91 protein-coding genes, 3 tRNA genes and 1 pseudogene (2 of these 95 cut by a window edge) are annotated in these 115,343 nt (G+C 45.3%); 61 read left to right on the top strand and 34 right to left on the bottom strand.

What is annotated here, in order from left to right; translation table 11 throughout:
- The 12 genes from JUB15_RS17575 to JUB15_RS17630 form a co-directional block, all read left to right on the top strand.
- On the top strand, positions 1 to 3,035 hold the 3' portion of the coding sequence (locus JUB15_RS17575) for an EndoU domain-containing protein (RefSeq protein ID WP_207513814.1). It extends 5,680 nt beyond the left edge of the window; the window shows 3,035 of its 8,715 coding nt (coding positions 5,681-8,715); its start codon lies off the left edge, out of view; the stop codon is at positions 3,033 to 3,035.
- A gap of 3 nt (positions 3,036 to 3,038) precedes the next feature.
- A complete protein-coding gene (locus JUB15_RS17580) occupies positions 3,039 to 3,287 on the top strand; it encodes a MafI family immunity protein (RefSeq protein ID WP_207513815.1) in 249 nt (82 codons plus the stop codon).
- A 282-nt stretch (positions 3,288 to 3,569) separates the two neighbouring features.
- On the top strand, positions 3,570 to 5,411 hold the full coding sequence (locus tag JUB15_RS17585) for a hypothetical protein (RefSeq protein ID WP_207513816.1): 1,842 nt from the start codon (positions 3,570 to 3,572) through the stop codon (positions 5,409 to 5,411).
- A 176-nt stretch (positions 5,412 to 5,587) separates the two neighbouring features.
- Positions 5,588 to 6,088, top strand: a complete 501-nt coding sequence (locus tag JUB15_RS17590; RefSeq protein ID WP_207513817.1) for a hypothetical protein — start codon at positions 5,588 to 5,590, stop codon at positions 6,086 to 6,088.
- A gap of 134 nt (positions 6,089 to 6,222) precedes the next feature.
- A complete protein-coding gene (locus tag JUB15_RS17595) occupies positions 6,223 to 6,759 on the top strand; it encodes a hypothetical protein (protein ID WP_207513818.1) in 537 nt (178 codons plus the stop codon).
- A 548-nt stretch (positions 6,760 to 7,307) separates the two neighbouring features.
- Positions 7,308 to 7,808 carry a hypothetical protein gene (locus tag JUB15_RS17600; protein ID WP_207513819.1) on the top strand — a complete coding sequence of 167 codons (501 nt, stop codon included), beginning with the start codon at positions 7,308 to 7,310 and terminating at the stop codon, positions 7,806 to 7,808.
- Between the two features lie 142 nt (positions 7,809 to 7,950).
- Entirely contained in the window at positions 7,951 to 9,891 is a 1,941-nt protein-coding gene (locus JUB15_RS17605; RefSeq protein ID WP_207513820.1) for a TIGR02594 family protein, read from the top strand.
- A gap of 10 nt (positions 9,892 to 9,901) precedes the next feature.
- Positions 9,902 to 10,354 (top strand): hypothetical protein, encoded by a 453-nt coding sequence (locus JUB15_RS17610; protein WP_207513821.1) that lies wholly within the window; start codon positions 9,902 to 9,904, stop codon positions 10,352 to 10,354.
- A 414-nt stretch (positions 10,355 to 10,768) separates the two neighbouring features.
- Positions 10,769 to 12,301 carry a hypothetical protein gene (locus JUB15_RS17615; protein WP_207513822.1) on the top strand — a complete coding sequence of 511 codons (1,533 nt, stop codon included), beginning with the start codon at positions 10,769 to 10,771 and terminating at the stop codon, positions 12,299 to 12,301.
- Positions 12,302 to 12,410: 109 nt separating this feature from the next.
- Entirely contained in the window at positions 12,411 to 13,199 is a 789-nt protein-coding gene (locus JUB15_RS28475) for a hypothetical protein (protein ID WP_242696399.1), read from the top strand.
- Between the two features lie 96 nt (positions 13,200 to 13,295).
- On the top strand, positions 13,296 to 13,646 hold the full coding sequence (locus tag JUB15_RS17625) for a hypothetical protein (RefSeq protein WP_207513823.1): 351 nt from the start codon (positions 13,296 to 13,298) through the stop codon (positions 13,644 to 13,646).
- 119 nt (positions 13,647 to 13,765) lie between these two features.
- Entirely contained in the window at positions 13,766 to 14,935 is a 1,170-nt protein-coding gene (locus tag JUB15_RS17630; RefSeq protein ID WP_207513824.1) for a hypothetical protein, read from the top strand.
- Between the two features lie 203 nt (positions 14,936 to 15,138).
- On the opposite strand, the gene JUB15_RS17635 is transcribed toward JUB15_RS17630, so the two are convergent.
- Positions 15,139 to 16,188 carry an IS481 family transposase gene (locus JUB15_RS17635; protein WP_242696400.1) on the bottom strand — a complete coding sequence of 350 codons (1,050 nt, stop codon included), beginning with the start codon at positions 16,186 to 16,188 and terminating at the stop codon, positions 15,139 to 15,141.
- A gap of 119 nt (positions 16,189 to 16,307) precedes the next feature.
- Between JUB15_RS17635 and JUB15_RS17640 the strand changes: the two genes are divergently transcribed.
- From JUB15_RS17640 to JUB15_RS17655, 4 genes are all read left to right on the top strand, one after another.
- Positions 16,308 to 17,801 carry a hypothetical protein gene (locus JUB15_RS17640; RefSeq protein ID WP_207513825.1) on the top strand — a complete coding sequence of 498 codons (1,494 nt, stop codon included), beginning with the start codon at positions 16,308 to 16,310 and terminating at the stop codon, positions 17,799 to 17,801.
- A gap of 545 nt (positions 17,802 to 18,346) precedes the next feature.
- Positions 18,347 to 20,719: a TonB-dependent receptor gene (locus JUB15_RS17645; protein ID WP_207513826.1), complete on the top strand. Its 2,373-nt coding sequence runs from the start codon at positions 18,347 to 18,349 to the stop codon at positions 20,717 to 20,719.
- A gap of 44 nt (positions 20,720 to 20,763) precedes the next feature.
- Entirely contained in the window at positions 20,764 to 21,636 is an 873-nt protein-coding gene (locus JUB15_RS17650) for a DUF4249 family protein (RefSeq protein ID WP_207513827.1), read from the top strand.
- A 651-nt stretch (positions 21,637 to 22,287) separates the two neighbouring features.
- Complete coding sequence (locus JUB15_RS17655) at positions 22,288 to 22,722, top strand: response regulator (protein WP_207513828.1); 435 nt, start codon at positions 22,288 to 22,290, stop codon at positions 22,720 to 22,722.
- A gap of 88 nt (positions 22,723 to 22,810) precedes the next feature.
- On the opposite strand, the gene JUB15_RS17660 is transcribed toward JUB15_RS17655, so the two are convergent.
- Positions 22,811 to 24,250 (bottom strand): hybrid sensor histidine kinase/response regulator, encoded by a 1,440-nt coding sequence (locus tag JUB15_RS17660; protein ID WP_207513829.1) that lies wholly within the window; start codon positions 24,248 to 24,250, stop codon positions 22,811 to 22,813.
- Between the two features lie 373 nt (positions 24,251 to 24,623).
- Between JUB15_RS17660 and JUB15_RS17665 the strand changes: the two genes are divergently transcribed.
- Positions 24,624 to 25,184 carry a DNA-3-methyladenine glycosylase I gene (locus JUB15_RS17665; RefSeq protein WP_242696401.1) on the top strand — a complete coding sequence of 187 codons (561 nt, stop codon included), beginning with the start codon at positions 24,624 to 24,626 and terminating at the stop codon, positions 25,182 to 25,184.
- A 206-nt stretch (positions 25,185 to 25,390) separates the two neighbouring features.
- Here the strand turns inward: JUB15_RS17665 and JUB15_RS17670 are convergent, their stop codons facing one another.
- Positions 25,391 to 26,728: a MiaB/RimO family radical SAM methylthiotransferase gene (locus tag JUB15_RS17670; protein ID WP_207513830.1), complete on the bottom strand. Its 1,338-nt coding sequence runs from the start codon at positions 26,726 to 26,728 to the stop codon at positions 25,391 to 25,393.
- A 241-nt stretch (positions 26,729 to 26,969) separates the two neighbouring features.
- Between JUB15_RS17670 and JUB15_RS17675 the strand changes: the two genes are divergently transcribed.
- From JUB15_RS17675 to priA, 3 genes are all read left to right on the top strand, one after another.
- Entirely contained in the window at positions 26,970 to 27,440 is a 471-nt protein-coding gene (locus JUB15_RS17675) for a DUF4258 domain-containing protein (RefSeq protein WP_207513831.1), read from the top strand.
- Positions 27,441 to 27,779: 339 nt separating this feature from the next.
- Positions 27,780 to 28,544: a lysophospholipid acyltransferase family protein gene (locus JUB15_RS17680; protein ID WP_207513832.1), complete on the top strand. Its 765-nt coding sequence runs from the start codon at positions 27,780 to 27,782 to the stop codon at positions 28,542 to 28,544.
- A 180-nt stretch (positions 28,545 to 28,724) separates the two neighbouring features.
- The gene (gene priA, locus JUB15_RS17685; RefSeq protein ID WP_207513833.1) at positions 28,725 to 31,190 is read left to right on the top strand and encodes a replication restart helicase PriA; all 2,466 of its coding nucleotides are present in this window, start codon (positions 28,725 to 28,727) and stop codon (positions 31,188 to 31,190) included.
- A gap of 186 nt (positions 31,191 to 31,376) precedes the next feature.
- Here the strand turns inward: priA and JUB15_RS17690 are convergent, their stop codons facing one another.
- Both JUB15_RS17690 and JUB15_RS17695 read right to left on the bottom strand, forming a co-directional pair.
- Entirely contained in the window at positions 31,377 to 32,075 is a 699-nt protein-coding gene (locus tag JUB15_RS17690) for a hypothetical protein (protein WP_207513834.1), read from the bottom strand.
- 297 nt (positions 32,076 to 32,372) lie between these two features.
- On the bottom strand, positions 32,373 to 33,041 hold the full coding sequence (locus tag JUB15_RS17695) for an NAD(P)H-binding protein (protein WP_207513835.1): 669 nt from the start codon (positions 33,039 to 33,041) through the stop codon (positions 32,373 to 32,375).
- Between the two features lie 22 nt (positions 33,042 to 33,063).
- Here JUB15_RS17695 and murB point away from each other — a divergent pair, with 22 nt between their 5' ends.
- Positions 33,064 to 34,083: a UDP-N-acetylmuramate dehydrogenase gene (gene murB / locus JUB15_RS17700; protein ID WP_207513836.1), complete on the top strand. Its 1,020-nt coding sequence runs from the start codon at positions 33,064 to 33,066 to the stop codon at positions 34,081 to 34,083.
- Between the two features lie 3 nt (positions 34,084 to 34,086).
- Here the strand turns inward: murB and JUB15_RS17705 are convergent, their stop codons facing one another.
- The 6 genes from JUB15_RS17705 to JUB15_RS17730 all read right to left on the bottom strand — a co-directional run bounded on the left by JUB15_RS17705 (position 34,087) and on the right by JUB15_RS17730 (position 42,772).
- Positions 34,087 to 35,187, bottom strand: a complete 1,101-nt coding sequence (locus JUB15_RS17705; protein WP_207513837.1) for a DUF2891 domain-containing protein — start codon at positions 35,185 to 35,187, stop codon at positions 34,087 to 34,089.
- A gap of 96 nt (positions 35,188 to 35,283) precedes the next feature.
- Complete coding sequence (locus tag JUB15_RS17710; protein ID WP_207513838.1) at positions 35,284 to 36,807, bottom strand: sigma 54-interacting transcriptional regulator; 1,524 nt, start codon at positions 36,805 to 36,807, stop codon at positions 35,284 to 35,286.
- Between the two features lie 109 nt (positions 36,808 to 36,916).
- Positions 36,917 to 38,014 (bottom strand): vWA domain-containing protein, encoded by a 1,098-nt coding sequence (locus tag JUB15_RS28805; protein ID WP_207513839.1) that lies wholly within the window; start codon positions 38,012 to 38,014, stop codon positions 36,917 to 36,919.
- Between the two features lie 181 nt (positions 38,015 to 38,195).
- Complete coding sequence (locus tag JUB15_RS17720) at positions 38,196 to 41,591, bottom strand: glycosyltransferase family 117 protein (protein ID WP_207513840.1); 3,396 nt, start codon at positions 41,589 to 41,591, stop codon at positions 38,196 to 38,198.
- Between the two features lie 324 nt (positions 41,592 to 41,915).
- On the bottom strand, positions 41,916 to 42,266 hold the full coding sequence (locus JUB15_RS17725; protein ID WP_207513841.1) for a YciI family protein: 351 nt from the start codon (positions 42,264 to 42,266) through the stop codon (positions 41,916 to 41,918).
- A gap of 41 nt (positions 42,267 to 42,307) precedes the next feature.
- Positions 42,308 to 42,772, bottom strand: a complete 465-nt coding sequence (locus JUB15_RS17730) for a carboxymuconolactone decarboxylase family protein (protein ID WP_207513842.1) — start codon at positions 42,770 to 42,772, stop codon at positions 42,308 to 42,310.
- Positions 42,773 to 43,053: 281 nt separating this feature from the next.
- Between JUB15_RS17730 and JUB15_RS17735 the strand changes: the two genes are divergently transcribed.
- The 6 genes from JUB15_RS17735 to JUB15_RS17760 all read left to right on the top strand — a co-directional run bounded on the left by JUB15_RS17735 (position 43,054) and on the right by JUB15_RS17760 (position 49,093).
- A tRNA-Lys gene (locus tag JUB15_RS17735) sits at positions 43,054 to 43,126 on the top strand.
- Between the two features lie 95 nt (positions 43,127 to 43,221).
- Positions 43,222 to 43,294 (top strand) — tRNA-Lys (locus tag JUB15_RS17740).
- Between the two features lie 242 nt (positions 43,295 to 43,536).
- Positions 43,537 to 44,343, top strand: coding sequence for an SDR family oxidoreductase (locus JUB15_RS17745; RefSeq protein WP_207513843.1), 807 nt, complete (start codon positions 43,537 to 43,539; stop codon positions 44,341 to 44,343).
- Between the two features lie 100 nt (positions 44,344 to 44,443).
- On the top strand, positions 44,444 to 45,259 hold the full coding sequence (locus tag JUB15_RS17750; protein ID WP_207513844.1) for an SAM hydrolase/SAM-dependent halogenase family protein: 816 nt from the start codon (positions 44,444 to 44,446) through the stop codon (positions 45,257 to 45,259).
- Between the two features lie 105 nt (positions 45,260 to 45,364).
- Positions 45,365 to 48,340 carry a sensor histidine kinase gene (locus JUB15_RS17755; RefSeq protein ID WP_207513845.1) on the top strand — a complete coding sequence of 992 codons (2,976 nt, stop codon included), beginning with the start codon at positions 45,365 to 45,367 and terminating at the stop codon, positions 48,338 to 48,340.
- A 3-nt stretch (positions 48,341 to 48,343) separates the two neighbouring features.
- Positions 48,344 to 49,093 (top strand): LytR/AlgR family response regulator transcription factor, encoded by a 750-nt coding sequence (locus JUB15_RS17760; RefSeq protein WP_207513846.1) that lies wholly within the window; start codon positions 48,344 to 48,346, stop codon positions 49,091 to 49,093.
- 66 nt (positions 49,094 to 49,159) lie between these two features.
- On the opposite strand, the gene JUB15_RS17765 is transcribed toward JUB15_RS17760, so the two are convergent.
- On the bottom strand, positions 49,160 to 49,558 hold the full coding sequence (locus JUB15_RS17765; protein ID WP_207513847.1) for an SPW repeat domain-containing protein: 399 nt from the start codon (positions 49,556 to 49,558) through the stop codon (positions 49,160 to 49,162).
- A 442-nt stretch (positions 49,559 to 50,000) separates the two neighbouring features.
- On the opposite strand from JUB15_RS17765, the gene JUB15_RS17770 reads away from it, so the two are divergent.
- From JUB15_RS17770 to JUB15_RS17795, 6 genes are all read left to right on the top strand, one after another.
- Positions 50,001 to 51,767, top strand: coding sequence for an ABC transporter ATP-binding protein (locus tag JUB15_RS17770; protein WP_207513848.1), 1,767 nt, complete (start codon positions 50,001 to 50,003; stop codon positions 51,765 to 51,767).
- 188 nt (positions 51,768 to 51,955) lie between these two features.
- The gene (locus JUB15_RS17775) at positions 51,956 to 53,590 is read left to right on the top strand and encodes an NADP-dependent glyceraldehyde-3-phosphate dehydrogenase (protein WP_207513849.1); all 1,635 of its coding nucleotides are present in this window, start codon (positions 51,956 to 51,958) and stop codon (positions 53,588 to 53,590) included.
- 450 nt (positions 53,591 to 54,040) lie between these two features.
- Positions 54,041 to 55,960 carry a hybrid sensor histidine kinase/response regulator transcription factor gene (locus JUB15_RS17780; RefSeq protein ID WP_207513850.1) on the top strand — a complete coding sequence of 640 codons (1,920 nt, stop codon included), beginning with the start codon at positions 54,041 to 54,043 and terminating at the stop codon, positions 55,958 to 55,960.
- Positions 55,961 to 56,402: 442 nt separating this feature from the next.
- Complete coding sequence (locus JUB15_RS17785) at positions 56,403 to 59,693, top strand: SusC/RagA family TonB-linked outer membrane protein (protein ID WP_207513851.1); 3,291 nt, start codon at positions 56,403 to 56,405, stop codon at positions 59,691 to 59,693.
- 12 nt (positions 59,694 to 59,705) lie between these two features.
- Complete coding sequence (locus JUB15_RS17790) at positions 59,706 to 61,637, top strand: RagB/SusD family nutrient uptake outer membrane protein (protein WP_207513852.1); 1,932 nt, start codon at positions 59,706 to 59,708, stop codon at positions 61,635 to 61,637.
- Between the two features lie 285 nt (positions 61,638 to 61,922).
- The gene (locus JUB15_RS17795) at positions 61,923 to 64,736 is read left to right on the top strand and encodes a T9SS type A sorting domain-containing protein (RefSeq protein ID WP_207513853.1); all 2,814 of its coding nucleotides are present in this window, start codon (positions 61,923 to 61,925) and stop codon (positions 64,734 to 64,736) included.
- A gap of 79 nt (positions 64,737 to 64,815) precedes the next feature.
- On the opposite strand, the gene JUB15_RS17800 is transcribed toward JUB15_RS17795, so the two are convergent.
- Positions 64,816 to 67,101 carry a zinc metalloprotease gene (locus JUB15_RS17800; protein WP_207513854.1) on the bottom strand — a complete coding sequence of 762 codons (2,286 nt, stop codon included), beginning with the start codon at positions 67,099 to 67,101 and terminating at the stop codon, positions 64,816 to 64,818.
- A 62-nt stretch (positions 67,102 to 67,163) separates the two neighbouring features.
- On the bottom strand, positions 67,164 to 67,469 hold the full coding sequence (locus JUB15_RS17805) for a hypothetical protein (RefSeq protein ID WP_207513855.1): 306 nt from the start codon (positions 67,467 to 67,469) through the stop codon (positions 67,164 to 67,166).
- A gap of 336 nt (positions 67,470 to 67,805) precedes the next feature.
- On the opposite strand from JUB15_RS17805, the gene JUB15_RS17810 reads away from it, so the two are divergent.
- Positions 67,806 to 69,050, top strand: a complete 1,245-nt coding sequence (locus tag JUB15_RS17810; RefSeq protein ID WP_207513856.1) for an NAD(P)/FAD-dependent oxidoreductase — start codon at positions 67,806 to 67,808, stop codon at positions 69,048 to 69,050.
- A 20-nt stretch (positions 69,051 to 69,070) separates the two neighbouring features.
- On the opposite strand, the gene JUB15_RS17815 is transcribed toward JUB15_RS17810, so the two are convergent.
- The gene (locus JUB15_RS17815) at positions 69,071 to 69,364 is read right to left on the bottom strand and encodes a hypothetical protein (RefSeq protein WP_207513857.1); all 294 of its coding nucleotides are present in this window, start codon (positions 69,362 to 69,364) and stop codon (positions 69,071 to 69,073) included.
- Positions 69,365 to 69,608: 244 nt separating this feature from the next.
- Here JUB15_RS17815 and JUB15_RS17820 point away from each other — a divergent pair, with 244 nt between their 5' ends.
- Positions 69,609 to 69,890 (top strand): co-chaperone GroES, encoded by a 282-nt coding sequence (locus JUB15_RS17820; RefSeq protein WP_207513858.1) that lies wholly within the window; start codon positions 69,609 to 69,611, stop codon positions 69,888 to 69,890.
- 68 nt (positions 69,891 to 69,958) lie between these two features.
- Complete coding sequence (gene groL / locus JUB15_RS17825) at positions 69,959 to 71,587, top strand: chaperonin GroEL (protein ID WP_207513859.1); 1,629 nt, start codon at positions 69,959 to 69,961, stop codon at positions 71,585 to 71,587.
- Between the two features lie 168 nt (positions 71,588 to 71,755).
- Here groL and JUB15_RS17830 read toward each other — a convergent pair whose 3' ends face one another.
- The 6 genes from JUB15_RS17830 to JUB15_RS17855 form a co-directional block, all read right to left on the bottom strand.
- Positions 71,756 to 72,799 (bottom strand): ABC transporter permease, encoded by a 1,044-nt coding sequence (locus JUB15_RS17830; RefSeq protein ID WP_207513860.1) that lies wholly within the window; start codon positions 72,797 to 72,799, stop codon positions 71,756 to 71,758.
- Positions 72,744 to 73,763, bottom strand: a complete 1,020-nt coding sequence (locus tag JUB15_RS17835) for an ABC transporter ATP-binding protein (RefSeq protein ID WP_207513861.1) — start codon at positions 73,761 to 73,763, stop codon at positions 72,744 to 72,746. Before JUB15_RS17835 ends, JUB15_RS17830 begins: the two co-directional genes overlap by 56 nt.
- A gap of 12 nt (positions 73,764 to 73,775) precedes the next feature.
- A complete protein-coding gene (locus JUB15_RS17840) occupies positions 73,776 to 74,648 on the bottom strand; it encodes a COG1470 family protein (protein WP_207513862.1) in 873 nt (290 codons plus the stop codon).
- A gap of 132 nt (positions 74,649 to 74,780) precedes the next feature.
- The gene (locus tag JUB15_RS17845; RefSeq protein WP_207513863.1) at positions 74,781 to 75,032 is read right to left on the bottom strand and encodes a hypothetical protein; all 252 of its coding nucleotides are present in this window, start codon (positions 75,030 to 75,032) and stop codon (positions 74,781 to 74,783) included.
- 10 nt (positions 75,033 to 75,042) lie between these two features.
- On the bottom strand, positions 75,043 to 76,659 hold the full coding sequence (locus JUB15_RS17850; protein WP_207513864.1) for a sensor histidine kinase: 1,617 nt from the start codon (positions 76,657 to 76,659) through the stop codon (positions 75,043 to 75,045).
- A gap of 114 nt (positions 76,660 to 76,773) precedes the next feature.
- Entirely contained in the window at positions 76,774 to 77,223 is a 450-nt protein-coding gene (locus JUB15_RS17855) for a response regulator (RefSeq protein WP_207513865.1), read from the bottom strand.
- A gap of 201 nt (positions 77,224 to 77,424) precedes the next feature.
- Here JUB15_RS17855 and JUB15_RS17860 point away from each other — a divergent pair, with 201 nt between their 5' ends.
- From JUB15_RS17860 to JUB15_RS17870, 3 genes are all read left to right on the top strand, one after another.
- Positions 77,425 to 77,853 carry a response regulator gene (locus tag JUB15_RS17860; RefSeq protein ID WP_207513866.1) on the top strand — a complete coding sequence of 143 codons (429 nt, stop codon included), beginning with the start codon at positions 77,425 to 77,427 and terminating at the stop codon, positions 77,851 to 77,853.
- An 86-nt stretch (positions 77,854 to 77,939) separates the two neighbouring features.
- Positions 77,940 to 78,275 (top strand): hypothetical protein, encoded by a 336-nt coding sequence (locus JUB15_RS17865; protein ID WP_207513867.1) that lies wholly within the window; start codon positions 77,940 to 77,942, stop codon positions 78,273 to 78,275.
- Between the two features lie 72 nt (positions 78,276 to 78,347).
- Complete coding sequence (locus JUB15_RS17870; RefSeq protein WP_207513868.1) at positions 78,348 to 80,657, top strand: outer membrane beta-barrel protein; 2,310 nt, start codon at positions 78,348 to 78,350, stop codon at positions 80,655 to 80,657.
- A gap of 20 nt (positions 80,658 to 80,677) precedes the next feature.
- Here the strand turns inward: JUB15_RS17870 and JUB15_RS17875 are convergent, their stop codons facing one another.
- The 8 genes from JUB15_RS17875 to JUB15_RS17905 all read right to left on the bottom strand — a co-directional run bounded on the left by JUB15_RS17875 (position 80,678) and on the right by JUB15_RS17905 (position 85,369).
- Positions 80,678 to 81,244 (bottom strand): DUF4256 domain-containing protein, encoded by a 567-nt coding sequence (locus JUB15_RS17875; RefSeq protein ID WP_207513869.1) that lies wholly within the window; start codon positions 81,242 to 81,244, stop codon positions 80,678 to 80,680.
- Positions 81,245 to 81,292: 48 nt separating this feature from the next.
- On the bottom strand, positions 81,293 to 81,718 hold the full coding sequence (locus tag JUB15_RS17880) for a DoxX family protein (RefSeq protein WP_207513870.1): 426 nt from the start codon (positions 81,716 to 81,718) through the stop codon (positions 81,293 to 81,295).
- A 20-nt stretch (positions 81,719 to 81,738) separates the two neighbouring features.
- Positions 81,739 to 82,332 (bottom strand): YdeI/OmpD-associated family protein, encoded by a 594-nt coding sequence (locus JUB15_RS17885; protein WP_207513871.1) that lies wholly within the window; start codon positions 82,330 to 82,332, stop codon positions 81,739 to 81,741.
- A 6-nt stretch (positions 82,333 to 82,338) separates the two neighbouring features.
- Positions 82,339 to 82,821, bottom strand: coding sequence for an SRPBCC domain-containing protein (locus JUB15_RS17890; protein WP_207513872.1), 483 nt, complete (start codon positions 82,819 to 82,821; stop codon positions 82,339 to 82,341).
- Between the two features lie 6 nt (positions 82,822 to 82,827).
- A complete protein-coding gene (locus JUB15_RS17895; RefSeq protein WP_207513873.1) occupies positions 82,828 to 83,145 on the bottom strand; it encodes an ArsR/SmtB family transcription factor in 318 nt (105 codons plus the stop codon).
- 201 nt (positions 83,146 to 83,346) lie between these two features.
- The gene (locus JUB15_RS28485; protein WP_242696402.1) at positions 83,347 to 83,619 is read right to left on the bottom strand and encodes a hypothetical protein; all 273 of its coding nucleotides are present in this window, start codon (positions 83,617 to 83,619) and stop codon (positions 83,347 to 83,349) included.
- Positions 83,592 to 83,957: a hypothetical protein gene (locus JUB15_RS28490; protein ID WP_242696403.1), complete on the bottom strand. Its 366-nt coding sequence runs from the start codon at positions 83,955 to 83,957 to the stop codon at positions 83,592 to 83,594. The genes JUB15_RS28485 and JUB15_RS28490 overlap by 28 nt, the downstream gene beginning before the upstream one ends.
- Before the next feature lie 1,073 nt (positions 83,958 to 85,030).
- Positions 85,031 to 85,369 (bottom strand): hypothetical protein, encoded by a 339-nt coding sequence (locus tag JUB15_RS17905; protein ID WP_207513874.1) that lies wholly within the window; start codon positions 85,367 to 85,369, stop codon positions 85,031 to 85,033.
- 332 nt (positions 85,370 to 85,701) lie between these two features.
- On the opposite strand from JUB15_RS17905, the gene JUB15_RS17910 reads away from it, so the two are divergent.
- The 7 genes from JUB15_RS17910 to JUB15_RS17940 all read left to right on the top strand — a co-directional run bounded on the left by JUB15_RS17910 (position 85,702) and on the right by JUB15_RS17940 (position 92,367).
- Positions 85,702 to 85,771: transfer RNA gene (locus JUB15_RS17910), tRNA-Cys, on the top strand.
- A 378-nt stretch (positions 85,772 to 86,149) separates the two neighbouring features.
- Entirely contained in the window at positions 86,150 to 88,831 is a 2,682-nt protein-coding gene (locus JUB15_RS17915) for an RHS repeat domain-containing protein (protein ID WP_207513875.1), read from the top strand.
- A gap of 11 nt (positions 88,832 to 88,842) precedes the next feature.
- Positions 88,843 to 89,424: a hypothetical protein gene (locus tag JUB15_RS17920; RefSeq protein ID WP_207513876.1), complete on the top strand. Its 582-nt coding sequence runs from the start codon at positions 88,843 to 88,845 to the stop codon at positions 89,422 to 89,424.
- A 117-nt stretch (positions 89,425 to 89,541) separates the two neighbouring features.
- Entirely contained in the window at positions 89,542 to 89,880 is a 339-nt protein-coding gene (locus tag JUB15_RS17925; protein ID WP_207513877.1) for a hypothetical protein, read from the top strand.
- Positions 89,837 to 91,000: an RHS repeat domain-containing protein gene (locus JUB15_RS17930; RefSeq protein ID WP_207513878.1), complete on the top strand. Its 1,164-nt coding sequence runs from the start codon at positions 89,837 to 89,839 to the stop codon at positions 90,998 to 91,000. The genes JUB15_RS17925 and JUB15_RS17930 overlap by 44 nt, the downstream gene beginning before the upstream one ends.
- A 170-nt stretch (positions 91,001 to 91,170) precedes the next feature.
- Complete coding sequence (locus JUB15_RS17935) at positions 91,171 to 91,635, top strand: hypothetical protein (protein WP_207513879.1); 465 nt, start codon at positions 91,171 to 91,173, stop codon at positions 91,633 to 91,635.
- Between the two features lie 519 nt (positions 91,636 to 92,154).
- Positions 92,155 to 92,367 carry a hypothetical protein gene (locus tag JUB15_RS17940; protein WP_242696404.1) on the top strand — a complete coding sequence of 71 codons (213 nt, stop codon included), beginning with the start codon at positions 92,155 to 92,157 and terminating at the stop codon, positions 92,365 to 92,367.
- 539 nt (positions 92,368 to 92,906) lie between these two features.
- On the opposite strand, the gene JUB15_RS17945 is transcribed toward JUB15_RS17940, so the two are convergent.
- Complete coding sequence (locus tag JUB15_RS17945) at positions 92,907 to 93,374, bottom strand: MBL fold metallo-hydrolase (RefSeq protein WP_207513880.1); 468 nt, start codon at positions 93,372 to 93,374, stop codon at positions 92,907 to 92,909.
- A 662-nt stretch (positions 93,375 to 94,036) separates the two neighbouring features.
- Here JUB15_RS17945 and JUB15_RS17950 point away from each other — a divergent pair.
- Together JUB15_RS17950 and JUB15_RS17955 are read left to right on the top strand one after the other, a co-directional pair.
- Positions 94,037 to 94,639, top strand: a complete 603-nt coding sequence (locus JUB15_RS17950) for a hypothetical protein (RefSeq protein ID WP_207513881.1) — start codon at positions 94,037 to 94,039, stop codon at positions 94,637 to 94,639.
- 76 nt (positions 94,640 to 94,715) lie between these two features.
- On the top strand, positions 94,716 to 95,423 hold the full coding sequence (locus JUB15_RS17955; RefSeq protein ID WP_207513882.1) for a hypothetical protein: 708 nt from the start codon (positions 94,716 to 94,718) through the stop codon (positions 95,421 to 95,423).
- Between the two features lie 45 nt (positions 95,424 to 95,468).
- On the opposite strand, the gene JUB15_RS17960 is transcribed toward JUB15_RS17955, so the two are convergent.
- The gene (locus JUB15_RS17960; protein WP_207513883.1) at positions 95,469 to 95,921 is read right to left on the bottom strand and encodes a VOC family protein; all 453 of its coding nucleotides are present in this window, start codon (positions 95,919 to 95,921) and stop codon (positions 95,469 to 95,471) included.
- A gap of 231 nt (positions 95,922 to 96,152) precedes the next feature.
- Between JUB15_RS17960 and JUB15_RS17965 the strand changes: the two genes are divergently transcribed.
- The 6 genes from JUB15_RS17965 (at position 96,153) to JUB15_RS17990 (ending at position 102,577) form a co-directional block, all read left to right on the top strand.
- Positions 96,153 to 96,626 carry a c-type cytochrome gene (locus JUB15_RS17965; RefSeq protein WP_207513884.1) on the top strand — a complete coding sequence of 158 codons (474 nt, stop codon included), beginning with the start codon at positions 96,153 to 96,155 and terminating at the stop codon, positions 96,624 to 96,626.
- Between the two features lie 38 nt (positions 96,627 to 96,664).
- Positions 96,665 to 98,692 carry a Sec-dependent nitrous-oxide reductase gene (nosZ, locus tag JUB15_RS17970; RefSeq protein WP_207513885.1) on the top strand — a complete coding sequence of 676 codons (2,028 nt, stop codon included), beginning with the start codon at positions 96,665 to 96,667 and terminating at the stop codon, positions 98,690 to 98,692.
- A gap of 77 nt (positions 98,693 to 98,769) precedes the next feature.
- On the top strand, positions 98,770 to 99,807 hold the full coding sequence (locus JUB15_RS17975; RefSeq protein ID WP_207513886.1) for a nitrous oxide reductase accessory protein NosL: 1,038 nt from the start codon (positions 98,770 to 98,772) through the stop codon (positions 99,805 to 99,807).
- Entirely contained in the window at positions 99,804 to 101,033 is a 1,230-nt protein-coding gene (nosD, locus tag JUB15_RS17980; protein WP_207513887.1) for a nitrous oxide reductase family maturation protein NosD, read from the top strand. Before JUB15_RS17975 ends, nosD begins: the two co-directional genes overlap by 4 nt.
- On the top strand, positions 101,030 to 101,800 hold the full coding sequence (locus tag JUB15_RS17985) for an ABC transporter ATP-binding protein (protein ID WP_242696405.1): 771 nt from the start codon (positions 101,030 to 101,032) through the stop codon (positions 101,798 to 101,800). The genes nosD and JUB15_RS17985 overlap by 4 nt, the downstream gene beginning before the upstream one ends.
- A 9-nt stretch (positions 101,801 to 101,809) precedes the next feature.
- Positions 101,810 to 102,577 carry an ABC transporter permease subunit gene (locus JUB15_RS17990; RefSeq protein WP_207513888.1) on the top strand — a complete coding sequence of 256 codons (768 nt, stop codon included), beginning with the start codon at positions 101,810 to 101,812 and terminating at the stop codon, positions 102,575 to 102,577.
- A gap of 11 nt (positions 102,578 to 102,588) precedes the next feature.
- Here JUB15_RS17990 and JUB15_RS17995 read toward each other — a convergent pair whose 3' ends face one another.
- Both JUB15_RS17995 and JUB15_RS18000 read right to left on the bottom strand, forming a co-directional pair.
- Positions 102,589 to 103,521, bottom strand: a complete 933-nt coding sequence (locus tag JUB15_RS17995) for an alpha/beta fold hydrolase (RefSeq protein WP_255539649.1) — start codon at positions 103,519 to 103,521, stop codon at positions 102,589 to 102,591.
- Positions 103,522 to 103,701: 180 nt separating this feature from the next.
- A complete protein-coding gene (locus tag JUB15_RS18000) occupies positions 103,702 to 104,055 on the bottom strand; it encodes a hemerythrin domain-containing protein (RefSeq protein ID WP_369411554.1) in 354 nt (117 codons plus the stop codon).
- 41 nt (positions 104,056 to 104,096) lie between these two features.
- Here JUB15_RS18000 and pncB point away from each other — a divergent pair, with 41 nt between their 5' ends.
- The 7 genes and pseudogenes from pncB to JUB15_RS18030 all read left to right on the top strand — a co-directional run bounded on the left by pncB (position 104,097) and on the right by JUB15_RS18030 (position 114,176).
- Positions 104,097 to 105,272, top strand: a complete 1,176-nt coding sequence (gene pncB / locus JUB15_RS18005; RefSeq protein WP_207513890.1) for a nicotinate phosphoribosyltransferase — start codon at positions 104,097 to 104,099, stop codon at positions 105,270 to 105,272.
- Between the two features lie 12 nt (positions 105,273 to 105,284).
- Positions 105,285 to 106,013: an FRG domain-containing protein gene (locus JUB15_RS18010; RefSeq protein WP_207513891.1), complete on the top strand. Its 729-nt coding sequence runs from the start codon at positions 105,285 to 105,287 to the stop codon at positions 106,011 to 106,013.
- A 138-nt stretch (positions 106,014 to 106,151) separates the two neighbouring features.
- Positions 106,152 to 106,760, top strand: coding sequence for an RNA polymerase sigma factor (locus tag JUB15_RS18015; RefSeq protein WP_207513892.1), 609 nt, complete (start codon positions 106,152 to 106,154; stop codon positions 106,758 to 106,760).
- An 88-nt stretch (positions 106,761 to 106,848) separates the two neighbouring features.
- A complete protein-coding gene (locus tag JUB15_RS18020; protein WP_207513893.1) occupies positions 106,849 to 108,213 on the top strand; it encodes a FecR family protein in 1,365 nt (454 codons plus the stop codon).
- A gap of 436 nt (positions 108,214 to 108,649) precedes the next feature.
- Positions 108,650 to 108,928, top strand: a pseudogene (locus JUB15_RS28875) (STN domain-containing protein); the annotation flags it as partial.
- Complete coding sequence (locus tag JUB15_RS18025) at positions 108,926 to 112,084, top strand: SusC/RagA family TonB-linked outer membrane protein (protein ID WP_439651006.1); 3,159 nt, start codon at positions 108,926 to 108,928, stop codon at positions 112,082 to 112,084. The pseudogene JUB15_RS28875 and the gene JUB15_RS18025, both read left to right, overlap by 3 nt.
- Positions 112,085 to 112,109: 25 nt before the next feature.
- Positions 112,110 to 114,176 carry a RagB/SusD family nutrient uptake outer membrane protein gene (locus tag JUB15_RS18030; RefSeq protein WP_207513895.1) on the top strand — a complete coding sequence of 689 codons (2,067 nt, stop codon included), beginning with the start codon at positions 112,110 to 112,112 and terminating at the stop codon, positions 114,174 to 114,176.
- 97 nt (positions 114,177 to 114,273) lie between these two features.
- Here JUB15_RS18030 and JUB15_RS18035 read toward each other — a convergent pair whose 3' ends face one another.
- Positions 114,274 to 115,343, bottom strand: partial view of a polysaccharide lyase family 20 protein gene (locus JUB15_RS18035; RefSeq protein WP_207513896.1) — the 3' portion only. It continues 172 nt past the right edge of the window; 1,070 of the gene's 1,242 nt are visible here — the last part of the coding sequence; the start codon falls outside the window, past its right edge; it ends in the stop codon at positions 114,274 to 114,276.

The raw sequence follows: 115,343 nt of genomic DNA on the forward strand, positions 1-115,343 counted from the left end.
CTGATTCTATAGAATTGGAACAGGTAAAGGCAGCACGGGCTGCGGGTACAGAGAAGCTGCCAGGACATACGTTATACACCGATTACCGGTATAATACCCTGAACCAGGTGGTGGCGCAGCATTCACCCGATGGAGGAACGAGCGCCTTCTGGTACGACCGGTTGGGACGATTAGCAGTGTCGCACAATGCGAAGCAGGAAGACAGTGCACAATACAGTTATACGAAGTATGATCTAATAGGCCGGATCACAGAAGTTGGGCAGTTAACCAGTAGTACGGTCATGGCGGATGCCACGAGCAGAAACCAGGCAGGGTTGGAAAGCTGGTTGACAAATGCAGCGCCTACGGCAGAACAGATCACTAAAACTACCTATGATATTGAATATCCGGGTGTGGACCCTGTGTTGAAGACGAGGAACCTGCGCAACCGGGTGTCATGGACTGCCTTGTACAATAAAGCTAGTGAACTGGGCAGTTTCAATTTCGCTGCCGCCAGCTTTTACACGTATGATATCCTGGGTAATGTAGATACCTTGTTGCAGTATTATAAGCAGGGCATACTATATGATAACAACATTGGAGTAAAGAAGATTGCTTATGACTACGATTTGGTAAGTGGTAAAGTGAACCAGGTAAGTTATCAGCCTGGCCAGCCGGATGCATTTTATCATAAATACTTGTACGATGCCGAGAATCGTATAACGAATGTGCTTACGAGTACAGATAGTATCAATTGGGATAATGATGCCTTCTATCAGTATTATGATCATGGACCGCTGGCCCGAACCGTCTTGGGCGAACAACAGGTGCAGGGTATAAACTATGCGTATAACCTGCAGGGCTGGTTAAAGTCGATCAATCCGGATGTGTATGTTGGCGCGGGATACACCTTAAAGCCCGATGGCAGTACAGGCAGTGTGGTTGGAAGAACCGCTTACAATGTAATGCTAAATTATTATAATGGAGATTTTAAAGCCATCAGCGGCGCTACGCCGGCCGATGCTGCACTGACCACTAGATTAATAAGTGAGCAAGCTTATCGACCGCTGTACAATGGAAACATCAGCAGTATGGCGGTGAATATTGAGAAGCTGGGTAATCCGCAATTGTACAACTACCAGTACGATCAGCTTAACAGGATCGTAGCTATGGATGCCTGGAAAATGACAGGAAATACATGGGGTGATCTAACGCATCAGGGCGACTTCCAGGAGCGGGTGAGCTACGATGCCAATGGAAATATATTAAGTTATAAGCGGAATGGGAATACAGCTGGCGGCAAGCCGTTGGATATGGATAAGCTGACTTACAGCTATAAACCAGGCACCAATCAACTGGACTACGTATACGATACAGTGCCTGCTGGTAACTACGATGTTGATATTGATGCGCAGACTGCCGCAAACTACGCGTATGATTCTATTGGGAACCTGGTTAAAGATAATGCGGAAGGGATCACCAGTATCAGTTGGACAGTGTATGGAAAAATAAGCCGCATTGTCAAAGGAGATAGTGTTGATATTAGATATGTCTATGATGCCGGTGGAAACCGGATTGGTAAAACCGTGGTGAAAACCGGATCAACTGATACGGCACGGACCTGGTATGTAAGAGATGCGCAGGGTAATGTGATGAGTGTGTATGAGGCAGGTAAACCAGCAGTGAACAATGGCCATCTGACGCAATCGGAGTTGCATTTGTATGGAAGCAGCCGGATAGGCTTGTTGAGACGTAAATTGGATATGGGTTATCAGCCGGATCCTGGCGCTGATCCATCGAAAATAACCATGCCGTTATTAGGTACGGGTGATAGTCTTACCTTTGTACGAGGAGACAAGCTCTTTGAACTAAGTAATCATTTGGGGAACGTACTGGTGACTGTGAATGATAAAAAGCTGGGGGTTTCAGCTGATAACAGCATCGTTGATTATTTCAATCCCCAGGTTGTAAGTGCACAGGATTATTATCCGTTTGGCATGTTGCAGCCAGGAAGGAGTTATAATGCGGGTGGGTATAGGTTTGGGTTTAATGGGCAGGAAATGAACAATGATGTTAAAGGATTGGGTAGTAGTTATTCTTCACAATTCTGGGAATACGATAGTAGATTGGGGAGGAGGTGGAACATTGATCCAATTTATAAGAATAGCCCCTATGAAGTTTTTGGCGGTAATCCGATTGCATTTTCCGATCCAAGTGGAGCTGATACAATTAACATTAATAGAACAACAACAGTAAGGAGATTTGCTAGTAGAGGTGGAGGATTAGACGGAGTATCTGTAAAGAAGGTTCCTGATCAAGTTACAAGGACGGCTGATATTGGTATTATACAGGCCAGCGGTGATGATGTGTTTAGAATAAACGATAAATACGTCATAATTGATGAAAATGGGCAAGTAACAACAACTTCAACAACAACTACGTTAAATCTCAATAATGCTCAAACCTTTTATAGAACGGGTGGGCATAACATGAAGGGCTACATAGATGACAGATATGCGCTAGCTGCAAATTCACCTGACTGGCTATTGCATTACTATGCAAATAAGAGTGGCGATATAGGAGTCAGAACGGCATTGGCTTATCAGAAAGACGTTCCTTTCGCAGCCGGGGTAGAAAAAATTACAAATGTTGCCTATGCTCTCAGTGGAGCCTATGGCGTATTCAGAATGCTGGTTCCTCGAACAGCATTTACTTCATATATTAATTTGGCAAGTCAGCAGCGGACCATACATATTTTAGCAGGTGACGCAACTGGTGGTGGGCATTCATGGTTTAGTAGCTTAAAAAGTTTTACTAATGGGATCACAGGTAAGAAAAGTATGTTTCCTGCAAGTTGGAGTGGTAAAAAAATTATGCATGCCATATCGGATGTGGCTGTGAATAATCCCTGGATACAACAAAGTGGTAGAGCAGGAGCGCAATTTACCCGAAGCGGTGCGCCGGTTAGGTATGCGGTTGAAGGTTACTATGAGGGGGTGAAAATCAAAGTTATAACAACAGCGGACGATATTATAACAGCGTTTCCAATTAAATAAGTTATGGAACAATTATTAACAAATATAATCAATAAGGCGGCTCTGTTTGGGCTACCTCCTTCAGACATCTCTAATGCGAAAGAGTTTTTAGACCATCATGAGTATGCATTGTGTCTTGAAACGATCACTGTTCAATTATATGAAAATGAAATAAGGATTGATAATGAATTTTATCAACTGGTAGTAAATGCAGCTAAAAAGATGAAGGCTTCAATAAGTGATTTCGATTATATTATATCGTTGATTGGGTAATCTTTAGTTGCGTCGTAAACTGAGCAATCAGGAACTTTATTAGAGATAAAGTAAGGCGCTTTTACATTAGGTGAAATCTATACTTTGCAGTAGGATAAATGAGCCAAATTTGTAGGCAAACCAAGTGAATTTAATTGAGCTGCATAAAACCATGTAAAACAACAGCAGAAAATTCTTGAATTAAAAAATCGAAAATAAAGAAGCCGGATTTGATAGCTGCCCACAGAGGAGAAATTAAAACCGCTCGAATAAAATAGCCTAAGTAAAATTATATAAATATCTATGAAGCGAATTCTGTTCGTTCTGGCATTATTGTGCCTGGAAAAGGCGCTCAATGCCCAAACCCCCTACATCTACACTATCAAAGCCGATAGTGTGAAGATCACTAACAATTGCGATACGGCTGAACTCATCATTGAAAATCATACGCAAAACGTGCCTGGCTTTTTGTTCAACAAAGGCCGGGGAAGAACGGAGTTCAGGCGACCCCTGGCGAAAGTCAGTGACAGTATCTATTTGATAGGCATAGATACCTTACGATTATCCGGTGCCTGGTTGCAGGGCGGAAATACCTGGGGAACCACGGGTTATTTCGGTACACGTGATAATAACCATATCGATTTTTATACAAATAATACACAGCGGGGTCGCTGGACCAATGCCGGTAATCTGTTACTGGGAACAACCAGTGATAATGGCGTTAAATTACAGGTCAACGGCGGGATCTCCCTGGTAAATAGTTCGAATGATTATCTTAGTTCGACAAGATTTCCCATCCTGATTGGCGATGATGCCGGCGCAGGCGGCATCGGGTTTTTATTTGATGGCGATGCAACTGGACGGCTTATACGGATAGGAGGTGGGCATTCGGGTAACTTTCATAAATTCCAGTTCCAAAGTGCGGGACAGGCGGGTGACAGTGTTGCGCATTACAATTTTACATATAATAGCAACACAGCCCATGCGCTCAATATATTTAACTTTGCTGATGGAAAAGCAAAATTATTGCTCACAGCACCCGGCAACTTGTTAGTTGGTGCAGCCTATGATGATGGCAGTCGATTGCAGTTGGCAAATAATGGAACAATTTCTATCAATCCAACCTTGTCGAGGCCGGGTGATAAAATAATGTTCGGCGGATACATCAACACCTATGATGGACAGAATACGATAATTCGTACTTCAAACGATAACGGAGGTACCTATAAAGATATTCTGGTAGAGCGGGATGGAAATATTGGATTGGGAACAAGTAATGTTCCTTATGGCTGGATGGTAGGCAATCCTGCATTGCGAATATATAGTGATGGAAGAACCCAGATAATGGCTCGCGGCCACTATTTTGGAAATACAGGAGGACCAGCAAATTCATCAGCCCTCGTCACTGCAGTATCTAACATTAATGAATGGCAGCAGGGGGTAGGAAGTTACCCCAACAGGCAAAACTATTACTATATTGCTACCACGCTTACCGGAACAGGAACGGAATACCAAAACGTACGGGCGCCGCTGTACATTGGCGCTCGTGAACTAAGATTCATGACCGGGCCTGCAGATACTACAGCGGTTGTCATTACTGAGAATAGAAGCTTTTTACTGGGAACGGTTACTGATAATGGTAATAAATTACAGGTAAGTGGCAATAGCTATTTTAATGGTGCGGAACATGTAACCGGCACCGTACGTTTTTCCGGCTTGACAAATGATAACACCCAGGCCCGAATTATTGTAAGCGATGCCAACGGTAATTTGTATTACCGTGATGTATCCTCTTTGGCATTGAATGAAAGCATCAATTCAGATTTGGCAGTGAAAGGCCGCGTTTCTGCCCAAAAAATGCTTATCACCCAAACAGGCCGCTGGCCCGATTACGTCTTCACCAATGAATACAAACTTCCATCATTGGCAGAAGTAGAAAAATTTATTAAACAGAATAATCACCTTCCCGGAATTCCCTCCGCTGCAGAAGTAGAGCAAAAAGGCATTGATGTTGGCGATAGCCAGGCTGCATTGCTGAAAAAGATCGAGGAGTTGACCTTATATTCCATTCAGCAGGATAAAGAATTACAGGCACTGAAACAGGAGATGGCTGAATTGAAAACATTAATAAAAGAGAAAAGATAACACGACATGTTTATTCAGTAAATACCATTATATGAAAAAATTGCTGTTTTTCCTTATCCTCGGGTGCTTCAACAAGGTGCTCCAAGCTCAGTACATCTACACCATCAAAGCCGATAGTGTAAAGATCACCAACAACTGCGATACGGCGGAGTTGATAATCGAGAATACAATTGTTTATGAAGCGAATTCTCTTCGTTTTTGCACTGCTGTACCTCGAAAAAACTCTACGTGCCCAAACCCCGTACATCTACACCATTAAAGCAGATAGTGTTAAGATCACCAATACCTGCGATACGGCGGAGCTGATTATCGAGAATCATACGCAGGAAGTGCCGGGCTTTTTATTCAATAAGGGGAGGGGCAGAACCGAATTTAGGAGAGGACTCTTGAAAATATCGGATGGTGTATATGTCGTTGGGGCAGATACGTTGAAACTAAACCCATGGCTGCAGGGGGGTAACCGCTTTGGAACGACCGGCGTTTTAGGTACTATGGATAATAATAATATTGATTTTTATACGAATAGTACATTCCGCAGCCGTTTCACAAATACCGGTAATTTGCACATAGGTGTTGTTGCAGATAACGGTGATAAATTACAAATGTCACATAACGGCGTAGTGACGGTTTCGGCAAATCTGTCCAGGCCAACAGCTGGACGGTTTATTAAAAGATAAGCCGCATTGTTAAAGAAGATAGTGTTGATATATCATATTTTTATGATGCTGGCGGACAATACAAGCTGGCTAAATTTATACCGATAAAGCAGGAAATTTAATTAACACATATCCATTAGTAACCCAGTAAGTCAATGAAAAAAGAAGAAATGTATTTTTTAAAGTTATGGGACGACTTAAGGAGTAAAGTTGAACACAATAAGCAATCAATTACTCCCATAGATATATATAAATTGTGTTCCGAGTGGGCTGGAAAAATTAGAAGTACGAATATTCTAAAAATAAGAGAGCTATATAATTTGTATTTAGCGTATTTTGAAGGGTATAATATAAATGAGTATCAATTTTTGCAAAGCTGGTATTCATTGCGCGATTTAATTCAGTTTGATATATTAAACATATTGGTTGTGAATTTAGAGCATGCAATTATTCGCTGTAGGGATATTATGTGGGAAATTTTAGTATTTAAGACTAACAGACCGTGCAAAACATGTGATAGTGAATTAAGAGCATTAACGGATAACAAGAAGAGAGAAATATTTTTTTGCTGTGATAATTGCGTTTACATAGAAGATATTTTTGGACAATCTGTAAAATCTCTTAAAAACCAGCTTTCGCCTATTACACCGGAAATGCAAGAAAAATTCTTGTTGCCACCTAGTATTCCTTAGAACGCAATTTGAAGAATGACATTTGTTATATATCATTTTTTTATGGTGGCTTTTATAAGACCAGTACTCCTACGTATTTGAACAGTATTTTATTACCTATCCAAGAAGAAGGTTAGGGATTATGAAAAAGATTTAACGTAATTGCAATTACAACTGAAGCAGTTAATAATGAAGCTCAGGCTGCTGCTAATAGTGGAAAAGTGTTAAGCGATCTGTCGGTAATGCATATCAAGGAGTGGAGTTTTAGATGACCGGATGCAATTGGTAAAACCTTATCGGCCGTATTTAAAGTTTGGCAAAAATTAGGCAGGCCATTTGATAAAACATAGGGCTTAGGGTTTGAAAACGTTTCAGCTCAACAAGCTCAAAAAATTGTTCCTCAATTGCAAAGTGCATTGAATGGCTTATTAAATCGAATGCACGATTCTATAATGGTAATGGCAATATGATTATCACCGCAATAATGATGGAACATTTATTACTGCTATAAATAAAATATTCAACAATTAGTTTGAAAAAGTAACACCACTAGTAAATCGAATCGATCAATGAGTAAGTTTAAAGCAATAAGAGAAATAATAGGTAAGACTATTGTAAGAGTATACTTGGTAGTTTGGCCACCATTTGGAGAAGATAGATTTTCTCAAGTCGATTTGTCGTTTGGATTTAAATTTGATTTAGAGGAGAATGGTATTACTGTTATTTCAACAAGTCTACAGGATATTTGGACCCCAACTATCCGTATTGAGTATCCAAGTTCGGTGTTTGAGTCAAAACTTTTTTATAATAGAATGCCTAAGTGGATGAAGTCTGAAATGGAGGCCGGTTTTAGTTATGAATTTTACGATGTGACAGATTGGGAGGTTTTTGATAAAATACTGAATCATAAGATTAATAAACTGGAATGGATTTGTGTTGGGGATATTAAAGAGCCATTAGGTGTTAGGTTGTGTTTTGATGATGATTTTGTTTTGTCATTTCCTAACGCAGATGGAAATACCGTTCAAACGAGTAGATTTAATTTAAGTGGTAACTTACGTGCTTTTTGATGCCTTGGGAAATATAAAGTTTTTTCCTGATAATGACTTACAAGTTTGATTAAAGCTGCGGCTTTACCAAGCATTGGATACAGGTATTAATACGACACTGGGTGGCAGCTATCGTCCGCTGTACAATGGTAACATCAGTAGCATGGCGGTGAATATCGAAAAGCTGGGCAATCCGTTATTGTATAATTATCAATATGACCAGTTGAACCGCCTGGTGGCTATGGATGCCTGGAAAAAGACAGGTAATACTTGGGCGGATTTGACACATCAGACCGACTTGCAGGAGCGGGTGAGCTATGATGCCAATGGAAATATTCTGGGTTACAAGCGGAATGGAAATACAGCTGGCGGCAAACCGCTGGATATGGATAAATTGGCTTATAGCTATAAACCAGGCACCAATCAACTAGACTATGTATACGATACGGTGCCGGCGGGTAACTACGATGTGGATATTGATGCGCAGTCTGCCGGAAACTATGTATATGACTCTATTGGGAACCTGATAAAAGATAATGCTGAAGGGATCACCAGCATTAGTTGGACTGTTTATGGTAAAATAAGCCGCATTGTTAAAGGAGATAGTGTTGATATTTCATATACCTATGATGCTGCCGGAAACCGGATCGGTAAAACGGTTATTAGATCAGGATCTACAGATACGGCAAGAACATGGTATGTAAGAGATGCGCAGGGTAATGTAATGAGTGTGTACGAATCGGGCAAACCAGCCGTAAACAATGGCCATTTAACGCAGTCTGAGTTGCATTTGTATGGCAGCAGCCGATTAGGTTTATTTAAACGGAATTTGGATGTGGCTTATGAGCCAGAGCCAGGGTCTGATCCATCGAAGATAACCATGCCATTACTGGGTTCCGGCGATAGTCTTACCTTTGTACGGGGAGATAAGCTCTTTGAACTGAGTAATCATTTGGGTAACGTACTGGTAACCGTGAACGATAAAAAGCTGGGTGTTTCTGCTAATAACAGTATTGTCGATTACTTTAACCCACAAGTGGTGAGTGCGCAGGATTATTATCCGTTTGGCATGTTGCAGCCAGGAAGGAGTTATAATGCGGGTGGGTATAGGTATGGGTTTAATGGTAAGGAGAATGATAATGAGGTGAAGGGCGTGGGTCAGCAGCAAGATTATGGGATGAGGTTTTATGACCCGCGGTTAGGGAAGTTTTTGAGTGTGGATCCGTTGACGAAGGAATATCCGGAGTTAACGCCTTATCAGTTTGCGAGTAATACACCAATCGCTGCTATTGACTTAGATGGGGAAGAGGCTAAAGTCATAACTGTTTTGCACGGCACAAATGATCAGGTAATACTAAAGACTGAAAAGACGGACTATTTTGCAGCGGAAGTTGCCAATAGTCATTATGAAATTCATCAGTATATAAAAATTGAAAGTAAGAAGGTCACTGTTGCCCGCCAATCATTATTTAGAGTGAATGAAAAATCAGGGGAGTCAGTATCGTTATTTGGAAGTATTCCAAAAGGAGTTACTGCCTTCCTGCCTAATAAATCATTTGCCCCTAAAAGCAATTTACCAAAACATGTGTCAATTGCTATTAAAGAAATTGGCGTAGAGGAAGTTGTTGGTGATGGGAATAATCCCAGAATTAGTAATGATTATTTTGGAGCAACTACTTTAGGTCCGGGGATTGAAGATAGAATCCCATGGTGTTCTGCATTTATGAACTTTGTTATTTCACAAGCTGGCATAAAAGGAACGAAAAGTGCATTGGCACTTGATTGGAGAGCATGGAAAGAAGGTGAAAAAGTAGACCAGCCATACCTTGGAACGTTGGTAACAATCAGGCATTCAGACGGAACTGGACATGTTGGATTAGTAACCGGAAGAAATGGCGATCAAATAGCTATTTTAGGCGGTAATCAAGCAATTCCTGGGAATGGAAGTGAAGGGCTTATTGTAAATAATAAATGGAACACAATTGCCAGTAATATGGTTTTTATACATCCGAAAGGCTTGCCTAAATTACCATTGACTAAAACACCAGTTGCGCCTTTGGCGACTGAGAAACTTGAACAAATTGGCTCATCAAATTCCAGATAAACATATGAAAATGAAAGCCTTATTTTTTGTAATTCTTATTTATGCCGGATTTTCAAAAAAATCAATTGCTCAGGATAGCGATCATGGAGCGGTTAAATCTGTCTCTTGTCTTCAATGTGAGAAAACGTGGCTTACATTACGAGGCCATTTATTAAATAAAGATTTGGCTAAATCTGTATTGTTTTTCACAGATAGCCTTGCAAAACATTTTCAGTCATTCGAAGTCAGTTCGCTGAAAGCATTAATTAACGAAAAGTGGTTTAAAGACCCCTATTTTATTACATCTCTTAAAAGAGAAAATTATAAGTTTCAACAAAGAGGGAATACTGATTTTCGAATTCATATTACAGTCTCCTATCCCTACCAACAAAACGAGGAAGGAGACCATAGAACGGTGTATGTGTTGGATTTTAAATTGTTTAAATCTGGATATAAAATTTACATGATTAATATTGCAGGATAAAAAATATTGCATATTTCCTGATAGCGTAAAGTATGTCAAGAAGTAAAATGACAGAGTGGCTTGTGAGATTTAACAGAGGAGAGTCGTTTTCTCATACAGCGCAGCCTCATATGGGGTACAGGCGTCTGCTTGAACTTTATATAAGAAAACATGATAGAAATTAGCAATGCCGATAGTGCAAAGTTTACAAATATTGTATTGCCTTGCAGGGTGTTCGTGCTGGTATTTTGGAGAGCTCTATTCTTGGTGGCAGCAAAAACCAGGTGCAAACTATTGAATTGAATAAACAGTGCAAAAGCAAACGCAAGAAATTATAGAATTAAAAATAAAGAGAGCCGGATTTGATAGCTGCCCGCAATGGTAAAGTTGAAACCGCTCCGATTAAATTGCCTTAATAGAATAATATAATCGATTATGAAGCGAATTCTGTTCGTTCTGGCACTGCTGTGCCTGGAAAAAACTCTCCATGCCCAAACCCCGTACATCTACACCATTAAAGCTGATAGTGTTAAGATCACCAACACCTGCGATACGGCGGAGCTGATCATCGAGAACCATACGCAGCATGTGCCTGGCTTTTTGTTCAACAAGGGCAGGGGAAGAACCGAGTTCAGGAGACCACTGTCGAAAGTCAGTGATAGTATTTATTTAGTAGGCGTAGATACCTTAAGTTTATCTGGTGCGTGGTTACAGGGCGGTAATACATTTGGTACGACTGGGTTCTTTGGCACACGCGATAATAACCATATTGATTTTTATACAGACAATACAAAACGAGGTCGCTGGACGAATACCGGCAATCTTTTGATCGGTGGTGATACTGATTATGGATATAACCTGGCTGTTAATGGAACCACCTACGGCCAGTTTTACACGAATTCAACTACACCCCTTGGAGACCGTCACAGCGGCGCCCTTCGGTTAAGATGGGGAGGAGGTCAAGGCACCTATTTGGATTTTTATTACCAAGGTAATGCCAAACTTCGCGCAGCGATAGGAACTCCTTCTGATTATAGACCCCTATATATGTATGATGAGATTGGATTCAGTTTTATGAATACGCCTTATGTCGCTGTAGGATATGAGGGGCATTGGAGCTCCCGGTTCTCAGTTGCTAATGTGCGTAATTCAGGATGGGATGCTTTTACTGTTAGAGGCATTACTTCTGATTCTACTTCTGATAGAGATCTGACAGTTAATGGTGTTGGAAATACGTTAATTGGCGATGGTGCAGACAATGGGAAAAAATTGCAGGTTAATGGTACCAGCTGGTTTCGCGACCAACTTAAAGTAGGGAATGATAATTATGCCATTTCACTAAAACCGGCTTACGGGAACGGCTATGGTACCGGAATTGAAGCTTCAATGTTAGCTTTTGGTAGTGTGACGGCATCCGTTGGTGTAAATAAACAGAATAAAGGAAATATTCCGGCAAATTCCCTGATAATCGGCGGCGCTGCGCCCGGATACTGGACTACCCTGGTTGATTACAATGGTAACCCTACCATTGTCAGCCAGGGTAATGGGGCCGTTACCATTAATGGTGGCTATAATGGCATTAATAATGGAGGCAGCGCTGGTTATTCCGCAAACGCAGTTTCTCATTCCCTGAACATTTATGGTGGTCGGGGTACCGGTTCAGGTACGCCAGGCGATATCAATTTTGGTACAGGTAATGGTCAGGAGTCCGGAATGACAATGCATACCATGACAACCAGGTGGACCATAAAAGGTGGCACTGGTTTTCTGGCCAATTCGCCCAACCCAAGCTCAATGTTGGATATTACCGGTACAAACGGGTTTTCGCAATTACGTTTACGTACCAGTTATACGCCATCTTCCACTTCAGATACAAATGGTAGCGTGGGTGATGTTTCGTGGGACGATAACTTCTTTTACATCAAAACATCCAACGGTTGGAAACGGGCCGCGTTAACTACGTTCTAAACCTGCAGCAAAGTAGAATAAATACTTGCAAGCCCTAAAAAAGGAGATTGCTGAGTTAGAAAAGTTAATGAAAAAGATAAAACGCTAGTTGTTTTTTAAATACCATTTTATGAAAAAAATCCTGTTTCTCCTTATCCTTGTATGTCTGGAAAAGACCCTCCATGCCCAGACCCCATATATCTACACTATCAAAGCAGACAGTGTTAAGATCACCAACACCTGCGATACGGCAGAGTTGATCATAGAGAACCATACACAAAATGTGCCTGGGTTCTTATTCAATAAAGGCCGGGGTAGAACGGAGTTCAGAAGAATCTCTCAATTAGATGATACCTCCGTTGTAATAGGGGGTGATACCATTCATTTAGGCAGGCGGGATAGACATTTTGGTAATGCAGACCTGTCCTTTACTGGCGACCGTATTCATGACGGAGCATTTCGTTCAATAAATCTTATCAACTTTGGCGGAATAGGCTTTAAGTCTAATACAACAGATGGTATATTGAATGCTGATATGATAATGGATACAACGAATGGCTATAGCCTTGTGTTGAAAACTATACCAGAGCCAGGCAGAACCCGACTTACCTCGCAGTATATGAATACGCAATATGTTAGCCTGGATGCCCACCGTGAAAATGTTTTTGAAGAAGGAACACATATTCAAAACTCCGGATTGTCATTGCAAGACGACAACTTTAGGCTTAGAATGGGTGATTATCATTTGGAAACGGGTGAGGGGCAATCTATAGGCATTGAGGGCGGATTGCCACATGATGGCCCTATCAGATTGGAGATCTTTTCTCATGACGGGGCAATGTGGTTAGAGAATGATAATTCTGAAAAGAACACAAGGGCTAAAGTCGATTTCCATGAAGGAGATAGCCTGTCAATCTAGACTTATAACTCAGTTAATTCCACACGTTATAGCCAAAACGGCGAGGGATTCGTTTTCAGGAACGGGAATAATAATAAGCTAACCAATTTTTGGTTAATGCGCCTTCCTGCTTCCACCAGCACCAGTGATAGCATACTCGTAATAGATAACAATGGCCAGGTGAAAAAAAGATCCCAATCACCCACCCGCAAAAGCATTACCGTTACCGGCGCTAATTATATTGTTGCTGCTGATATAGATGTGGTGTTTGTAAATGCGACCGGACAGGCAACTATTACCCTGCCCGCCGGTACGCTTGACCGCGAAATAACCATCAAGAACCTCAGCACGGCCAATACGGTTATTTTATCAGGCTTAGATACAAACGAGTCGAACAGCGTGGCTACCCGCGGTGCTATTACCGTTAAATATACCGGCAGCGCCTGGGTGGGTATTAGTAAATATTAATAGTGTTCGTACTAGATGCATAGAAAAAGATGTAGAATAGACTGAATATGTAGACAGCTGCCTCAAGTTTGAAGAATACCGCTACCAAGAAACAACCAAAGTAAATAATAAAGTCACTTATGAAACGAATCCTGTTCCTTATTATCCTATTCAGCCTGAAGAAATCGCTCGATGCCCAGACACCCTACATCTACACCATTAAAGCCGATAGCGTAAAGATCACCAATACCTGCGATACAGCAGAATTGATCATTGAGAACCATACGCAAAATGTACCCGGCTTCCTGTTCAACAAGGGTAGGGGAAGAACGGAATTCAGAAGGGCGACTAAACTCGATGACTCAACTATTGTTCTGGGTAACGATACAATCGTAATCCAGGGAAATATAATGGCAAATAACGGCTTGAGCCGCGCAGGTAAAGCAGTACAACTCGGGCAGTCAGTCGGTGCTTCCGGAAATCCTGCCATGTTATTCGATAATCGCGAAATTCCCTTAAACGGCAATTCTTTGAAGTTCACCGGTACAGCAGGTAATCATCTTTTTGACAATAGTGGAAATCTCTCTATAACCGGTAACGGTTCTTTTATGGACGGTCGGTTATATACTGAGGCTAAAGGCTTCGCAAGCGATCCAGGGTTGCACTCTACAAAAAGTTTATGGTTTCTCTCTGATTATAACAACCCGGTATTTGCTAGCCTCGGCAATACCTCCACCTCGTTTACAACATTACAACTTACTACAGACGCTCCCAATGTACCAGCTATGTATAGTGGTGTAATAATGGGCTTTAACTATATAAATACAAGTGACGAAATACCAAAACCATTATTGATAACTACTTCCGGCTATAATAGCAGCAGGTACAGACATGCAGGAGATATAATAATAAAACCAGGCACAGTTCAGTCAAGTCAATTTCAGATCCACAGTCTGGGCGATTACAGTGTCATTCTCGATCCGGCGGGAGCAGGTGAGGTAAAAGTTTTAAAAACACTAAATGCCCAGGCTTCTGTGAGAATGAACACAGTCGTTTCTTCCGCCACTTCGCTTAACTTAGATGCGAATGCAACTATATGGGTATATAGCGGTTCAACTTCTACCACCTGGATCTTACCTTCTATACTACCAGACAATACAAATACGACCTATTTTATAAAGAACAGGGGAGGCGGCGCGATTTCGCTGAACGGTACAATTTATTCATCTTCGGCAGTGACAAACTTTACGATTAACCCTGGTGAAGCATTTATACTTTCCAATGATGGAACCTACTGGAATATATTTTAAGTAGAAAAGCATTTGCTGGAGAACCGAAACTGAGGAGGTTCAGAAGTTTACTTGTTTCACGTAATTGTTGCGACACTGCCAAACTGGCGCCAAAAACAGTGAAATACAATAAATTCTTTTATTTTTATCTGTTCTAGCTAGTATATCATCCGACAGTTTGAGGATTTTTCTTTTTAGTTTTATAGGGTTAGGATTAAATTTTTTTATGCTGCGGGTGGAAGATCCTGCAGCATTTTTTGCTTCGCTAAAGGTAAGGTTTCTAAGAATGTCTGCATTGGAGTTCTTCCGTAACAGTATTTGCCTGAGTGCGTACGTTGATTATTATAGTCGTCTAGCCACAGGTCAAGATGGGCTTGTAGTTCGTCGAGCGTGTTGTAGATTTTCTTTCTGAAGGTGACTGCATAGAATTCTTCTTGCATGGTACGATGGAGTCGTTCACAGATGCCGTTGGTTTGAGGCGATTTAGCTTTTGTTTTAGAATGATCGATATCTTCAAGGGCAAGGTAGAGCTCATATTCGTGGTGCTCTCTGGCGCCACAGTATTCAGTTCCCCGGTCAGTAAGTATCCTAAGCAAATTAATACCGTGCTGTTCAAAGAAAGGAAGAACCGGGTCATTAAGCATGTCCGCTGCAATTAAAGCGTTCTTACGATCGTACAGTTTGGCTGTGGCCACTTTACTATATGTATCGATAAATGTCTGCTGATAAATGCGCCCAACGCCTTTAATGGTGCCAACATAGTAGGTGTCCTGGGCTCCGAGGTATCCTGGATGGTGGGTTTCTATCTCGCCATACGCCTGCTTTTCTTCTTTAGCTCTTTCCAGGGCTGCGACCTGATCTTCGGTAAGTACCATACCTTCCTCGGCTGATTTGACCTCCAAGGCTTTTAAGCGTTTACGCATGGTTTCCAGGTCATGACGTAACCAGACACATCTGACACCTGCCGGTGAAATAAAAATGCCTTTCTTTTTGAGTTCATTGCTTGCCCTGAGTTGGCCAAAAGCAGGTTTCTCGGTCGCCATAGCCAATACCGCATCTTCAACAGATGGCTCTATTCGATTCTTAATGTTGGGCTTACGGCGGCTAACTTCCTGTAAGGCCGATTCACCACCTCGCTCATAAAGTTCTTTGTAACGATAGAATGTGTCTCTGGAATACCCGAACAGCTTGCAGGCCTGGGATACATTTCCTAACTCTTCGGCGAGTTTTAGGAGGCCGACTTTACCCTTAATTAACTTAACTTGTGTGTTCATAATCTGACATGTTTGGGGATAACTTAATTGTGTAGTTACTTTAAAGTTAATCCCAAACTGTCGGATTATATCGGAGCTATTTCATTTTATCCTTTGTTACAATTTTCAAACTACCCGTATTGAATCGAGTATTAAACTGGTTGAAGTTAAAGAATTTGTTGCGACAGCCATTTTTCGTCTTTCATATTTTGGCAGTTATTGTATTGTGGATCTTTGTATGGCGGCACGCTTTTAATATGGATATAACTTATGACGAGGCATATTCATTTCGACTTGTAAAGACAAATCATTTTCGGGCAATGCCTGGTACTGCCAACACCCACTGGTTGAACAGCTTTTTTATGAAACTGTTCACTGTACTCTTTGGCGATGAGCCTGGCTATTTCCGCATCCATTCCATATTGGCTTTTCCTTTTTTTGCCCATGGTGTATACACGCTAGCAGCTCAAATTAGAGGGCAGGCTATACAATTTGCTTTTTATTGCCTGATTCTTTTTAACCCTTTTCTACTTGATTTTTTTTCATTAGCAAGAGGCTATGGAATGGCTCTTATGTTTCAGGTATGGAGCATTGTGTTTCTTTTAAAGGCCGGTAATGCAAGTTTTAGCTATCGTCACTGGTTATTGGTTGTAATACTGAGTGCTTTAATGCTGGCCTCAAATCTTTCCTATATATATACAATATTTGGGATCACAGGAGGCTTTCTGCTGCATTGTATGGTTACAGGTAACATTTTTTCGTGGTACACAAATAAGCAAAAACGTACCATAACCATCCTTTTCGCTTTGATCATCTCGTTCGCGATTGCTGATCTTCTATTCATTACATTGTATGGAAAGGATAAGGGATTTGGGGGCTCTGAAAATTTTTTTTTGTCAGTATTCGATTCACTTTGGCAGGAAAGCTTGTACTTGGCTCCCTATAGTCCTATATCAATCTGGTTTTCTTACTGCTCTCTTATTTTGATCATAATAGCTTCTTTATACTTTACTATCGACGCCGTAAAGCAAAAAAAATTGACTACTGGTTGCATGGTCTGCCTTATCATTGCCAGCATTCTATTGTTGAACTTTATATTTCATTTGCTTTTCAATACATTTTTTTTAAAAAACCGCTTAACCCTTCAATGGTACATACCTGGCATACTGATCATTTGCCTTATTTTTAGCAAATGGACAACAGGTGTAAAATACTCTCGTTTGCAACAATATGGTTTTGCTTTACTAACCGGTTTGGCGACAATCCTTCACTGGGCAAAAACGAGCAATAGCTCGTTTTGTATTGAGTGGTACTATCAGGCCCATTCCAGTCAGGTGATAAATGATTTATCCTTGCAACAGCCTAAACATCCTATGGTTAGTTCAACTCTGTATGTTTTATATGAGCATTATTATTCGGTGATTGACGATCGGCTTACGCCTGCTGCCGAATTGGAGGAAGGTCCGTATGCTTTATACGACGATGCCATTAAACAGGCGATATCTCAAAGTGATTATTTGCTTACCTATTACCCTGAAACATTAGATTTTATGAACAGCAACCATATTTCCTATAGCATAATCAAATCTTACCCCCTAACCCAAACCAAACTGGTCAAAATTGTTCACCCGTAAATCCATATTTTTGATAACCAATATGGAAAAAAGATAATTGCTCTAAGTATACTCGGTTTTTTATCGCCACCTGGATGGCAAAAAATATAAAGCCCGGTTACTAAACGCTTTCATATTGTAATTGAATTGTATGTATTCCATTCCATTTACTTACAACTGTTCACTTACCGGCAAATAATCGGTGAGTTCTCGGCTAAAATGAGCAATTAGCCGTTTTTTTGTTTGAATTTTGCAATCTGTTAACGGCTCATTCGTCTGCCTCTTTATCAGTTAAGGTAGCTGGGTATTATTGATGGTGATTAATTTATCATGTAATATTTTCCCGGCCTATGCTACAAACTGGTTCCTTTTGCTGCCATGTATTGTGTTATTGCTTTATGTATGCACCAGGCCTTATCACGACTTGTTTTTACGCCTTGCAACAATGGAATGGTTCAGCTGACCATAAAGCAAAAGTTCCATCAGGCCATAACACATAAATATTTTTTGACGAAATAGGGGGGAGTATAATCCCCGTTGTCACATATTCTCAAACCACAATTTTTATGATTCGACAGTTGATGCGTTTTTCTCTTGTCCCTTTTTTGTTAATGCTATTTGCCATAGGCCCTCTACAGGCACAAACCGGCAAATACACCATTAGCGGCTATGTAAAAGATGAGTCCAGTGGTGAAGTGCTGATCAATGCAACCATCACCGTGCAGCCTTCGGGTTTAGCGGTTATGACCAACTCATATGGTTACTATTCGGTAACCCTGCCTGCTGGTAAATATACCATGCTGGTATCCTACTCAGGATTTAAAACGTATCAAAAAGAAATTGAGCTGAAGGGCAATACCACCCAGGAGTTTTCACTGGCCACCGGCGGCAAGGACATGCAGGAGGTGGTGATCACCGGTGAAAAAAGATTACGCCGTACCAATACTGTGGGTATGGGTATACAGCAATTGAGCGCAGCACAAATAAAAAAGATCCCTGCCTTTATGGGTGAACCCGATGTAGTAAAAGCCCTGCTTACTTTACCCGGTGTTACAACAGTGGGTGAGGGCGCTGCCGGTTTTAATGTGCGCGGTGGTAACGTTGATGAAAACCTTATCATCATGGATGAAGCGCCGGTATATAATTCTTCGCACCTGCTGGGTTTCTTTTCCGTATTCAATCCCGATGCCGTAAAGAATGTGACCATGTACAAAAGCGCTTTTCCCGCTGAATACGGGGGCCGTACTTCATCTGTGCTCGACATTCGGATGAAGGAAGGCAACAATCAGAAGTTTGCGGTGAATGGTGGTATTGGTAATGTGTTCAGCCGCTTGTCGGTAGAAGGACCGCTGCAGAAAGACCGTTCTTCCTTTATAGTGGCTGCCCGCCGTTCTTATATCGATGTGCTGGCAAAACCTTTCCTGAAAGAAGAAGACCGCAACAGTACCATGTATTTTTACGACCTCACGGCTAAAGTGAATTATGAAATAAACGAGAAAAACACCATTTATCTGAGTGGCTATTTAGGCCGTGATGTATTTGGTTTTGGCGATCAGGTAAGTTTCAAATGGGGCAATACCACCGGAACCTTCCGCTGGAACCATTTGTTCAACCGCAAATTATTCCTGAACACCAGTGTTTATTATTCGAAATACGATTACAGCCTGAACTTTAGCTCTGATGACGAGATCCCACAAGGCTACGACTGGGTCTCCAATATTCAAACCTATGGTGTAAAGCCTTCGCTAACCTGGTTTGCGAGCAATAATCATACGATCAAGACCGGTGTGAACGTGATCTATTATGATTTCTACCCCGGCAAAGGAACGGCCACCAGTGAAGGTAATAAAGCGGAGATCGAACTGAAACGCCGGTATGGTTCTGAGACAGCCGCATTCCTCGAAGATACCTGGAAGATGAATTCAAAATGGCAGCTGCAGGCGGGCGTTCGGTTGAACCGCTATGCTTACCTGGGTAAAACGTCTGTTTATCATTTCCGGGACACTACCGCCAATATCCGCAAGCCGCTTGACCGCGAAGAGATAGTTACCAGTAGAAAGCCGGTAGAAGACTGGTCATTCATTGAACCGCGTGTTTCTTTGCGGTATGAAATGAAAAAGAATACCTTTTTCAAAGCTGGCTACAGCCGCAGCACCCAGTATATTCACCTGCTTTCCAATACAGCGTCACCTACCCCGGTTGATCTGTATTTTCCAAGCACCAATAACATTAAACCTTCTTTGACCGATCAGTTCTCCGTTGGCTTTGTAACGCTGCCCAGCGGCTGGCCGGTAGAGATCTCTGTTGAAACCTTCTATAAGAAGATGGATGATGTGCTGGATTATATTGATAATGCCAATCTCGATCTGAACCAGCTGGTAGAAGCTGATCTGCTCACCGGCGAAGGAAAGGCATATGGGGTAGAACTGGAAGTAAAGAAAGAAACCGGTAAATGGCAGGGTTGGGTAAACTATACCTTGTCAAGATCATTGCGTAAAACAGCTGGTATCAGCAACGACGACTGGTACCTGAGCCGCTACGACCGTCCGCATGTTGTCAACAGCTGCGTGATGTATACCCTGAACGACAAATGGCAGTTCTCCGGCAACTGGACCTATGGTTCCGGTACACCTTCCACTTTCCCCGATACAAAGCTGGATATTCAGGGTATGCCGATCCCTTACAACAGTACCGGCAAAAGGAACGATTTCAGGTTACCCGCTTATCATCGTTTAGATGTATCTGCTACCATGAAAGGACACCAGGGCAAAAAAATGAAACAGGAATGGGTGTTTGGTATCTACAACCTGTATGCCCGTCAAAATGCTTACAGTATCTATTTCCAGCAGAATAAAGACGAGCCGCAAAAGAAAGAAGCAATCAGGTTGTCGATCATCGGATCACTGATTCCTTCTGTAACCTGGAACTTTAAATTTTAAGCTAGCCTGAGCGAAAAGATAAATGAACAATTAAAATGAAAAAGATGCGTAATAAAGCAATCAAATATATTTCAGTTCTACTGTTAGCTGCTTCTGTAACCGCGTGTGAAAGGGTTATTGACCTGGATCTGCCCGATGGTGATGACCTGCCTTATGTAGATGCATGGATAACCGATCAGCCAGGTGTGCAAACCATCAAGTTCATGAAAGCTACGGATTATATGAGCCAGAATGCTCCTGAGGTAATATCCGACGCACAAATAACGGTCACTGATGTAACAGCCGGTAAATCTTATCCGTTCACCTTTAAGAATGGGGCTTATAATTACGATGCAGGCAGCAATTCGATTGGGGTGATAGGCCACACCTATAAATTAAGTATAACCTGGAAGGGCGAACAGTTTGAAGCTGCTGATCAATTGAAACGCAATTCAATAATTGATTCACTGACCGCAACATATGAGGAAGAGGACGGCGAAGATAAAGCCGGTTATTACGTAAAACTGTATGCGCACGACCCCGTTGGCGCGATAGATTATACCTGGATCAGGACTTATCGCAATGGAGAGCTGAACCATTATGTGGGTGAAATGTTAAGTACAGACGGAACGATTGGCGGTGACGACGGGCTTACAGATGGGTTCGCCTTTATTCCACCTTTCAGAGATGGTGTTACTTCAGGCGAAAAGCCTTATGAAAAGGGCGATGTAGTAAAGATCTTATTCCGTTCCCTGTCGAAACCATCTTTCGATTTTATGGAGCAGGTACAGGCTCAATTAACTAACGATGGATTATTTGGCAAGGTGCTCACCAACGTTCCGGCCAATGTGCGCAACCTGCAATCGACCAGCGGCACAAAAATTTACGGCTGGTTCGGCACCGTAGCTGAAATTTCAGCCACCAAGAAAATAGAGTAGGGTAGTTTCGAAATATGTTACAAGGTCAGTGTCCGGAAGGATTACTGACCTTTTTTTTAGGCTGAAGGCGCAAGGCTGAAGGCAAAAGGCACATAGGCTGAAGAATTTTGGGTGATACAAAACCGGTTATTACTCTAAAAGTTAGCGAGCTATTCACTATTCACCATTCACCATTGACCATTGACCATTGACCATTGACCATTCACCATTAATTGTTAGTATTCCTATTGTTAAAACGCTTTAGTCAACCTAACGCATAAGTGAAAATCTATAGACGATAAATTAATTGTATTTTAATTCGAGTTTATAATTTATCTTTATACAGTCCACTAATCCTATAAGCATGTGCATGTAACCCTAAGAAAACATACGGGCATTAAAGACCTGCCGGTTTCCCGATTAACCCTTGATATTTGTGAATTTGTAATTGGAACCTGCGTCCATTACCTCCGCTTCGTACAAACGTTTTTAAAGAAAGGTTGCTGTTTTGCTGAAGTATCCATTGAGGCTGTCATTGTACAGTCAATTAGCTTTCAATTGCGCTCGGGCTACTGTGAAAGTGCGTTTAAACCTTGACTTATCATTGTTGTAAAACGGTTTATAGCATCCATACAATTCACATTTTAACCTATCTTGAAACTAGCTTTGTTTATGAAGGCGAAACTAAATTGTATCTTATTGGTTGATGATGATGAGCCCACTAACTTTTTGAACAAACTGGCTGTTGAAGAGTTGGAGTGTACAGATCACATCAAGATCATCCCCGGCGCGCGTGAAGCATTGGATTACCTGGCTTGCGCTGGTCAACCCGCACCTTTAAACAAAGATTGTCCCAGCCCCGAGATCATTTTCCTGGATATCAATATGCCGGCTATGGATGGGTGGGAGTTCTTACAGAAATACGAAGCCCTGCCTGAAGAACGTAAAAGAAGCATTATCGTCATCATGCTTACCACTTCCTTCAACCCGGAAGATGAGTTAAAGGCCCGCAAAATACCTTCTGTAAAAGAGTTCAGGAATAAACCATTAACGCCAAACCTGCTGCAGGATATCCTAAGGAAATATTTCCCTGATAAGTGTTCATGACGTTTATAGTTCAAAGTCTACAGTTTAAAGTTCAAAGTTTATAGTATCCGGTACTTAAAACTTATAACTAAAAACTTTGAATTTTGTATTAACCCGGTATTTCAATTTTTAGTGTACATCCTTTCCCCGGCGCACTGATGATCTCCATCTTCCCATTCTGCATTTCAACCCGGCTAATGATATTATTCAGTCCTATGCCCCGGTTCTTTTTGCGGGTATCGAAACCAACGCCATTGTCTTTAATGTTCAGGTGAAGCCAGTTGCGCATGGTCTTTAATTCTATTAAAGCCTCCGTAGCGCCGGAATGTTTCAATATGTTGTTCAACTGCTCCTGTACAATGCGGTACATGATGAGCTTTTTGTTGTTCGACATATTTTCAATATGATTGTCGTTAGCCTTTATTTTGATCTTTAGTTCTGGCGACACCGTCAGGTTTTCGATCAGTTCGAGCAGGGCTTCTTTGAGGCCGATATCGCCCAGGGATGGTGGTACCAGCGTTTTGGAGAGGATGCGTATTTCATTGATAGCCCTGGTAATATTTTCATAGCTTTTGCTCAGCAGTTCCTTGCGGTGCTCATCTTCGTTCAGCGCCATATCTACACATAACTTGGCCGTAGCCAGGATCTGGTTGATATTATCATGCAGCTCGCGACCTATTTCCCGCCGTTCCTGTTCCTGCGTTTGAATAGTTACCTGGGTAATGAGTTTTTGCGTTTCTATCTGGTTGCGCACCAGTTCTTCCTGCATTTTTTTTCGCTCCGTTATATCCATCATGGCGCCGAGTATCCGATAGGGTTTGTTGTGTTCTGTTTTTAAAATATAGCCCCTGTCATAAACGAATTTGTAAACGCCATTGGCCGATCTGTACCGGTATTCCTCCTGCCAGTGATCTCTTCCTTCCTTCATGCATTCATCGATGGTTTGCAATATGCGTTTGCGGTCATCAGGATGAATGTTCTGATGGTGCCATTCAATGGTGTTTTGCACCATAGTGGGGTCAAAGCCAAAGATCGAAAGAATACCTTCATTCCACAGCACATCGTTGGTGCGCAGGTCCCAGTCCCAGATTGTATCGCTGGTAGCTTTGATAAGGGTATTGTACCGTTCGAAGTTCTCAACCACTTTTTGCAGGATCTTTTTCCGTTCAATACTATATTGAATGGATTTAGCAAGCAGCTTATCATCAAATTCGCCTTTTACCAGATAATCCTGGGCGCCCATGGATATGGTATTCAATGCAATTTGCCGGTCTGATAATCCGGATAATACAATAATGGAAATATGCCGCGCTTCTTTATTCAGTCGCTCAAACGAATTGATGCCTTCACTATCGGGCAGGCTCAGGTCCAGAAAAATGAGATCGGGTTGATGTTCGTGTAATAATTGTAAGGCTTCGCCGAGGCGTTCGGCGTGAAGTATGTTCTTAGTGGGAAGTTTACTAAGCTTTAAATATTCACAAAAGAGCACGAAATCACTTTGGTTGTCTTCTACCACCAATATACTTAACGGATGGTTCGCTGCAAGCATAGCAAGTTTTTGAGCAGTGTATAATATAATATACTACTCCAGAGCTTTTAACCATGTTTTCCTATAGTGAATATATAACTATTAATGCCGGGTTATGAGCAGTAATATTAATGCCATTCACTATGCTACGTTAACCGGATGTAATCTACTCCATTTGGGCAAAATATTTCGCATAATCATAATTTAAATTCATACAAGAAATTACTTGTTTCATGTAAAAAATAAATTATTTGTTGTGTATTTAGGATGAAATGTGAACGCTTACCCAAAAACGCCTAACGCAAAAACTGCTAGCTATCTAATTGCGCCAATACCCTTGCGAAGATGAAAGCTCTTACTGTAAGCAATTCTTCAAATTATTATTTTTGTCCTTATGGAAAAACCTTCTAGCTACTGCCAGGCAGTTTCATTAATGGAAGCAGGTAATGTTCATACACATTATCACGATAAAGAATATGGATTTCCAATAGATGACGATAATGAATTATTCGCCCGGCTGGTGCTGGAGATCAACCAGGCCGGTTTAAGCTGGACGACCATACTAAAGAAAAAAGACAATTTCTTCAGGGCTTTTGATGACTTCAATATTCAGAAGGTGGCGCGGTACAGCGATAAAAAAGTGGAAAAGCTGATGCAGGATGCGGGCATTATACGCAACCGGCTAAAGATAGATGCTGCTATTGAAAACGCTAAACGCATATTGCAAATTCAAAAGGAGTTTGGTTCCTTTAAGAACTGGCTCGATGCCCATCATCCGTTATCAAAAGAAGAGTGGGTGAAGCTGTTCAAAAGAACATTCCGGTTTACCGGCGGAGAGATCGTGGGTGAATTCCTGTTAAGCACCGGCTATTTGCCCGGGGCGCATATTAATACCTGTCCGGTGTATAAGACGGTGTTGAAGTCAAAGCCTGCCTGGGTTAGGAAGAAGAGTTGACACTTAATAAGGGTGTTAGCGTTGATCTTGAGTATAAGTGGATGAGTTCACAGGTTAACAAGCAGGAACTGATAAAGGTATACCTCGTTTGAGCTGGAAGCTCGAACCCCGCAACCGCGACGGCAACCGTGCCCTGTAACCTGAAACTTGTAACGGCTTCTAAAGATCTCCCAACATTACAATTTGTATAATCTTGAAAGTAAAGCCTACAATTTCCACTCAACGATCTGGTTCACCCATTCCTGTTTGTAAGGCGCAACTACTTTAATGTAGTTATCGGTATAACCTTCCATCATGCCGCTTTTTTCGTTTTCTTCGAACAAAACTTTGCGGGTTTGGCCGGCATGCTGCTGGTTAAAGTACTGCGTTTTCATGTATGAGAGATTGCGCAGTATTTTGTTGCGTTCATGTCGAACGTGTACAGGAACAACAGGACCCAGCGTGAGGGCATGGGTATTATCTCTTTCTGAGTAAGTAAATACATGCAGGTAAGTAACGTCCAGCTCATGCAGGAAGTCGAAGGTTTCCTGAAAATCCGCATCTGTTTCGCCGGGAAAACCGACAATAACGTCAACGCCAATGGCGGCATGGGGCATCAGGGTTTTGATCAGTTGCACGCGTTCTGCGTACAATTCCCGGCGGTACCGTCTTCTCATCAGGCCCAGGATGCGGTTGCTGCCGCTTTGCAGGGGAATATGAAAATGCGGCATGAAGGTATTGCTGTTGGCTACCAGTTCAATGATGGCATTGGTAAGCAAATTAGGCTCAATAGAAGAGATCCGGAACCGTTCAATGCCTTCCAGCTGATCAAGTGCCCGGGCCAGTTCGTAGAAGTTTTCCTCCCTGTTCCTGGGTGACGTGTTAGAGGATTTATTTTCTCCTCCCTCACCGGTGGATGCCGGGAGGTGGCCTGTTGGCGCGAGGCTTCCCTTGCCAAAATCGCCCAGGTTTACGCCGGTGAGCACTACTTCCTTAACGCCATTGGCGGCCAGCTTTTTTACATTGGCTACCACCCGTTCAATCAGGTCGCTGCGGCTTTTGCCCCGCGCCATGGGAATGGTGCAGAAAGAGCAGTTATAGTCACAGCCGTCCTGAACCTTCAGGAAAGTGCGGGTGCGGTCGTGCAGGGAGAAGGAAGAATGGAAACCACTCACTTCTTCAATATCGCAGCTGCATACTTTAGTGGCATCGCCCTTGGTGAGTTCTTTTAAATGCTGGGCAAGGTTGAATTTCTCGGCGGCGCCTAGAACCATATCCACGCCGGGGATGGCGGCAATTTCCCTGGGTTTTAACTGGGCATAACAGCCGGTGATCACCACCAGGCTTTCCGGCGATTTACGTTGAATACGCCGTACCAGCTGCCGGCATTCCTTATCGGCATTGTCGGTCACCGAGCAGGTGTTAATTACATATACATCTGCCACATTTTCAAAGGCTGTCTTTTCAAACCCTTCATTTTCAAGCATACGTGAGAGGGTAGAGGTCTCTGAAAAGTTCAGCTTACAACCCAGGGTATGAAATGCCACTGTTTTTTTTGCGCCCATAGAGGCCGCAAAGATAGCTAAGAATAATGTGATAATTTGCTGATTTGCCAATGTGATAATGCTTCCTGGTCAGGCAGCTCTTACCAATGCATAGCTCACGGGGAACATTCCAAATGCCTTGTATTTCAATTAGCACATTAGCCAATTAGCACATTAGCCAATTAGCATAGTAGCCAATTATCACATTATCGAATTATCACATTATCACATTTCCTTAACTTGCCTTCTTTTTCCATTCATTATGAAGCAAATACTTTCCCGGCTCCTCGTTTTGGGTTTCTTTTTTTCAATGGCTTGCCAGGATAATGCCGGTAGCCCGGAGAACCTGCATAATCAAAATAAAAAAAGGACCCACCAGCAGCAGTATCCCGACCGTGATAACCGGCAAAGTGCAGGTCCCGAGGCCAGCGACGGTGGTGCGGGTTCCGATGTGATCAACCGCCACCCCGATCGCCTGATCTATACCAAACACGCGCGCTGCCGCATGAATTGCCGGCATATCGATGAAGCCGAAGTACAGGAGATCTTACAGGAAGGCCGCATCAACTATCGTAAAAGTGAGCCTGCGGGCCGGCCCGACCCCAAATTTGCCCTGGAAGGCACGACCCGCGACGGCCAGGATGTACGCATTATTTTTGCCCCTTCAAAAAGAGGTATGGTCGTGATCACTGTTATTGACCTTGAAACCGACTGGAGCTGTAATTGTAAATAGAACTTCAAAAGCTGCCCCAACATACCCTTCTGTACGGCGGGAAAATTCCAGGAACCGAACAAACTTTTTTATATCGATTTCAGGCACCCAATACCATAAACTAAAGGTTGGAACCTGTTTGTGATTTTCAGTTTGTGTTTTTTGGTTCCTGCGCTTTGAGATTTGTGATTTTTTTGGTTCTTGCGATTTGTGATTTTTTTGGTTCTTGTAATTTGCGATTTGTGATTTAAATTGATCTGCCTCAATACCTTTTTAATTTTGTCCCCACTTTCCGTTTATTCCCTTTGTATGTAGTATTTTTCTAAATTATTTAGTCCGTACCATCTATTTGATAACCACATGAGGATCCTCCGATATGTCTATGGCGTGTATGCATTGGTCACATTTGTCCTTTGTATGCTGCTGGTAATACCACCGGTAGTAGTTGCGTCTTTTTTCGGTAAAGTGCGCGGCGGCAATTTTATTTACCGGTTATGCAGTTACTGGGCCGATGTCTGGTTCTTTTTGATCGGCATTCGACATCGGAACTTTTATGAGTTGCCGCATGACAAAAACAGGCAATATATTTTTGTTGCCAATCATATTTCTTACCTCGATGCGCCCGTCATTGTAAAAACGCTTCATCAAAAACTCCGGGTATTGGGCAAGGTAGAGGTTTCAAAAGTGCCGCTGTTCGGATTTATCTATCGGAATGCGGTGGTAACCGTCGATCGCAGCAGCGCAATGCACCGGGCCAACAGCGTACGCATTTTGAAGTCGGTGATAAGGAAAGGAATTTCCATCTTTATTTTTCCCGAGGGCACTTTCAATGAAACCGGTAAACCGTTGAAAGAATTATACGATGGCGCTTTCCGAATTGCCATCGAAACGCAAACCCCTATAAAGCCCCTGCTGTTCCTTGATACCTGGCATCGCATGCATTATGGTTCTGCCTTCAGTTTGAACCCCGGCCGCTCACGCGTCGTCTTCTTAAAAGAAATACCGGTAGAGGGCCTTACGGGCAAAGATGTGGAAGCGCTTAAACAACGCGTACAGCAGGTCATGGAGCAGAAGCTGCAGGAGTACAAGGCAGGCTGGATAGCCGATAGGCAAATGTGCAAATGAGCAAATGCGAAAATGTGCAAATGCACCGTAAATCGGGTAACCGGTACCCGGCAACCGGCAACCGGTAACCGGCAACTGGCAACCGGCAACCGGCAACTGGCAACCGGCAACCGGTAATAGGCAACTGGCAACCGGCAACCGGCACCTGGTAACCTGGTAATTCCGTATCTTGGCCGTTCAATGAGTAGTTCCGTTTTGTTTGCAGAAGTAATTATTCCCCTGGCGTTGCCTAAGAACTATACCTGGTCGGTGCCCGAAACACTGCGCGATCAAATAAAACCGGGCGTTCGTGTGGAGGTGGTTTTAGGTAAGAATAAGAAATATGCCGGCGTGGTAAAACGGCTTCATAGCGAAAAACCCGAAGCTTTTGAGGCAAAGGATATCCTTAACATCCTTGATACAGAACCTGTCATTTTTCCCGAACAATTGAAATTATGGGAATGGATCGCCCGCTACTACATGTGCAGCGAAGGCGAAGTAATGGCGGCCGCCTTACCCGCGCATTTTAAGCTCAGCAGTGAAACGGTGCTGGTATTCAATGAGGAGTTTGGCGATAATTTTTCAACCCTCGATCATGATGAATACCTGGTTGGGGAAGCCCTGTTGCTTAAAAAAGAACTGAAGCTCGGCGAGGTGCAACAGCTGCTCGATTCGCACCGCGTTTATCCGGTGATCAAACGGCTCATCGAAAAAAAGGTATGTTTTGTTTGGGAAGCATTGAAAGAGACCTGGTCGCCCAAAAAAGAAACGTTTGTGCTGCTGAACGCCAAATACGACAATGAAGAGGCGCTGGCTGCTTTATTGAATGATGATAAAAAGCTGCAGCGGGCCGAAAAACAGCTGGAGCTGCTGCTGAGCTACCTGCACCTGGTAAAAACGCAGGGCGAAGTAACCAAACCAGAGCTGCTGAAAAAGAGTGGCGCCTCCGATGCCCAGTTAAAAGGTCTTGTAGACAAAAACATTTTGTGGCTGGAAAAACGGCAGGTCGACCGCCTGCAATATCTTCCGCGCAATATGCAAATAGATTTTGAATTAACACCTGCGCAGCAAAGGGCTTTTGATGCCATCACGGAACAACTGGTAAGTAAACAGGCCTGCCTGCTGCATGGTGTAACGGCCAGTGGTAAAACCCAGGTTTATATTAAGGTAATTGAACGCTATGTAAGGCAGGGAAAACAGGTGTTGTACCTGTTGCCCGAGATCGCTCTTACCTCGCAGGTCATCCGCCGCCTGCAGAAGCATTTTGGCGGTTATATCGGTATTTACCATAGCAAATTCAACCAGAATGAGCGCGTGGAAATATGGAATAAGGTTAAGACCGGCGAACTGAAAGTGGTGCTGGGTGCCCGATCCTCCATCTTTTTGCCCTTTACCGATCTGGGGCTTATTGTAGTGGATGAAGAACATGATACTTCGTATAAGCAGCAGGATCCGGCGCCGCGTTATCATGCCCGCGATGGCGCCATTTATTACGCTTCTTTATTCAACGCAAATGTTTTGCTGGGCAGCGCTACGCCTTCGGTAGAAAGCTACTTCAATGCGCAATCGCAAAAATACGGACTGGCCATGCTGGGCGAACGTTTCGGTGGGGTGCAGCTGCCTGCGATCGACATCATTGATACCAAAAAGATGTTCGGTGCCGATAAGAACAAGATCATTATTACGCCTTCCTTAAAAGCAGCCATTGACCAGTCGCTGGCAGAAAGCAAACAGGTGATCCTTTTTCAGAACCGCCGCGGTTATTCGCCTTACCAGGTTTGCCAGGTGTGCGGCTGGATCCCCCATTGCAAATACTGTGATGTTACGCTCACCTTTCACAAAAACACGCATAAGCTGCATTGTCATTATTGTGGAACCGTGTATCCACCGGTGCACAGCTGTATGGCCTGTGGCAGCGATAAATTTGCCCAGCGGAATTTTGGTACAGAACGTATTGAAGAGCAACTGGAAGAAATGTTTCCGCAGGCACGTGTTGCCCGGATGGATATTGACAGCGTGCGCGGCAAAACGGCCCACGACAACCTGATCCAACAGTTTGAACAGAACCGCCTGGATATTTTGGTAGGCACCCAGATGGTAGTAAAGGGACTTGACTTTGAGAACGTAAACCTGGTTGGTATCCTTGATGCTGACAGTTTACTCAGTTTTGCCGATTTCCGGGTGAATGAACGGGCTTTTCAGCTTATGGAGCAGGTGAGTGGCAGGGCCGGCCGTAAGGATAAACAGGGCAGGGTATTCATCCAGGTATCAAACACCCAGCACCCCGTATTGTATTTTGTGCAACAGCACGATTACGGCTTGTTCTATCAACAGGAAATCGAAGGGCGTAAAACCTTCTTTTATCCCCCTTTCTCCCGGCTTATTCAGCTTACGTTCAAGCATAAGTCAAAAGAAGTGGCAGAAGCCGCGGCCCAGCTCATGACCTTTGCCTTACAGGGTGACTATGGAAAATACCTGGTTGGCCCCGCAGAACCGGTGGTGAACAGGGTGCGTAATCAGTTCCTGATGGAATTACTGATAAAACTGCCGAAGGACGGGGAATTGATCCAGCGTTGCAAACGTTTCATCCAGGAGCAGGTGGCTATCATGCACAACGATAAAAGGTTCAGAACGGTGGTCGTGATCGCTGATGTTGACGCGGTTTAATCAATGTGATAATTTGATGATCCCGACTAAAGCCGGGACAGGTCATGATAATGTGATAATGCCTTTATTCGCAACTTCCGCTGTTTTAGCGGGCAGCTTGAATAAAGGCACTTTATTTCACAATTAACCGATCTGCTAATGTAACTTGTATTAATTATCAAATTATCGAATTATCACATCATCACATTAAGCAGGGAGCGGGTCTTCGCCGCCACCACCATCATCTCCAGGGCATAAAAGGTAGCCGTTGTTGGCTTTTCCATCAACAAAGTTCTGGTTAATAGACGAAGCTGTTTCATTTACCTGCTGCGGTGTGAAGCCGGTTTCACAACCACCTAAAACCCTTTCAGCTATGTCAAGGAAATCATACACTGAAACGCCTTTGAACGGTCCGCTGGCAATGGTCATGTCGCCCAGCGCTACAGATGACTGGCCAAAATCGGCATCATATTCATCGAAACGAACCGATAATTTCAATGCAACCAGTTGTCCAACCAATACGTTATTAGAGGAAACCGGGTCAGTAATACCGGCCGTTAATGCCGCGGCTTTTCCACCGGTGGGCAACAGATCGGTAACGGCTTGTGCCGATGTTAACGTAATGTAGTTGGAGGAAGGACAACCTACTGTTAACGATTCACCGAAAACTTCCCTGAAATGATCATGTAGGTAAGTGCCGGGATTATTACCCGAGGGAGTTGATCCCCAGCCACCCTGGGTCTGGGTTCTTAACTGGCCACAGGAAGAAGTAACCGAAAATGATTTTGAGGAAGATGTTAGACTGCCAAACTCAGCTCTCTCGTGGCGTGACATATCTTTTTTACAGGCAAAAAGAAACATAGCCGACATGGCGACCATGGAAGATCGCAGGTACGCGTTTTTCATAAACATAGTGTTAATTCAAAGGGTGATTGATTCAAATATATAACTGATAAGGTATAACGGTTAAAGATATTGGCGATCTCAATTATTAAATATCATGCCAATATAATGGCAATTTTCATTGGCAGCAATGATATGTTGAAATAATTGCCAATTGCTGCGGAAAGGTGAAACGGTGATGATAAAATCACCAGGCGACAATTGGGAATATACGTACAAACTTCCGCCAGTGATCGTATAAAAACGATGGTACAGTCATTGGCATAACTTGTCCTGGCCTTAGTCGGCATCAGCACAACATCACATCAGCAGATTCTGTATTTGATCATATTCATACATGTGTACGCCGGCAATTTCTTTGTTGGCTGCGGCCACCATGGCGCTGGCTACATCGGCAGCATGAATAGGCTTGTATTTGCGCCAGCCACCGATGAGCAGGAAGGAGAGGGCGTTCATAACTGTTTTGCCAATGCTTTCGCCCAGGCGGAATTCTTCCCTTTTGCCCAATAGAATCGATGGGCGGAAAATATGAATGCTTTCAAAAGGAAGTGCGGTAATATCTTCCTCGATACAGCCTTTCAATTGCAGGTAGAAATTGGCGGCCAGCGGATTGGCGCCGATAGCCGAAACCATCAGGAACTGGTTAAATCCGTGCTGAACGCCCAGGCGCGCAGTGATAATGGGAATATCGTAGTCTACTTTGCGGTATGCTGTTTTATTGCCTTTTACTTTTTTGCGGGTGGTGCCAATGCAGCAAAAGATCACATCGCCAATGTCGATCCTGGCAGCTATGTCTTTCTCATCGTTAAAATCAACCACCTGTACCTCGGCTTTGGGATGTTTAAGGGTCAATGGCCTGCGAACCAACATCCTCACTCTACTAAAAAATTCATTTTCTAACAGTTCCTGTACCAGGTGCTGACCGATTAAACCGGTAGCGCCTAATACAACGGCGGTTTTTCGATGCATAATTTGTTATTTTGCCCTGCTGATGACGCAAATTCAACAAAATATTCCGCTTAGGCAATACAACACACTGGGTATTGACGCAATAGCCAGGTACTTTGCCCATTTTACTACCATAGACGAACTGGGTGAATTAATTGAAAATAATCCCATACCGGGAAAAGCGCCCCTGATTGTGGGGGGCGGTAGCAATATTCTTTTTAAAGATCATGTAGATGGTTTGGTGCTGAAAAACGATATTCCCGGGGTGGAGATCGTAAAAGAAGATGCCGACCACGTGTACATTAAAGCCGGGGCAGGGGAGAACTGGCACACATTCGTACAGTTTTGCCTGCAACAGAACTGGGCCGGGGTTGAAAATCTGTCACTGATCCCGGGTTGTGTGGGCGCCAGCCCGATGCAGAATATCGGAGCTTACGGGGTGGAGATCAGGGAAGTTTTTGCCGAACTCGAAGCCTGGCATATACATGACAAAAAAAAGCAGGTGTTCAGCGCCGCTGATTGTGCGTTTGGTTACCGGGAAAGTGTATTTAAAAGAAAGTACCGCAACCAGTTTGTCATCCTGAATGTGACCTACCGGTTAAATAAAAAGCCCAATTTTAACACCAGTTACGGCGCCATTGAGCAGGAACTGGAACGTATGGGGGTGCAAGAGTTAAGCATCCAGGCGATATCCAAAGCGGTGATCAATATCCGCACATCCAAACTGCCCGATCCCGCAAAAATTGGTAATGCCGGCAGCTTTTTTAAAAATCCATCGGTTGAAGCCGACGTATATACGCAGTTGAAGAAAGCGTATCCTGGTATTATAGGATATAACAATACAGATGGCACGGTTAAGCTGGCCGCCGGCTGGTTAATTGAACAGGCCGGCTGGAAAGGGTATCGCCGCGGCGATGCGGGCGTGCATGAAAAGCAGGCCCTTGTGCTGGTTAATTACGGCAACGCCTCCGGGCAGGAGATCTATGACCTGAGCGAAGACGTAATGCGCAGCGTTCAGGCGAAGTTTGGGGTACAGTTGGAAAGGGAAGTGAATGTGGTGTAGCCACTAATCCACCAACGCATACACCGCAAAGCTGGCCAGCCAGTGTTCGCCACCGTAATGACCGCTGGCCACATGGGGCAGCGCACTGCTCAATAAGCGGTTAGCGGCTTTCAGTAATTGCGGGCGGCGTTTATCCGTTTTTGGCAAGGCTGCCACCAGTCCCTTCAAACACCAGCTGCGGCTGAAACACAAACCATCCAAATGTACGATCTGCAGATCAGTGCGGTCACTAACCACAGGGATCTTCATAATGTTTTGCAGGCCATTCGCCGGAATATATTTATTGAACCAGCTCATAAATTCAACGGCTGGCAATACGCGGCGCATCAGGTCCACCTCTTCCAGCGATGGCGATAGAAAATCGGAGCCATCGGGTTCCCAGCGAATAGGCGCCTGTTCATCTTTTCCAAACAGATTTCGGGCTGTTTTTACAATCGACTGCTCAAAATCTTTATCAGCAACAGCACGGGCATAATCCAGCGCAAATACCAGTCCGAATGCCGTATTGGGATGTACGCCGGTACGGTTGGGATAGGTGAGTTTTGGCAAATAAGCTTTCCAAAGCTCAACGATCTTTTGTGTTAGCGGCTGCAGGGTGGCGCGCCATTGCTGCGCATTGGCATGGTCCCATTGCAGCAGCTCCTGGTCGAGCCTCAGCAGCCAGGCCCAGCCATAGGTACGCTCCCAGGATCTGGATAACGGGGCTTTAAAATAGGCCACTTCAGCAGCTATCTTTTCCGGAGTAATATTTTCATTGAACACTTTTTCTATGTCGGCCTTTTGCGGCAGGGTGGGAAATTGTTTCAGTAAACGGGCCAGCATCCAGTAGCCGTGTACACAGCTGTGCCAGTCGAAACAGCCATAAAAAGTTGGATGTAATTGTTTCGGCGTAAGTACCTGGTCGCTGTCGCCGCTGGCGGTGTGACCGGTCTTGTTGGGATATTCCTGGTAAATGCATTTCAGCGGCAGGGAAGCCAGGTGGGCTGCGCCTTCGGGTGTTAATTTAATTTGGGTGCTGTCGGCACTGATTGTATAAAATGTTTGTTGTTGGGCTTTGGTGGTGATCAGGCACAGGGAAATAAGGACAGTCAGTAGTAATCTCATGGCGTGAAAATAATGAAAAAACAAAGACCTGTAAGGTGCCATTATAATAAGTGTGGCACACTTCGAAAGTGTGCCACACTTATTGATATCGATATTTTAATTAAAGTCATCGTTGTCAAATTCCTCTTCACCATAAGAAGATGTGGCATTGCCCAGCATGGATCCCATTAGGTCTTTGAACTCGATGCGGCTTTCCAGGATTTTCTTGCTGATCATGGAAAAAGCAGCCAGTCCGTGCAGCACAAATTCCATTAATAATGCTGCTTCTTTTTCATTGGCCTGTTTAAAATACTTTTTTACCAGCGCATGCAATCCGTCTACCTTGTACAGTTGCTGGATCTTTTCCTCATCCTTTGTATGGAACAACAGGTTCAGCGAATTTCCTTTGTCGAACCAGGAAGAAATGGATCGGTAGGGATTTTCTTCCGCCTGTTGCTGATTGCGTTTTTTCTTCAGTGTTTCAGGGTTTGGAAAATACTGAATAAATTGTGAACGGATGGCTTTATCGAGCAGGTTCATGGCCACCTGGTAAGGGCCTTCCTGTTCGCCTTCATACACCAGTTCAATTTTACCGGTAATGGAAGGAATGAGTCCGATCATATCGCTGATCCATACCTGCGTATTATTTTCTTTATTGATAAGCGCCCGGCGTTCAGCAGAGCTTACAGCATTTTCAAAAGCGGAAATGCTCAGGCGGGCCGAAACACCACTTTTCTTATCAACCAGTTCACTGGCGCGGGCCTCGAAAGAGATCTGCTCGATCAGCCGTTTGATCAGGTCGCTCATTTGTACTTTGGCATCCTGTTCCTTCAAAATATCGGCTTCCTGCTCAGTGATGGTAAGCGCGGTTTCGATGGTTTTGGGATAGTGCGTCAGAATCTGGCTTTCGATACGATCCTTTAAAGGCGTTACAATGGAACCGCGGTTGGTATAATCTTCAGGATTGGCGGTAAATACAAACAGAATATCCAGCGGCATGCGGAGTTTGAAACCCCGGATCTGTACATCGCCTTCTTCGAGGATGTTGAACAACGCTACCTGGATGCGTGCCTGTAAGTCGGGAATTTCATTGATCACAAAGATACCGCGGTTACTCCGGGGAATGATACCGTAGTGGATCACCCGCTCATCGGCAAAGTTCAGGCGAAGATTGGCCGCTTTAATAGGGTCAATATCGCCAATGAGGTCGGCCACGCTTACATCGGGCGTAGCTAGTTTTTCGCCATAACGTTCGGTGCGATGGATCCATTGAACAGGTGTGGCATCGCCATGTTCTGCTATCAGGTCTTTGGCATGACGTGATATGGGATTCAACGGATCGTCGTTTATTTCGCTGCCTTCTATGACGGGAATATATTCATCCAGTAATTCGATCATTTGCCGGGCCATCCGGGTCTTTGCCTGTCCGCGCAAGCCAAGGAATAATATGTTGTGACGGGAAAGCAGCGCCCTTTCTACATCGGGGATAACCGTTTCTTCATAACCAACGATCCCGTTGAAAGTGCTTTCCTGTTTTTGCAGTTTGCCGATAAGGTTCTTCCGGATCTCATCTTTTACTGATTTTGGTTGATAGCCGCTCTTCTTTAATTCTCCAAGCGTTTTTATTTTAGGTATGCTCATATTTTCTTTTAAAATTTCGGGATTTTGAGATTTCGGGATTTATTGATTTGGAGGAATGTTGAATTTATAAAAATCTCAAAATCAAAAAATCTCAAAATCAGCAATAAAATTAGTAGACGGTTTTTCTTTTTCCATTTTCAAAATCGCGGAATATGAATGCGCCCAACCGGTCGAGCGAAGCAAAGAATGCCTTGCCGCTGTTGGTTTCGGTGAATTCCTGCACAAACCGTTGCAAATACGGATCGGTGGCGATCATAAAAGTAGTGATCGGCACTTTCAGTTTTTTGCATTGGGCGGCCAGGTTCAAACAACGGTTGGTGATACGCCGGTCGAGCCCAAAGCTGTTCTTGTAATACCGTTTACCTATTTTTAAACAGGTTGGTTTACCATCGGTGATCATAAAGATCTGCTTGTTGGGGTTCTTGCGGCGGCGCAAAATATCCATAGCCATTTCCAGTCCGGCAACTGTATTCGTATGATAAGGGCCCACCTGTAAATAAGGAAGGTCCTTTATTTCCACAGGCCAGGCATCGTTGCCGAACACAACTATGTCGAGCGTGTCTTTGGGGTATTTGGTGGTGATGAGTTCACTGAGCGCCATGGCCACTTTTTTAGCCGGCGTTATGCGGTCTTCTCCATACAGGATCATCGAGTGCGAAATATCGATCATCAGTACGGTAGAGGTTTGTGATTTGAAATCGGTTTCGCGGATGGCCAGGTCATCTTCCTGCATATTGAAACTCTCAATACCATGATTGATCTGTGCATTGCGGATGGAGGTAGTAAAATCGATCTGCTCCAGGGTGTCGCCAAACTGGAAAGGCCTGGTTTCCGGATTGATCTCGTCGCCGGAACCGGGCTTGAACGTATGGTGATCGCCCTGTTTTGTTTTTTTCAGTTTGCCGAATATTTCTTCGAGCGATCTTTTGCGGATGCCCTGTTCTGTTTTAGAGGTGATCTTTATTTCTCCGCTTACCTGATTCTCCTGGATATATCCTTTTTCTTTCATCTCTTCAATGAAATCGCCCATGCCATACTCATCATTCGTAAGCTCATATTCCTTATCGAGCTGGTTCATCCAGCTCAGCGCTTCACTTACGTCGCCGTTCGTATAGGTCAGCAATTGCATGAAAACATCCAGCAACTGCTCGAATTTCGATTTACCCTGTTCACGGGGATCGAATTTGGTAAAATGGTGTCCTATCACTGGTAAAGTTTATTTTTTGTGGTTCTCTCTCAATTTAAGCATTAATATCCATTCCCTGATGTATGTAATTTTTCTTAACACTACAACAAAGCAGGCGGGCAATTGTTGGGTACCTCCCTAAAACCGGCGTGCCATTCCGGTGAATCGGAATGGCACGCCTGATATTCTGCTTATTATCTATTTACGGTCTTGTAGTATCAACCGCTTTTTGCGTATCAGCTGCCTGTGGCAGGGTAGCAGGCGCATTTTCAACAGGGCTTTGGCCCGTACCGCCGCCATATTGTTTTTCCCAGTCGGCCATTTGCATCAGCATCTGGTAAGAGGAAACAATGTCCTGTGCAAATACTTCCTGTTTTTGCGACAGTATTCCGCCTTTATTATTTAAATAACCGGCGGCATTCATTGCCAGGGACTCGTTATTCGAACTTTCATCGCCCAGTGAGCGATAATATTTCATTTGCTGCTCGAGGTCTGTTTTAACCGACCTGCTTACTTTTCTGGCCAGTTCAAGGTCGCCACTGCGGTACGCAGCATATAAGTATGTCATGGTAATCCGGTTATGGAAATTGCCGCGGTTCGAGGTCATGCCATAAGGCACATTGCTTTCAAGCACCTGGCTGTCGTATTTCCGTAATTCCTTGCGGGCCGAATCTTTCTTGCCAGCATCTACCAGCGCCATACCGAGGAATGCATGTGCCTGGCGAAGGCTGTTCACATGGCGACGGTTCTCTTCATCGAAGTAAACACCCGGTTTGTGCGCATTGCCGTATGCAAATTTTTCCATGATGTTTTTATATGACACATCGAGGTTTACATTGGTGCCTTCAACAGGTACCAGGCGATAGGAAAGTCCTTCCATGCGCACATATTTATCCAGTCCCAGGTCTTCCAGCTCCTGGGTAGAAGTGAAGTAAATAGGACGTTTCCATTTGTTCCCGGCTATAATGGCCAGTACTGCGAGGTCGTTCTTTTGCAGGTAGCTTCTCTTGATGTCCAGCTTCAGTTCACTAACCACGCTGTCGCCGGGATTGAGCGGGATATTCTTTTTCGCCCATTCCACATCAACGGGAACGCTCACTTTGTTAACCGGCAAAATGTTGCCCATATCTTCGTCGTTCAGCGGAACCGTGTATTTGGGATCTTCGCTGGCGGTTACATTCTTCAGCAGATCATACAGATCGTAATACTTATTCTGATCGAACCCGGCCAGGGGCGCATTGTAATTGGCACGGCTCAGGTAAGAACCGGTAAACACCACATTCCTTTTATCACCTTGTATTTGTTCCGGCGTAAAGATCACATCGGTAGGTGCGCTTTCGTTCACTTTATAACGAAGCTCGTTGATGTACCAGTCGGTGCCCAACAGGCTGTAGTTGATCACGCGCAGGTCCGGACGGATCTTTTCCACTTCCTGAGAATACCACAGCGGATAGGTGTCGTTATCACCGAATGAGATCAGGATACCGTCCCTGGCGCAGCTTTCCAGATAATCTTTGCCGATATCTCGGGCCAGGGTCTTTTTGCTGCGGTCATGATCATCCCATTCCTGCGATGCCATAAGCACCGGCACTGCCAATAAACACACGGCAAATGCTGCATAGTCGGGAATGGCGCCTTTTACGTACCGGCTCAGTTTTTCTCTTACCCATATTACACCCAGGCCGATCCATACGGCAAAGGCATAGAAAGAACCTACATAGGCGTAATCACGTTCACGGGGTTGCTGACCGCTCTGGTTCAGGTAGATCACGATCGCCAGACCGGTAAAGAAGAACAACAGGAAGTTAACAAGCCAGTCATATTTATTACGTACCAGGTGGAAGAAGAATCCAATGGTGCCTAATATGAATGGCAGGAAGAATAATTTGTTGTTGGCTTTGTTTTCAGCCCCGGCCGTTGCGGGCAGTTCTGCAGGCGTACTGTGGCCGAACATTTTGTCGATGAAATTGATGCCACTGTTCCAGTTACCATCGCGGCGGTTGCCAAAGCCCTGCAGGTCGTTTTGTTTACCGGCGAAATTCCACATGAAATAGCGCCAGTACATCCAACGGAACTGGTAGTTCAGGAAGTACTTGATGTTGTGAAAGAAGGTAGGCTGTTCGTCTGCACCCATGTCGCCAAACGTGCGGTAAACATATTCCTGGTTGCGCTCATTGCCATTGTCCCACATCCGCGGGAAAATATGCGGCCCTATCTTGTCCACATCCCAGTCGGGGTGTTGTTGCGCCAGGGCAGCTTTGTCTTCCTCAGAAGGATGAGCGCTGAAATCCTGCTTACGGGTTTTACCGGCAGGTACGTATTTATCTTCGCCTTTTACATACAGGTCGCCGGTAGTTACAAAGGGCGAACGGTATACGAAGTCGGGACCATACGCAACAGGCCAGTCGCCATATTGTTCACGGCTCAGGTAACCTACCAGGCTCACCGGGTTGTCAACATTGTACATGTCTACTGAAGGGTTGGCGGTTGACCGCACCAGCGTAGTGAAGTAGGTTGAATAACCGAGAATGAGGAAGATGGCAGACCAGAGGCCGATCTTTAAAAACGAATAGATATTGTTCTTTGAATAATAGCAAACGGCTACCAGCACGCCTAATCCTAATAATAACAAAATAAAAGTGCCGCCCGAATGAATAAAGGGGAAGCAGAATAATAATACAATGGCTGATAACCAAACAGGGAAAAGGGTAAATTTCTTGATCTGTGCCTCGGTGAACAGGAGTCCCAGGATCAGCAGCGCACTCAACAGGAAAAAGTAGGTACCAAATCCTACAAAGAAAGGCGTGCCGAGGTTGTTCACAAAGAAGATGTCGAACTGACCGGCGCCTTTGATAGACCATTGAATAATGGCCACCTGTACCAGCCCGGTGATCGCGCAGCCAATAAAGAAAGCGGCAACCATTCCCCAGCGGGTAACTTTATACCGTTTGAAATAATACACCATTACAATGGCGGGAATGGTCAACAGGTTCAGCAGGTGCACCCCGATCGACAGACCCATCATATAAAAAATGAAGATCAGCCAGCGGTCGGCACGCGAGAATCTATGACCATCGGTTTTGCTTTCGAGGTCCACTTCATGCTCCCATTTAAGGATAGCCCAGAAGACCACTGCAGTGAACAGGGACGATAAGGCGTAAACCTCCCCTTCGACAGCACTGTACCAGAAAGAATCCGAGAAAGTATAGGCCAGCGCGCCTACGGCACCTGCGCTCATGATGGTGAACAGCTGCTGCTGGCTGTAATCGGTACCATCTCTTTTTACCAGTTTACGGGCAAAATGGGTGATGGTCCAGAAAAGGAATAGTATGGTAAATCCACTGGCGATGGCATTCATGAAGTTTACGCCGAGTGCGGCATTGGCAGGATTGTCGCCAAATAGAATAATGAAAAAGCGGCCCAGCAAAATGAACAGGGGGGCGCCAGGGGGGTGAGGGATCTGGAGCTTATAGGCACTGGAGACAAATTCACCGCAGTCCCAAAAACTGCCGGTTGGTTCCATAGTGAGTACGTACACGCTACAAGCAATCAGGCATACCACCCAACCCACTATGTTGTTCACTCGGTTAAAATTCATAAAGAAGTGTTGGTTTAAAAGAATGGGCAAATATAAGTTCTAAGTTTTAAGATTTTCATTCAAAGTTTATGTTAAGTAATAGATTGTTTGATTACTGAATCGATTGATTGTTTGGCGGTTGAGTGAAACTGCCGGATGATTGCGGGCTGCAGGAAGAGCCTGCAGGAAGTAGTATCGCGTATAAAAAAGCGGCTGCCATTACTGGTAGCCGCTTTCCGGTTTTGATGACTACGTGAAAATATATTAACTCATCCGTAATCGTTTCATAATCATCTTAATAGAGCTATCGGCGCTGTGTTGATCCGCCTCAATGGCCGGCATACGCTATGTGAAATTTCCAGCGAACAGCGGCCTTACCTCCACGCTGCCGTTTTCTTCAATGGCCGGACAACCATGTGCCAGGGCAAGGGCCTCTTCGAGGTCGCTGGCGCTTACAACGATGAAACTGCCCAGCATTTCCTTAATATCAACGAAAGGGCCATCGGTAACAATACCGCCGGCTCTCAGCACTTTTCCTTTCGGTGCAAAGCGAAGACCGCTATTACTCAGCTTTCCCTGGTCTGCAATGCGCCCAAGCCATTGCTGCCATTTTACAGCAAGCTCTTTCATTTTTTCCGGGCTCACTTTGCTGTAGTCATAATCTTCCTGTCTGAACAATAACGCGAACTCATACATGCTTTTTGAATTTTGCGGATGTTAAAATTATGTTCAATTGCTTACAACCTGAACTTTCCCGGCTGATAGTTTCCGGCTTCAGTGCGAAAAGCAATATTAAGGCGATTGGCGCTATTGATGGTCGTTATTCCTAATGTCAGATCGATCAGTTCTTCTTCTGAGAATTGTTGACGTGCCTGCGCATATACTTCATCGGGTACATGGCCATCCTGTACATTAGTAACAGATTCTGCCCAGGCAAGGGCTGCCCGTTCGCGGTCGGTATAATAGGGAGCTTCCCGCCAGGCTGCCAGTCCATAGAGGCGCTGTTCGCTTTCGCCTTTCGCACGCAGGTCTTTTGAATGCATATCGAGGCAGAATGCGCAGCCATTGATTTGTGATACCCTGAAATAGATGAGGTCTAAGAGGCTGCTTTCCACCCGCGATTTTGCCAGATATACAGCTACGCCATACAGCGCTTTCAGTGCCTCGCTTCCTTTTTCCAAAGCATTGATCCTTTGTTTCATCATTTAAATTGTAAAGTGAATAATTGAATTACACTTTAATAATGAGCGAGGGTTGTTGTAATTGGACAGGCTGTAAATTTTTTTTGAAAGGTGCACACATATCAATGACAGAAAATAGTTTAGGATTTTTTTCTAAAAAATTTGGCCGCATTTGGATTTCCCCTATTTTTGCACTCCCAAAATAAACGCACCGGTACAAAAAACGGTCAAAGAAAAGAGAATGAAGGAGTTGGAATCTATTTTGGGTAAGATCTTAAAAGAATATAAGTTTTTATAAGGTTGATCTCGTAGCTCAGTTGGTAGAGCACAACACTTTTAATGTTGGGGTCCTGGGTTCGAGTCCCAGCGGGATCACAAAAGCACTAGAGGCTATCAAAATTGATAGCCTTTTTTTTATCTTAAATTAGCCGGGTGTTCAACTTTCAAATCACTGGTTTACTTGAAAAAGAGATCTCGTAGCTCAGTTGGTAGAGCACAACACTTTTAATGTTGGGGTCCTGGGTTCGAGTCCCAGCGGGATCACAAGGCAGGTAGAAATACCTGCCTTTTTCGTTTAATCCCTTCTGTAGTACTTCACAAAAAGGTAATAATGAATAACAGCTTGTTTACTAACGGGTTGAAAAGGTTATGGCTTATGTCGGAAAGAACAAGGTCTGTTCCTGAATAAAGCAGGGCCCTGCTAATTTTAATCTATAATCGTAATAACCAGAAAATTAAAAAATTAACAGCAACTCCGCTATTTTTGTGATTACAAATGTAACGCTATGTCATTTTTAAAAGATAAGGTTGTAGCTATTACGGGTGGAAGCGACGGTATAGGAAAGGCTTTGGTTGACGCTTGTATTGCCGCGGGAGCCAAAGTGGCTACCTGTGCACGCAATTACGATAAATTATATACCCTTCAACTGCAGCATGCCAACGTGATGCTGCACACGATCACCTGCGATGTAAGTAAAGAAGCCGACTGCCGGCGCTTTATTGAATCCACCATCAAAACGTTCGGTGGTATCGACATCCTTATCAACAATGCCGGCATCAGCATGCGCGCTTTGTTTAACGATGCCGATATTGAAGTGATCAAAAAAGTAATGGACATCAACTTTTTTGGTTCCGTGTACTGCACCAAATACGCGTTACCTTCCATTTTAGAACGTAAAGGAACCATTGTAGGCGTTTCTTCCATTGCCGGTTACCGCGGTCTGCCCGGCCGCGCTGCCTACTCGGCTTCCAAATTTGCCCTGCAGGGTTGGTTAGAAGCCATTCGTACCGAGTTATTACACTCCGGTGTGCATGTTATGTGGGTTTGCCCCGGCTTTACAGCTTCGAATATCCGAAATGTAGCGCTGAACGAACAGGGTAAGCCCCAGGGTGAATCGCCCCTCGATGAGGCCAGCCTCATGAGCGCCCAGGAATGTTCACGCGAGATCCTGAAAGCCATTGAAAACCGGAAGCGTACCCTGGTTCTTACCTTCAATGGTAAAAGAACCATCTTTATGAACAAACTCTTCCCATCACTGACCGACAAGCTCGTATATAAATTCTTTTTTAAAAATAATGAGCTTACCAAGTAGTGTCAAATGAGTTTATGGATGATCCCATCTCTCATTCGCCTGCCGGTGCGTTCAAACATTTTTTATTTCTCAACTGTAATTTTAATTCTTAAACGCTCGAATGCCTTTACTAACCCTCACTTCTGATTTTGGTATGCAAGACTACCTGGTGGGTGCAGTAAAAGGCAAGTTATTGCAGGTGAACCCTGGTTTTACCCTGGTGGATGTTTCCCATACCATTTCGCCGTTCAATTATCCGCAGGCGGCGTATGTCTGCCGTAATGCCATAAAGCAATTCCCTTCCCACACTTTTCACTTATTGCTGATCAACCTGTTTGAAAAAAAGCCGGAGCAGCTATTATTAGCCTGGCACCAGGAGCAGTATATCTTATGCGCCGATAATGGTTTGCTCACCATGATCCTCGAAGATAAACCTGAAATGATCATCGGCCTGCCGCTCGATCCCAGGGCCATCAAGAATACTCTCTATTGCACCCAGGTAATGGGCGAAGCCATTCAGCGGCTGCATGCCGGCGCCCGCTTACAGGATATAGGTTTGCCCGATGTTCCGTTTATTGAAAAAAATCATTTGCGCCCGCTGTTCGGCGAGAACTGGATGGAAGGACAGATCATCTTTATTGATCATTTTGAAAATATCGTAGTGAATATCACCCGCGAACAATTTGAGGAACATCGCAAAGGGCGAAAGTTCAAGATCGTTTTCAAACGCAACGAAGTGATCGATAAGATCGCCGAAACCTATGCCGATGTACCCGAAGGCGAAAAACTGGCCCTGTTCAATGCCGCCGGTTACCTTGAAATAGCCATTAATAAAGGCAATGCTGCCGGCCTTTTCGGCCTGCAGGGCTTTAGCGAGCAGGCACAACACCTGCAAAGCCGTTTATTCTACCAAACGGTGAAGATCATGTTCGGCTAATTCCCCGGAATTTACCACTCATTTGCATCAAGTGATCATGAGCGGCAGTAAGGATCGCTCTTTATAATTATTTTTGCTCCCTCATTAATATGCCTTAGCCTCTTCATGCGAAACCTCATTTTTACGCTGCTTTTTGTTATTTCAGTCCTTCCTGTTCACAGCCAGGAGCTCACGTACAAACAATTTACGGTAAAAGACGGCCTGCCTGGCTCCGTTGTTTACGATGCACTGCAGGATAAGAATGGGTTTATATGGTTTGCCACCAGTCAGGGTGTCAGCCGCTTCGATGGCAGAACTTTCAGGAATTTTACCAAAGAAGAGGGCCTGCCGGATAATGATATTATAAAACTGTACCTGGATAAGCATAATAATATCTGGTTCCTTTCATTCATGGGGATCCCTGCTGTTTATTACAATGGTGTCATAAAGCGGTTCGATGAATGCAAGGGGGTCATTGCCATAATGGAAGATGCCTTGTCTGCCGACATGGTATTTCTTGCTTCCACTTTTGAAGCGCATAAAACGTATGCCGGTTATTATATGTCGCCTAACATTTCCGGTAAATGGAAGTTCACGGCAAATATGAAAGAAAATGAGGATCGTATAATCAACAACTGGCCGGCGTTAAGGACTGCCTCACCTGCAGGCATTAATTTTTATTTCTCTTTCCTCGATCAACACTATTTTTCACTACAGGTAAAAACAGCTGCCACCAACAAACTGTTTCGGATAAAACGGGATTACACTGCCAATATGAGCCCCTTCGGAAAAAGTTCATTTTCCACCCTGACCAGCGATAAAAAAGGGATCGTTTTCATTTTAAGCGATACTGTTTTTTATGCCGATGCATATAAGATGGTGCCTGTTAGTTCACTGAAGGCTTTACAGGTGAACCACGCCCTCGATATCAGTTCCTTTTTTTGTGAAAACGATACCACCTTATGGATCAGCACCCGAAGCCGCGGCCTGTTACGTATCACCAACTTTCTAAGCCGGCATCGCCGGGTACAGCAATATTTCAACACTACTTTTTGTACGGCAGTACTGAAAGACAATGAAAAAGGGTATTGGATCACCACCCAGGGCGAGGGGGTTTATTATTTACCGAATCTTGACTTCTACCACTTTTCAGATCCTTCCCATAAAACAAATCAGCATGTGCTGAGTGTGGGTAAAGGTCACCCTTCCAAAGTTGTCGCCGGATTTGCCAGTGGTGATCTTTTGGAAATTGATCATGCTGATCTGAGTACCAGGGCCATTACCAATTGGAGCAGGCAGAATAACAACAACAGGGTATTGCAGGTATGGCCATTAGAACAACCATTTACTTTTTTAGTAGGCGCTGACAACGGGTTATACAAAGTTGCTCCCAAAAAGATAAACAGGCTGAACAGTTCATCTGCAAAAGCAATATACCTGGCGCCTGATTCCGGATTGTTTATGGGATCCAGCATGGGCCTGTTTGCGCTTACCCCCGCCGGTGGAATAACGCGTTTAATGTTCGGCGACCGGGTAACCTGTTTAACCGGACTGAAGAACCATCTTTACTGGGGCACATTGAATGGCCTGTATCAATACACGCAGGGTAAAGTGAGTAAGGTAGGGCAGCAATACCCGGAGTTAAGGGGCATTATCAATCACCTCGATGTTGCCCCTGATTCGTCATTATGGATATCCACCCAGCAGGGGATCGTGATCATGAAAGCTTCCGCCGTCACCAGTATCAAAAAGGGAAATGGCTTGTCTGGTAATATGTGCAAGCAGGTATCATTCGACGGCAATATTGCCTGGGTAGCTACTGATAAAGGGATCAGCAGGATCAATTATGACCGGGTGCCAGGCGGTTTGCAATACAACGTAAGTAATATTACCGAGGAAGACGGGTTGACAACTAACGACGTTAACCAAACAGTAGTGGCCGGTGATTATGTATGGGCTGCTACAGCCAAAGGGATCTCTTATTTTTCCAAAAATTATATCAGCCGTTCGGGTATGCCCCCGCTGATCAACATAAACTACATCAGCACAGGCAAAAAAAGCGTGCCGGTAACAGACACGATACGGGTACATCATTCCATAGGAAAATTGCTGATCGAACTGGCGGGGATCTCTTATGGCAGCGGTAAGAGCATGAATTATGAATACCGGTTAAAGGGTACCGACAGTGCCTGGAACAATACTCCGAACAACATCATTGAATTTCCTATGCTGCCTTACGGAACCTTTGTTTTTGAAGCGCGTGCGGTGGACCGGTGGGGTGTTCGCAGCGAGCGCCCGGCACGTGTTGTAGTGTTGCATCCGCCGCCGTTCACCAAGACCACCTGGTTCCTGGCACTGACATATATAATATTAGCGGCTGTACTGGGGGCAGCTTTCTTTTTCTATTATCGCCGTCGGCAACAAAAACGGGAGCAGGAATACAACCTGAAAAGAAAAGTGCATGAACTGGAGATGATGGCGCTGCGGGCCCAAATGAATCCGCATTTCATTTTTAACTGTTTGACTTCAATTCAATACCATATTTTACGGGCCGATATGCGCAACGCGAATGCCTATTTACATAAATTTTCAACACTTATCAGGCAAACGCTCCAATACAGCACCCATTCAACCATCTCTTTACGCGAAGAGATAAAATTGCTGTCGCTGTACCTGGAGCTGGAAAAAATGCGGTTAGGCGAAAGAATCGACTACCGGCTAACCATATCGGAGGATTTAAAGCAGGACGATCTTTCCATGCCCACCATGATCGTACAACCCTTTTTGGAGAACGCCATTATTCATGGTATTGCCCCGTTGGAAAATCGTACCGGCATTTTATCGGTTGAAATAAAGCGGTCAGGTAAGTACGTTGAATTCATTATTGAAGATAATGGCCCTGGCATTTATGCGTCCAGGCACAAACAGCCTGTTAACAACGATCATACATCAATGGGTACAAGCATAACCAGTCGCCGGATCGATGCCATCAATGCCATTCAAAAGCACCCCATCATTTGCCGCATCACCGATAAACAACAGGACGGTTTGACAGGCAGCGGCACCATAATACATTTATCCTTTCCATTAATACATTTGTAAGATATGCAGATCAACACCGTTATTATTGAAGATGAAGCGCATTGCCTGTATGTATTAAATGATTTTATTGCCAAACTGGCGCCAGACCTCACGGTCACGGGCACCGCCAGTCATGTAGGGAATGCCGTGCAGTTGATTGAGGACAGGAAGCCGGACCTCGTTTTCATGGATGTACGTTTAGGCGACGGCACGGGGTTCGACGTATTGCGAAAACTCACCAACCGTCAGTTTGAACTGGTATTTATTACTGCCTATGATAATTATGCCATGGATGCTTTTAAATTTTCAGCAGTTGATTACCTCTTAAAGCCCCTCGGCATGAATGAGTTTGAAGAAACCATGGAACGCGTGCGTACGCGTATGCAGGAAAGAAAATGGCAGCAAACGGTAGATGTGCTCCTCCATAACCTGGCGCAGAAAAATAGGCAGCTGAAAAAAATAAATATCGCTACATTAAACGGTTTTGATTTTGTTGAGTTGAACAATATTATCTGGTGTAAATCGGATAATACCTATACCACTTTTTTCCTGGCCGATGGTACAAAGATCCTGTCGTCCCGCAACCTGGGCCATTATGAAGAGATGCTGATCCAAAACCATTTCTGCCGCATTCATCACAGCGTGATCGTAAACCTGCAACTTATAAAAACTTATGTAAAGGGAAAAGGCGGCTCTGTGATCATGGTTGATGGCACCGAGCTCGAAGTGTCACAACGCCGGAAAAATGATTTTCTGAGTAAGTTGATGATGTAACAAATAGTGAAAAAAAGCCGTCCGGGCCCAGGCCCGGACGGCTTCACAAATTTCCTCCGACGTGTTTTAATGTGCTGTTGTATGACGCTGATGCGGGTGATACTGGTGTCTTTTTTCGACACTCGGTACCAGTTTTGTCATTAAAGCAGCACCGATTTCAAGGATACCAAATATCAGGTGCGGCTGCCAAACGTAATCAGCAAAGCCAAACAGCCAGGGTGAAATGGCCAGTAAAGCACCGCCGATCAGGTCAAGCATCAGGTGCGTCCTCATGGAAAGTACCGGGCTTAGTCCCAGTTCATAGTCAGTCATGAAACTGTACAGGATCACACCAGCTCCCAATACTACCGGTACCCAGGTTTCGGCGCCTTCTCTGGCAAAACCAAATATCCACGGTGCTGCTATCAGCAGCATACCCATGATATAATCTAAATATCCATGGGTCTTCGTTGCTATCCATCTCATATTTCAAACAATTTGGTTAAATACAAATGGTGCATAATTTATGCCCTGCAAAAGCTTAATGGGTATCAGAGAATTATAGCGGTGCTGTAGAGTGGAATACACATTTAGCACTTATACCCTTGTTGAAATACCAGCACCGACGGGCCATTACCCGCACCGGACAAGCCCCGGCTGTTTTGCTGACACTTGTTAGGTCCACGGCCGGTTACAGCCAGTTTTTTGGCTGGTACGATTAGTTTCCTGTTCCCTGAATGGAAATTTTTCCGGACCTTTGTTCTCTATTGTAAACCACAAAAAATGAAAGTTTCCTTTCTGATGACCTACCATCACTAAGTTGTAGCAGGATCTTTACGCTGTATTCCTTATGCAGCACGCTCCGATCCATTACTTCCGGCAACCACCAGGAAGAAACCCTATTTAATTACTTTTCATTTGTAGCTAAATGCCCAATCCATATATCTCGTTATTGAAAACAGCATGGCATTATGCACGCCATGAACGAAAGAAATACGTACTTATCTATACATTATTCCTTGTTGCCAATGTGATGTACTCGCTGAACCCCATTCTGTTCGGCTGGTTCATTGGAAAGATCCAACAGGATACCCGGCAGGTCTTTTATTATGCCCTGCTGTACGCCATTGCTTATTTTGGAATGAAGTTCGTGGAATGGTGCTTCCATGGGCCGGCGCGGATCATGGAGCGTCAGCTGGCCTTCAACCTCAGCCGCAACTTCCTGATGGAACGTTACCACCAGGCGCTGCACCTGCCGGTTAAATGGCACCAGGACCACCACAGCGGTTCCACCATCAACCGCATCCGGAAAGCGTATGAAGCATTGAGAGAATTTTTCGATAAAGGTTTCATGTACGTTCATGCCCTGGCCAAAATGGTGTTCTCGGTGGCAGCGATGTTGTATTTCTCGCCGCTGTTTGGCAGCATTGGCATCCTGCTCGGTATGCTCACCATAGCAGTGATCATGAAATTCGACAAACCTTTCATTAAAACGCTCGACGAAGTGAACGAACGCGAGCACGTCGTTTCATCCACTTTGTTCGACAGCCTCTCGAATATCATGACGGTGATAACGCTACGCCTCGAAAAAAGCATGGAAAGCGGCCTGCTGCACAAAGTGCAGTCGATCGTTCGGCCATTCAGAAAAAATGCGGTGATCAATGAATGGAAATGGTTTGTGGCCGATATGATGGTCTCCCTCATTTATGTGGTGATCGCTGCGGGCTTTGTATACCAGAACTGGCGGTCTGGCGAGGTGTTCCCCATTGCGGGACTGGTAACCCTGCTGGGCTTTGTGAACCAGTTCACCACCGTATTCCACGATGTGGCCTGGCAATACACGGAGATCGTACGGTACAACACCCATGTTGAAACAGCCCGCAAAATAGAAAAGGCCTACCAGGAGCAACATCGGCCCGACGAACCGAGTGACCTGCCCGAAGACTGGGAGACCATCGAGATCAGGAACCTGAGCTTCACCCATCGCCATCAATACGACAGTGATCATGCACCGCAGAGCCTGCATAATTTGAACCTCACCATCGGCCGCGGAAAAAGGATTGCCCTGATCGGTGAAAGCGGCAGCGGCAAAAGTACCCTGTTGTCGTTATTGAGAGGGTTGTATAACCCCGAAGCTGGCATGCAGTTGACGGTAGATGGCAAACCCTTTCCGCTGGCTACCATCAATGAAACCGTTACCCTGTTCCCGCAGGAGCCGGAGATCTTTGAAAATACCATTGCTTATAACATCACGCTGGGACTGCCTTTTACCGATCCCGAAATTATGAAGGTGAGTGAAAGCGCTCATTTCACCGATGTGATTAACCAACTGCCCAAAGGGCTGGAATCGGATATCCGGGAAAAAGGCGTGAACCTGTCGGGTGGACAAAAACAACGGCTGGCGCTGGCCCGTGGTATCCTGGCAGCGCGGGAAAGTGAAGTAGTGTTACTTGATGAACCCACCAGCAGCGTTGATCCCAGGACAGAAGCAATGATCTACCAGAAAATGTTTGCTGCGTTCAAAGATAAAGCGCTGATCTCCTCTATGCACCGCCTGCACCTGTTGCACCAGTTCGATTACATTTATGTGCTGAAGCAGGGCAGGGTGGTAGCGGAAGGAAGTTTTACCTACCTGCGTGAGAACAGCCCCGTCTTCCAGGAACTATGGAAACACCAGCAGGAAACAGTTAAGTAAAATACTCTAGCAGATAAAAGATGAGCCAGAACCGGCTCATCTTTTTTATTTACAATTATTATCGTTTCATCAAATATCTTCCTGTTTATTAAACTACATTTGAAAAGATCCTGTTATATCCTAACTTCATTCGCCTTATCCTGCACTAAATTTGAAAAATTTTAATAAGAGACGAAAATCAATCAACCATGCAGCAACAGAACACCAGCAACCGTTCCTTACCGCCCATTTTTAAAGACGAAAGCAGTATACCAGCAGAATACCAGGTTACGGAGATCCATCAGCGCGAGTATTTATTGAATGGAGAACTGGTTCCCTGGAATGGTCCTGTTACCAATATCTATTCCCCGGTATGTGTACCCACGCCAACCGGCTTGAAGAAAAAGCTCCTGGGCAGCATTCCGAATACCACGCCGAAAGAATCACTGGAAGCGCTTGAGGCAGCTGTAGCGGCTTACAATAACGGCCTTGGGGAATGGCCTACTATGTCGGTAGAAGGACGCATCCAATGCATGCAGAAGTTTGTGTACCTGATGATCCAGCAAAGAAGCCTGGTAATAAAACTGCTGATGTGGGAAATTGGAAAAACACTGGCAGATGCCACCAAGGAATTCGACCGTACGGTTGAATACATAAATGACACTATTGACGCGCTTAAAGAACATGACAGGGAATCATCCCGTTTTCAACAGGCCGAGGGTACTATTGCCCAGGTAAGAAGAGCGCCCTTAGGTGTGGTGTTGAGTATGGGCCCCTTCAACTATCCGTTGAATGAAATATTCACTACCCTTATTCCGGCCCTCATCATGGGTAATACCATACTTTTTAAATTGCCCAAACACGGCGTTCTGGCGCACTATCCTTTGCTGAACGCCTTTAAAGAAGCATTTCCAAAGGGAACAGTAAATACCTTATACGGCAGGGGATCAGAGATCATTTCACCGATCATGGAAAGCGGTAAAGTGAATGTACTGGCTTTCATTGGCTCCAGCAAAGTGGCTAACGGACTTAAGAAGTTACACCCGAAAGTGAACCGCTTACGCGCCATCCTGAGCCTGGACGCGAAAAATGCGGCTATTGTTACCAAAAACGCCAATCTCGATGTTGCAGTAAATGAATGTATACTGGGCGCCCTGTCTTTTAACGGACAACGTTGCACGGCCCTGAAGCTGATCTTCGTGCAAAAAGAAGTGGCTGCCGCATTTACAGAAAAATTGTCGGCAGCTGTTGGTGCGCTGAAACCCGGCTTGCCCTGGGAGAACGGCGTAAGGATAACACCGCTGCCCGAAGATAACAAACCTGCTTATCTGAAAGATTGTATAGACGATGCAATTGCCAAAGGCGCCAAAGTAATGAATGAAAATGGTGGCCTGCAGGAAGCATCTTTTGTATTTCCGGCGGTAGTATACCCGGTTAACGATAAAATGAAACTGTATCATGAAGAACAGTTCGGCCCTATCGTTCCCGTGGTGCCTTTTGAGTCTATTGAAGAGCCGATCAATTACCAGGTAAATGCCTCACATGGCATGCAGGTAAGTATTTTCAGTGAAGAACCAACCGAAGTAGCAAAACTCATCGACTCTTTTGTAAACCTGGTAAGCCGCGTTAATATTAACTGCCAGGCACAACGCGGACCGGATATTTTCCCTTTCACCGGAAGAAAGGACAGTGCAGAAGGCACGTTATCCGTATTCGACGCGCTTCGCTCATTCTCCATCCGTTCACTGGTGGCAGCTAAAATAACAGAATCCAATAAGAACCTGCTCAATACCATCGTCAGGGATCATGAGAGTAATTTTTTGAGTACCAACTATATTTTCTAGCAAGAAGTTGCAACATTGTAAAAGGCTATCAGTAACTGGTAGCCTTTTTTAAGCACCAAATCTCAAGAGCAAAGCACCAAATCTCAAATCTCAAGAACCAAATAAGCACCAAATCTCAGATCTCAAGAACCAAATAAGCTCCAAATCTCAAATCTCAAGAATCAAATAAGCACCAAAATTTAAATGTCAGGCACCAATAATAAAATTCTAGTCCCAGTATTGAGATTTATTTGGTTCTTGAAATTTGTGCTTTGGGTTTTATTATTTGGATCTTGGAATTTGTGATTTGAGTTTTATCCTTTGGATCTTGGAATTTGTGATTTGGGTTTTATTATTTGGATCTTGGAATTTGTGATTTGGGTTTTATTATTTGGATCTTGGAATTTGTGATTTGGGTTTTATTATTTGGATCTTGGAATTTGTAATTTGGGTTTTATCATTTGAAAACACATGAGAGATTGTAAGTACTACATTGCCTGCCTTTTTGCCCTCTATTTTGCCAATCCGCTTTTGGCAGCCGGCGATCCGGGTATTGCCAGGATCAGCCTGCTGAGTGCAAATAGTTACCTGGTCTATATTTGTCTGGCCGCCGTATCACTGTATTTATACCTGCGTTATAAAACCCGGCAAACCCGTTTGGAGTACCAGCTACAGATCCTGCGCCTGAACGAAGAAAATGAAAAAGCCGAAAAACAAAGACGGGAAGCCGAACTGGCACGGGCAAATGCAGAAAAGGCAAAAAAAGAAGCAGAACTCGAAGCACAACGCGTGATCTTTACCACCATCTCTCACGAATTCAGAACGCCGCTCACCCTTATTTTAAATCCGCTCAAAGACCTGTTGAAGAACCGGCAAAACGCAGGAAACGACGATAACGACCTGCAATTGATCTATCACAATGCCCGGCGGATGCTTGGCCTGGTGGATCAATTGCTGTTGTTTCAAAAAGCTGATAGCGGGTTAGACAATCTGAAGCTGGTACAGCTCGACCTGGGCAAACTGGTAAAAGAAGTATATTCCTCCTTTGAACAGCTCGCTGTGGCTAAAAGCATAGATTACCAGATGTACGCAACAGCAGGGTCAGCATACATCCAGGCCGACCGGCAAAAGCTGGAGATCATCCTGTATAACTTATTGTCGAATGCTTTTAAATATACGCCAGACCATGGAAAAATTCATTTTTACGTGGAGTTGGAGGAAGATCATTTTGTCCTGGAAATTCAGGATAGTGGCCCGGGCATTCCCGAAAGCGCAAAGGATAAACTGTTTGAAAAATTCTACCAGGCAAATACCGCCAAGGCCGGCTTTGGCATCGGTTTGTACCTGGTAAAACGCTTTGTGGAAGCACATAATGGCAATTTGTCGTACACCAGTGAAACGGGTAAGGGAACTTCTTTTGTAGTATGCCTGCCTGCCGTACATGCAAGTGCCGGCAGCGAACTGTATATAGATGAAGCAGCTGAACCAGGTTTATGGAAAGAAATGTTGCCCGAGGCGCCGGCTAAGGAACAGGAACGTAAAAGCGGTCAAACGGTGTTTACCGACCTGGCCACGGAAACCAAACGTATTCTGGTAGTCGACGACAATACGGAGATCAGGCGGTATGTGGCCGGCCTGTTCAATGAACAATTTACGGTGTTTGAAGGCAGGACGGGGGAAGAAGGGCTTACATTGGCGCATCAGTATCAGCCGGATATTATTATCAGTGATGTGGTGATGCAGGGCATGTCGGGGATCGAGCTTTGCAAGGCTATAAAGGAAGACAGTGCTTTGTGCCATATTCCCGTGATACTCCTTACCAGCAACTCATCCAATGATGCCAGGTTACAGGGCGTGGAAGTAGGAGCGGATGATTACATTACGAAACCATTCGATAAAGACCTGCTCGCAGCCCGGGTAACAGCCCTGATAAAAAGTAAAAATAACCTGCAGAAATATTTTTACAACGAGATCACGCTTCAGCAAAACACCTTGAAAGTATCCGGCGAGTATAAGACCTTCCTCGATAATTGCATTGCCATTGTGGAAGCTCACCTCGATGATGACCAGTTTACCATTCAAACCCTGGCGCAGGAACTGGGCATGAGCTACTCCAAAATGAATAAAAAGATCAAAGCGGTTTCCGGCCAGCCGGCCAACGCATTTGTACGCTTTATACGTTTGCGGAAGGCGGCAGAACTATTTATCAATTCCAATTACAACGTAAACGAGACTGCGTTTCATGTCGGCATAGCGGATATAAAACATTTCCGGGAGCATTTTACCCGCCTGTTCGGGATGCGGCCCTCGGAATATATCGAGCGATACCGTAAAAATCTCGGGAAACAGTACCATATCAACGAAAAAATTATCAGGCGTTCCGGGACGTAGTGTACTACGTCAGTTTTTTTATCACATGTTTATTAGTGACCTTGTTACAAATGTAGAATAACCATATATATCGGTTTGACGTACCTGTAGGGGTTAAAAAAGCCCCCTTTTTATCAAAAATTGCCCCCCTCACTACCAGCCATCTTCCGGCTATATTGCCATTAATATTACTATTAAGGCGGTCAGCATCCGATGCAGCCACCAAAACTTTTGCGGTATGAAAAAAGACAAATTACCTGTCGGGGTAGTGCACCCTCCCCTTTATGTCAATGCCTACTGGCAATTCCATCCTCCCAGATTTTCCCATGCTGTTCAGCGACCTGTAAGGTCCGCCTTCGGGTCCTGAATAAACGGTTTGTAGAAGCAGACCTCACAGGTCGCCTGAATGAAATTAACTGCCAACTTTTATCAATCAATTCTCATGATGAAAATTCGACGCTTTATGTTTAACCTGTTTCCCACAAGACAATGGGGTTTTGTCTTGTTTTTTGTAGCCATTCTTTCAGCCCCGCCTGCTTCGCTGGCCCAGGACAGAACGGTGACCGGTACCGTCGTGGATGCCGGCAATCTGCCCCTTGCGGGTGTCTCTGTAACCATCCGGAACACTTCAAAAGGAGTTACTACCGATGCCAATGGCCGCTTTTCATTGACGGCTCCGGCGGATGCCAGCATCACTTTTTCATTTTCCGGTTTTGCTTCGCAAACCATCAAAGTGCCGGCCAGCGGCGTGTTAGCGGTCCGGCTTGAAATAAGCCAGAAGTCGATGGATGAAGTGGTAGTGATCGGTTATGGCCAGGTGCGCAAAAAAGACCTTACCGGTTCCATCACCCAGATCCGGCCCGATAAGATTTCTGATCAAAACCCCAATACAACACAGGACATTATAAGAGGAACGCCCGGCGTTACCGTTGGGTTCGACCCAACGGCCAAGGGTGGCGGCTCCATCCAGATCAGGGGTCAACGGTCGGTGTATACCGACGGCGGACACAACGATCCGCTGCTGGTGCTCGATGGTATGATCTTCTACGGCGAATTATCAGAGATCAATCCCGATGATATTGAACAAATAGACATCCTCAAAGATGCCTCGGCGGCAGCAGTGTACGGCGCCAAATCCGCCAATGGCGTATTGATCATCACCACCAAAAAAGGGAAAAAAGGCAAACCGAAATTCAATTTCACCTCTAACCTGGGCATAGTTACCATGGGCGCCGACCGCAAGGTGATGAACGGTGCCGAATACATGCAATATCGCCAGGACTGGTATACGGCGCCAACTTACGGTATTAATCCGGCAACCGGTAATTACGAAGCTTATCAATCGGCTTTCAGAACACAGCCCGGTTATTATGCCGAACCCACCGACGCCAACCTGGCATTATACGGCATTACCATTGATCAGTGGAGGGCATATACCACTGCCACCAATACACCCGGGATTTCCGATGCAGAGATCTGGGCTAAAAGACTGTTGCTGCAAAGCACTGTGCTGAATAATTTCCTGGCTGGTAAAACCTTCGACTGGTACGACCAATCGTTTCGCACCGGCATTAACCAGGATTACAACCTCAGCGCTTCCGGGGCCAGTGACAATCTCAATTATTATATGTCGCTTGGCTATTTGTCGAACCAGGGCGTAGTGGAGGGCAATGATTATAAGGCCGTTCGTTCCAACCTGAAGCTGGAAGCCAAAATGACAAAGTGGTTGGATATAAGTGGTAATGTCAACTTTCAGCACCGCACCGATAATGATATTGCAGCCGATTGGAACCGGCAGATCATTTACAATTCTCCCTTTGCCAGTTATAAAGATGATAACGGCAACCTGCAGGTGCATCCGCAGGGTGACAACATGATCAATAACTACGGTTACAATTTCGATTTTAACCGCCAGTATATTGACCGCGACCAGGGTTATACGATCTTCAACACCATTCTGAGCGCCAAAGTAAAGCTGCCATTCAATATCACGTATTCGTTCAACGCTTCTCCCCGTTACCAGTATTATCACCAGCGGTACTGGGAATCGGCTGCCCATCCCGACTGGGGCGGAACCAATGGCCGGGTAGACCGTGAACAAACCGCCCGGTTCGACTGGTCGCTGAACAATACCATCAACATGGAACAAAACTTCGGGAAACACCGCGTGAATCTTACCCTGGTGCAGGAAGCTGAAAAAAGACAGTCGTGGAAAGACAGGGTAGAAGCCCGTAACATTCTGCCAAGCGACGCGCTGGGTTTTCACGAAACCATTTTCGGCGATAAGAATAAAAGCACGTACGATGCAGAAGACATTAAGGAAACAGCCGATGGTATGCTGGCGAGGATGATCTATTCTTTCAACGACCGTTACATGTTCACGGCTTCTTTCCGGCGCGACGGTTATTCCGCATTCGGTGTTTCCAATCCACGGGCGAACTTTTTTTCCACTGCGTTCGCCTGGACCTTCACCAACGAAAAGTTCTTTAAATGGGAACCCATGAGCCTGGGTAAATTGAGAGTGTCATGGGGGCAGAACGGCAACCGCTCGCTGAACGACCCCTATCTGGCACTGGCCAACCTGGCAGCCGGAAACAACTCACCGTCCATGAGCTACGTCGATAACAGCGGTAACCTGATCCAGGTAAAATACCTGCGCATCGATCGTTTGGCGAATCCAGACCTGCACTGGGAAAAGACCGAGTCATTCAATACCGGTATCGATTTCGGCTTCCTGAACAACCGCCTTACCGGTACGCTGGACTATTACATTACCCCCACGGTTGATATGATCATGAACCGGGGATTACCAAACTTTACCGGATTCACCCAGATCACCACCAACCTGGGCAAGGTAGTGAACAGGGGTTTTGAGTTCTCTCTATCCGCTCAGAATATCCGCACCAAAGATTTTACCTGGAGCACGACGTTCAATTTTTCCAAATACAAAAACACGATCAAACATCTTTACTACGAGTATGTCGATGTGCTCGATGACCAGGGAAATGTTATCGGCACCCGGGAAAGGGATGATATCACGAACACCTGGTTCATTGGACAGCCTGTAAACGCTATCTGGAACTACCGTGTAACCGGGATCTGGCAGGCTGATGAAGCGGCAGAAGCAGCGATCTATGGCCAGCGCCCCGGCGATCCCAAAGTGGCCAACAACTATACGGCCGACGACGTTAAGAACGCCAATGGTACCGTTACGCCAAGGTATAATGATAATGACAAGGAGTTCCTGGGCCAGACAAGTGCCCCTATCATGTGGTCGCTGCGCAACGATTTCACCTGGAAGAACTTCAATTTCTCGTTCAATATGTATAGCTACTGGGGACACAAAAGTGTTATCGGGCTGTACCTGAACCAGGATAACAACACGTCGCTGATCACGAACCTGGCGAATACCTGGAAGAAAGAATACTGGACACTGGAGCGCCCCAATAATGACTTTGCCCGCCTCGATGGCAAAGGTCCTGCAGGTGTTAATGCGCCCGGTAAACTGTTCGACAAATCCTTCATTCGCCTCGACAATATAACGGTAGGATATACCATTCCCCAAAGCCTTGTAAGGAAAGCAGGTATAGAACGGGTGAAACTGTTCGGCAGCATTCGCAATGCGGCCATCTGGACAAAAGACAAAAACTGGGCTTATGGCGACGTTGAAACCTATACAACGGTCAGTGACCAGGCCTACAGGGCAGGGTTAGCGCCCAGGATCTTCTCATTCGGATTAAATGTAAATTTCTAAAGGAAAAGCGCAATGAAAAAGAATTATAATAAACATATCACGATATCAAAGTCGCTGTTGCTGCTGGCAGCGCTGACAGGCGGCCTGGCCGGATGTAAGAAATCATACCTGGATACCGATCCGCTGTCGTTGTACGAACCGGGAAAAACATTTACTACCAAGGGCGGCCTGGATGCAGCCATGGCCATGTGCGACAAACATCTCCGTTCTTACTGGACCTATTTCGAATATGTAGACCTGGGGCTTCCCATCAGCACCGATTATATGTTCACCGATGTAGCTGTTGCCAGTAAAACAGATGAACAAAACATCTTTGTAGACATTGCCACGCGGTTCACGCCAACAGATATGCCTGAGCGTACGGGTTATTTTTGGGACCAGACCTACAATGGTATCAAATATGCCAACTCTATACTGACGTACATCGATAATGTGCCGGCCTTATCCGATGCTGTTAAAAATGAATACAAGGGCCGGGCGCTGTTCCACCGCACTTTTCATTACATGGGGTTGATTTTCAAGTTCAGGGATGTGCCGCTGGTAACCAGGATCCTGGAGTCGCCCAAAGTGAATTATCAAAGCACAAAACGCGAAGCCATCCTGCAAATGCTTACAGAAAATATGGAACAGGCAGTACAGCTGGTGCCCAACCAGGCGCAAATGCCGCTGGTAGGACTGGTGAACAAAGGCGCCTGCCGCCAGCTGTTGATCAAATGTTACCTGGCTACCGCGCAGTGGGATAAAGCCATCGCCCAGGCCGATACCCTCATCAACCACAGCGGGTATTCATTAATGACAAACAATTTCGGCACGTTTGTTAGTCCGTATGCCAATGTGTGGCCGGTAACCCGAAATGTGATCTGGGACCTGCACAGGCCCGAAAATAAAGCCATAGCGGCCAACCGGGAAAACATCCTGGTTATGATCAACCGGAACAATGCGGAAAGCGCAGTAAAGATGAATTCGATGCGTAACTGGCTTCCTTTTCATGACAACATAGCGGCAACTGCTCCCGACGGCAAACAGGCTTTGCGTTTTTACGCACCTGCCAACGCCGCTTACCGGGCGCAATATGATTATAAGAGCGCCATCGGCCGCGGCATTGCGCATATCAGGCCTACTTTCTTTCACCAACATTCACTGTGGTATGTAAACGGTGTTAACGACGCCGGTGACCTGCGTCATAACAGCGCCGTAGGCAACTGGGCCCGTATGGATTCGCTCAAATACAATGACCCCACCAGTACCGCATGGTATGGCAAGAACCTGCGGCTGCGGAATGCATCCGGCGCCCTGTTATGTTCTGATACCGTGCGCAACTGGTTCGACTGGCCGCATTATAAGTATTATATTGAAGACATCACCGAAACACAGAACCGGAGTGAAGCCAACCACCGCGGCGGCGCCGGCGATCTCTATTGCTACCGCCTGGCGGAAACCTACCTGCTGCGTGCCGAAGCAAAATTCTATAAAGGAGATCTTGCAGGCGCTACGGCCGATGTAAATGCCATCAGGCAGCGGGCAAAATGTACGCAGCTGTATTCATCAGTGACTATTGGCGATATTCTGGATGAGCGTGCCCGCGAACTGAACATGGAAGAGTTCCGCTTTGTAGAGATGAGCCGGGTGTCTTATTGCCTGGCCCTTGCCGGTAAACCCGATGAATGGGGTAACCAGTACCAGGTGGAGAACCTGGCGAAAAACAGTTACTGGTACCAGCGCATTCAACATTACAATGAGTTTTACAACAAGGGCAGAGTGACGGTCAAAAACCGTTCTTACACCATGGCCCCGCACAACATCAACTGGCCGATACCGCAGGGCGCCATCAATGCAAATGGCGGCGGCCGCCTTCGCCAGAATGAGGGATATAGTGGTTTTGATGGCGGCATACCCATGTGGGAAAACTGGCACGATGCGGTGGCTGACGAAGAAATTCAGTAACGTATCTTCAAACAATTTCAGGTGTGCCATACTTTCAAAGAGTGGCACACCTTTTTTTATTTTAGGGTTTTCTCAAAAAAATTATAACCGGTTTGTGGTTGAAACAGGTCGCCAGTTTGTATACTTATGGTAATTAACCTTACCTTTATTTTTCACACGTCCCGGATACACTTATAAGCTTCACCGGTCCGGGCAATCACCCACTGTACGAAATGCCAACTTAAATGCTGCCAGCCAAAAGCCTGGAGATAATTACTATTTATACCTAACGATTAAATTTAGTTTATGTACTGTCTTGACAAAATGGTATGGAAGCTGCGGCATGCACTCGTATTGCTGGTAGGCGTATTGGCAGGGAGTTTTGCCACTGCGCAGGCTCCTCAATGTAAGATCGATTGTAATATGAGTGGCAGGCCGCCGGCCGAAGTATTGGAGCCAGGTTATTTTCCCTGGACCTTCGCCTCGGGCGTTAAAGACACAGCCTCCCTTTCACTATCCGATGGCGTTACCATTACCCTCATTCGCAGAGGCCCTTACGGCGTACAGTTACGCCCCACCTGGAACAAAGCCAATGTGCAGGCGCCTTATCTGTCGCGGCTTATCAACGATGGATTTACGGTAGATGGTGCGCAGGCCGGTGCGCAGATCGAAATGCGCATCAGCGGACTACCTGCCGGCCGCCACAGTATTCTTACCTATCACAATCATGTTGATAACCCGGCCACCAACAGTTTTGCGCCGATCGATATTTACCTGAACGGCCAACAGAAATATAATAACCTGCCGCAAACAGTGCGCGAGATAGTTCCTTCCAAAGCGACTATTGCGTATGTATATGCCGACGTAACAGCGGGGCAGGATGTAGTGATGTTGTTTGCAGGCGATACCGCCAGCGGCGGCAACAATAAAACCTTTCTCATCAACGGCATCGAGATCAATACGGCCAACCCGCAGTACCAGGCGCGGCAGCCCATGCCTGAAAATACCGATGAACACGTGAATGCAGATGAAGGTACACTTACCCTCAACTGGATGAATGCGCCCAATGCAGTGGCCAGTCACATCTATTATGGTACCGATTCGGCAGCTGTGGCAACCGCTACAGTCAATTCACCACAATACAAAGGCAGGCGCATTACAACTACTTATATTGCGCGTAACCAGGACAGCAAGGATACCTATTGGTGGCGCGTTGACCAGGAAGATTCGAGCGGCAATATTACCCATGGCAATAGCTGGTATTACCGTACCCGGCACCTGGCGTTCAGCGATGCGGAAGGTTATGGTCGCTTTGCCCGTGGCGGCCGTCACGGGAAAGTAGTGCATGTGACCAATTTGAACGATAGCGGCCCCGGCAGCCTGCGCGAGGCAGTGACCAATGATATAGGGCCGCGTACGATCGTATTTGATGTGTCGGGTCTTATTACTTTGAACAGCCGCCTCACCGTTAACCAGCATTATATAACCATTGCCGGACAAACCGCGCCCGGTAAAGGCATTTGTATCAAGGGTGCGCCCTTCGGTACTACCGGTAACGATCTTATCGTAAGGCATATACGGATAAGGGTAGGCGGTCCGGTTACCAGCGATGGAACCGGCGTGCTCGGCAACCATAGCATTATGGACAACTGTTCGGTAAGCTGGACAATAGATGAAGCTTTCAGTTCGCGCAATGCCAAGAACATCACCCTGCAGCGCACGATGCTGGCCGAAGCCCTGAATGTGGCCGGACATAAAAATTATCCGCCCGGTACGGCACACGGTTATGCCGCTACGATCAGCGGAAATAACGGCAGCTTCCATCACAATCTGCTGGCGCATTGTGCGGGCCGTAACTGGAGCCTCGGCGGCGCCCTGGATGGTAATGCCTATTATACGGGCCGGCTCGATATAAGGAACAATGTGGTGTACAACTGGGATAACCGCACTACCGATGGCGGCGCCCACCAGGTGAATTTTGTAAATAATTATTATAAACCCGGCGCTGCCAGCCGCCATTTACTGGCCCTGTCGATGGACCATGAAGGGGTGGGATCAGGCACGCAACAGGCATATTTTGCAGGCAACGTAATGCCCGGCAGGTTCGATGAGAATTCACAGACCCTCGGCCGCCGTACAACTATCAGGAACGGTGCCGTCATAAACTATGAGACTTTTGTAGATACGCCCTTCTTTCCATCCTATGTTAATACGCAAACAGCGTATAATGCATATAAGAATGTATTGTCGAATGTGGGTGCCAATCAACCCATGATCGACAGTCATGACATTCGCATTATCCATGAAACCTTAACGGGCACCTATACTTATTCCGGCAGTGTGAGCGGAAAACCCGGGTTGCCTGATAAAGAAACTGATGTAGGCGGCTGGGAATCGTATCCTGAGACCCATCGTGCGCCCGATTGGGATACCGATGGCGATGGCCTGCCCGACTGGTGGGAAGAATTAAAACACCTGGACACCCGTTCCTCCGCTGGTGATTTTTCAGATGCCAATAATGACCGCGATAAAGATGGATTTACCCAGCTGGAAGATTACCTGGAGTTCATGGGCGGTCCACATTATTTCGCACAACCCTTTAAGCCCATGATGATCGATTTGACCGCACTCACCCGCGGTTACACCAATTCGCCGGTGTATACGATCAATAAAGTGGTTAAAGGAATTACCATTCAATGGCGTTGTGTAAACGGAAAACTGTTCTATCTGCCATTCGGCAAAGGTTTTTCATCCATCACATTTACAGTAAGTGATGCGGAAGGCCACTCTATGACCCGGACCATTCGCATTGCCAGCCGTTATGAAAAGATAACAGTCCGCCAGGAAACAGAGAAGGAAGAGACCGTTGAATCACCTTCGAAAATAATGGTATGGCCTGTGCCATCAAAAGGACAATTCAATATTTCGTTGAAAGGTTTACAACAGCCTGTAGTCGTTCGGATGTATAGAATAGACGGTACGATGGTCGGCAGTGAAGTAAAAATGCAGGGTGGTTCTGTACGCTCTTTCAATATAACTACCCGTGGTAATTATATAGTGACCGGAACGGATGCCATTACCGGTGAACCAGTGTTTACGAAGAAGCTGATGATTGAATAAAGAATTACAGGATATACAAAAAAGAGGCTGCCACAAACATTGGAAGTGGCAGCCTTCTTTCGTTCCTATACAGCTGATCCTACTTGTAAGAACCCTTACGTTTCGGTTTATGTACGCTTTTTTTATCGCCGTTCTTTTTAGCAACACTCCTCGTGCTGCCGTTGCTTTTCGGTACTGCTATAGCCATCCTGGCTTCCTTCACTTCATCTACCACTTTGTCGAGCGCACCGCGTGCTGTGAGTCCATCCGCAAGCGTATCGAGCACTTCCGCGGCCTGCTGTTTTTCGCCCTCTTCTTGTAAGGCCTTGCTGAACCGGGTGAGGTAATAGTTAAGATCAATATTACCCAGTATTTCCGCCGCAGCTTCCGGATTATCGAGAATGCTGCTTAGCAGTTTGCGGGCTTCATCGAGGTTGGCGCCGGCCGTACGAATGGCTGAATTGGATGCCGCCAGCGATTGCATTTCTTCTTCGGCGCCCGCCGGTATTACGAGGCCTTTGTATTCCTTCATCACAGCATTGGCCTGGGCTATGCGGCAATGGACAGCTGCATTGGAATCCGGCAGCTGTTCAATAACTTCCTTCACCACATTGTTTCCGCCTTCCAGTACCTGGCTTCCGTCAAAAGTGAGTATCCGGCCAACCTCTTCACTGAAAAAGTCCTGCGCCAGCAATTCTTCATTGTAACTTTTAGGAGGCTTCACGCGTATGGTCAATGGGTTCGACAAAACGTCTTCTTTATGGTAGTGAAGCGCTACCTGAACGGTATAGTAGCCCGGTTCTGCAATATCCCAACCGCCTTTACCTACTGAAGTAAATAAGGAATCGTAGATCGATTCGCCCGGGTGAAGGGCTTTGTGTTCGGGCTGCCAGCAATAAGTGGCGTATGGGATCACTTCTTTCGCCGGCTGGCCTCTGCGTTTAACAATCACGGTGAGGTGATGGCTGGGCGATAACAATTTCACCGGCACTACCAATGGCTGCCCGGTAACATTCGTGAGCTTTAATTCCAGTACGACCGGTTCCAGGAATTCAAATACCGGGGCCGCTTCAACGCCGTTGATTCCTTTGCGTTGTACCCTCAGGTCGAGCCGGAAGCTGGGTTCGGCCAGCAGGTTGGCCTGTTCAAAACCATGATGGTCGAACCAGGCGGCATTACCCATTTGTACGTATTGTTCAGGTGCATGGCGCATGAACAACAGTTCATTATTGCTGAAGGCGTAGCGGAAGTTGGCAAAGAAAGCGGTTTGTCCGCCGGAAACATTATAGGGATAGTTCATGAAGCTGCGTGCTTCGGGTTCATTGCTGAGGGGGATCCAGGGTGTGCCCAGGGCTTTTTGCCAGGAGTGCGCCAGGTTAAAAGCATGTCCCATTTCATGAATGGCGCACCAGAATTTCATTCTTTCCACCCAGGCTGCCGGAGCAGGGTCGTTGGCCGGCGCCTGGGTAATGAATGATTGCGTAAAGATGGCGGTTCCCTGCCGGTGATTGCCGCCAATGTCATCGAACATAATGCCACCCAGGCTTTGGCCTTCTTCATGTAAGGCAGCAAAGAATACCCACATCGACCATTGAGGTTTGTTCCTGAATCTTGACCAGAATTTTTGCATGGCGTCGTGCATTTCCATATCACTCCATCTGGCATCTGAGCCCGCGCCTGAAATGGGTAATGCACCGCCGCCCATGGATTCAGTGACCTGGAAGCCTGCCCGCTGGAAGACTTTGGCAATGCTGAGCTTTTCTTTGGGCAGATTGGCCGGCCGGTTGGGATGTGCATGCGTATCCATTGTGAGAGCCGGCGTAACCCCTTTTACAAAATCAAATTCAAACTCTACTTTCCGGAAAAAAGGCGATACAAATTCGTATGCCCGCTCTGCATTGGGCGCTCCGCCGCCGCTGAAGATCACTTTCGTGCTTTGCGGCAGTAATGAGCCGGCGCGGCGTACCATGATCTTTACATTTGTATACGGAAATGCGCCCAGGTTCCCTTCTTTGAATACAACCGTTCCCAGCCAGGTATTGGGCCCTTCCTGCATCAGTTTGGCGATCCAGTGAACCCTGGAGTTCAACGCGCGAATGATGGTGCCGCTGGCCACATTTTGCGGCAGGCTGCCATCCACATCGAGCCGCAATTCTTCCCGCATGCCGATGTCGGCCGCTGCCAGATCCATTAGCTGCACCAGGTCTTCTCCCTGGCCATTGGAAGCAGGGAGCAGGGATGGACTGCTTCGTTTATACATGCCGCTGATCGGCTGTATCGCCGTGGCGGCGTTGGGCGAAAGCTGGTTCGAGACCGGGGTGTCTTCATCAACGCCCGGTGTCATGGCCAGCTGTTCAATGGACGGTAGGTTATTGTTCGGTGCCATAATTGTATTTGATTTTGGTAAAAAAAATATTCGGCTTTCACAGTCACGGTGGAAGTACGCGATCAGGCATAACGAAATGGTTCATCTGAAATGGTATGAGCAATATCTCCATGCCGGGTGATGGAGATACCAACATACTTATCGGAGCCGGTTACAGTAACAGGAATGTTCACGCGGGTATTACGGGAAATAAGATCGAAGCGCAGCTCATGCGGGCCGGAGATGTTAGGCAGGTCGAAGGATGCTGCTTTGCCGATCTGCATCCGGGTCTTCAGGTTGTCTTTATAGAATACTTCGGCGCCGTCCAGTAAAACGATCACTGTATCGCCTTCGAAGCCTTCCTGAAGCGCAACATGAATGGTTGGCATAGCAGTTAGTTCAGTTATTCAAAAATCGTTTGTTGTGATCATACTAATATACAGCCTTCAGTTGTCGCAAAAAAAGGTGTTTTTCACGTATTATTTCAGTTCATAGTCGTCAATCGTGAGTCGGCAAACGGCAGACGTGAAACGGCAAACGATCAAAATAAAAAGGCTCACTTTATTCCGACACCTCAATAACTCAATAACTGAATAACTGAATAACTGAATAACTTGTATGAACTCGATTAACTGTGCTTTTCAACTGTAAACTTTGAACTATAAACTTTGAACTATAAATTGCCGTCTGCCGTTTCACGGCAAAATTGTTTATCTTTCCCGCTTATGATAGCAACCGATGTTTGCATTATTGGCGCAGGTCCGGCAGGAGCAGCCGCCGCTTTGCAATTGCAACAGTTTGATATTCCCTGTGTAGTGGTCGATAAAGCCGTATTTCCCCGTGATAAGATCTGTGGCGATGGCCTGAGTGGTAAAGTGCTCACGGCATTGAACCGCATCGATAAAGAGATAGGCGCCCGGCTCTGTCAGCTGGCCGAAAAGGAGGGGAGCTGGGGGGTAACGTTTACGGCGCCCAGCCGCGATTCACTTGATATTGCCTATCAACCCGATTATAATAACCAGGCCAAAGCGGGCGTTCCAGCCGGTTTTGTGTGCAAACGCATTCACTTCGACAATTTCCTGGTAAACGAAATGAAACGCTGCGCCGGCATTCAATTGTTTCAAGGGCAGTCGATAGATAAATACACGCTGCAGCGTGATGGTTATCTGCTCTCAGATGCATCGGGTAAGTTTTTGGTCAAGGCCAAACTGATCATTGTTGCCAATGGCGCTCATTCGGCATTTACCAAAGAAACCGGCGGCATTTATATGGAACCTAAACATTATTGCGCCGGCATCCGGGCTTATTACAAAGGAGTCACCGGCCTTAGTGCAGATGGCTTTATTGAACTGCATTTTCTTCGCTCGCTGTTGCCCGGCTATTTCTGGATCTTTCCATTGCCAAACGGCGAAGCGAATGTGGGCATCAGCATTCTGAGTTCGGTAGTGCGTAAAAGAAAGTTGAACCTGAAAAAGCTGTTGCAGGATATTGTTACCAACGATCCTGTGCTGAAACAGCGGTTTACCAATGCGCAACTGGTAAGTGGTGTAGAGGGATATGGGTTACCGCTGGGCAGTAAAAAGCGCTCTTTATCAGGCGAAAGATATATGCTGGCAGGTGATGCCGGTTATCTGATCGATCCGTTTACCGGCGAAGGCATTGGCAATGCTTTGTATTCCGGCCGTATGGCAGCTAATCAGGCCTTTGCGTGTTTGCTGGCAAAAGATTTCTCAGCATCTCACATGAGTGCGTATGATGATGAGGTATATAGAGTGCTGGGTCCTGAACTGAACTTAAGCACCAAACTGCAAAAACTGGCCCGGCGCACCTGGTTGTTCAATTTCCTGATGAGAACCGCCATGCGCAATAAGCAGTTAAGGGAATTAATGTCGTGTATGTTCTACGAAATAGATGTTCGTAAAAAACTGGCGCAACCTTCCTTTTATGTGAAAATGTTGCTGAACCGGTAAACATAGACCGGTGCTGCAGACTACAATACGCTGCCAAGATTATACTGGCTAAACACTTCTTTGGTAATGATGCGGCAATTCTCTGTTAATTGATCCAGTGTACAACTCAGTAAATTGATATTGAACGGTAATTCATTTACCGTTTCCACCAGCTCAATACACAACATGTTCTGTTCATTCACTTCTTTGTCACCTTTTAGTTTGTCGAAGAGGCGGGCGGCCGCTTCTTTGTCATTGCCTATATCAAATCGCGCAAAAGTTTCCGGTCCGGCCGGTGTTTTAAGATGACAAACAATATAAAAGCTGGTTTGCATGGTCTTGGTTTATCGTTGGTTATTATTTTTTTACATATCAATACAGGTACCAGGTTAGCTGCCCGTGAAATTTTGTCAAATATACAGGTACCGCTTTGTCTGTTGAACTGAAAAAAATTCCTGCATTTTTTTCAGTAAACGGCCTCCTGTACCGAATGGCATACTAGTTGGTAGCAACACTTCACCGGCTTTATATAAGCGATAAAATTTGACTTTGTTTTTAACCAATTCAAAATCATGAATTATGGCAGGAAATGTAAAAGCCACTCCATTGCATGACAGGGTTATTATCCAACCCGCTCCTTCCACCGAAAAAACTGCTGGTGGTATCATTATTCCGGATACAGCAAAAGAAAAACCCCAGATGGGCATCGTAGTAGCAGCTGGTCCGGGTAAAAAAGATGAGCCATTGACCGTAAAACAGGGCGACCAGGTATTGTACGGCAAGTATGCCGGCACAGAATTCCAGTATGAAGGGCAGCAGCTGCTGATCATGCGGGAATCTGATATCCTCGCTATTCTGTAGAAATCATTGGAGCCCTTTACCATTTATTTGATCCTTTATTTACAACCGCAAAAAAATCAAAATGAGCTATGTCAAAGCAATTGTTTTTTGATGTAACAGCCAGGAACCAGATGAAGAAAGGCGTTGATATTTTAGCCAACGCTGTGAAAGTGACCCTTGGCCCCAAAGGACGTAATGTAGTGCTCGAAAAGAAATATGGCGCCCCTGCCATTACCAAGGACGGCGTGAGCGTTGCCAAAGAAATTGAACTGGAAGATCCGCTGGAGAACATGGGCGCCCAGATGGTGAAAGAAGTAGCTTCCAAAACCGCCGATATAGCCGGTGACGGCACTACCACCGCTACCGTGCTGGCACAGGCCATCATTCACGAAGGACTGAAGAATGTGGCTGCCGGCGCCAATCCCATGGACCTCAAACGGGGCATCGACAAGGGCGTGGAGGCCATCGTAAAAAGTTTGCGGGAGCAATCCCAAACCATAGGCACCGATGTGAACAAGATCCGCCAGGTGGCTACCATCTCTGCCAATAATGATGAAACCATTGGTGAATTGATCGCCCGGGCATTTACGAAAGTAGGCAATGAAGGGGTGATCACCGTGGAAGAAGCCAAAGGCACCGATACCACAGTAGAAGTAGTGGAAGGTATGCAGTTCGACAGGGGATATATCTCTCCTTATTTCGTAACCAATACCGAGAAAATGCAGGTGGAACTGGAACGCCCGTATATCCTTATCTATGATAAAAAGATCTCAGCCATGAAGGATATCCTGGGCATTCTGGAAAAAACCGCCAAAACCGGTCGCCCGATCCTGATCATTGCCGAAGACCTGGAAGGCGAAGCCCTGGCTACGCTAGTGGTGAATAAACTGCGTGGTACCCTTAAAGTGGCTGCCGTAAAAGCGCCCGGCTTTGGTGACCGCCGCAAGGAAATGCTGCAGGACATTGCCATCCTTACAAAAGGTACTGTCATCAGTGAAGAACAGGGATATACATTGGAGAACGTAGAGCTCAACCACCTGGGGTCAGCTGAAACCGTTACCATCGATAAAGACAATACCACTATTGTGGGCGGACACGGGGAAAAAGAGGCCATCACTGCCCGAGTGAACCAGATCAAAGCGCAAATGGCCGTTACCACATCAGACTATGATAAAGAAAAACTGCAGGAGCGCCTGGCCAAACTCACCGGCGGTGTTGCCGTGCTGTATGTAGGCGCCGCTACTGAAGTTGAAATGAAAGAAAAGAAGGACCGGGTTGATGATGCGCTGCATGCTACCCGTGCTGCAGTGGAAGAAGGCATTGTGCCGGGCGGTGGTGTTGCTTACATCCGCGCCAGCCAGTCGCTGGAAACACTGGAAGGCAGGAACGAAGATGAAACAACCGGTATAGCCATCGTTAAACGGGCGGTGGAAGAACCATTGCGTCAGATCGTTCGTAACTGCGGTTTGGAAGGAAGCATCGTAGTACAAACCATTAAACAGGGTTCAGGCGATTATGGCTTCAATGCCCGTACAGAGCAATATGAGAACCTGCTGGCAGCCGGTGTAATTGATCCTACCAAAGTTTCCCGGGTGGCTATAGAGCACGCCGCATCTGTTGCCGGCATGTTGCTCACTACCGAATGCGTCATCTCCGACAAGCCAAAGAAGGAAGCAGCCCCCGGTCCAGCTCCAGCCATGGGTGGCATGGATTACTAAATTGAACAATAGTTGCTGTAAATGATAACCCCGGTGTGAGGAATATTCCAGAACACCGGGGTTCTTTGTATTAATTTGCTAATGTGCTGATTTGCTAATATGCTAATGAAACACAAAAACGCTCAGTTGTTGTCAACTAGTTAACTAGTCAACTTGTCAACTTGTCAACTAAGACCTGATTTCTCTTCGCATAAAGAAAAAATAAGAAAGGGCAAAACAGGCGGTGGTCGCGGCAAACAAACCGGTCAGTTGCGGCCATACGATCATGATGCTTTCCCTGAACGACAATGGGGTAGGAATAGCGCCCGCCATCTGCTCTACGGTAAGCGGTCCCAGGCTGCGAACGGTTGGCATCAGTAAAACGGTCGTTGCATCCGTATACAGCTGGCTGGGTGAAAAGCGCAGCAGGTTCAGAATTACATTATTATAGTACATGATGTCATCAGGCGACAAAAACGCCGGATCGGGCAGGAATGCCTTCACGATCATATTCACTACGATCTTGTAAAAGATGGTAAAAAATAACCAGATGCCGATGGCTGTTAGCGCTGAAGTAGTAGCCTGTTTGAATTTTACCGAAAGCAGGATAGACAAACTTAACCAGAAACCCACATACAAAACTGTAAGCAGGATGAATGCCAGGATCCGCAGGATCTCCACTATTTCAATCCGTACGCCGGTAATAATGAGTCCGCCCCCGATCATGAGCAGGGCCAGGGAAAGGAACAGGGTGGTGATCACGATCAGTGGACTTATAAATTTTGCCAGCAGTAAATTGTCGCGGTAAACCGGTTGTGCCAGCAGGCGGATCAAAGTGCCATTCTGCTGCTCGGCATTTACGGCATCGAAACCAAGACCAATACCCAGAATGGCGCCCAGGAAGCTCATGAAAATGTGAAAGGAGGGGAGCGAGCCGTCGGTCGTTGTGAGTATTTTTAAATACAACAGGAATTGTTGCGGTTCCTCACCGGCCGCCGCTGGTTTTATATTGGTCACCGATACATACATCGAGGCCAGGAATGTCAATACGATCAGCACCAACAATACAATGAACCGCCAGCTTCTGACATGATCGCCGATTTCCTTGCGGATAATAGTGACAAGCGGCGAAGCGGGCCGGTGCATAACCTGCTCCCGCCCTGCAAGCGCTATTGCGTTAATTTTTAATTTTTTTGAAAAAAGATCTTTGAAATAAACTACCGGACTTTCCATTAGATTCGTTTTCAGTTAGATTATTTTCAAAATAGCGTTGATAGATCTCTTCCAGGCCATATTCTTTTTGTTGAACGCCCAGGATGTCCAGGCCATTCTTTACGAAAGAGCGTACCAGCTCCGGTGTAAGGTTGCGGGTGCAGGTAATGGTGATCGTATTACCGGAAACTGCTACTGCTTTTACGCCTGCTATTTGTTGTTCTATTTCCTGTTGGTGATGGTCTGTGAAGGGTGATACATCGGCCACGGTGATGGTTACTATATGCGACTCTTTGGAAGAGAGCTGGTCAGACAGGCGGGAAATATGATCACTGGCCAGCAGCCTGCCTTCTACAAAAATGCCTACGCGGTCACAGACCTGCTGCACCTGGTTCAGGTGGTGCGATGATAACAATACCGTTATATTCTGTTGCCGGCTCAATTGCCTGATCAGGGCGAGGAATTCTTTCACGCCACTGGGGTCAATGCCGTTCGTGGGCTCATCGAGGATGATGATGTCGGGCTGTTTGATCAATACTTCGGCAAGGCCCAGGCGTTGTTTCATCCCGCGTGAATAGGTGCCTGCTTTTTTGTACATCGATCTTTCCAGTCCTACCGCCTCCATCATTTCAATGGCCCGCGGCCGCACTGCTGATTCTGGAATGCCGTTCAGCCGCGCTATGTATACCAGGTTATCGAGGGCATTCATGCCATCATAGAAGCCTACATTGTCGGGCATGTAGCCAACTCTTCGTTTTACGGCAACGGGATTACTGGTGGCGTTGATACCACATACGTTGACCTTGCCGGCGCTGGGTTCGGTAAGTCCGAGCGTCATTAAGATGGTGGTTGTTTTACCGGCTCCGTTTGGTCCGAGAAGGCCGTATATTTCTCCCTTGTTGATGGTGAGGTTTAAATTGTCTACCGCCTTTAAGGAACCATACAGTTTAGTCAACCCGGTTAGTTCAATGACAGGATTTTCCATACTGCTAGTTGCTTATCTTCTACCATACTTTCGCATGAGGGAATATACCAGGCCGAAGGCCAGGAGAATAACCAGTACGCCTACTGAGCCCGCGAGCCAGGAAGTAGTTACTGTTAACCTGTACGCTGAATTGGCGGTAGCGTTATTATTTTTAACGGTAAAATTGGTCATGTAATCGCCGGCAATCGTTTTATCGGGCACCTCTACATGGGCAACTACGTTGATGGTACTGCCCGGATCGAGCCGGTCAATTTTGGCAGGTTCAAAACTTACATTCCATTTGGTGGGTGTTTGCGCCGATAGCTCCAGGTTGTCGAGCGGCAGGGTGCCCTCGTTCTTCAGCGTCAGATGAACAGACTTCTTACTGCCTTCAGTTACTTCCCCGCTTAACAGTCCGGTAGGTGTTGTCAGCTCCAGGGCATAAGCGCCTTTTACAACCGCTTCCAAGTTCAATTCCAGCGTGCCCTGGTCAGAGACCGCCTTTACCGGAATAGCATATTTACCGGGTTTTACGGTAGGCGAGGGCGTTAGTTCAATGGAAATGTCCTGGCTCTTGTTGGAATCAAGGCGGAAAGAAGTGACGGGCATGCCATCTACTCTGAAGCTGCTGCTCCAGCCGGCGGGTAAACCGGTCTGCAGCTCGTAGATGACCGAACGGTTGTTGCCATTGGTGAGCGATGCATTGAAGCGGAACGTTTCTTTTGCTGTTGCTTCCAGGTTCATAAGCCTGGCGGTGAAGCTGGAGCTGGCGGTTCTGCCCGGGCTTGTATTACCCGTCGCCGGTTGAGGTAATAAGATAACAGCTGATGAAAATAGAAGAACGAATAAACAGGGGCTTAGTCCACGGCCTGCAAATCGCCGGGGCTGACGATGTAGCGCTAACATAAGATTAACAAACAGTTTATTATTTATTAATAGAATACAAGCGGCTTCAAAAGGCAGGGCTAATATAATAAAGAGAAACTATTTCATCCAAATGAAAGGGAAAAAAAATTCGGTCAACGGCAGGAGGGGATCTCAGCCAACGGTCCCTTTATCGTCCCAGTGATCTTTAATGATCTTTCCATCGGCGTCTTTGAGCAGCCTGCGCGCATAACGGCGGCCGCGGATATTGCCTGTTGCGTCTTTAGTACCCATGAACAACAGAACGGGATTGCCTTCTGCGTCTGTTTTAAAAGCGAGATCATACCGCTGGAAACGCTTTTCCACCATGGTGGAAGGCGCATATTGTTTACTTAGTATTTTTAATATCGCGGCACCCAACGCCATAATGTTCATTTTACTCAATAGCCGGAAGAAATACATGAAACTGTGAACCTTTGCCGGGAACCGATTCGGCCGTTACATAACCGTGGTGATTGAGGGCGGCTTTTTTTACAATAGATAATCCAATGCCCGTGCCGGTAAGATCCTCTTTTTGTTTCAATCGCTTGAATACATCGAAAATTTTTTCGGCCTGATCCTGTTCAAATCCAATGCCGTTATCAGCGAATATGATCTGGTGATAATTGCGGTCGGCTAAAGGAAGCTCTTCAGGGAAACTGGAAAAAGGCACCAGCCTGGCTGATATCGAGATCTCCGGGGGTAAACCCGGTTTTGAAAATTTCATCGCATTTGATAACAGGTTCAGGAAAAGCTGATGCATTTGGAACCTGATCCCTTTTATAGCGGGAAGCCGGGTGGCTGTTATCTGTGCTTTGGAATCCTGGATCACCAGTTCCAGGTCGTTTTTAACACTTTTTAAAACGTCATTGAGGTCAATGGTCTCCTGTTCCATGTTCTCATTCGATATGCGGGAATACAGGAGTACAGATTCCATCAGCGCCTGCATCCGTTCTGCCGATGAAATGATCTTGCGGGCAAATGCCTGCATGTCTTCCATGGTATTATCAGGTTCAAGCTGGCGGTCGGCAAAGATCCTGATCTTTCGCACGGGCTCTTTGAGGTCATGGCTTACTACATACGCAAAAGACGAGAGCTCGGCATTCAGATTTAACAGCTCGTGATTTTTCAATTCCAGTTCAACGGCATTATTGAGCAAACGGTCTTCATACTTCTTGCGTTCGGTAAGATCCCTGGTCACTTTGGAGTAGCCTATCAAAGCGCCATGTTCATCATGCAGGGCGGTAATAACAACGCTTGCCCAGAAGGTGCTTCCATCCTTTCTTCTGCGCCAGCCTTCATTGGAGGCTTTGCCATTTTCAGTGGCCGCTTTTAACAATTTATCGGGCAGGCCATTTATGATATCTTCTGTTGTATAAAAGTTCTTGAAGCTTTTCCCGATGATCTCATTCGCTTTATATCCTTTGATGAGCTCGGCGCCTATATTCCAGTTCTGAATATTGCCATCGACATCCAGTAACAAAATGGCATAGTCCTGCACTTCCGTGATCATCTTATGATAACGCTCCTCGCTTCTGCGCAATTGCTCCAGTAAGGTTTCGTAGCGGTCATCTGCCGCCTTTTTTTCGGTGAGGTCTTTTGTGAGCTTCAGGAAACCGGTAACGTGTCCAAAATCATCGTGAATGGCAGTGATGGTAATATTGCCCCAGAATGGATCGCCGTTTTTTCTAATGCGCCAGCCTTCATGTACCGCTTTACCGTTCTTACGGGCTTCTTCCAGTAATTGCTGGGGAAGTTTTCGTTCCCGGTCTTCAGGCGGGTAAAAAAGCTGATGGCTTTTCCCGATTATTTCGTCAGCCCTGTATCCTTTGATCTTCTCAGCCCCTTTGTTCCAGGACAGAATGTTCCCGTTTACATCCAGCAAAAAAATGGCATAGTCTTCCACCTCTGAGATCATTCTCTCAAACCTGGCTGCTGTTAATTGGGTATGGTTTTGTTCACTCGTACGGTTTCTTACAGAATCTGCACGAAATTGTTCATTGTTTAACTCCATGATAGCTCCTTTGGTACTTATAGATTGCGGAGGCGACGGTGATCGTTGTGATAAGTGCTGATTATTATAGAAAAGGTGTAACAATCACTACATAAAAATTCATGCCAGGCCATTTCAGGCAACTACTATATTATGGCTTTTTGACGCTTCTATGGATTTGAGGGTATCCACCAGCCTTTCTTTCGACGTATGGGTGATCTTTTCCAGAAAATCTTTCAGTTTAACAAAGCTGGGCGGCTTTTCGAAATAGCAAACTGCCCCTGCTTTAATCGCCTTGTTCCCATCCAGAACGGCTGCAGATGTGGAGTACATCACCACCGGGATCGACCTTAATCCGGCATGCTGCTTCAGCGTTTTCAGGCTTTCCCATCCGTCGAGTTCGGGCATGTTCACATCCAGAAAAATTATCTCAGGTGTTGTATTACCAGTATGAAGTTTTTCAATAAGCTCTTTGCCATTGGTGGCAGTGTCCAGTACTATATGTTTGTCAATCTTTTTCAGCGCCTCTTCAAAGAGATCGGTATCGTCAGGATCATCATCGGCCAAAAAGAAATTTCGAATCAAGTTCTTTGGTTATAGATTATTCTGCAAGTTAACTAAAATCTGTAAAAGATAGCAGCCGGGTTGTAACCACACCACGGTTAAATGCCCATTAAAAATTGATTAGAAATTTGTTAATCAAACCGGCTCGCTACTAATCTTTGTGCCACAAGGTGCTTTACATGGCATAATAATTTATTACAGGTGCCAATAACCGGAGTGTCTATGCAGAATGAAGCCGTATTGATCATCGATCATGATGAGGACGACTGGATGATGATTACTGAAGTATGGAAGGAATTACAACTGAACAATGAACTGATATTTATTAGCAGCGCCGAGGATGCCATAGTCCGAATACAAAAAATGCCATCAGCTCCCTTTATCATCATTTGCGAGCTGAACCTGCCCCGGATAAACGGGTTTGAACTGCGGGAAAAAATGCTGCAAACGAATTCAAAAAAGCTGAGAAGTGTTCCCTTTATATTCTGGTCAACCACTGCTTCTGAAGAGCAGATCCTGCACGCCTATAACCTGTCGGTACACGGCTTCTTTATCAAGGATAACAGCATGGATGAATTGAAAGAAACATTCAAATCCATGATCAACTACTGGAAACGGAGCAAGATGCCCCCCAAGGTCAACGTTAAGTGACCGGGAACTCATTTACGCCACAGGAAATTAGTATCCAAAAAATACAACGCTGTTGCATTAATTGGGAAAACGCCTATCTTTGCCGTATGCTTCCTGGCATAAATGCATACACAAGGCAAATAAAAGCGCTGTTGCTGATGGCGATCTTCCTGTTTGTGCATGTAGTCAAAGGGGCACATACCCATGCTGCCTACGATCAAAGCCATTCTGTAAAACACGGCAACACGATCGGCGAGGCCAGTCCTGGACACGACTATTGCGACATCTGTGAATTCCAACTTGCTAAAGATGCAGTTTTTACCGGCGAAGTATTACTGGTAATAGCCCCGGTAAACACGGCGCCCACTTATACCAGGCTTATCACTGCCATAAATCCCGACCGGTTATTCCTTCCTGATGGCCGCGGACCACCTGCGGTTTAAAAGAACGTTACCAGGTAATGTAAATAATGGATGCATGGGAATGAGATCCCATGCAAGGGGTCGTTGCTATTGATGCAAACCATTCCTCCGCAAAAGCTGGTGATCGGCACGCCCACACCCGGGCCCTGGCCGAAAAATCTGGCAGGATTCATCTTATTCAATGAAATCAACAAAATGAACAGGCTCAGCTTTATCCTTGTAGTGATCACTGCGGTGATCAGTCCCGCGTTTATACAGGCGCAATTGTCGCCCGACAGTACCGTAAACAAGCCCGGGCAACAGCCCGGGTCGGATTCCTTGCCATTCCGGCAAAAAGACTCGCTGAAACAGGTAACTGTTACTGCATCCAGAAGCGGTGTACAGGTGGATAATGGCCGCATCATAATGAATATGGCGAACAGCGCCCTTGCTGCAGGTGCTACCGTATTTGACGTGCTCACAAAAATGCCCGGGGTAAGTGTTGGCCAGGACGATAATCTCAGTTTGCGCGGCACCCAGAACGTTACGGTAATGATAGACGGGAAAATGAATTACCTCACCGGCAAACAGCTCGCCGATCTGCTGAAAGGCATGAGCAGCGAGCAGATAGTAAGAATAGAACTGATGCCCACACCACCGGCCGCCTTCGATGCGGCGGGTAATGCCGGCATCATTAACATCATTACGCGGAAACATACCGCCCGTGGTTATGCCATCGATCTGCGATCAACGCTTACCCGGGGCAGCAACTGGTTATTCAATGAGAACATTACGGCCGCGGTAAATACCCGGCGTTTACAGGTATCAGCATCTTTCGATTACAATACCCCGCATCGTTTTGTCAATAGCCATAGCGGCAATGGCGTACAGGAGCATGGCCTTAATTACAACCTTCAAAGAACAAATACCGGTTCTTATAAGATCAAATTCTATACGTACCGGCTGGGGGCCGACTGGCAGCTGAACGACCGGCACCAGCTAAGCGCTTTTTACCATGGTTATTTCGACGACTTCAGTGTTTATAAGCATGCAAGGGTGAACAGGTATGATGCGGATGATCAATTGCATTCCGTCATCCGCACCCATACCAGCATTATTGAACCCTATCATTACCATGCAGGCAATATCAGCTACACCTGGCGGCTCGATACAGCCGGCAGAAAGCTGACCGCCGAAGGACATTATATCAATTATCGTAATTTGTCCGACGGCCTGATGACAACCCGTATAGAAGATGGAAATACAGGTAGTATAACAGCCGAACATGCCCTGCGTTCGCATCAACCCGGTTATATTACCATCCGTTCGGCCAAAGCCGACCTTGAATGGCCATACAAAGGGGTGCTGCTGAGGGCCGGACTTAAATATGCCCATGTCACCAACGATAACAATTTCCGGTTCGATTCGCTGATCAATGGCTCGTATAAAGAAGCCGCTACCATGTCGGATCATTTTCTGTATGACGAAAAAATAGCAGCGGCCTATGTTTCCCTGGCAAAGCAATGGAAGCGTTCAGGCCTGCAGGCGGGGCTGCGGATGGAGCAAACCGATGCCGGCGGGCGTACTGTGAAGGCAGCGCTGTTCAATCAATGGAAGTATACCCGTTTTTTTCCTACCATTTCGTTTGAACATACCCTGAAGCAGCACAGGCTGTCTCTTTCGCTCAGCCGCCGGATCAACCGCCCGGCCTATGGCGATCTGAACCCCGTGCGCTGGTATGTAGATCAGTATTTTTATTATGCAGGCAATCCGGGCCTCGTTCCTGAAATGGCCTGGCTGTTAGCTGCCACGGGCACCTTCAACCGCAAATACGTAGTTACAGCTACTTACGGGTTGCGTGAAAACTATATGGCAAAGCGGTTATTGGTCGATTCAGCATCGAATGCGGTTAAAAGCCAGTCGGTTAATTTTTCTGATATGCAACGGTTCGACCTGTTGCTGGCTGCGCCATTCAGTGCAGGCTGGTGGAGTTTGCAGGCATCGGTGGGTGTTAATTATTCCATGTATCCGATTCCACAACGAACAGGCGACGTTTCCGTTTCGCGGTGGGCCGGGAGTGTACAGGTGCAGCAACAGGTGAAACTGCCTGCCGGCTTACGGCTCGAGGTGAGCACTAACCTGTATTCCCGGGAACTGTGGGGCATCTATTTAAAGGAGGCGTTGTTCTTTTCAGATGCAGGCCTGCAGAAAGCCTTTTTGAACGAAAATCTCTTATTGAAACTAAGCTTTACCGATTTCCTGCGTACCTACCGCCTTAAAGCGTACTCCCTGTCAAATACCACCGATTACCGGTACTTCGACCGTCCCGATATGCATCGGCTTGGTCTGTCCGTTCGTTACCATATCGGCGGCAAGGTTGTTCCCAAAAAGGCGGCGGGTATCGAAGAGCAGGAAAGATTGTAAATTGAATTAAACAGATCGTGTTACACCCGGAGCGAACCCCTGAATCCCCTGGCAGCATAATAGGATTCAGCGCCATTGTGATACAGGAAAACCGTGTCGTAGCGGCGATCGCAGAATACGGCGCCGCCCAGTTTCCTGATGGCAGGAGGCGTTAATACCCAGCTCGAGGTCTTGAGATCGAATTTACCAAGTGTTTGCAGGGTGCGGTATTCTTCTTCGGTCAACAACTCAATGCCCATGTCGGCAGCCATATTGATGGCGCTGTCTGCCGGTTTATGTTCTTTCCTCGATGCCAGCGCTTCGCCGTCGTAGCAAAGGCTTCTGCGGCCTTTCGGACTTTCCGCTGAACAATCGAAGAAAATGTATTCGTCCGACTTTTTATCATAACCAACTACATCGGGTTCGCCCTCGGTTTCTTCCATGGCATTGAGCGACCATAGTTTGTCGGGATGTGCTTCCAGTTTAGCTGCTACTTTATCCCAGCTAATGCCTTTATGGCGCTGCATATTTTTTTCGAACCGGGCTTTCAATGTGCGGAGCAGGGCATTCCGTTGCTCGGCCGACAGTTTGCTTTTAGTATTTTTCATGATATGAGTCTATGCGATGTATATAAATATAAGGAAATCGGCAATTCACTAATAGGCTACTGCCACGATCTTTCTGCTGGCTGGTCTGAAATACCACGATACCACGGTAAGGATCAACAGCAACAGCGACGGAAATATCTCAGCAAAGGAATGACCCATGGCAATATGTGTATAAATGGCTCCTGAGGTAAGAAAGAAGTATCCCGCATAGGCCCACTCTTTTATTAACGCAGATCGGGGAGCAAGCAATGCTATAACGCCCAGGATCTTCCAGATGCCTATGATGGTTAGAAAATATACAGGGAAGCCTAACCGCGCAATGCCTTCTACGCCGGGCGGCGATACAGCGCCTTCCATTTTCAATTTTAATAATTGTTGTGCACCACTTGCCAGCATGCCAGATGCCAGCCAGATGGTAGCGATCCAATAGATGATCTTACTGGCTTTGCCAGAACCGTTCTTTGTTTTTTCCATGTTTCGATTGTTTAGTTGGGTTAATCGTCTAATCCTTTTCCTTTCAGGATCTGAGGTATATATTTTTCAACCCTGGCCGCCCTGGTTTTCGATTGTTTGGCCTGGTTGAAATAATACAGGTAGGCGCTCTGCCGTCCCGGTGTGAGGGCTTCAAACGCTTTTTTCAGCGCAGGTTTTTTATCGAGCTTCACCTGAAATTCTTCAGGAACGGGAAAGTCCTCTGTCTTTTTCAGTTTTACTTTCAGACCGGCCCTTTCCACCTCGATCGCTTCGTAAATGTAGGCTTTCAACACGCGTTCCATTTTGGTTATTTCCCTGGCATTGGTGAACCTGATCTGGCGGGCAGCCTGTACATTTTCTGTCTGTTGTATCAAAATGCCATTGGGATCGTTCAGGAGGGCGCCTTTGAAGAACAAGAGGGCGCAGTATTCTTTAAAACCATGGATCAGCACGATATTGCTGTTCTGGTACAGGTAACAGGGATTGCCCCATTTCAATGCCTCCGTGAGCCCACAGTCAAGAATGATGGATCTCAGTTTATCGAATTCAGTGTGCCACTGTTCGGCTTTATCGAAAAAGAAGTCAACGTCAGGGTTAGTTTCACTGCGTGTCATGGGATATTATTTTAATTTACCAACAACTTCCTGCAAACGGTTATGCGCCATATTAAGGCCCATGGCAAAAGGCTGTTTCAGCAGCTGATCTCTCAACTCTACTGTTTTAAATACTATTTGCATATTGAGTTTGCTGGTATCGTCGCCCAGTTTTACAAATTCAAGGAACTCGAGCTGTACGGCAAAAGGCGTATTGTTCATTTCGAACGTGCGGGTGATCTTCTGGTCCTGAACAAATTCATGGATCACCCCGTTCGCCTGAAACAGCACATTTCCCTGGGCATCTACTGTCTGAAACTGCCAGCCGCCATGATTTTTACATTCCAGTTTCAACACCTTCGTTGTGCCATACTCGTGGGACATCCATTGTTCAAAGATCTCCGGGTCAACATGGGCTTTGAACAGCAGATCTACAGGCAGGTCAAACTCCCGGCTGATGTGTATATCATGTTTACCTTCTTCGGCATTCACTTTTGTTTTGCGTTCCATAACATCTTATTTTTTGTATTTCTTCATTATGTTCTCCAGTTTGTTAAAACGGTCGTCCCACAGTTTTCGAAAGGGTTCAATGAAATCAGCTATTTCTTTCATTTTCTGCGGGTTCAGGTGATAGTAGATTTCGCGGCCGTTCTGTTCCTGTTCCAGCAATTCGCATTCAGTAAGTATCTGCAGATGTTTTGACACGGTGGGCCGGGCCGTGTCGAAATTGGCGGCAATGGCGCCGGCGGTCATTGACTGAGTGGCTACCAACAGCAAAATAGCCCGTCTGGTAGGGTCTGCAATGGCTTGAAAAACATCACGTCTTAAGTTCATTACGTAGCTATTTGGCTACAAATTTAAATGTAGCTATTTAACTACGCAAATTTTTTTCCATTTTTCTCCGGATATATGCTTGTAAACGGTTTATTTGTGCGGAAAGAGAGTCAGGTCATAACTGCATAAAAAACGGTCCTGGCAAAGCCAGGACCGGGCAATCCTTTGTAAGGACAATGTGTGCTTTGACGGAGCACTTATTTATTGAATAACCCTGTCGATAACCGGTGAATACTCCATTTGATTATTCATACCCAAAGCCACTGTGCGGAACCAGTATTTCTGATAGGATTTCAGTCCCCTGAAGGTGTGGTACGCATTAGTACTTCCTTCATTGGTCCATACTGTTTCTGAAGTAGGCGGCTCGGCTGTGTATTGGTGCATGTAAGCCCGGGCGCCGCGCACCCGTTTCACCCGGATGGTGACTTCGCCGGGCGGGCCAAGCTCTACTTCCAGTTTTTCAATGGCCGGCATAGGCTTTTGTTCTGTTGACCTGAGATCTCGAAACCGCTGCTCAGCAACATGGCCTCATCGCCCTTACAGGTAAGGGTTATGTATTCGGCCATTTCAGTAAGCAGGGCTACCACAGCCGCTTTCTTGGCTTTTTTAACAGCTACCATTTCTTTGTCGCGCCCTTTGGCAGTAACGATAGCATTGTGGTAATCAGGCAACAGCTTTTTTAGTTCAGCGTGTGCTGCGGGCAGATCGGGAAAATTTGGATTGTTTTCCGTTTTTTCCACCACCCGGTAACCGGTTGTCGTAAGATCGCTGTCGCGTTCTCTTTTGTATTTGTTCAAGATTATGAAGTTCATTGTTTTTAGTTTTTAATGATTAATAAAATGGTTGCACTCCAGGGCCGGATCATTTCAGCTTATTGGCCAATACGCTGCAAAGACCATCATTTGTTTCACTTCATTCACCGGAGGATCCATGTTTGCATCAGTGTATTCGGTTACTCCTAACGGTTTGTCTTTGTTAAAACAAATATACGGTGGGTTCAATCCGTTTTCCAAATAACGGGCTCCGGAATGGCGGGTTTCGACGGGTATTGACGGGTATTGACACCCTTTGTGTAAAAAAAAGCTGATCGTCGTCAGTGGATTTCGGCCTCAAATGACTGGAGATCGATATCAATTGCCGGGTTATAATCCGGCAATAACTAAAATAGTAAGTAGATGTTATCACACTTGTTCTAAACACCCGTCATGATCGATTTGCTGAATGAGCTTTTTTCATTTCATGCTGGAAATGATTGATTGCAGCGCTGCAATGGATCGTTTTCGCCTGCTATTTGATTATCGCAGGCTGATCTATTACCGTTGCAGGCTGGTATTGTATCATAACGGCCTGATAGGGTATCATTGCAAGCCGTTATTACTGCATGGCAGGTTGTTATGTTATCATTGCAAGTGCTAAACGTATCAATAACTGCCTGCGATGATGCGAAAACAAGCTGCAATGGATCAAAGCCAGCGGGAAACGATCCAAAGCGAGGTTGACATGTTGAGATTTCAGGTGTTTTGAGATCATGGCAGCCTGAAACGATATAAAAGCCAGGTGTAGTGCTATCATTGCAGGCTGATGTGAGTTAAAAACAGGTTGTAATGATCCAATTACAAGCTGTTATAACAAAAATCCCCTTGCCATACCGAAATAACAGGCAACTTCAATTCATTGCAGGTTAACAACGATCCGTAGCCGGCCGGTAACGGTTCATTATGGGCTACAAATGGTTCATTGCAGGAGAGAAACGGGGCATTGCCCGCAGGAAATGATTGATAGCAAGCCACTACGATCCGATGCAGGCCCGTTATGGCCGACTGCCGCATGCCCTTAAGCCGCGGCCAAATGCCTTAGTTCCGGGCCCGGTTTGAAATGATCCGGTTCAGGTAAGCGTATCGAGGGCTCTTTGCACCGTCCATTCGTCAATGCCGGTTTGCTTTGCAAATTCCTGCACAGTGATGTATTGGCGTTTTGTTTTTCCCAGGCTTTCCCGAAGGGCGGCCATGACCCGCTGGGCTTGTCTTTCCTTCAGGTGAAGAATGATCATGACATCGCCTGTACGTACAACCGATACGGGGATGCGTTTACGAAAAGGCAATTTGCCTTCCCGCTGTAGCCGCATGTGCTCGGCTACTTTTTCCTGCATGATCTGCGTATACTTTTTAATTAACTTTTCACTGAAGATGAAAGGTTTGGCGATAGTCTCATTTTTTGCCGTCATAGATGTTGTATGGTTTTGCCGGTAATAATTGGCTAACCAATCAGACCCTTGGGGAAAGTCCCTATGTGCAAAGCAGGAAATGCGATCAGGTACAACAGCCGGTGATTCCAGTTGATTACAGTTGGAATAATATTTGCATAATAAGCAAAGTTGGCTGTAGAAAAACAGGTGTTTTTCACGTTTTTTACATTAATTTACTGTTGTAACATTGCTACTGCCTCAAAGAAATTCTTACATTGGTAATTGATCGGACCTTCCTAAATCTATCAGGCTCATTTATTTACAATTGACAACCATTCCGGCTTGCCGTTAATGTTATATATACATATTATGGTTCCGTGGCCGAGTGGTAGGCGGAGGTCTGCATAACCTTTTACAGCAGTTCGAATCTGCTCGGAATCTCTGACATCAAGGATCGCTTACTCGCGGTCCTTTTTTCATTTTATACAACTTTACAGTTACCGGTTCTTTTTCAGTCTCTTTTATAACAACGGTCCAACAGATTCGATAGAATTAGAGCAGGTGAAAGCGGCACAGGCTGCGGGTGCAGAAAAAGTGCCGGTGCATACATTGCATACCGATTACCGGTATAACACCCTGAACCAGGTGGTGGCGCAACATTCACCCGATGGAGGTATGAGCGCCTTCTGGTACGATAGATTAGGAAGATTAGCCGTGTCGCAGAATGCAATGCAGAAAGATAGTACACAATACAGTTATACAAAGTATGATCTCATAGGCCGCATTACCGAAGTAGGCCAGTTAACCAGCAGTACTGCCATGGCCGATGCTACGAGCAGAAGCCAGGGAGCATTGGAAAGCTGGTTAACAAATGCAGCACCAACAGCAGAACAGATCACCCGGACAAGCTATGATCAAGAATATCCGTGCGTGGATCCCGTGTTGAAGACAAGGAACCTGCGCAACCGCGTATCATGGACTGCTTTATATAATAAGGCCAGTGAACTCGCCAGTTTTAACTTTGCTGCCGCCAGTTTTTATACCTATGATATCCTGGGTAATGTAAATACACTGTTGCAGTATTATAAGCAGGGTGTACTCTTCGATAACAACATCGGTGTAAAGAAGATCGCTTATGATTATGATCTGGTAAGTGGGAAGGTGAACCAGGTAAGTTATCAGCCTGGTCTGCCCGACGCATTTTATCACCGGTATATTTATGATGCTGAGAACCGGATCACAAATGTGCTCACCAGTACTGATAGTATCAACTGGGATAACGACGCCTTTTATCAGTATTATGACCATGGACCACTGGCAAGAACTGTCCTGGGGGAGCAGCAGGTGCAGGGTGTAAACTATGCGTATAACCTGCAGGGATGGATGAAGTCGATCAACCCGGATGTGCATGTTGCCGCTGTGTTTACCTTAAAACCAGATGGAAGTACAGGCAGTGTCGTCGGGAAATCGGCTTACAAAGTGATGCTGAATTATTTTAATGGAGATTATAAGGCCATCTCTGGCGCCACGCCGATGGATGCAGGCATTAATACAACACTGGGTGGCAGTTATCGTCCGTTGTATAATGGTAACATCAGTAGCATGGCGGTGAATATCGAAAAGCTGGGCAATCCGTTATTGTATAATTATCAATATGACCAGTTGAACCGCCTGGTGGCTATGGATGCCTGGAAGAAGACAGGTAATACTTGGGCGGATTTGACACATCAGACCGACTTGCAGGAGCGGGTGAGTTATGATGCCAATGGAAATATCCTGGGATATAAACGGAATGGTAATACGGCTGGCGGCAAACCGCTGGATATGGATAAATTGGCTTACAGCTATAAACCAGGCACCAATCAACTAGACTATGTATACGATACGGTGCCGGCGGATAACTACGATGTGGATATTGATGCGCAGTCTGCCGGAAACTATGTATATGACTCTATTGGGAACCTGATAAAAGATAATGCTGAAGGGATCACCAGCATTAGTTGGACTGTTTATGGTAAAATAAGCCGCATTGTCAAAGGAGATAGTGTTGATATTAGATATGTCTATGATGCCGGTGGAAACCGGATTGGTAAAACCGTGGTGAAAACCGGATCAACTGATACGGCACGGACCTGGTATGTAAGAGATGCGCAGGGTAATGTGATGAGTGTGTATGAGTCAGGTAAACCAGCAGTGAACAATGGCCATCTGACCCAATCGGAGCTGCATTTGTATGGAAGCAGCCGGATCGGCTTGTTCAGACGTAAATTGGATATGGGTTATCAGCCGGAACCTGCCGCTGATCCATCGAAAATAAGCATGCCGTTATTAGGTACGGGTGATAGTCTTACCTTTGTGCGCGGTGACAAGCTCTTTGAGTTAGGCAATCATTTAGGGAATGTACTGGTGACTGTGAGTGATAAGAAGCTGGGTGTTTCAGCTGATAACAGCACTGTGGATTATTTCAACCCGCAGGTGGTAAGTGCGCAGGACTATTATCCGTTTGGGATGTTGCAGCCGGGAAGGGGTTATAATGCTGGCGGGTATAGGTATGGGTTTAATGGTAAGGAGAATGATAATGAGGTGAAGGGAGTTGGTGAGCAGCAGGATTATGGGATGCGGTTTTATGATCCGCGGTTAGGGAAGTTTTTGAGTGTGGATCCGTTAACTAAAGATTATCCTTTTTATACTCCTTACCAATATGCAAGTAACAATCCAATATTTGCTGTCGATGTTGATGGTTTAGAAGCTAGTAAATTATTGAATAAAGCTGAGTCTTTACTTTTTACTCCTTATGAATATGGTGGAAAAAATCCGTCTCCAGATGTCATTGGATCCATGAATACACCGGAAGGAAAAGAGTTTTGGAACAATAATTTGCACCCAGCTTTGCGATTGATTTCAAATTTCCATCCTGAACATTATAAAACCTCGAAAGGAGAGATTTGCTCTTATAATGAAAAATATAAGCAGTGGCAAAGCATTACTAGTGGAATTTACAAACAGTATTCTTCATTGACAAAAAAAGGATCGCTCGGCATTGATTGTTCTGGATTTGTATGTGTCTCTTATCTGCAAGATAAAGAGCTGTTAATGGACTCGAAAACGTTAGCGACCGGCTCGAGTGGACAATTAGCTGCACTTAAGAAAGCCGCAAAGGAGAATAAAGCATTTGTTCATACGAATTTTAATTTGATTTCTGCTGGAGACTTTATTTACAAGCCAGGTCATGTTATGATTGCAACTGGGTTAGTAAAGATTGATGAAAAGACTGGCAATGTAACTGAATTTCAGACTATGGAGGCGCATTCAACAGATAAAGGTTCTGTTCGCATATGGAGACCTGTAGATAAAAAATATCAGATAGCTCACCCATTTAGAACGTCTGATGGGCAAAAAATTAGATTGTTTTTTTTAGAATTTCTAATCCCTTTACTCAAAAATGATGTTAACCCTCAGGTACGTACTGAGGATAACAAGCTTCAAGCTCGAATAAAATAGAAAATAGAAGTATGAAATTTCAGTTATGTCTTTACGCGATTTTTATTATTGGATGCAATTCGGAAAAATTTACAAAGAAAAAAATAGACAATAAGGGCCATAGGAATGAGGTAATTGTAAGGGTGGATACAACTCGAATGGGTAATCAGAACAGAAAAATGACTTTTTTAGACAGTGTATTAAGCAAATGTCAGCTATCTGCGCAACAGATACAGAACCATACCAATATTGACAGCATGTGGTACACAGGTATTTTCTTGAATTCGACTTTTTCGGGTGATACCATCGTAAATTTTTATTCTGGTTTTAAAGGCGCAATAATTAATTATGATGATGGGAAGAATTGCGTATATAAATTCCTTTTAATATTTAGTTCCCCCGATCGTTTAAATACGGATTATAAGACAATTTATTCTGATTGCGACCATGATGAAAGTTCAGATTATAGCTCTCTGAATTTTACAATTTTGAATGATTCTACATTTGAGACTATTGAAAAGTACAATGCTGCAGGTTCTAAAAATGAAATAATGGAAAAAATAAAATGGAGATTAAATCAAAAGGGTCAAATTGATTCTATTAGTCATCCCTAGTTAATTTGTTTAGTAGCCATACGTATACTGCATGTCTACATTTATTCAAAAATTTAGGCTTTAAAAGATTTCAAGCTTAATAAAAACAAGTTTAAATAGTTAAAAATAATATTTGGGATGAAACCAATCCTGTTCCTTATTATTCTTCTGTATCTGGGAGAATCCCTCAATGCCCAACAACCCTACATCTACACCATCAAAGCCGATAGTGTAAAGATTACGAACACCTGCGATACGGCGGAGTTGATCATTGAGAACCATACGCAAAACGTGCCTGGCTTCTTGTTCAATAAAGGCCGGGGTAGAACGGAGTTCAGAAAGCCTTTATTAAAAATTAGCGATGACGTTTACCTGGTAGGTGCGGATACGCTTAAGATTTTACAGCCTGTGTATACCGCAGGAATTGGTTTAAATGAATCCCCCTTCAGAACGTTTAATTGTGATGAGCGTATATGAGTCCGGCAAACCTGCGGTAAACAATGGCCATTTAACGCAGTCTGAGTTGCATTTGTATGGCAGCAGCCGGTTAGGTTTATTGCGGCGTAATTTGGATGTGGCTTATGAGCCAGAGCCTGGATCTGATCCGTCGAAGATTACCATGCCATTACTGGGTACCGGCGATAGTCTTACCTTTGTACGTGGCGACAAGCTCTTTGAACTGAGTAATCATTTGGGTAATGTACTGGTAACCGTGAGTGATAAAAAGCTGGGTGTTTCTTTGAATAACAATACCGTTGATTACTTCAACCCACAAGTGGTGAGCGCGCAGGATTATTACCCGTTTGGCATGTTGCAGCCGGGAAGGAGTTACAATGCTGGTGGGTATAGGTTTGGGTTTAATGGTAAGGAGAATCATAATGAAGTGAAGGGAGTGGGTAATCAGCAGGATTATGGGATGAGGATAAGTGACCCGAGGATTGGAAGGTTCTTGAGTGTGGATCCAATTACCAAAGAGTATCCTGAGTTAACGCCTTATCAGTTTGCGAGAAATAGACCGATTGATGGGATTGATCAGGATGGTTTGGAATGGGAGTTGAGTACTGTCAATAACAGATTAAGGCAGCAAGCAACGTGGTTATTAACGCCAAGGTTTAATAACGGCACTATTTCCGCTTATGATCCTAATAAGAAAGCTTGGACTGAAAAATGGCGTGATTCTAAAAATGTATTAGCTAATATAACCTATGAAATATCAAATGGATTATACACATTGCCACAACAGTTAACAGCCAGTGTTAGAAATGCGGAACATATTACTAATATTGGTGGAAATGTTCATAGGGCGCATGGAATTGAAGGTGAAAAGCAGAGGGTAAAGAGCTTTGTGGACGGTGCTACTACATTAGTGCCCGGTTCTGAAGCATCGAAAGTAGAAGGACTAGTTGCTAAATATGCAGATAATGTATTAACAAAGATTGAAAGTCAGGTTACTGAGCATGTTACGAAGGTAGGGTTATCATTTGACGAGGGAGTTTTAGAGAATTTTTCGAAACACGCTTTTGCTGGAGGGCGCCATGCTGATTTAGGTTTAACTGTAGAAACGATGGCATTAAAGGGTCTTGATCTGATTAACTAAAACATGTCTTTATTGAAAGCTGGAGACAATACATTAATTGGTAAGATCAATGGAGTAGAAAAGTCTTTCAAGGCATTTGTAAAAGAAGGAATGATTTTGTCTGTTAATATGTATCCAGGAGTGTCAAAGAGAGTAACTAAGGGTACAATTATAAATTTTGGAAATATAAAATGGTAAAGGAAAATCAACGTATAGGGACTATTAATAAGCATGATTTAAAAGGCTATAGAACCTTTCAGTTAATTAATTGTATTATTGATACGGTTGACCTCATTGGAGTGTTTGAATTAAAAGTATATTTGATTATAGAAAACTGTGTAATCAATAATTTCGAAATTCATTCTTGTTGGTTTGTACATGGGTTATTGTTGAAAAATAGCATAGTTAAAAACTACGTGGATTACCAAATGGGAGGGCACAATAAAAATCCAATAATTATTGAAGGGAATGTGTTTTCAGGCTTTTTCAATTTCTTTGATTGTCAATTTGAAGACATTGTAGTGTTAACAAATAATGTATTTGAAAAAGGAACAAACTTGTTAGGCAATACAGGCGAAGGTTTTGAAAATAGTTTTGCCTCTGGTTTTTCGGTTGAAAATAATGTGGGAAAAGTTAATATTAATGGAATTGGGTAGTGTTCCGTGAAGGCCTTTTTCTCCCAAATGAAAATGTTGCCAACACAGCCGCGGGTCTAACTATAAATAGTCAATTATAAGAAAAGGCTATTGAGCTTATAGAGCAACATTCTGCAAAAGAATAACGGAGTAAATCCCGGGATAATTTCTTATGTGAATATATTCCGGGTGCAATCGTTACTGATAGATTTCAAACAATTGAAGTAGAAAATAAGTCGAGTCAGAGCAAAAAGTACTCAATAAGTGGCCTGCAATATGGTAGAGCTGAGAATAGAGGGGCGTTATTGAATGACGTTATTTGACCTCGGGAAATTTTTTGACAATACGAAACTGTAACCTTATCCGAAAACTTGAACGTATTACTGTTTTTGTGCATAATAAGACGCTGAATAAACCGTGCAAAAGCAAACGCAAGATTATAGAATTAAAAATAAAGAGAGCCGGATTTGATAGCTGCCCGCAATGATGAAATTGAAACCGCTCAAATCGAATAGCGTTAATAGAAAAATATAATTGTTTATGAAGCGAATTCTGTTCGTTCTGGCATTACTGTGCCTTGAAAAAACTCTCCATGCCCAAACCCCATACATCTACACCATCAAAGCCGATAGTGTGAAGATCACCAACACCTGCGATACCGCAGAGTTGATCATAGAGAACCATACACAAAATGTGCCTGGGTTCTTATTTAATAAAGGCAGAGGTAGATCTGAGTTCAGTAATAGGCGGTGATACCATTCATTTAGGCAGGGGGGATAAACATTTTGGTAATGCAGATCTGTCCTTTACTGGTGACCGCATTCATAACGGAGCCTTTCATTCAATAAATCTTACCAATTTTGGTGGCATTGGCTTTAAGTCTAATACAACAGATGGTATATTGAATGCTGATATGATCATGGATACAACGAACGGTTATAGCCTTGTGTTAAAAAGTACGCCAGAGCCAGGCAAGGACTCGGCTTACTTCTCAGTATATGAATACGGAATATGTTAACCTGGATGCACACTGGTTTAATTTTTGGGGTGAAAGAGGACCAATGCAGGCCAAAGGACAAGATGCTAATGGTGATGTGCCGGAAATGTTTCGAAGCAAGGAAATGTGTATATATACGATGTGCAATTGAATGAGGACGTTGATTTGAGGTCATCATTTCAGCCAGTTGCTTTCTTTGCGTCTCAAAATCGCCGGAAAAGTCGCGCAGGTCAGGCCGGCCTACATCTCCGATCAGCAGTGAATCACCAGAGAAGACCGCAATGTCCTGTCCATTTTATGCCAAAACTACTGAGATGTGATCAGGCGCATGGCCCGGTGTAAACAATGAGCGCAATACCACCTTTGCTGATAGTTTTATAACATTCCCACCATCAAAGGCAGTTCCCGGGTAACCAGGTTTTGTGAGGCTGCTGCAATACACCGGCACGCGAAGGTATTTATGTAATTCCAGGTGCGAACTCACAAAGTCGGCGTGCGGATGTGTTTCAATGATCCCCACGATCTCAGCATTGTGTTTTTTGGTGTAGTCCAGGTATACCCGCGGGTTTCGCTGCGGGTCTATGACAATCACTTTCTGATCAGCCATCACTGTATAAGAGTAATGGGCTAAGCCTTTATATTCAAATTGCTCAATGACATAATTGTCAGCAGCAGCAACCGTTGTAGTGAACAGTTCTTTCGGATCTGTTAATGACAGGATGCCTAAACCCGCCATGTTGTATATAAATGTTCTTCTTTGCATTGATGCTGATTAAATGTTGGCAAGTTATTACAAAACTTAGGTTAACGGCATCTTTCTCTATCTCGCAATTAACCCGGCAATTTGATCGACTATCAGATATACCAGAATGATCACCAATGAAGCGGACTATGTTGTTAGTAATGCACTTGTTCAAGATCAAGAAAATACTTCTTTAACATCCTTTTTCAATGGAGCCATGCAAAGAAAATTAATACTTTAACGTCTCAGTATAAATTAGGAATGTGTTCGAAAACATCTAACGTGTTGGAATGATTTTTTATATAAAATAAACAAACCATGCATATGGGTTCCGTATTTTTACGGTGTAAAAAACGTGAAAAACACCTATTTTAAAAATGGGTACTTTTTGAACTTCGAGTTAAATGTATTAGACAGTAGTGTAAAAAATGAAGTTTTCAAAAATATGACATCCAACTGTTTGTGTAAACTTTTTAGTGCTCTTTGCCTAATTGCAACCCTGTTCCTGTCAGCGTGATCATGTGTTTTAGCAACCTGGTAGTATATTTTGTATGTAAGAAAAAAAAATATAAATTACAAGTGTAAAGCCGCATTTGAGTGATTTCTAAGTTGCTATCCTTTACCTATGTTCAAACTCCTTGATTAAACTCTCTGATAATTGCGGTAATTTAAATGAATCAGATATGGGAAAGCATCATCATTCAAAACAAAAAGCAATACAAGGTCGCACTCAAGGTAAAGGATTGTGTGTGCCATATAATAAGGATAACACTTTATATCCCCAAAAAGCTTCAATTTCTGGTAATATGATGATTACAAAGGGCGTTACTGAAGCACCTGTAGATAACAACAATTCTACATGTTTCTCAAAGAGCACCCCAATGTATAAAGGCAACGATAAACAACTGAGTCAGGAACAAACTAAACTGGTAGAAAGCTATTTATCATCTTTGCGTGCAGTCACGGTTCCTGAGAACGCTGACTATAAGTTAAAAGCTGAAGTTGTTCCATTTGACCAGGGAGTAGCTATCCGTATCGAGTATGGTAAGAAGGATGGCAATTATTATAACAATCCCAAAGAGAATATTGTAGAAGCATCTCTATACTTTGGAATTGATCTTAATCAATACTTGTCTGATTTTAAACTAAATAGGCCTGAATTAAATCGCACATACGTAATAAATAATAGGAAAAAGTTATATTTGATTAAAGGTTTTGCACCTGAAAATTGGGGTAATGCAGGCGTGCAACGAGATATTGCAGCCATTAAAGGATCTAGTTTATAAATGCCTCAATATGTTGTAAAACCAGATGTTTAACTAATCAAATATATTTTTTAACCTAGACCCATCTCATCCTGCCATGCGCGGTACCTCCACAGAACCGCAGGATCATCGTAGTCATTCCAATATAATTGAGCGGATAAAAGCAGCTTTCCGAAAAGGCAATAACGTTTGTGTTATTGAATTACCGGATGTCGAGCTTATTGTTATTTCAAAAAATGGCGATGATAACCGTAATAATAATGATCAGGCACACGAACTTAAGTCACTGGCAGAAGTATTTGGGCATGTAACCTATTATAACAATTCGGTGACACAGAACACTTACAATACGAACTCGAATAACACGAACTCATTTAACAACGCTGCCAGTTCATTCAACACAAATACTAACACAGGTTCCGGAAAGCAAGATGTAAGTACTGAAATTGAAGTTAAGCCTTCAGGCGCGATATCTCCAGACTCTTCACAGGCCCCTGTTACTAAAATGAAAGGTACAGGAATTGTTTCTCAGTTGATACTTCCCATACTACTTATACTTTTCGCCGTTGGCTGTTTTATCCCTCAAAATATAGAACCAGAATGGGGTAAAAATTTGATCTTCCTTTTGTTGGTTGGATTGGGTGGCTACGTTTGTTTATTAGTGCAAAAAGCTTTCGGTTCAAAAGCATTGCTGACAATAGTGGTTATTCTTGTTATTCTATTATCTGTTGGCTTTGGAATAGCTAAGCCGAACACAGTAATGGGAACAATATACAAGGCAGTTAAAGACCTTTTAATAAAATAATTATTCGCCAGCCTGTCGCAAACACATTTTGTACGCAGCACTCACTCATTTATTACCAAGTTCTTCTGCCAGTCCGATAAGAAGCCCTTCAACTCCCCGAATGTAGCAGAGCCGGTACGCATTCTCGTACTGAACCACTTCTCCCACCAACTGAGCGCCAAACTTCGTAAGCCTCGACACCATTTCATCGATGTCTTCAACGGTGAACATAATACGTAAATAGCCCAGCGCATTTACAGGAGCAGTGCGGTGATCTGCTATGACCGCCGGGGTGATGAATCGCGAAAGCTCAAGCCGGCTATGGCCATCCGGGGTAACCATCATCGCTATCTCTACGTTTTGAGATCCCAGTCCGGTTACGCGGCCGGCCCATTCGCCTTCAACAGCGCCCCGGCCTTCGAGCTTCAGACCCAATTCAGCAAAAAAAGCGATAGCGTCATCCAGCGATTCTACTACGATGCCAACATTGTGCATTTGTAATAATTTACTTTTTGCCATAGTCTTGTCTGTTTGTAAAGTTTCCTTCAATGTACCGAAAAAATAGTTAAAGCTGAGAAAACATCTGTTACGAGGAACGAAGTTCCTGTTCCTGCGGGTTGTAAACAGGTAAACCTGACAAATATCAGTCAGGCAGTTGATGCCTGTCACCTGTAACAGCCATGCGCCCAAATACATTTGTTACATAAAAGATACTAATGTCTTTTATTAAGTAACTCACAATGTTATACGATGAAAAGAAAATCTTTATTCACGGTCGCCTTTTTGCTTACAGGATATTTGTTATTTACCGCCTGCAACGATCAACAAAGCGGCGCAGCACAACATGCGCAGAACGCTGAAACAGCCACGGAACAACCGGAAACGCATGGTTCTGAAATAAAACCGGAAGAAGTTACTTTAACTACACCGCTTAACCAGGAATGGGTATCCAATGGCAAAGCGATCTATGATATGAAATGCCAGTCGTGCCATAAGCTCACTGATGAAAGATTGGTAGGCCCCGGCTGGAAAGGCGTTACCCGGCGACGAGAACCGCACTGGATCATGAATATGATCACGAACGTAGATATGATGCTGGAGAAAGATCCGGAAGCGCAGAAATTATTAGAGCAATGTCTTGTTCGCATGCCTAATCAGAATATAGCGAAAGAGGATGCCCGCCAGATCCTTGAATTTATGCGATCCAATGATGGCGTAAAATAAACCGTTACAACCCTTCATTTCATTTTAAATAAAGTAACATGAAATTTTATGATTTCAAAACCAATACGGTTTTGATACTGGCATCGGTTTGCCTGGCAGTGACCCAAAGTTGTAAACCCAGAACCGCCCAGTCTGCTGCAACCGGTGATGCCACCAAATCGTTTGTAGCACCTGGCAAATACGATGAATTTTATAATGTCGTTTCTGGCGGATTTAACGGTCAGGTTGCCGTATACGGTATTCCATCCGGCCGTTTGTTCCGTATCATACCGGTGTTCTCCCAGTCGCCCGAAAGCGGCTATGGCTTCAGCGAAGAAACAAAACCCATGTTAAATACGTCCCACGGTTTTGTACCCTGGGACGACCAGCACCATATCGCTCTTTCGCAAACAAAGGGCGAACATGATGGCCGCTGGGCCTTTGCCAATGGCAATAATACCCCACGTATCGCCCGCATAGACCTTACCACCTTCCGCACCGCTGAGATTTTGGAGATCCCGAATAGCGCCGGCAACCACGCTTCTCCATTTATCACCGAGAACTCTGAATATATAGTGGCGGCTACCCGTTTTAGCGTGCCATTGGATGATCAGAATGGTGATGTTCCTATCAATACGTACAAACAAAACTTCAAAGGTTCCATAAGCTTTATATCCATCGATCCATCTTCCGGTGAAATGAATATCGCTTTCCAGATCCGCACACCGGGAGTGAACTTTGACCTTTCGCGCGCCGGCAAAGGAAAATCGCATGGCTGGTTCTTTTTCAGTTGCTATAATTCAGAAAAGGCCAATACGCTGCTGGAGGTGAACGCTTCTCAAAAAGACAAGGATTTTGTGATGGCGGTGAACTGGAAAAAAGCAGAAGAATATGTAAAAGCCGGCAAGGGAAAAAAACAACCGGTCAAATATGCGCACAACGTATATGACGAGAAAACCCATACGGCGACTTCGGCTATTAAGAATGAAGTGCTGGTGCTGGATCCTGCCGATTGTCCCGACATGTTATACCTGATCCCATGTCCTAAATCACCACACGGTACCGACGTGGATCCTACCGGCGAGTATATTGTAGCCTCCGGTAAACTGGCTGCCAGCATCCCCGTATTCTCCTATACAAAGATCCAAAAAGCGATCGCAGAGAAGGCATTCGATGGTGAATACGACGGCATCCCTGTAATTAAATATGATGCTGCTTTGCATGGTGAGGTAGTTAAACCCGGCCTGGGCCCGTTACATACAGAATTTGACGGGAAAGGCAATGCCTACACGTCGATGTTCGTTTCCTCTGAGATCGTTAAGTGGAGCATCAGCGATCTGAAAGTGCTGGACCGGGTACCTACGTATTATTCTATTGGTCACTTATCAATACCTGGCGGACCAACAGCAAAACCGCACGGCAGGTATATGATCGGGTATAACAAGATCACTAAAGACCGCTACCTGCCTACCGGTCCTGAATTAACACAAAGCGCCCAACTGTATGATATCAGCGGTGAAAAAATGAAATTGATCCTTGACTTTCCTACCACCGGCGAACCGCATTATGCAGAAGCTTTGCCGGCCGGCATGCTGATGGACAAGCAACAAAAGATCTTCAGGATCGAAGAGAATACCCACCCGTATGCTGCTAAAGGCGAAGGTCATACGAAGGTGGAACGCAAAGGCAACCAGGTGCATGTATGGATGACGGCGATCCGGTCGCATCTGACGCCTGATAATATCGAGGGCGTGAAAGTGGGGGATGAGGTATATTTCCATATCACTAATCTTGAACAGGATTGGGATGTGCCGCATGGCTTTGCTATAAAAGGGGCAAACAACGCCGAGATCCTGATCATGCCCGGAGAAACACAGTCCCTGAAATGGGTGGCCGACAGGGCCGGTATTTTCCCATTCTATTGTACTGATTTTTGCTCTGCCCTGCACCAGGAAATGTCTGGGTATTTAAGGGTGTCACCCTCAGGATCCAATGTAGCATTGCATTATAGCACAGGTACCAATAAACCCGCAGTAAACACACAAGCCGCACCTGTAAATGCCGGTGCCCCTGCAGGAACTGAGTAATAACTACATGGTAGCGTTTTCATTGTACAAATGCTTCCGGGGTGTAACAGTCCCGGAAGCTGTTTAAAGAACGGAAGATGAACAAGATGAGTTCTATATCCAGGATGCTGATCGCAATAGGATCGTTGGTAATGATCGTTATGTACTTTGTTCCTGTATGGTCTATTTACCTGATCGCTCCCCAATATCCTGAAGGATTATCCATGCAGATCTGGCTGAATAAGATAACCGGGCAGGTAGAGATCATCAATGGGTTGAACCATTATATCGGAATGAAGCATATCGAAGCTGAGATGTTCCCGGAATTTACATTCCTTGTTTACATTTTAGCCGCATTCATTTTGTTTGGGTTGGTCATTGCCGTCACCGGCCATCGCAGGTTGCTCTTTGTTTATCTTATGTTTTCGCTGGTTGGCGGCGTAGCTGCGTTGGTTGACTTTTATATGTGGGGTTATGACTATGGCCACGACCTGGACCCTACTGCTGCCATACAGGTTCCGGGCCCGTCGTATCAGCCGCCGGTTATCGGGCACAAAAAACTTTTGAATTTTGATTCTTATTCCTACCCAGATACGGGTGGCTGGATAATAGTTGTTGTAACCGGCCTCTTCTTTTTAATATGGTTTCTTGAATGGCGCAGGAACCGCAAACAAAAACCAATGACCCACACCCGACAAACGGCTTTTGCAGCCATGACGATGATGATCTTTTTCCTGGCTGGCTGCACTCCCAAACCCGAAAAAATTTTATTTGGAAAAGATAACTGTGCTGAATGCAAAATGACCATTATGGATCCAAAGTTCAGCGCCGAGATCATAACCAAAAAAGGTAAAGTGTACAAATTTGACGACGTCCATTGTGTGGCTGCCTTTTTGGAACGGCGTGACGTGGAATTAATTAATATCCATCAAACCCTGTTCACCGATTATAATAACAGCAATGAGTTCGTGCAGGTGACATCGGCAGAATTCGTGGTCAGCAGCCAGCTAAAAAGCCCGATGGGTGGCAATGCTGCCGCATTTAAGAACAGAGCAGCAGCGGAAGAGAAAGCTGCCGGATTGGAAGGAAGTAAAATTACCAACTGGGCAACGCTTTATAATATTCTTGTGAAATGAAATGGCTGTTAACCATATTGTTCGTTTTTACGCTGGAGCAGGTTATTGCCCATACGATCGTTGTTGGCAGGAACAGGCACATCAGCACCTTGCGGCAGGGAATCACAGCAGCAAAAGACGGTGATACTGTTTTGCTCAATAAAGGAACATACAAAGAAGGCAATATTATAATTAATAAGGCCATTCATTTAGTAGGGATCGGAGCGCCCGTACTGGACGGTGATAACAAACATGAAATTCTTACATTGACCGGAAAGAATATTGTCATCAAAGGCATTCACTTCGCCAATGCCGGGTATTCATCGATGAATGATTATGCTGCTTTGAAAATAATTGAGGCGACAAATATTCTTATCGAACACAATGTTTTTACGAACGCCTATTTCGCTATTCATATCGCCAATTCAACGGGCTCCATTGTCAGGAACAATATTATAAAAGGTCCTGATAGATCGGAACATTTATCCGGCAATGGCATCCATCTGTGGAAATGTGAGAACATGACCATTGAAAACAACTCGGTGCAGGGCCATCGGGATGGCATTTATTTTGAATTTGTGACCGCATCGATCATTAAAAAAAATATCAGCGAAGGGAATATCAGGTATGGTTTACATTTCATGTTCTCGCATAATGATACCTACCGTGATAATATTTTCCGGAATAATGGGGCAGGGGTGGCCGTCATGTACACTAAAAATGTGCGCATGGAGAATAATGTGTTCGATAAGAACTGGGGACCCAGTGCCTATGGCATTTTGTTGAAAGATATTTCAAACAGTTTCATCAAAAACAACCAGTTCATTCAAAACACAGTAGCAATACAGATGGAGGGCAGCAGCCGTATAGATATAGGTAATAATTTGTTTAAAGCAAATGGCTGGGCGTTAAAAGTACAGGCCAGTTGTGACGGCAATATTTTTCATCATAATAATTTTTTCGGCAATTGCTTTGACGTTGCCACCAATGGCACCAAAACGCTGAACAAATTTTCCAGCAATTTCTGGGATAAGTACGACGGCTACGACATAAATAAAGACGGTATCGGCGATGTACCGTATCACCCCGTCAGCATGTATGCCATGGTGGTTGAGCAAAATCCGGCCACCCTTGTGCTGATGCGGAGTTTTATGGTCTCATTGTTGGATAAAGCGGAGAAAGCCATCCCCTGCCTTACGCCTGAAAACCTGATAGATAATAAACCTGTGATAAAACCGAACAAATGATGATCCGGATCGAACACCTGAAAAAGCGTTTTAGAAAACTGCAGGCACTGGATGATATCAATGCCCTGTTCAGCAGCGGACAGGTGGTATCATTGATCGGTCCCAATGGTTCAGGTAAAACTACACTGATCAAATCAATCCTGGGTATGGTTAAGCCGGATAGTGGTTGTATTTATGTAGATGGGAAGCCGATAAACGGCGATCCAGCATATCGCGGCAACATTGGCTATATGCCGCAAATCGGACGATATCCCGACAATATGCAGATCGGCCAGTTGTTCAGCATGATGAAGAACATCAGAAAGGCGCCTGAAGCATCACTGGACAATGACCTCCTGGTAAAGTTCAACCTTGTTTCCATTTTTGACAAGCCAATGCGTACGCTCAGTGGGGGAACGCGTCAAAAAGTAAGTGCAGCGCTGGCGTTTTTGTTCAACCCTGATATTTTGATCCTGGATGAACCTACTGCCGGCCTCGATCCGCTTTCTTCCGAGCTATTGAAAGAAAAGATCATGCAGGAAAAGAAAAAAAACAAACTTATTCTTATAAGCTCGCACGTCCTGAGCGACCTGGATGAGCTCACCAGCCATGTCATATACTTACAGGAAGGCAAAATGATCTTTCTGAAAGATATTGCCACTTTACGCCAGGAAACCGGCGAAGACAAACTGGGTAAGGCAATTGCGCGGGTTATGCGCGGAGGGAAAAAGGAAGCATTATGGATCGATGAAGTGCTGGCTGTTAAGGAATCCGAAAAACTACCCTAAAAACAGGTTATGCTGAAACTATCCCGATACGTATTGTATGATATCTTACGCAGTAAAGTGATCATTGTGTATACACTGTTCCTGCTGACTGTTTCATTTAGTTTGTTTCAACTGGAAGAAAACAACAGCAAGGCTATCCTCAGTTTATTGAATATCGTACTGATCATAGTGCCGCTGATCAGCATGATCTTCACTACCATTCATTACTATAATTCGTATGAGTTCATAGAACTGGTGGTTTCGCAGCCGCTGAGCCGCAGCAGGATCTTGCTGAGTGAATACAGCGGCGTGGCTTTATCATTATTAAGCGCTTTTTTTATGGGCGTTGGCATTCCTGTACTGTTATTCTCATTTTCCGAGACCGGGCTCGCGCTCCTGTTCACCGGAGCGGCCCTCACGCTTATTTTTACCTCTCTTGCATTTTTGGCCGCTGTGAGCGCCAGGGACAAAGCAAGAGGCATCGGCGTTGCCCTGCTGCTGTGGTTTTATTTTGCTTTGATCTATGATGGTCTTGTCCTGATGATCTTATTCAGCTTCAGCGAATACCCGATGGAGAAGTTTACCCTGCTGCTTTCTGCACTCAATCCCATCGACCTCGGCCGGATCTTCATCATGCTGAGGATGGATGTAAGTGCATTAATGGGTTACACCGGCGCGCTGTACAAAGATTTCTTTGGCAGCGGCACAGGAACACTTTACACGACAGGCATTATGCTAATATGGATCGTATTGCCATTGTTGCTGGCGCTGCGGATCTTTAAGAAGAAAGACCTGTAAACGGTGTTGTGTCAGGTACCCCGCTCCAAATGCTTTTTCAAAAAGCTCAACTGGTCGGTTACCACTGTTTCAAAGCCTTCTTCATGATACATAGTGAAGTGATCGTAGGGATATTCCCTGATCTCCGCATTTGGCGATCGTGAGAATATTTTTTTTACGAAGTTGTTATCCACTTCTACGTCTTTAGTGGAAAGGGATACGCATATTGGTGCTTTAATACGTTCTATTGTTCCATTTTTATAGCTGGGTAGTTTAAACAATACCCGTGCTGCCACCTTATTTTGCCAGGTAGGGCTCCCTTCAGCCAATATTTTGAAACGATGTGCCAGGGAAGGATCTGTAAAGATCGCTTCTCCGGCTTTTCCATAAACTTTGATGTAAAAAGGAGGTAAGCCGAATAAATTTCTTAAGCTATCAAAAATGGCCGCTCCCAGAAGGCGTACGGTTGAAGTTATGATCTGCCGTTGAGAGGCATTTGCGGCCTTTGCCTTGGCTTTTACATTGGTTCCTTTGCGGGCATCCAACGCCGGCACATTACAGATCACCGCGGCAATGTCATGATCTGTTGAAGCTGTTTGCACTACGTGACTGGCGCCCATGGACGTACCCCACAAAGCAATTCTTGTTTTGTCAATTCCCGGTTGATTGCGCACCCATGTCACCGCATTTTTCAGGTCGGTTCTTTGCTTTTCTGTATCGATGACCTGCCTCGGTTCTCCATCGCTTTCTCCCAGGTACCTGTAATCGAATATAAATGCGGCAAATCCTGCTTTCGCAAACCGTTCCGCAAAATCAGGCAGGATCCAATCCATGGTTCCTGAAAACCCATTAGCGAATACAACGCAAGCCAGCTTGTCTGTTTTAGATATGGGTAAATATAGCCTGCCTGAACAGTTTGATCCGTTTGAATCAAAAGACACTGCAATCGCGTCAACGCCTGTCATTATATTATAATAATGTTGGTTATGAATTGATCTGATTATTGCATACTCAATTTAAATAGAATATCTCGATTTCCGTTACCTCGTTCTTACGTCAATGGATGGATGTGAAACCGCCTTTCACCCGGCTTGCCAGGGAAAGGCGGTTATAAAAAGATAACACGCTAGAGCATTCAGGCAAACCTAACCAATAAGCTCTTTTTCCAGTTGCATCGCTTTCAGAAAAAGTATATTGTTCTCTAAATGAATATGCAGGTGCAGATCATTTTCAAGCTCCTGCAATTTATGATATAATAACCGGTAGGTATTGCAGGCGCCTTCGGGGGCATGGTAATCATTGGTGATGGTTCTGATCGTTTTCAATATGTCTCCCGCAATTTCGTGCTCCATATGCATCATGGCAAGCGGTCCTTGCGCCATATGCCGGTCTCTTACCCTGGCAACCAGTTGCAAAATAATGTCGCGGTTCTCATAAAAGTAGTTGTGATGCTGGTTGTAAATATAATCAGCCAGGAAGCCGGCATCCAGGCCTGGCACAAATTATGGATGTTGATGCCTGTCAACAACCTATAACATATATGGAAAGCCATATGCCCGTGTCTATGCTCGATAACGATTTTTACAAGTTCACTATGCAGCAGGGAGTCATACGGTTATTCCCTTACGCTAAAGCCCGTTACCGCTTTATTAACCGCGGCCGCCATTCCTTTCCGGCCGGGTTTGCCGGCCATTTGCGCAAAGCGGTGGACGACATGCGGTTGTTGGCCCTGAGCCGGGAGGAAAAACAATACCTGCAGGCCACCTGTCCCTACCTCGACCCGCTGTACCTCGATTTCCTGGAAGGCTACCGGTATGATCCGGCTGAGGTGGTTATTACCCAGCATGGCGACCAGGTGGCAGTGGATGTGGAAGGGTCATGGTACCGTTGCATTTTATGGGAGGTGCCGCTGATGTACCTCATCTGTGAACTGTATTACCGCCAGGGCCAGCCTGCCCGGATCAGCGACGATAAAGTGATGGCCCAAACCGCCGCCAAGATTGGCAGCTACCGGGAACTGGGCGTAACCGTGGCCGAGTTCGGCACCCGCCGCCGGTTTTCGTATGACGTGCATCACCTCGTTCTGAAAGCGCTTCGTGCATACGGCGAAGGGGCTTTCGTTGGTACCAGTAACGTGCACCTGGCCATGCAATACAATACAAAACCCATCGGCACCCATGCGCATGAATGGTTCATGTTCCATGCTGCCCGTTATGGTTTTACTATGGCCAATGCCATGGGCCTCGAACATTGGGTACAGGTGTACCGCGGTGACCTCGGCATCGCCCTCGCTGATACGTATACATCGGATGTTTTTTTCAGCCAGTTCGATAAAATGTACGCTAAACTGTTCGACGGCGTGCGTCACGACAGCGGCGATCCGCTGGTGTTTGCCGATAAAGTGATCGCTCATTACCAACGCCTGGGTATAGACCCGTTATCCAAGACCATTATCTTTTCTGATGCGTTGAACTACGAGAAAGTAGCGCGCATAACGGAACATTGCCGGGGCAGGATCAATATGTCATTTGGCATTGGCACCAACCTTACCAATGATGTAGGGCCGCCGGCCCTGAATATCGTTATTAAAATGACGGAAGCCTGCCCGCACGGAAAGGGCTGGACGCCTGTAGTAAAACTGTCTGATGAATATGGCAAATACACCGGCGACGAACAAACTATTTTACTGGCTAAATCGAGCCTGGGTATTCACTGACAACATCACATCATGAAAGAGGTAACAGTTGAAACAATAGGAGATTACCTCTCCTTTATCAAACAGCATAAAAGCGGTTTTCAGCCAGGCAGCGAATTGCAGGATGTTGTATTTCGCGGGCAGGCAGGTGATTTCCCGCTAATGCCTAAACTGGGCCGGCTGCATGCAAAAAAGAATATCCTGGAAGCGGAAAAGCAAATGCTCCATGAGTTCAAACGCAGCAATCCCCTGCTCATCCAGCCGCATGGTGCCCTGGACGACTGGGATTATCTTACGCTCGGCCAGCATTTCGGACTACCCACGCGGCTGCTCGACTGGTCAGACAATGCCTTAACGGCGCTGTGGTTTGCCGTTACCTCGCGGCCAGGTGGTTATAGCCAGGAACATCCTGCCGGTATTGTATGGATGCTGATGGCGGCTGAAGACGACTTTGTGAAGAACATGAACGAGATCCATCCCTTCGAAGTACCGGAGACAAAGATCTTCCGGCCACGGCTTATCAAACAACGCATCAACAACCAGTCAGGTATCTTCAGCATTCATTCTTCAAACGATATTGTCGATAAACGGTTGCTCAATGACAACAGCAGGTATCAGAAAAAACTGGTCAAAATGAAGATCCCGGCGGAAAAGATCCCCGACCTGCTGAACGACCTTAATACGCTCGGCGTAAATGCATTTTCCATCTTCCCCGAACTCGAAGGATTGTGCAGCTACCTTCAATGGCGGTTCTTCGAATAGAACGGCGATATAGCTCTTCACATCCTGCGCGGGAACAAGCCCGATCGCCGCATCATACCATTAAAATATACCCATCATTTTCAGGCAACCTTCCTTTTGTGCTAAAATTAAAGTAAGTTTACACGCCTTAGGGATAAAGTGTTGGATAATAGGCAAATAAATATCGAAAAAGAGCTTTTCGCCCGCGTAGCACAGGGAGATGAAGAAGCATTTAATACATTGTTTCACTCCTATGTACCCCGTTTACACCCCATCATTTTAAAAGTGACCCGGTCTGAAGGTGTGGCAAAGGATATTATCCAGGAGGTATTTCTGTATTTATGGATCGACAGGGAATCGCTGGCCGACGTTGAGGTGCCGCAGAACTGGATCTTTAAAATTGCCTATAACCGGTCGTACAGCTGGCTGGCGAAACAGACATCCCGCAATCGCAAGTACAGCGAATTCAAAGCGCAAAACCCCGCCGAAGAAGAGGATAGTCTCGAGCATATCGTGTCTTTAAATGAAACCGCCCGGCTCATCCGCGAGGCCACCTCCTTATTACCCGAACAGGCCAGGCGAATTTTTCTGCTAAGCCGCGAAACGGGATTAAAAGCGGCAGAAGTTGCCGATCAATTGCAGATTTCAGTACAAACCGTTCGTAACTCACTCGTTCGCTCCGTAAAGTTCATCAAGGAGTACCTCGCCGAACACGGCATTTTGCTACCGGCCGTGCTCATCGCCGGAATTATTTTGCCTTTTTTTTGACATCAATAGGTATGTTTTCTTTTCTCATGGTACATTATTATAGGTGGCGGTGTGCAGCCCGCTTTTTTTGCCTACAATTACTAGTGTCATGGATACATTTCTTAAAAACGAACTGCTTGGCCTGCTGGAGAAAGCCCGGGCTGGTAATGCCTCCGGAGATGATTATGCCCGGATCGCAGCGATCATCAATGCCGACCAGACCGGAGAGCTGATCGCCGAAGTTGATCATTTTCTCGAACAGCAGGAACCTGTATCCTCCCCCCATATCGATCCTTATGACCACCCTTACTGGCAGCAGGCTTTCCAGGAGATCATCTCAGAGGTCAGAGGTCAGAAGTCGGAAATCCGAAGTTTGAGGTCAGAAGTCGGAAGTCAGCAATCAGCTATCAGCAATCTTAGATCGGTGATCAGCCGTCGCTGGTGGGTGGCTGCTTCTATTCTTGTGTTGGTTTCCATGGGTACTTATCTCCTCGTTAAAAAAAATAATACGCCGCAACCACTGGCCGGTCCCACTGAAATTTTACCCGGAAAAGACGGCGCCATTTTAACCCTTGCTGATGGGTCCGAGGTCTTATTAGATACCATTCATAATGGCGTGGTAGCCCTGCAGGGCGGCACTACTGCGAGGATTGTCAACGATACACTTATATACCAGGGCAGGGGAAGCCAGGTGGTTTACAATACCATGTCTACCCCCAGAGCGCGTAAATTTCATGTCGTACTGCCCGACGGTACAAAAGCCTGGCTGAACAGCGCCAGCTCCATTCGATATCCCACCACATTTACCGGTAATGAGCGCAGGGTTTCCGTAACCGGCGAAGTGTATTTTGAAGTAGCCACGCAGCGGCTTCGGTCGGGCCTCAAAATGCCTTTTAGGGTGAACGTGAATGACCGGGCGGAAATAGAAGTGCTGGGAACACATTTCAATGTAAAGGCTTATGAAAATGAGCCGGTCATCAATACGACCTTACTGGAAGGTTCCATTGCTATTACGTTGTCTCCTAAACAACCTGCCCAAGGCGGTCAAGGTAAAAAGGGCCAGGTGGATAATAGCCAAAGACTCATACTGAAACCCGGTCAGCAGGCACAGATAGTAGTTGATGAAAAGAAATTGGCGGTGAATGAAGCGCAGGCAACAGACAAAGCGGCGAAAACGGCAACTGGCCGGGAAGCGCAACCAGGCGTTTTTGTCAACAGTGACACCGATATAGATAGAGTGGTGGCCTGGAAAAACGGGGTCTTCGACTTTAACAACATTGCCTTTGAAGATGGGATGCATCAGCTCGAGCGCTGGTATAATATAGAGGTCATTTATGAGAATGGCATTCCTACGGATGTTGAGCTGAGCGGAAAGATGACCAAAGATGTTACGTTGAATGAGTTGGTGATCATCCTGGAGAAGATCGGCGTGCAATGCCGCCTGGAAGGAAGAAAATTGTTAATTCAACATTAATCAAGTCCACACCATACCTGCCTTATCTTATCCGGCGGCCTGCCATCAATGAAGTGCAGGTCCGTGCTCGATACGTTTGATCTTGTAACTGCCGCTACAGTGCGCCACACCTGCATAGAACGGCTACGGAAAAGTACTTATAAGAAAGAATAAAACTGCTTAAACAAAACGATTGCCATGCAAAAAATACAAATTACATAATAGCTGGTGGGTAAAACCAAACCGGAAGTGCTGACGACACTTCCGGAAGTAAGTTCAGTTGCCCAAAACGAAAGTCTCTTATCTCCATTTTTTAACAACCAAACGTTTGCAACTTATGCAAAAAAAATCAATTGGTTCCGGATTTTCTATGCCCTGCCTGGCCGTATTTACAGAACGGTTGCCAGAGTTTGGGTGTAGGGGCACCGGAGCGATCACCAAAACGTTGCTTCGCGCGATGAAATTGACCATTTTTTTTATTGCCATTGCAGTTTTCTCGGCCCGGGCGGAGGGAACAGCCCAGAACATTACCATCACCGGAAAGAACCTGCCGCTGAAGCGGGTTTTTGCTGCGATCGAAAAACAGACGGGTTATGTGATCTTCAATAACAAGCGTGACCTGGATGATTCAAAAACGGTGACCATAGCGGCCAACAATCTTCCGCTGAAGGATGTGCTGGATATCATCCTCAAAGACGAGCCCCTGGAATATTCCATCACGGGTAGAACAATTGTGCTGTCGCGCAAGGCGCCGGCGTTGAATACGGATCATCCGGAAATAGCCCGGATACCGATTACAGGAACCGTTGTTGACTCAAAAGGATCGCCGCTCGACAATGTTTCTGTAGTGATCAAGGGAAAGAATAAAGTAGGCACGACGACAAATGCGTCGGGCGAATTCAGGATTGAAGCGAACGAAGGCGATATCCTCGTTTTTTCAATTATCGGCTACCTGGAGCAACAGGTTACCGTGGGAAAGAACACGAATGTAAGTATTACGTTAACGCCAATCGATGCGAAACTCGAAGAAGTGGTTGTGGTTGGTTATGGTACTACCAAACGCAGAGACCTTACCGGCGCTGTTGCATCGGTAAAACCCGAGGAGATCACCGCCCGGCCTGGTCCCAACCCCATGGAGTCGCTGCAGGGCAGAGTAGCCGGCCTGGATATTACCCGTTCATCGGGCCAGCCTGGCGCAGGCCTTAATATCCAACTGCGTGGTAACCGATCATTCACCGCCAGCGGCACCCCATTATTCATTATCAATGGCCTTCCCGGTGATTACGCCACGCTGAACCCGTATGATATCGAATCTATTGAAGTATTGAAAGACGCCTCTTCCACGGCTATGTATGGTTCTGCCGGTTCGAACGGCGTAATTATTATTACCACCAAAAGTGGTAAAGCAGGAAAATTAAGCATAGATCTCAATACCTATTATGGTTATAACGGCTGGTCGGTTACGCCCAAAATGCGTACGGGAAATGCCTACCTGCAAACCAAACGCGATGCGTACAGTTATGTATGGGATGCTGCGAATAAACAATGGACAAGAACCGGCGCACTCTGGCAATCGGAAGCCAACGATGAAGCCATTTTTGGTTCACAACGGTACGCCACCTTCCAGGAAGGTTATTTTGCCGATTGGGCAGATCTGTTCCTGCAAAAAAATGCCGCCACCCAAAACTACAGCATAGGCGTTTCAGGCGGCAATGACAAGACCAAAGGCTATATATCGTTCAACTATACAGATGAAAAAGGGCAATACTATGGCGACCGCTACAAGCTCTTTGCATCTACGATGCGCATAGATCATAAGGTGAGGAACTGGATCACGATCGGAAGCAGTCTGCAGGCATCGTATGTAGACAGGGATAAAGCGCAGGACAAACTGGAGAACGCGCTGGTGACCGATCCATTGGCAAGGCCCTATAAAGCCGACGGAACACTGAACCCTGATCTTGGTAATAACGTATACAACCTGTTGCTGAATAACCAGCCCGGCGTATATGGTAACGTAGATAACAACCTGCGCCTGTATATAAATCCCTACTTCGAGATCAGGCCATTGAAAGGGCTAAGTTTTTTGTCGCGCCTCAGCACCTGGCTTAATTTCTCCAATACCTACCGGTTCGATGGTATAGGTTCAGTGAATTATACGTATACCAATGCCGGTATCGCCAAAGCGGAAGTATTACAAAACCGCCAAACCGGTTATCAATGGGAGAACATCCTGACCTATAATTTCAAAGTGGCGAACGACCACGCCTTTACGGTAACAGGAATCACTTCCTGGTATGATAACCGGAATACGAATACGACCATGAACCAGAGCAATATCCTGTCGAACAATTTCAAATGGTACAAGTTTACCGGTGATGTAAACACGACAGCGACATCGTCTTATACCATGTCAAGGACATTAGGTTTTATCGGACGTTTGAATTATTCATACATGGGTAAATACCTGTTGCAGGCTTCTGTGCGCCGCGATGGATCATCTGTGCTGTATAAAGACAACCGGTGGGATAATTTTCCGGCAGTTTCTGTGGGCTGGAGAATATCTGACGAAGCGTTCATGGAAGGTACCACCGCCTGGTTGAACAACCTGAAAGTGCGGGTAGGCTGGGGTATTACAGGTTCCGCAAAGATCGATCCTTACAGTTCAGTATCCAACCTGGAGTCAACCAATATGTCGCTGGGTGGTGTAACGCAGCCTATTTACCGCAATTCGCAGTTTATTACAAACCCGGAATTAGGCTGGGAAAAATCGTACAATACGAATATTGGTGTGGATGCGGCCTTCTTCAAGAACCGGATCGACATGTCGTTGGATGTATATACGACGAAAACGAAAGGCGTTATCTGGAGTGTTACTTCTCCCATCATTTACGGAACATACAGACCCGGTACACAATACCAGACTTTCCTCAATGTATGCGAAACGCAGAACAGGGGTATAGAACTCGCATTGAACACCCGTAATATAGTTACCAGGGATTTTACCTGGAATTCATCCGTTGCCTTCTCTTACAACAAAGAGAAGATCCTGCAGTTAACAGGTGGCGTTGCCAATAATATTACCAACGATGTGTACTCACTCACCATCGGTCAGCCCATCAGGTCTTTCCGGAATTACAAGCTGGATGGCGTATGGCAGATCGGTGAAGAGAATGATGCCGCCGTATTCAACAAACGCCCGGGCGACCTGAAAGTGAATGTTCCGGGTATGACCCGCCTCGAAGAAGGTGTGTATGTAAAAACAGCGGCGGATGGTACAGAGACTTACTATTATAATGAACTGGCGGCAGCGCAGAAATTCAATCCCGCGCTCACAGACGCTGCAAGAAAATATTCATACAGCGCCAACGACTACCAGATCCTGGGTCATAACACGCCCGACTGGTCGCTTGGGTTCCAGAACAGTTTCAGCTACAAAAATTTCGACCTCACCATCTATTCCTATTTCAGGTGGGGGCAGATGATCAACTACAATATGATGGGCTGGTATCAGCCGAATGCATTTGCCACCAATGCAAGCCCTTCCAGAACCATTCCTGAGCATTTCAATTACTGGACACCAACAAATCCAACCAACGACTTCCCGGTGATGAATTACCTCGAGACCAGTTCAACCATGACAGGTTTTTCAGGTTTGAACTATGTGGATGGGTCTTTCTTCAAGATCAAGAATATTACGCTTGGTTATACATTGCCCAAGGGTTTGTTAGAAAGAATGTCCATTCAGCGCTTCCGTTTGTATGGTACTATTACAAACCCGCTGATCATTGCCAGGAGCCATTATTTAAAGAACTATGATCCGGAAATGAACGGTTCGCTCGAGTATCCACTGACCAAACAGGTTGTAGTGGGCCTGAATGTGACACTTTAATTGTAGAATGATTAAAAACAGCGTTATGAAATTGAAGAAATTAAATAGACTATTCTATAAATCCCTGTTAGGTTTAACCATAGCAGTTTCCGTTTCCGCCTGTAAACTCGACGAATATAACCCCGTGTCTTTATCGGAGCAGGATGTGCTCAAAAAGTTCAACGACTGGAAGGCGTATCAGTCAAACTGTTATACCGGTCTTTGGGGATCACTTATTGGCATGCCTTACGGGATCGTTTCTGAAGCCGGTACCGATCTGTGGACATTCCCTTATGGCAATCACAACCAGTACCGCGATGTGATCGCTTACGAGGAATTTACCATCAATTCCGGTGTGGTGAGAAACACCTGGGATTTTGCCTGGGGCTCCATCAAGGATTGCAACAAAACCATTCAACTCTCGGAACAGCTCGAAGATGGCGATGCCAATGAAATTAAAGTGCTGGTAGCAGAAGCCCAGTTGCTGAGAGCCTACTATTATTCAGTACTGGTGGCCCAGTTTGGCGAAATTCCATTGATAACAGTGGATGATCCTATTAAAAATCTGAACCCCACCCGCAATAGCGTTCCTGAAATATATGGACAGATCGTTTCCGATCTACGGTCTGCATTCAATAATCTGCCGGTGACGCCGCTTGACAACAACCTGCAACGGGTAACCAAGAAGTCGGCGTTGGGACTGCTTGCGCGTGTATATGCACAGGGAGCCGGGGAAGGATTGAGTGAAGGCGGAAAATCATATTGGCTACGGGCGAAAGAGTGTGCCGACAGTCTGATCAACGGTATGGGAACCTACAATGCAGTACTGTATGATGATTTTGCCAAAGTGTTCGCTTCGGCCAATAACAGGAACAACCTGGAAGCGTTGTTCACCGCTTATGGCCTCAATCCATACAGTGAATCTTACGACTATGCAACCGGTAATACAAAACCCAATCTGTACCTGCATTATTATCCCAAACTGGATGATGCCTTTGGAACGGGGAAATTGCTGAAAAGGGGGGTGAACTCAAATACATCAAATGCGTATTATGGACGTTTGAACCAGCAGTTCATAGCGCCCACCAAATACCTCATAAATTGCTTTAATGCCAATTATGATAAACGTTGGGAGAATACATTTGTAACGGCATTTACCAACTATTCAGGCACGCAGGCCATTGCCAGCCTTGGCACCGGTGTTCCTGCTCCGGCCAATGTTACGTACAGTGCGGCAACCGTTACACTGACGGCTGATATATGTAATGATTTTGGCATTGATCTTTCGCATGTAGGAAAGAAGATCTATCCGTATGTAGATGTGAATGCCCGCAATGCTTCCCGGAATGCAACCTGGCAATATATTCCCAAGGTATGGGAGAAAGGGGCTGTTTCAGGTTCAGCAGCTGATCTGAGGGATGTAGCCAATGCCAATGTGCATCCTTATCCACTGACGGAAGATGAGAACAGGTTTTTTGCATACCTGAGCAAAGAGCCGCTGAGTGCAACCGATAAAAACAAACGCAGTTATGTTACGGTGAATATCGACGATCTCTTCGATATGGCAGCAGATCCTTCCGGCAGCACCTATAAGACCGTTACCTCAACCAATGGCTTGAAGCCACCGGCCCTGGCAAACCTGTTCCCTGCAATGCATAAGTTCAATAGTAATTTCGATGGCGGCTGGCTGGGTGGTAATTTCCAGCAAAAGCTGGGTAATATTATGATCATGCGGATGGCCGAAGTATATTTAATAGCTGCGGAAGCCACCCTTCATGTTAATGCAGGCGATGGAGCGGCTGCTGCCCAATACCTGAATGTATTGCGCAGACGCGCCACCCGCAATCCTGCCGACTTCACCACCGGCACCGGCATGCAATTGACAACGGCTACTATGAACGATGTATTTGACGAATACGCCCGTGAATTGTGCGGTGAGTATAACCGGTGGGCCCTGCTGAAGCGCAATAAAGCCTTCGAAAGCCGGTTACAGACATACAATAAAACCGCTTTCGCCAATTTTGTTCCTTCCAAACATTATAAACGTCCGATCCCGTTTGTATTCCTGAACCAGATCAATAATGCCAACGAATTCGGAAACAATGGTTATTAGTTAGCAGACATTATGTTTCATGTTCCGGCAGGTTGGGCCGGAACTCCAATAAAAAAGGATCGCGCAGGCGATCCTTTTTTAGTTCTGGGTACTGTCGTTATCTTACGATAGTGAATGTAATGGTTCTTGAGGCGCCGGCAGTGCCACTGGCATTATCCGAAGAGTAGGGAGTAGCTTTCAGTGTATAAGTGCCCACTGGTGGTGGATTCCAGTTGCCATAGTAGAAGTTGCCATAACCGTCATCGCCATGCAATGCAAAGGGCGATCTGTTATCTGTGTAGGAGTCGCTTTGCTGGCCGCTTAATTCCAGCTTAACGCTGCCCACTTCCCCCGAGGTAACTGCACGGATATTCACTTTTTCGAGGTCAAGTGCAGAAAGATCGATCGTTTGTCCATTGCTGATCGACTGCACATCGTCTTCTGTGGCGGAATTAACCAGTTTGAAGTCGGTAACGCTCATCCCGGTAGTCGTGCTGCCTGAACTGGATGAAGATGGTTTGGTGCCACTCGGCGTGGGTTCCATATCGTCGTAAGTAGCATACTGGTTACCCATTTTGATATCGTCGTAATACAATACCCTTGAGCTGGTGGAAGAAGTGCCGCTGCCGTTCCAGGTGGATTTGTAAATGCCGAATTTCATATTCGGGATATCGAAATCATCCCCGACTTTATACATATTGGCACCAACATAGTGCATGACCTTTTCACCATCGATCCACATTTCAATTAAACCGTCTGAGTAGGCAGAGTGTTTGATGTGCATAACATAAGAACGCCATCTGTCTTTTACCCAGGCGCCCAGGGGATGCCATTTACCCAGTATTCGCATATAAAGACGGTCTTCTAATATGCGAAGGCAAAGTGCCGGTGTTTCGCCGCCGCCCTGGTGCCATTGCGTGATCACATCGTCTTCATCGTCATATTTGAATTTATCCGACGGGGCATATATCGCATATGCATACCAGCGGTTCAGATTGGCGGAAAAAGGAAAGAAGCTGATCTCGGCCCTGGTTCCGCCATTCGTTTCAGGATCACTGTTCCTTAATTCAAAACGAGCCGATTTTAGTCCCTGGTAACAATGGGTAGTTGCGGCGGTAATTCCATAAGAGGTGGACTTTTGAACGCTTACACTGTGGCTGAAAAAGCTGCTGCCATCGATATTGTCGG

Origin of the sequence: Longitalea luteola (assembly GCF_017356035.1) — a bacterium.
Classification (GTDB): Bacteria; Bacteroidota; Bacteroidia; order Chitinophagales; family Chitinophagaceae; genus Niastella; species Niastella luteola.

Bases quoted from the DNA above. Each gene is read 5' to 3' on its own strand.
- JUB15_RS17680 (WP_207513832.1), top strand. From the start codon at position 27,780: ATGAGGATCCTCCGATATGTCTATGGCGTGTATGCATTGGTCACATTT.
- JUB15_RS17720 (WP_207513840.1), bottom strand. From the start codon at position 41,591: ATGAATTTTAACCGAGTGAACAACATAGTGGGTTGGGTGGTATGCCTG.
- JUB15_RS17730 (WP_207513842.1), bottom strand. From the start codon at position 42,772: ATGAAACAAAGGATCAATGCTTTGGAAAAAGGAAGCGAGGCACTGAAA.
- JUB15_RS17800 (WP_207513854.1), bottom strand. From the start codon at position 67,101: ATGGCACCGAACAATAACCTACCGTCCATTGAACAGCTGGCCATGACA.
- JUB15_RS28485 (WP_242696402.1), bottom strand. From the start codon at position 83,619: ATGCCGGCCATTGAAAAACTGGAAGTAGAGCTTGGCCCGCCCGGCGAA.
- JUB15_RS17985 (WP_242696405.1), top strand. From the start codon at position 101,030: ATGATGATCCGGATCGAACACCTGAAAAAGCGTTTTAGAAAACTGCAG.
- JUB15_RS17810 (WP_207513856.1), top strand. From the start codon at position 67,806: ATGATAGCAACCGATGTTTGCATTATTGGCGCAGGTCCGGCAGGAGCA.
- JUB15_RS17895 (WP_207513873.1), bottom strand. From the start codon at position 83,145: ATGAACTTAAGACGTGATGTTTTTCAAGCCATTGCAGACCCTACCAGA.
- JUB15_RS17590 (WP_207513817.1), top strand. From the start codon at position 5,588: ATGAAGCGAATTCTCTTCGTTTTTGCACTGCTGTACCTCGAAAAAACT.
- pncB (WP_207513890.1), top strand. From the start codon at position 104,097: ATGGAAAGCCATATGCCCGTGTCTATGCTCGATAACGATTTTTACAAG.
- JUB15_RS17890 (WP_207513872.1), bottom strand. From the start codon at position 82,821: ATGGAACGCAAAACAAAAGTGAATGCCGAAGAAGGTAAACATGATATA.
- JUB15_RS17990 (WP_207513888.1), top strand. From the start codon at position 101,810: ATGCTGAAACTATCCCGATACGTATTGTATGATATCTTACGCAGTAAA.
- JUB15_RS17650 (WP_207513827.1), top strand. From the start codon at position 20,764: ATGCGTAATAAAGCAATCAAATATATTTCAGTTCTACTGTTAGCTGCT.
- JUB15_RS17805 (WP_207513855.1), bottom strand. From the start codon at position 67,469: ATGCCAACCATTCATGTTGCGCTTCAGGAAGGCTTCGAAGGCGATACA.
- JUB15_RS17635 (WP_242696400.1), bottom strand. From the start codon at position 16,188: ATGAACACACAAGTTAAGTTAATTAAGGGTAAAGTCGGCCTCCTAAAA.
- JUB15_RS17815 (WP_207513857.1), bottom strand. From the start codon at position 69,364: ATGCAAACCAGCTTTTATATTGTTTGTCATCTTAAAACACCGGCCGGA.
- JUB15_RS17785 (WP_207513851.1), top strand. From the start codon at position 56,403: ATGTTTAACCTGTTTCCCACAAGACAATGGGGTTTTGTCTTGTTTTTT.
- JUB15_RS17880 (WP_207513870.1), bottom strand. From the start codon at position 81,718: ATGGAAAAAACAAAGAACGGTTCTGGCAAAGCCAGTAAGATCATCTAT.
- JUB15_RS17710 (WP_207513838.1), bottom strand. From the start codon at position 36,807: ATGAGCATACCTAAAATAAAAACGCTTGGAGAATTAAAGAAGAGCGGC.
- groL (WP_207513859.1), top strand. From the start codon at position 69,959: ATGTCAAAGCAATTGTTTTTTGATGTAACAGCCAGGAACCAGATGAAG.
- JUB15_RS17950 (WP_207513881.1), top strand. From the start codon at position 94,037: ATGGGAAAGCATCATCATTCAAAACAAAAAGCAATACAAGGTCGCACT.
- JUB15_RS17610 (WP_207513821.1), top strand. From the start codon at position 9,902: ATGAAAGCCTTATTTTTTGTAATTCTTATTTATGCCGGATTTTCAAAA.
- JUB15_RS17875 (WP_207513869.1), bottom strand. From the start codon at position 81,244: ATGAAAAATACTAAAAGCAAACTGTCGGCCGAGCAACGGAATGCCCTG.
- JUB15_RS17795 (WP_207513853.1), top strand. From the start codon at position 61,923: ATGTACTGTCTTGACAAAATGGTATGGAAGCTGCGGCATGCACTCGTA.
- JUB15_RS17790 (WP_207513852.1), top strand. From the start codon at position 59,706: ATGAAAAAGAATTATAATAAACATATCACGATATCAAAGTCGCTGTTG.
- JUB15_RS28475 (WP_242696399.1), top strand. From the start codon at position 12,411: ATGAAAAAAATCCTGTTTCTCCTTATCCTTGTATGTCTGGAAAAGACC.
- JUB15_RS17580 (WP_207513815.1), top strand. From the start codon at position 3,039: ATGGAACAATTATTAACAAATATAATCAATAAGGCGGCTCTGTTTGGG.
- JUB15_RS17965 (WP_207513884.1), top strand. From the start codon at position 96,153: ATGAAAAGAAAATCTTTATTCACGGTCGCCTTTTTGCTTACAGGATAT.
- JUB15_RS17920 (WP_207513876.1), top strand. From the start codon at position 88,843: ATGAAATTTCAGTTATGTCTTTACGCGATTTTTATTATTGGATGCAAT.
- JUB15_RS17840 (WP_207513862.1), bottom strand. From the start codon at position 74,648: ATGTTAGCGCTACATCGTCAGCCCCGGCGATTTGCAGGCCGTGGACTA.
- JUB15_RS17745 (WP_207513843.1), top strand. From the start codon at position 43,537: ATGTCATTTTTAAAAGATAAGGTTGTAGCTATTACGGGTGGAAGCGAC.
- JUB15_RS17605 (WP_207513820.1), top strand. From the start codon at position 7,951: ATGGCGGTGAATATCGAAAAGCTGGGCAATCCGTTATTGTATAATTAT.
- JUB15_RS17930 (WP_207513878.1), top strand. From the start codon at position 89,837: ATGAATCCCCCTTCAGAACGTTTAATTGTGATGAGCGTATATGAGTCC.
- JUB15_RS17690 (WP_207513834.1), bottom strand. From the start codon at position 32,075: ATGAAAAACGCGTACCTGCGATCTTCCATGGTCGCCATGTCGGCTATG.
- JUB15_RS17905 (WP_207513874.1), bottom strand. From the start codon at position 85,369: ATGACGGCAAAAAATGAGACTATCGCCAAACCTTTCATCTTCAGTGAA.
- JUB15_RS17975 (WP_207513886.1), top strand. From the start codon at position 98,770: ATGAACAAGATGAGTTCTATATCCAGGATGCTGATCGCAATAGGATCG.
- JUB15_RS17615 (WP_207513822.1), top strand. From the start codon at position 10,769: ATGAAGCGAATTCTGTTCGTTCTGGCACTGCTGTGCCTGGAAAAAACT.
- JUB15_RS17585 (WP_207513816.1), top strand. From the start codon at position 3,570: ATGAAGCGAATTCTGTTCGTTCTGGCATTATTGTGCCTGGAAAAGGCG.
- JUB15_RS17750 (WP_207513844.1), top strand. From the start codon at position 44,444: ATGCCTTTACTAACCCTCACTTCTGATTTTGGTATGCAAGACTACCTG.
- JUB15_RS18020 (WP_207513893.1), top strand. From the start codon at position 106,849: ATGGATACATTTCTTAAAAACGAACTGCTTGGCCTGCTGGAGAAAGCC.
- JUB15_RS17995 (WP_255539649.1), bottom strand. From the start codon at position 103,521: ATGACAGGCGTTGACGCGATTGCAGTGTCTTTTGATTCAAACGGATCA.
- JUB15_RS17945 (WP_207513880.1), bottom strand. From the start codon at position 93,374: ATGCAAAGAAGAACATTTATATACAACATGGCGGGTTTAGGCATCCTG.
- nosZ (WP_207513885.1), top strand. From the start codon at position 96,665: ATGAAATTTTATGATTTCAAAACCAATACGGTTTTGATACTGGCATCG.
- JUB15_RS17695 (WP_207513835.1), bottom strand. From the start codon at position 33,041: ATGCATCGAAAAACCGCCGTTGTATTAGGCGCTACCGGTTTAATCGGT.
- JUB15_RS17780 (WP_207513850.1), top strand. From the start codon at position 54,041: ATGAGAGATTGTAAGTACTACATTGCCTGCCTTTTTGCCCTCTATTTT.
- JUB15_RS17595 (WP_207513818.1), top strand. From the start codon at position 6,223: ATGAAAAAAGAAGAAATGTATTTTTTAAAGTTATGGGACGACTTAAGG.
- JUB15_RS17665 (WP_242696401.1), top strand. From the start codon at position 24,624: ATGGAAAAACCTTCTAGCTACTGCCAGGCAGTTTCATTAATGGAAGCA.
- JUB15_RS17775 (WP_207513849.1), top strand. From the start codon at position 51,956: ATGCAGCAACAGAACACCAGCAACCGTTCCTTACCGCCCATTTTTAAA.
- JUB15_RS17940 (WP_242696404.1), top strand. From the start codon at position 92,155: ATGAAGCGAATTCTGTTCGTTCTGGCATTACTGTGCCTTGAAAAAACT.
- JUB15_RS17935 (WP_207513879.1), top strand. From the start codon at position 91,171: ATGGTAAAGGAAAATCAACGTATAGGGACTATTAATAAGCATGATTTA.
- JUB15_RS17755 (WP_207513845.1), top strand. From the start codon at position 45,365: ATGCGAAACCTCATTTTTACGCTGCTTTTTGTTATTTCAGTCCTTCCT.
- JUB15_RS17960 (WP_207513883.1), bottom strand. From the start codon at position 95,921: ATGGCAAAAAGTAAATTATTACAAATGCACAATGTTGGCATCGTAGTA.
- JUB15_RS17885 (WP_207513871.1), bottom strand. From the start codon at position 82,332: ATGACACGCAGTGAAACTAACCCTGACGTTGACTTCTTTTTCGATAAA.
- JUB15_RS17760 (WP_207513846.1), top strand. From the start codon at position 48,344: ATGCAGATCAACACCGTTATTATTGAAGATGAAGCGCATTGCCTGTAT.
- JUB15_RS28490 (WP_242696403.1), bottom strand. From the start codon at position 83,957: ATGAACTTCATAATCTTGAACAAATACAAAAGAGAACGCGACAGCGAT.
- JUB15_RS17860 (WP_207513866.1), top strand. From the start codon at position 77,425: ATGCAGAATGAAGCCGTATTGATCATCGATCATGATGAGGACGACTGG.
- JUB15_RS17625 (WP_207513823.1), top strand. From the start codon at position 13,296: ATGCGCCTTCCTGCTTCCACCAGCACCAGTGATAGCATACTCGTAATA.
- JUB15_RS18010 (WP_207513891.1), top strand. From the start codon at position 105,285: ATGAAAGAGGTAACAGTTGAAACAATAGGAGATTACCTCTCCTTTATC.
- nosD (WP_207513887.1), top strand. From the start codon at position 99,804: ATGAAATGGCTGTTAACCATATTGTTCGTTTTTACGCTGGAGCAGGTT.
- JUB15_RS17675 (WP_207513831.1), top strand. From the start codon at position 26,970: ATGAAGCAAATACTTTCCCGGCTCCTCGTTTTGGGTTTCTTTTTTTCA.
- JUB15_RS17600 (WP_207513819.1), top strand. From the start codon at position 7,308: ATGAGTAAGTTTAAAGCAATAAGAGAAATAATAGGTAAGACTATTGTA.
- JUB15_RS17670 (WP_207513830.1), bottom strand. From the start codon at position 26,728: ATGGGCGCAAAAAAAACAGTGGCATTTCATACCCTGGGTTGTAAGCTG.
- JUB15_RS17850 (WP_207513864.1), bottom strand. From the start codon at position 76,659: ATGGAGTTAAACAATGAACAATTTCGTGCAGATTCTGTAAGAAACCGT.
- JUB15_RS17645 (WP_207513826.1), top strand. From the start codon at position 18,347: ATGATTCGACAGTTGATGCGTTTTTCTCTTGTCCCTTTTTTGTTAATG.
- JUB15_RS17835 (WP_207513861.1), bottom strand. From the start codon at position 73,763: ATGGAAAATCCTGTCATTGAACTAACCGGGTTGACTAAACTGTATGGT.
- murB (WP_207513836.1), top strand. From the start codon at position 33,064: ATGACGCAAATTCAACAAAATATTCCGCTTAGGCAATACAACACACTG.
- priA (WP_207513833.1), top strand. From the start codon at position 28,725: ATGAGTAGTTCCGTTTTGTTTGCAGAAGTAATTATTCCCCTGGCGTTG.
- JUB15_RS17725 (WP_207513841.1), bottom strand. From the start codon at position 42,266: ATGTATGAGTTCGCGTTATTGTTCAGACAGGAAGATTATGACTACAGC.
- JUB15_RS17820 (WP_207513858.1), top strand. From the start codon at position 69,609: ATGGCAGGAAATGTAAAAGCCACTCCATTGCATGACAGGGTTATTATC.
- JUB15_RS17770 (WP_207513848.1), top strand. From the start codon at position 50,001: ATGCCCAATCCATATATCTCGTTATTGAAAACAGCATGGCATTATGCA.
- JUB15_RS17845 (WP_207513863.1), bottom strand. From the start codon at position 75,032: ATGGCGTTGGGTGCCGCGATATTAAAAATACTAAGTAAACAATATGCG.
- JUB15_RS17765 (WP_207513847.1), bottom strand. From the start codon at position 49,558: ATGAGATGGATAGCAACGAAGACCCATGGATATTTAGATTATATCATG.
- JUB15_RS17915 (WP_207513875.1), top strand. From the start codon at position 86,150: ATGGCCGATGCTACGAGCAGAAGCCAGGGAGCATTGGAAAGCTGGTTA.
- JUB15_RS17955 (WP_207513882.1), top strand. From the start codon at position 94,716: ATGCGCGGTACCTCCACAGAACCGCAGGATCATCGTAGTCATTCCAAT.
- JUB15_RS17630 (WP_207513824.1), top strand. From the start codon at position 13,766: ATGAAACGAATCCTGTTCCTTATTATCCTATTCAGCCTGAAGAAATCG.
- JUB15_RS17925 (WP_207513877.1), top strand. From the start codon at position 89,542: ATGAAACCAATCCTGTTCCTTATTATTCTTCTGTATCTGGGAGAATCC.
- JUB15_RS17660 (WP_207513829.1), bottom strand. From the start codon at position 24,250: ATGCTTGCAGCGAACCATCCGTTAAGTATATTGGTGGTAGAAGACAAC.
- JUB15_RS18030 (WP_207513895.1), top strand. From the start codon at position 112,110: ATGAAATTGAAGAAATTAAATAGACTATTCTATAAATCCCTGTTAGGT.
- JUB15_RS17870 (WP_207513868.1), top strand. From the start codon at position 78,348: ATGCAAACCATTCCTCCGCAAAAGCTGGTGATCGGCACGCCCACACCC.
- JUB15_RS17655 (WP_207513828.1), top strand. From the start codon at position 22,288: ATGAAGGCGAAACTAAATTGTATCTTATTGGTTGATGATGATGAGCCC.
- JUB15_RS17705 (WP_207513837.1), bottom strand. From the start codon at position 35,187: ATGAGATTACTACTGACTGTCCTTATTTCCCTGTGCCTGATCACCACC.
- JUB15_RS17865 (WP_207513867.1), top strand. From the start codon at position 77,940: ATGCTTCCTGGCATAAATGCATACACAAGGCAAATAAAAGCGCTGTTG.
- JUB15_RS17830 (WP_207513860.1), bottom strand. From the start codon at position 72,799: ATGGAAAGTCCGGTAGTTTATTTCAAAGATCTTTTTTCAAAAAAATTA.